The following is an 85,376-nucleotide window of genomic DNA, read 5'->3' as shown; positions in this document are numbered from 1 at the left end:
CGCTTCCAGTCGCCGGCTGGAACGCACACGGTTGATATACCCGTACACGTAAAGCTTCAAAAGGTCGGCTGGGTCGTAACCCGGACGGCCGGTCTCCTTCGCCGCCACCCGCACGAACCCGGCGGCTTGGAGATCGAGGCCGTCAACGAAAGCCTCGATGAAGCGAACCGGATTGTCCGGCCCCACATAATCATCAACCGCTTCCGGCAGAAGCAGCAATTGAGAGCGGTCTGTTCCTGAAAGATGCGCCATGGCAAAAGCTACCACGGCAGTCTAACGTGAGGAATCCCCGACGGGGTTTTCAGACGGTCTGCCGGATATTTGCGAACGGCGGTCTCAAAGCGGTTCAGGTATTCCTCCGTCTGGCGTTCGAGAGTGATCTGGATGATCACCGCAATTGCGTCCTCGCCGAGCATGTCAACGAGTGCGGTGTAACCCTTGATGATGCCTGCCCGTTCCATGAGTGCGATGCGGCGCAGACAGGCCGAGGCGGACAGTCCAACTTCCTTGCCGAGATCGACATTGGAGATCCGGGAGTTCAGGCGCAATTGCCGGATGATTTTCCTGTCTATCGCATCGATCTCATACATTATCGCCTCATCTATTCGCGCTGCCGGCTGGCGTGTCATCCGACATCGATTGCGTCGGCCACCCATCGCATAGGATGCTCACCCCGAATAGAAGAGAATCGCTTCGTCTGGCAACGGCAAGAAAAACCTGAGACCATAGCCTGCTTCTCGCCCCGCAGCTGCCCCGTCCAGGAAAGATCAAAAATGTGCTTGCTGAGATCCTGGTGACGCTGCTGATGGCCGAACAAGCCAGCCATGCCGCAGCAGCCGGTTGCGGCAATTTCAACCGGCGCGCCGAGAGCAGCAAACACCTTTTTCCATGCCGTTGCTCCGGCGCCGGCGCTTTCACTGCAATGAAGGAACAGTTTGCGCGGCAATCGCTCCCTGTTCAATCTTGGCAAACCGCGTCCGCGGGCAACTTCCTCGCTCAGAAATTCCTGGACGAGAAGGATATTCTGGCCCGCCAGGCCGGCGTTCGCATAGTCCTGGCGGATCATCATGACGAAGGCAGGATCGACCCCCACCATCGGTCTCCCGGATTCCGCGACTTTGTCGATCGCCGCTCGAAGCTTCCGGGCCTGTCTGATAAAACGAGGTCGGTCGCCGAGCCCGTGGGCTGCTTTTCCGCCCGGACGCATGGCGACGAAAACAGGGCGATAGCCGAAGCCACGAAGGCCGTCTGCGAGCGCCAAGGCGGCCTGCGTATCGAAAAGGGCTGTAAACGGATCCCGCCAGACGAAGACCGTATCCTCATGCCATCGCCGCTGCGCGATCACCTCGACGGAAAACGTTTTATATCCGCCTGTGCCAACATCATGAAAAGAGATGAACGGAAGGTCACGCAGACCCGAAGCTTTCTCCATCAACGGGTTGAATATCCTCGCAAAGACAGCCATCAGTTTTCTATACCGGATCAAAACCGGGGAATATTCCTCCAGCAGCAGTGCCGCCTTGTCTGCCAGTGATCGCCGACGCGTCCGGTAGAACTGCTCAAGGAAATGCGATTTCATCTCCGGTATGTCGACCTGCACCGGACAACTCGTGGCGCAGGCCTTGCAGCCAAGGCATCCGTCGAGCGCGGCCAGAACATCGCTGTCCAACTCTTCGATCGCATCGCCTTGGCGTTTTTCCTGGTGCCAATGCCTCAACGCGTCGGCGCGGCCCTTCGGTGAATGGCGAAGATCGCGGGTGGCCTTGAATGACGGACACATGACATTGCTGCGTTGATAACTCAGACACTGAGCATTGCCGTTACACCTGAAGGCAAGGCCGAGCGGGTCATTCTCATCGGTCTTGACGCTACGAAAAGGGGTTGTCGCAATGCCCATGAGAGATTGCGGATCGCCGACAAGCTTTCCCGGATTGAAACGATGCGCTGGATCGAATGCCCGCTTGACGCGACGAAACGCGTCATAGGCGGCCTCGCCGACGAACTCCGCAAGGTAAGCGCCGCGCACGCCCTTGCCGTGCTCCCCCCAGAAGATACCGCCGTGCCGGCGCGTCAAGTCGAAGACGCCGTCCGAAATCGCTTTCATGATGGTCCGGTCCTCGTCGGAATCGATATCGAGGGCAGGGCGGATGTGAAGACAGCCGACATCGACATGCCCATACATGCCGTAGCTCAAGCCGTTGCTGCTCAACAGTCCCGTGAAATCCTTTACAAAGGCGGCAAGGTTTTCGACAGGCACCACGCAGTCCTCGACAAAGGCAATTGGCCGGCGAGTGCCACTGACCTTGCCAAGCAAGCCAACACTTGCCGCTCGGACCTGCCAGAGCGCTGCCATTTCGATATCGTCGACGGCCACGTGGCTTGCGATTGCGCCGGCAAGCGTCAGCGTGCTCTCGCGCAGAGCTTCAACGTGGCGTGCGAGATCTGCCTCGTCGTCCCCGACAAACTCGACGAAATTGTAGGCGATCGGCCGGCCGTCACGAGCGCGTAGCCCGACGGGCAGCGCTTGTAGAATTCCGGCCCTTTCGGCCAGGCCCTGCACCCATTCGTCCATCACTTCGATCGCCAGCGGATCATGCGCAAGCAGCGCACTGCCGGCATCGAGTGCCGCGGCGAACGTCTCGAAGCCGATGACAACCAGTCGCTTGAATTTCGGTTTGCGCATGAGATGCAGTCGTACGCGCGTAACGAGGCCGAGCGTCCCCTCCGCGCCGATCGGCAAGCGCCACCATTCGAGATCCCCTTCAGGTGGCTTCGCCCGTTCGAGATCATAGCCTGTAAACCGCCGCGAAAGCGCCGGCACCTGGCCGAGCAGCGCATCGCGACCCGACGAACAAGCCGCTTCGATCTCTGCGAGCATTGCGTTGGCCCAGTCGGGCGTCGGCGCACCGCTATCCAGTGTCCGGCCGCCATCGACAACGATTTCCATCCCAAGGACGTTGTCGCTGGTCTTGCCGTAGCGCCTCGATCCCTTTCCGGATGCATCGGTACTTACCATGCCGCCGATCGTGCAGCGGCTCGCAGTCGAGGTGGTCGGCGCGAAGAACAGGCCGGTCCCGGCCAGTTGCGCGTTCAACTCGTCGAGAACGATGCCAGGCTCTACCTCTGCCCACTGCTCCTTTTCGTTCACCTGCAGGAGGCGGTTCATGTATTTCTGAAAATCGACGATGATGCCGGCGTTCAGGCTCTGACCATTGGTGCCGGTGCCGCCACCGCGTGCGGTGACGGGAACGCCACGCAGATCATCAGCCGCGAGGACGCGCATCAACCGCCGAACATCCTCGGCATCGCGCGGCGCAACGACGATATCCGGCATCACGGTGTAAGTACTGTTGTCCGTGGACATCGCCGCCAGAAGTGCGGCGTCGTTTGCGATGTCGCCACGAAATCCGGCGTCAGCGAGCAAGGCAGGGAGCCTTTGCAGCACAACATGATAGGACATTTTCTTTACGCTCTGGTGCAGCATCGCCGTCCATCCGGAGAAATCGAGGAACCGGCATTGAACCACAAAGGCACGTTTCGTATAATTAGAAATATATGAAGGTTTTTTCGGAAAATACGAACATAGGTCTACGCCATCTTCGCGCCGCGCTGACGGTCATGGAGGAGGGATCCTTCAGCAGGGCAGCGCAGCGGCTTGGCGTCGTGCCTTCCGCCCTGACCGAAACGATCCGCACGCTCGAACTGGAATGTGGAACGGCGATCTTCGACCGGAAGAGGCGTCCTGTAAGGGCGACAGAAGCGGGCGAGGCGTTCCTCGAGGGCGCGCGCGATCTTCTCGATCGTTTCGAGCTTTCGCTGACGAACCTGCGACAGGTCGGCGGCCTCAAACGTGGCCGGGTAGCGATTGGCGCAGCGCCATCGGCAGTCCTGAGCCCGCTATCGGACGCGATCATGAAGTTCCGTGCAGACCACCCGGGAATTGATATCATCGTCCATGATGACGTGGCCGAGCGGTTGGCCGGCATGGTGGTGAACAGAACGCTTGATTTCGCGCTGGCTGGGCCGGGCTTTGAATCGGCCGAATTGGACGGAAGGAAGATCAGCGAAGACCCGTTTGGTCTCGTCTGCCATAGAGATCATCAACTTGCACGGTCGTCGCGTCCGATTGTTTTGGCCGATATCAATCCGGAGGATGTGATCGCGCTCGACGGACAGGCTGGCATTGCGAGAATGCTCGCCGATTGCCCCGAGTTGCCGCCGAGGCTGACAATGGGCCGCATCCAAACCTTCAGCACCATTGCGCAGTTGACCTTGATTAGTCGCAACGCCGGCGTGGCGCTGCTGCCGCAGCAGGCTGCGAAGGTCATCCAAAGTGATGACATTGTCTTTCGCGCGATCGCCGATTTTCGGCTCATCCGCTCGCTCTATTTGCTGACACGCAACCGCTCGAATCTGCCCCCAGCGGCGGAGCGCTTCGTCAGCTACCTCTTCTAGTCGATTTTGCACGAAACATTGAATAAGTTGACGAAAGCTGCGGAAACCTGATCTCAATTGCTCGTATTAGCGAAGGATTGAGCGAAAAAGTCGTTCAACCGCCGATATCCTTACAGCAGGTAAATCGGGACAGCAGGTAAATCGGGGCCAATCATGAACAGCAGCACCGACAACGTTATGCTCGCAACCGACCGATGCGGCGTCCTTGCAATCGACCTTGGCGCCCTTGGCGAGAACTACCGCCGATTGGCCAAGAATGTTGCTCCCGCAGCGCTTGCCGCCGTTGTGAAAGCCGACGCTTATGGCCTTGGCGCCGTTCAGGTCAGCCAGAGACTGTACCAGGAGGGAAGCCGGACATTCTTTGTCGCGCATTTCATTGAGGCCGTGCAGCTGCGTCCGTCGCTCCCGCAAGACGCTGCCATCTATGTGCTGAACGGTCTTCAGCCTGGCAACGAGGAACGGGCGGCCGCCCTCGGTGTTGTACCCCTGTTGAACTCCATCGGTCAGATCAAGGCATGGTCGCAGACAGCCGGCAGGGTGGGCCGGACGCTTGAGGCTGCGCTCCAAGTCGACAGCGGGATGTCGAGGCTTGGCCTTTCACCGGATGAAGTGTGTGAGCTGCTAGCCAACCCAGGCCTGATTTCGAACATCGAGGTGACGACGCTCGTCAGCCATCTCGCCTGCGCCGACGAACCGGCAAACCCGGCAAATGCAAGGCAGTTGGCGGCCCTCCGGGCGATATCGACCGCCTTTCCGAGCCTACCCGTCTCATTGGCCAATTCCGGCGGCATCTTTCTGGGTGGCGAGTTCCATGGCTCGCTGGCACGTCCGGGCATTGCCCTTTATGGTGGCGCGCCGATCTCAGACCGCGACAATCCCATGCTGCCGGTTGTCTGGCTTGAGGTCCCCGTCATTCAGACACGCACCGTGTCTCCAGGCACCCAGATCGGTTATGGCGGAACGTTCACAGCGAAAACATCCACACGCCTCGCAACAATTGCAGCTGGTTATGCCGACGGATTGCCACGCAGCTTGAGCGGACGAGGCGCCGTCTACTTCGAGGGGCAGCGCCTGCCGATCGCCGGGCGCGTGTCGATGGACAGCATAACGGTCGATATCAGCGCTTTGCCGGAAGGCGCACTCGATCTCGGCACGCCGGTGGAAGTCGTTGGCAAACACCAAACCTTGGAGATGATGGCTGCGGATGCCGATACCATCTCCTACGAAATCCTCACCCGTTTGGGCCACCGATACCAACGCCGCTACATCTGATCTGATGTCTTTCTTTTCTGGAGTTCATAATGAAGATTACTGTGCTTGGCGCCGGCGTCATCGGCGTCACCACGGCCTACTATCTGGCGAAATCGGGACACGAGGTCACGGTGCTGGAGCGCCAGAGCGGACCGGCGCTGGAGACGAGCTATGCCAATGCCGGTGAGATCTCGCCCGGCTATGCATCGCCCTGGGCGGCGCCCGGTATTCCTCAGAAGGCCGTCAAATGGCTCTTCATGAAACACGCGCCGCTGATCATTCGCCCGACATTCGACCCGGCCACCTGGGCCTGGGTGACGGCGATGCTGCGCAACTGCACCTCCGCGCGCTATACGATCAACAAGAGCCGCATGGTTCGCCTTGCCGAATACAGCCGCGATTGCCTGATCGAGCTGCGCGCCGAGACCGGCATCCCTTATGATGCGCGGACGCAAGGAACCCTGCAGCTCTTTCGCACGCAAAAACAGCTCGGCTCGATCACAAAGGACATCGAGGTTCTTGCTAAGGACGGCGTGCCGTTCCAGGTGCTCGATCCGGCACAATGTGTCGCGGCCGAGCCTGGGCTGGCACCGGTCAAGCACAAGATCGTCGGCGGATTGCGCCTGCCCAACGACGAGACCGGCGACTGTTTCAAGTTCACCAACGAGCTCGCCACGCGTGCGGAGGCATTGGGCGTGCAGTCCATTTATGGAGCCGACGTCCATAAGCTGCGCATCGAGAACAACAGGATCAGCGCGGTCGAAACCTCACAGGGCACGTTCGGCGCCGACATCGTGGTGGCGGCCTTCGGCAGCTTCACGTCAGCCCTTCTGAAGCCGCTCCGGCTGAAGGTGCCAATATACCCGGTGAAGGGATACTCGATCACGGTTCCAATCGTCGACGAGAGCCGGGCGCCCGTCTCGACGATCATGGACGAGACCTTCAAGATTGCCATCACCCGTCTCGGCGACCGAATCCGCGTCGGCGGCATGGCGGAAATTGCGCGCTTCAACAAGGATTTGCCGACCTCTCGTAAGGCAACACTTGTACATTCGGTCGAGGATCTGTTCGGTGGAGCCGGCGACCAGAGCAACGCACAGTTCTGGTGCGGACTGCGGCCGATGACGCCCGATGGAACGCCGATCATCGGCAAGACCGCCTACGACAACCTGTATTTGAACGCTGGGCACGGCACCCTTGGCTGGACCATGGCCTGCGGCTCCGGCCGCTTACTGACAGATCTCATCGACAGGGCGAAACCGCAGATATCGACCGAGGGTTTCGATCTCAGCCGCTACGGCTGACGAGCGCCGGAGAATTCGTACGCAATCTGGCACTTCAGCGCGCCGCCCAGTTCGCTCCACGCCGGAAGATGGTCTTCATCTCAGGCACCGAAAATTCCTTGGCCTGATGGCCAAGCGAAGAATAGAAGACACGCCCTTTGCCGTATTTGCGCTTCCAGGCGACGGGCATCACCACGCCGTCGATCCAGTAGGCGTGGTCGCCGGTAAACCGGGTCGTCGCCAGCACCTCGTTCGAAGGATCGACGTGCATGTAGTATTGTTCGGAGGTGTAGGGGAAGTCGACGATGCCTTCCATGACGGGATCATCCGGCCTTGTGATGTTGACCGTATAGTCGATGATGTTGCCGGGATGCGCGACCCACTGGCCGCCGATGATGAACTGGTATTCGACGCATTCACGGAAGCTGTCGCCAGCGCCACCATGGTAGCCGGCAATTCCGACACCACCCTCAATCGCGGCTGCAAGGTTCTTGATCTCTTCCTTTTCGATCTTCGACATCGTCACGATCGGCACGACGAGGCTTAGATCGTGGACGGACGGATCCGCAAAGGCCTCGGTGGTGTGCTCAACGTAGACCTTGAAGCCATCCTCCTCCAGCATGTCCTTGATGATTGAGGCGCATTCCTGCGGCTCATGGCCGCTCCATCCGCCCCAGACGATCAGTGCTTCACGCATACTCTTCCTCCTGATGATTACTTGCCCAAGCGCCCGTCGACGAGCGACTGCGAAAGCGGCATCGGCCGCTCGGTTTGAGTAGTGATAGCGACCGTACGCCCGCTGTCAGAGGCCGTATGGAAGGCTTCCATGACCTCGAGGACATGCAGAGCAAGATCGCCATTGGCACGATGCGGGCGGTTGGATCGAATGGCATGGGCCAGATCAGCGACACCGATCGAGCGATAGTTGCCGTCGCCATAAGGCGCCGTGAGAGCCTGCTTTTCAAATGCCCCGCCCTTTCTCAGCAGTTCCACGTCACCGCCGAAGTGGTTGGGATCGGGGACGATCAGCGTGCCCTCGGTGCCGTAGATCTCGAGCGGCACGTGCTTGTGGCCAGCAACATCAAAACTCATGCCGATCTGAACGACGGCACCGTTGGCAAAAGCCATGAGACCGGCGACGTGGGTCGCGACATGCACCGCGACGCGCTCGCCGTTTCTCGGCTCACTGGTGATGATACGCTCCTTGCGGGGGCTGACGGCAAAACCGGCCACCTGCGCAACTGGCCCGAAAAGATTGACGAGATCTGTGATGTAGTATGGCCCCATGTCGAGCATCGGTCCGCCGCCGACCTCGTAGTAGAAGGCGGGATTTGGATGCCAGCGTTCGTGCCCTGGGCACATGAAGGTCGCCGTGCCGCCGACCGCCTGGCCGATCACGCCCTGATCGATGAGGCTACGTGCCGTCTGGTGACCCCCGCCAAGAAAAGTGTCGGGGGCCGCGCCAATGCGAAGGCCTTTGGCTTTCGCGGCTTCGGCGAGCTTCTTGCCCTCCGCGAAGGTGATGCCGAGCGGCTTTTCCGAATAGGCGTGCTTCCCGGCCTCTAGCGCCTGCAGACCAACCGCGACATGGGCCTTCGGCACAGTCAGATTGACGATGATCTCAACCTTGGGGTCGGCAAGGAGTTCGTCGATCCGCATTGCGGGCACATTGAATTCGCCGGCCTTGGCTTCTGCCAGCGCGTGATTGAGGTCGGCCACGCCGCAAACGTCAAGGATGGGGAAGGACGCCATCGCTTTCAGATAGGCGCCGGAGATATTACCGCATCCGATGATGCCAATACCGACTCGTTCCATGATTTCCTCCCGTTAGATGTCGCGATTTTGCTATCAGAGCGCCGGCCCGGTGGTGTTCCAGGGCGACTCGTAGAGTTCGTAGAGCGCCACCGCAGCGGCTCCTTGCGCCCAGAAGTCGTCCGTCGAATCGTCGAAGACGAGTTCGGCAACACCCTTCAGAGACGGTGGAATGGCGAGCGCATAAGCGTTGCGCAGGCTGTCGAGAAAGGGTTCGCCAAGAGCAAGGCTCGAACCGACGAGAATGACACGCGGCGGCGCAAACAAGGTGACGATATTGGCGATCGCCACGCCGACGGCTTCGCCGGCGCGGATCGCCGCGCCAATCAGCGTGTTATCCTCCGCCTTGATGAGCGCTTGGGCATGCGTCATGCCGCGTCCAAGCCGAATGGCCTCGGCAAAGCGGCCGCTGGCCGGCTGCTCACCAAGGATTTCGCTTTCGCCGGCCTGGCTCGACAGCCGCACGATGCCGCGCGGTCCCATGCCAAGCACCAGGTCGCCGAGATTGTGGCTGAGGCCGCCGGCGCCGCGGAAAAGCTGATTGTCGTGGAGCACCCCGAGCCCAAGCGTCTGCTCAAGCGAAATCAATACCATGTCCTCCAGATCGCGGGCTTTGCCAAACCAGTGGTGGGCAAGCGTGATCGCATGCGCGTCGCTTTCCACGATCGTCGGGGTATTCAGCCGAGCCGTCATTTCGCTGGCGAAATCGACATTCGTGTCGCGAAAGATCGGGCTGCTGCGGATCTGGCCAGTGCGGTGCTCGATCACGCCGGGAAGGCCAAGGCACACGGTGTCGACGTCCTCGAGCGAAAGGCCTGCATCGACAACGCAGCGCCGTACCCCGTCCTCCACGAGGTCGGCGATGACGCCAATCGGCTGACGATCGATGCGGATGGGCAGCGTCAGTTTCGACAGTACGTCGCCGCGAAAGTCGGTCACCACGAAAACGAGGCGGTTGGCCGCGATTTTGGCACCGACAACGCGCGCCGCGTCCGGGTTGAGCTCGAGCATGACACGCGGGCGCCCACGGGCCGCCTCATTGCGAATGTCGCCTTCGTGACGCGGCAGGATTAGCCCGTCATCAAGCAGCGAGGCGGTGATGGCGGAGACCGTCGTGGTCGACAACTGCGTGCGTTCGCTGATCTCGACACGCGCTATCGGCCCATGACGGCGGATCGTATCCAGCACGTTCAAGCGGTTGATCGCGCGCATCAATTCCGGATCTGCGGTCTTCATGGGGTCTTGCCGGGCTCTTCAACGTTGCGCGGTGCGCGGGCTTATATTTTCAACGGTATGCGAATTAAATAGCGCGGCAGCGGCCCCGTCTGTCAAGGCAAATCTGCCAATTTCAACGAAGGGAGTTGACATTCGCCAAAACCTCCCGATGATTTAATCCGCATAAGGGAAAAATTGAAGAGGACGATTTCTGCCCTTCTTGGAGGAGACATCATGTTTGATCATATGAGGGCCAAGGCCCTATTTCGCAGCCGTTTCATTGCCCGCTCGGCAGCCACAGGACTGGCACTTCTGATCGCTGCGGGAAGTGCTGCAGCCGACACGACCGTCAAGTGGCTGCATCTTGAAATCGACCCGAACTATCTGGCGGTCTGGAAGAAGATCGCAGCCAAGTACGAGGCCGAGCATCCCGGCGTAAAGATCGAAATGCAATTCCTGGAAAACGAGGCCTTCAAAGCGAAGCTTCCGACGCTGCTGCAATCGAGTGATGCGCCGGACCTGTTTTTCAGCTGGGGCGGCGGGGTGCTGAAGCAGCAACTTGCCACGGGCACGCTGATGGACCTGACCGAGGCTATGAATGCCAAGGACGGTGCCTGGCTGAAGAGCTATAATCCTGCGTCCGTCAACGGCTTGACCTTCGATGGCAAGATCGGTGCCGTCCCCTACAAGATGGGTACGGTCTCCTTCTTCTATAACAAGCAGATGTTTGCAAAGGCGGGTGTCGACGCGGCATCCATCAAGTCCTGGGACGACTATCTCGCCGCGGTCAAGAAGCTCAAGGATGCCGGCATCGTGCCGATCGCCGGCGGTGGCGGCGAAAAATGGCCGATCCACTTCTACTGGAGCTATCTCGTCATGCGCGACGGCGGTCAGAAGGTCTTCGACGCCGCCAAGAACGGGCAGGGCGAGGGCTTCAACGATCCGGCCATCATCAAGGCCGGCGAGCAGCTCGCCGAGCTCGGCAAACTGCAACCCTTCCAGCCGGGATATCTCGGCGCGACCTGGCCGCAGGCGCTTGGTGTTTTCGGTGACGGCAAGGCGGCGATGATCCTCGGCTTCGAGAACACCGCCGCCAACCAGCGCACCAACTCCGGCGACGGCAAAGGCCTCGACCCTGACAATATCGGTCGCTTCGCCTTCCCGGCCGTCTCGGGCGGTGCAGGTGCCGTCACCGACACGCTCGGCGGGCTCAACGGTTGGGCGGTGACGAAGACGGCTCCGCCCGAAACGCTTGATTTCCTCGCCTACCTGACGAACGCCGAAAACGAGCGCGAAATGGCCAAGGCCGGCATGCTCATTCCCGTGGCGGCTGGGGCTGAGGATGGGGTCACCAATCCGCTGATGCATCAGGCTGCTGAACAGCTGGCGCATTCGACGTGGCATCAGAACTTCTTTGATCAGGATCTCGGTCCGTCCGTCGGCCGCGTGGTCAACGATGTTTCCGTTGCCATCGTGTCGGGACAGATGAGCCCGTCCGATGGGGCTCAGCAGATCCAGGAAGCCTTTGAGCAGGATCAGCTCTGAACAACACGATTGCGGCGCGAGTATCACTCGCGCCGTCCTTCCATGTGACGTAAGAGGGACCGGCCTTTATGACCACTATCAGCGTAACAGGCGCCATCCGACCGCGCTCGGCTGTCAGATCGTCGGTGCGCAACAAAGATCCGAGCCTGGCGCGGCGCCTGCCGGTCCTGCTTCTGTTTCTGCCGCCAGCGCTGCTGCTGTTTACGATCTTCGTCATCCTGCCCATGGGGGAGGCGGCATGGTACAGTCTCTACAAGTGGGACGGTTACGGATTGCCGACGCAGTTCGTGGGCATGAGGAATTTCGAGGTACTGTTCAAGAACAGCGCCTTCCTGACGGCGTTGAAGAACAATGCCCTGATCATCGTCATTTCGATCCTGATCCAGATTCCGCTCGCCATCTGGCTGGCGATGATGCTGGCGCACCGGATCGCTGGCGTGGTCATCTTCCGCTTGATCTTCTTCCTGCCCTACGTCTTGGCGGAGGTCGCAGCCGGTCTCATCTGGCGCTTCGTCTACGATGGCGACTATGGCCTGTTTGCCTCGGCCGCCCACCTCGTCGGCGTCGAGACACCCTATGTGCTCGCAGACAAGGACCTGGCGATCTATGCGGTGCTGGCAGTTGTCGTCTGGAAGTATTTTGGGTTCCACATGATGCTCTTCATTGCGGGGTTGCAGTCGCTCGACAAAAGCGTGCTGGAAGCCGCAGAAATCGACGGCGCCAGCGGCTGGCAGCGGTTCCGTTACATCACGCTGCCGCTTCTCGGCTCGACCGTTCGCCTGTCCGTCTTCTTTGCTGTCGTCGGCTCGCTGCAGCTCTTCGACCTCATCATGCCGCTGACGGGCGGCGGGCCGTTCAACGCGACGCAGACCATGGTCACCTTCCTTTTCAACTTTGGCGTCACGCGCATGCAGGTCGGCCTCGGCAGTGCCGTGGGCGTCGTCCTGTTCGTCATCTGCGTGACGCTTGCCTTCGGCTACAAACGGATATTCATGCGCAATGACTGACATGACCTCATCCGCCCGGATCGCGACCGGCACGAAGATCTATCTGTATGTCTCGCTGACGATCATCGCGGCGATCGTACTGGTCCCGCTGCTGACGACGGCGCTTGGCGGCTTCAAGGATCTCGGCGACCTGCGAACCAACCCCTTCGGGCTACCGGTCGCATGGCATCCCGAAAACTATACCGACATTCTCTTTGGGGACCGCTACTGGCGGCAGATGATGAATTCGCTGATCATCGCCACGCTAACGGTCTGCTTGACGGTTTCGGTCTCGGCCATGGCCGCCTTTACCTTCGCGCATGTAAAGTTCTTCGGCGCGGGATTCCTGCTCAACTACTTCCTGATCGGCCTGATGTTTCCGGCTGCGACCGCCATCCTGCCCCTGTTCATCCGGATCCGTGATCTCGGCCTGTTGAATTCCTACTGGGGAGTTGTCCTGCCGCAAGTTTCCTTCGGGCTGGGCATGAGCATACTTCTGTTCCGGAACTATTTTCGCAACCTTCCGGAAGAATTGTTCCAGGCCGCAATCGTCGATGGCTGTGGCTACATCCGCTTCTTCTGGCATATCTCGCTTCCGCTCTCGCGGCCGATCATCGCAACTGTCAGCATCATCTCCTTCGTCGGCAGCTGGAACAGCTACATCCTGCCGCTGATCATGCTGAATTCGGAGACGATGTACCCATGGCCGCTTGGCATCATGGTCTATCGCGGTGAGTTCGGCACCGCCTGGCAGCTGGTGCTCGCCTTCATCACGCTGACAATCATGCCGACGATCATCGTCTTCTTCCTGGCACAAAAGCACATCATCGCAGGTCTGACTGCTGGTGCTGTCAAATCCTGATGGGGCGTGAAACGACGGAGCTTCGTCCCGGCGCTGCCTTAGCTGCTGTGTCGGCAGGCTGATCGTTCGTGCTATGCCGACGCCGCCCACCACAGTGCGTGAAAGTGATGCACGGGTCCGTGACCAGACCCGACGCTCAGCCCGTCGGCATGGGCGACGGCGTCGGCAAGGTAGGCCTTGGCACGCGTGACCGCCTCGTGAACTGATGCTCCTTTCGCCAATTCCGCGGCAAGCGCGCTGGAAAGGGTGCAGCCGGTGCCATGTGTGTTTGCGGTCGGAACGCGTTTTGCCTCAAACCATGTCAGCCCGGAGCCTGTCGAGAGCACATCTGGGCTTTCGTCGCCGGCCAGATGTCCGCCCTTGACGAGGACAGCCTTGGGGCCGAGCTGGCGAAGACTATCTGCCTGCTCTGCCATGTCGCTGCGAGTGGCCGCGGCAGAGACATGAAGCAGTGCGGCCGCTTCCGGCAGGTTTGGCGTCAGCAAGGTTGCAAGCGGCGACAGACGCTTGGTCAGAACGTCGACAGCGGAGGGGTCGAGTAGGGCAGCTCCGCCCTTGGCGACCATGACGGGGTCGAGAACGATTGGGATACCCTGGTGGCTCACAAGCGCGTCGGCGACGGCGTCGGCGATCTCGGCCGTGGCAATCATGCCGATCTTGATGGCGTCGACCCGCACATCGGCAAGAACCGCCGCAATCTGATCCGCGACGAAGGCGGCAGGGACCAGATGGACGCCGCAAACGCCTTGCGTGTTCTGGGCAGTCAGGGCCGTCATCACTGCCATGCCATAGACGCCGCGCGCGGAAAATGCCTTGAGGTCGGCCTGGATACCGGCTCCGCCGGACGGGTCGGAGCCTGCAATGGACAGCACGTTTCGGATCATGTTCTTGCCATTTTGATGTTCTCGGCGATCTCTCGTGCCGCAAGCTGTGGATCGGGTGTCCCACAAATCGCCGAGACAACCGCAAGCCCATGGGCCCCAGCGGCAAGCACCTCACCGACGTGGGCGGATTTCAGGCCACCGATGGCGACGACCGGTACGGGACAAACCTTGACGAGGCGCGAAAGCCCTGCAAAGCCCAGCGCGGGTTTGTGGTCAGGCTTCGTCGCTGTCGCAAAAACCGGCCCCAATCCAGCATAGTCGACAGCTGCGGGGTCGATTGCCGCCGCCAGCGCCGCCGTTTCGGCCGAGAGGCCGAGGATCATGTCCGGGCCAATCAATTGCCGCGCCGCGATCGCATCGATGTCTTCCTGGCCAATATGCAGCCCGTCGGCGCCAATGGCGATAGCCGCCTCCACGTCGTCATTGACGATGAGCACCGCGCCGGTGCTAGACAATGCCGCCTTGAGTGCACGCCCAGTCTCGATCATCCGTGCGGTATCCGCATGCTTGTCGCGCAGTTGCACCATGGTCGCTCCCCCGGCGACCGCCGCGCACGCGGTCTCCACCATGCCGAAGGCAGCGCAAAGGCCCGGATCGAGGACGAGGTAGAGATAAAGATCGAGGTTTCTCATGCCGCGCGCACCCTGGCATCGCGATCGAGCCTCGCAGCGTCAAGCGCGGCAAGTGCATCGAGGAAACGCCAGGAGAACGAGCCCGGGCCATCCGCGTTGCTGGCTGCCATTTCGCCGGCGACAGCAAAGGTCGCAAGGGCGGCCACCGCCGCCTCGAATGGCGCGCCGGGCCGAATAGCGGTGAATGCGCCAATAAGGCAGGTCAGCGAGCAGCCAAGCGCCGTGACCTGCGGCATTAGCACCGAGCCACCCTCGATACGAGCCGCCCGGTCGCCATCGGTGACGAAATCGACAGCGCCGGTTACCGCGACCGTCGCTCCGTGTACCCTGGCCAGTAGGCGGGCAGCGTCCTCAGCCTGCTCGACGTCATCGCGGCTATCCACGCCCTGACCACGGCTCGCCCCGCCAGCAAGCGCGATGATTTCGGAGGCATTGCCGCGAATGACGGTGGGGCCGAGTTCCAGCAGCCGGTCCACCGCCGCGCGACGAAAACCGGTTGCGTAGTGGGCAACCGGATCGAGGACAATGGGCTTGCCGGCCTGGCCGGCCGCGCGGGCGGCTGCCTGCATGCCGCGCAGCCAAGCTGACGAGAGCGTGCCGATGTTGATCGTCAGGGCGCCGGCGATCGCGGCAAATTCGCCAGCCTCTTCTTCCGCATGCACCATGGCCGGCGAAGCGCCAGCTGCCAGAAGCACATTGGCTGCGATGTTCATGGCAACGAAATTGGTGATGCAGTGGACGAGCGGTGGCTGGGCTCGCAATTCGCCCAGCAGCGTTCCCGGCGAGTTCTGATCTTGCATGGTGTGCCTTTCGACCGGGGAGAAAGGCGCAGGGACAAACGCGGGAAGCCGACAGTCCCGAGCGACTCCCTCCGCCGGCATTATCCGGTTCAGGTTCAAAGGGTGCTTCTCAGCCCACCAGGGCGCCCCTGTCTCTCATCGCCTTCTTGTCGCAGAGAAGCATGCGCCTGTCACCCATAAAATGGACATCGCCGGACGCGGCCGGCGATGTCCCGCGATAGCGGGTCCCGGCTATTCCGCCGCCTGATAGACGTTCCGGTCGACGACAGAGGCTCTCGGACCGAGTGCGGCCGCAAGCGTGACGAGAACTGCAAGGACCGCGACAAACGTGATGCCGGCGAAATACGGATCCCAGCCGAAACCGGAAGCCGCACCGAATATGGCAGAGGCTGCCGCAAGCACGATGCCGCCACCGATCTGGAAGGAGGCAAACAACAGCCCCGATGCGAGCCCGGACTGATCCTCGCCAACGTCGGAGAGTGCCGCAACCTGCACGGAGGGGTAGGTCATGGCGTAGCCGACACCGAGCGGGAGCTGTGACAGGGCGACCAGCCAGACCGGGTTGATGTGGCCAACGCTCAGGATCCAGAAGATGTAGCTGAGGGCCTGTAGTGCTACGCCAAGCGTCATCAGCCCGGTCGTGCCACGATTTTGCGCGATCGTCGCAAAGCGTGGCGCCAGGAACATGACACAGACGCCGCCGAAGGCAAAGGAGAACCCGGTCGCGAAGGCCGACCAGCCAACGACTGTCTGATAATAGAGCGTCGCGATGAACTGGAAGCCGACATAGACGCCCTGGAACAGCGCAGCAATGGCATTGGCGTGGGAGAGCTTTGCCCGCCGGAATATCGCAAGCGGCACCATCGGATCAGCATGACGGGATTCGACGATGAGGAAGAGGCAGATCAAAACGGCCGCCGCCACGAGCGCACCCCAGGTGGGCACTGCCTGCCAACCATCGGCCGCAGCATTGGTGATGCCAAAGACGAAGAGCAAGAGTCCCGGCGTGATGGTCATCGCGCCAGCCCAGTCGAACTTGACACGCGGCCCGCTGCGCTGCTGGTCTGCCGGCAGCACGAAAGGAGCAATCGACAGCGCGATAATGGCGACCGGCGCACCCATGACAAGAGTTGCCCGCCAGCTGAAGACCGTCGCGGCACCGCCAAGCACCATGCCAAGGACAAAGCCGGTCGCGCCAGTCGAGGCAAAGACCCCGAGCGCTTTTGCCCGCGCCGATCCTTCGCCGAACACCGACAGAAGGAGGGCAAGGGCAGCGGGTGCCGTAAACGCAGCGGCGATGCCTTTTATCAGGCGTGCGGCGATCAGCGTCGGGCCGCTATCGACAAAGCCGCCGGCGATGCTGGCGGCAGCGAAAATGGCGAGCGACCAGAGGAAGACGCGACGGTGGCCGAAAACGTCCGCGACGCGCCCGCCCAGCAACAGGAAACCGCCATAGCCGAGCACATAGGCGCTGACGGCCCACTGAAGGGACGTGGCCTTCATGCCGAGCTCGACCTGTATCGCCGGAAGCGCGACGCCAATCGTGGACACATCCATTGCATCAAGAAAGTTGGCAGCGCAAAGCAACAGCAATGCCAAGCCGGCTCCGCCTTGAGATCTCGAAATGGTCATGGGTGATCGTTCCTTTCTGCCGACGCCCCGGGAGGAAGCTTTGAGCGTCAGGGAACGAGAAAATGTACACCTCCCGAACCTATTGCAAATTGATAGTAACCATGTCAGGTATTACTGATAATGATGAATGACACGATCCTCAGAAAGATAGACCTCAACCTTCTGCTTGCCTTCTCCGTGCTGATGCAGGAGCGCAATGTGTCTCGTGCTGCCGAGCGGCTTCTGCTCGGCCAGCCAGGCTTGTCGGCGGCCCTAAAGCGGCTGCGCGAGACGCTTGACGACGAGCTGTTCGTTCGGGTCGGGCGAGGCCTGCAGCCCACCCCACGCGCGCTTGCAATCGCGCCGGCGATCGAGGATGCGCTATCGTGCATCGAGCGCGCCATCCGGCCGCCGGTCGCCTTCGATCCAAAGATCTGGCAGGGCGAGTTCAGGATCGGCATGTGCGACAATCTGGAATCGGCGTTCTTCGGGCCGCTGGTGGCGCGCCTGCGTGCACTGTCCCCGGGTGCACGCCTGATCGGGGTCGCCGCCGACAAGCGTGATGCTGCCCGCATGCTCGACGACGGTGCTTATGATTTCAGCGTCGCGGTCCACGAGGAACCGGCGTCCTGGCATGTCCGGGCGCCGCTCTTCAGCCAGTGTTCGGTCTGCGTCTATGACCCCGCCCAGCTGAAGCGCAAAGCGCCGCTGACGCTGGAAGACTTCGTCAATGCCGCGCACGTCACCGTGTCCTTTGAGGGCAACAGTGCGACAAATGTCGACACAGTCCTTGCCAAGGCCGGTCTGCGCCGACAGGTGGTGGCCACCGTACCGCGCTTTTCAGCACTGCCACCGGCGCTGAGGGCGATGCCGGCAATCGCGACCATTCCGGAATCGATCGCTCGCTGCATCGCGCAGTTGCACGGCCTCGAGATCTCGACCCCGCCGATCGAACTTCCCGCCGATCCTGTTACGATGCTCTACCGCCGCGTCGATCGTGCGGACGGTCGCTCGGTATGGTTCCGCAAGCTTTTCGTTGACGTCGTCGAAGCCGCGCTCAAGGCGTCCGGCTGCTCCATGACAATCTCGAAGGCAGCTTGACCTTCAAAGGGCCTGCGCCGGCCCGTTTCGCGCGGTGATATCGACGGCCTTGGCTGGCCAACTCATCAGCGCTTGATCAAGCTCTGCGCGAGCGGGCGCGCCGATGCGGCCTCCGAATGTCTGGCATTTGATTGCCGCCGCCATCGACGAGGCGCGCATCACATCCTCGATCGCCATACCCTCGGACAGCGTCAGCGCGAAGGTTCCATGGAAGATGTCGCCTGCCGCCAGCGTATCCGTGGGCGTGATGCACGGTGCTTCGAGATGGCGAATGCGACCGCTGTCGTCATCGAACCAGTAGGAGCCTTTTTCTCCGAATGTCACGCTAACGAAGGCATGGCTGAAACGCTCCTTCAGTCGGTGAACCATCGATGGAGGCTGCGCCGTTCCTGCCAGACGTTCAGCAGCCGGCTGCGAAAAAACAATATGGCTTGCCGCCGGTGCCAACATCTCGATCACCCCCTCAGCCGCCACGTCTCCGTCAAGGATGGCCGGCAACTTCGCTTCCCGGGCAGCGAGCAGTGTCTGCAGTGCAAGTGATGGCCAGCGCACATCGACCAAGACCGCATCGAATGGCGCGACATGATCCGCTGTGACCGATTGGACGAGCTGATGTAGACGTGGGTCATAGAAGGGGATGATCAGGCGCTCGCCGACATCGTCGATCAGGATCGTCGATACGGCCGAGCGGGCACCAGCCACGCGCCGCATGCCACGGGTGTCTATGCCACTTTCTGCCAGGTCGCCGATGATGCGCTCGCCGGTTTGGTCGTCTCCGACCGCACTCCAGAGGCTGGCGTCCCCACCAAGCTTTGCGACCGCAAAAGCAGCACTCGAGGCCATACCTTCTGCGATCTGCAGCATGTCGTACGGTAGAACTTTGCCTTGCCCGGTGGGCATGGTGCGCACCCTGTAGAGCGTATCGAGAACAGCGGCTCCAACGCACAGAATGTGTGGCTTCGCACGCTTATCCATTGCGGTCGTCAGCGTCACTTCACGGCACCCGCCGTAAGCCCGGCCACAATCTGCGTTTGCGCAAAGACGGTCAGGATCAACACCGGCAGAGTGACGATCAAGGCGGCGGCCGCAAGCGGCCCCCAGCTGACCTGCTCGAACGACAGCATATTGTAGACCGCGACAGGCAGGGTGCGGGTCTCACGGCTTGCAAGGACGATGCCGAAGACAAAATTGTTCCAGGAAAAGATGACCGATAGGATGAAGGCCACGACGATTCCCGGCCGTGCGATCGGCAGCGCCACGAGGTGGAAAACCTGCCAGGGCGTTGCCCCGTCGATGCTTGCGGCCTCTTCCAATTCCATCGGTGTCGTTTCGAAATATCCGATCATGATCCAGACCACGATCGGAACGGTAACGACGAGATGGATGATAATCTGCGGCCAAAGCGTGCCGAGTAGGTTCAGCCATTGGAACAGCAGGAAGAGCGGGATCAAGAAGGAAAGGCCAGGCGTCATCCGGGCAATCATGATGACGACAGCCGACTTTTCGGCCTTAAGACGCGCAATGCCGTAACCCGCCGGCACCCCGATGACGAGCGCCAAGAGCGTCGCCGCACCCGTGACAAGAACCGAATTCCAAAGGTAAAGGAAGAAGTTGTTCTCCTCGAACACCTTTGCGTAGTTCGACCAGGCAAAGCGCTCGGGAATGAAGATCGGCGGATAGGCGCCGTTGTCGATCTCGTACTTCAGAGACAGTGAGATCATCCAGAGGAAGAACAGGATGACGGGCGATACCATCACCAGCGCCACGAACAGAAGTCCGATGCGATCGACTGTCTTGCGCTTCATCAGCGTGCCTCCCAATCGGACCAGTTGGCGCGCTGCTTGACCATCAAAAGGACGAAAGAGAGCGCCACGATCAGCACGAAGAAAATGACCGCCATGGCCGAGCCGTATCCAATGTCGTAGTAGGAAAACGCGGTGTTATAGAGATAGATGTTGATCGTTTCCGACGCGGTGCCAGGTCCCCCTTGCGTCATCGCATAGATGATGTCGAAGCTCTTGACCGCATCGATGCTGCGAATGATGACCGCAATCATCAGGAACGGCGCAATCATCGGCAGCGTCAGATAACGGAACTTCTGCCAGACATTGGCGCCATCGATTTCGGCGCTCTCGTAAGGTTCGCGTGGCACGGCGGCAAGCCCACCCAGCACGATCAGCATGACGAGCGGTGTCCACTGCCATGTTTCCACCAGCACCAGCGAGGGAATGACGCTTGTCTGATTGTAGATCCACTCCTGTGGGCCGATCCCGATAAAGGAAAGAAGATAGTTCAAAACACCGAGCTGGGGATGGAACATCATCGTCCAGACAAGTGCGATGGCGACGGGGGTCGCCATCATCGGCATGACGAATATGCCGCGCAGAATGCCGCGGAGCGGGAACTGGGCATCGAAGATGAGGGCGGCGAGCGTTCCGAGGAGCAGGGGAGCGACGACCGACAACGTCGTGTAGAGAACGGTATGCCACAACGAGTCCCAAAAACGCAGGTCAACGGCAAGGCGGAGGTAATTATCCAACCCGGCAAAGACCTGTGACTGGCCGAGCGTCCAGCTGTTGACGCTCATCCACAGGGTAAAGACCCAAGGAAAAACGATGACAGCGGCCACGACGATCAGGGCGGGAATGACGAAAGGCCAATAATTGGGAGCAAACCGACCCGGTTTGCTCCCCTGCTTTGCCTCCGCCTTGGCCGCGGTTGCGGTTTCCATGCTCACCGAAGCCATTATCCCTCGCTTCGAGCCAGGACCGGCTCGAATTGAGCCGTGGCCGTCTTCAGCTCCGTGGCAGGATCGGCGCCACCGATCATGTTGGTGAGGCCGACCCCATAGATGTCGCGGAATTCCGTGACTGGAATGATAACCGGTAAGGCAAGTTGCGACACCTTCGCGGAACCTGCGACAGCATCAAGCCATGCGGCCGGCATCTTCACGCCCTCGCGCACCTTCTGATCTGCAAGGACCGACTGGCGGAACGGAACGCCGGCGCCGGCCTGGAGCAGGCGCGCACCCATGTCATGGGAAATTGCCCACTGGCAGAAGAGATATGCGGCTTCCTTCTTCTGGCTTGCGGCCACGACGCCGAGGCCGTCTCCGAACGTTCCCGCCGCCTGGGCCTTTGGCCCCTTCGGCATAATGCCGTATCCGACCTGGCCGACGACACGCGACTTTTCCGGGTTCTCGATCGGCGGCGCAAAGCCCACGCCATCAAGCCACATGCCGATCTTGCCCTGCAGGAAGGCCGATTGGGCTTCGGCCCAATTGAAGCCGGAGACGCCGGGAGGAGCCGACTTGGTCATCAGGCGCTGGTAGAGCTTGGCCGCTTCAACGGCTTCCTCGGAATTGGTGCGCAGCTTGCCGTCCGGCCCAAGCGGGCTCGATCCGTAGCCGAGCAGCAGCGTCGTCCAAACAGGGGTATTGGCATTCTTGAGACCCCGGGCGACGAAGCCATAGGTGTTGGTCGACGGATCGGTGAGCGCCTCGGCAGCACTGGCCATTTCCTCGAACGACGTCGGATAGGAGAGCCCCTTCTTCTCGAAAAGCGCCTTGTTCCAGTAAACGATCCAATAGTCGACCGAAAAGGGCAGGGAGCGCAGGACACCGTCAGAATCCTTGGCGAAGGTCATGCCCGCTTCGGCAAAATCGCTTTCGACCCGCGACGGATCGGTGAGTGAAGAATCCTTGAGGAAGCCACCGATGTCGGCGAGCCAGCCACCCTTTTCGAACTGTCGCTTCTGGACGTGATAGCTCATATGCACGACGTCGAAACTTGGCTTGCCAGAGCTCAACTCGATCGTTGTCTTCTGACGCTGCTGCTGCTCGGGCGTCGCTTCGGCGTTGACCTTGATGCCGGTCAGTTCTTGGAACTCCGACAGGTACTTGATGAGCGTCTCACTGCGCGGGCTCTTGACCAGGTTGACTTCAAGCGTCGTGCCGGAAAAACGCTTCCAGTCGACGGCTGCCGATGCCGAGCGCATGCCGATGAGGCTGCTCGCACCGAGAACTGCGGTACCGGCAAGAAAGCCGCGCCGGGTGGGGTTTAAGAATGATGATGGCATGTAACTCCTCCTCTTGTTGCCGCCGATCTCCTCATCGCCGGCTGCTATGCAATTAGATCCTCAGGGCGCGATCCCTAGCGTGGTTGATGTGAGCGGCGAGATTGTTGACAGCATCCTCTGCCGATCGCCTTGCGATCGCTTCCAAAACCTTCAAGTGCTCTTCCATGACGGGGCCGACACGCCCATCGATGCGGAAGCGTTCCTGGCTGATTAGACGCATCTTGATCGAGTTGACGCGATAGGCATTGGAAATGATGGTATTTCCAAGCGCGTCGATAAAGGCGTCATGCATGCCCCAGTCGACGGCTTGCGCGCGCACTTCCAGCTCATGTGAAGCGTCGCCAGTGGCGATGGCATCGGCAATGTCGCGATGCTGCTTGATTAGCCCGCTGATCGTCTCATCGGACGCGGAGCGCGTGAAGAGCGCCACGGCTTCTTTCTCGAGGAAGAGCCGAAGCTGGAACGCCTCGCGAATGAGATTGAGGTCGATATGGGCAATTTGCAGTCCGCGCTGCGGCACCGTCTTGATCAGTCCCTCGGCCTCAAGCCGCGGGATCAGTTCGCGGATCGCAGCGAGCGTCAATCCTGTCAGCTCGACAAGTCGGCGTTGGGAGACGAACTGACCCGGACGCACGTCGCGCGCCAGCAGGTGGCGCGTGAAGCTCTCATACGCCTTTTCCCGCAGCGTCGGCTGCTCGTCGATACCGTCCATTGCCTCCCCCTGGTACATGGTACCTATGCTTCCTTGGAGCGGAAAAGTGAATCGAAGGCAAGGATAAGCCGCTCCTGTCCCTCGCGGGATATTGAAACGAGTGGTGGACGAACCGCAAGCCACATCTCTTCGCCGCTAAGGCGCGCCACCATGACCTTAACGGCGGCGGTGACCGGAAACTTCAGAAGCTCGGCGACAAAATCCTCGACGCGGGCATCATCTAAGCCTTCTTCCGCCATAAGCTTGACCTCGCCAGGCAGGAAGTTCGCCATGCCGGAGATCGCGCCCTGTCCGCCAAGACGCACTCCTTTCGCGAGGTGGCGCTCGTCGCCGACCAGAATGATGAGATCCCCATGGGCCTTCAGCAGCGTTTCGGTGAACGGCCAGTCGCCGGACGAATCCTTGACGCCAGTGACCACGGCTGGAAAAGCTGTCCGCAACCGCGCGATCAGCGACACCGTCAGCGGCACCAGGGTGACCGACGGGATATTGTAGACGATGATGTCGCGTGCCTTATCACCCAGGATAGCAAAGACGGCGCAGAACCATTTGAAGACGCCGTCATCGCTGACATTCTTGAAGTAGGAAGGCGGGGCGAGGAGAATGTTGCGCACACCGCGCGAAAGCGCTTGCCCGGCTTGAGCGGCCGCATCCTCGGCGGCATCGACCAGCACGGCCATCACAACCTTCTGAGGCGCGATACCTGCATCCAGAAATGCGTTGAGGATCCGCACGCGCTCCTGCGTGCCGATCGAGGCTCCTTCGCCAGTCGTGCCGAAAAGTGTGACACTTGAGCACCCCGCCGCAAGCCTTTGTTTTGCCTGTGCAATCATCGCCGCAACAGCAATCTCGCCGTTCGCGTCAAACGGCGTGGCAAGCGCAACGGAAAGCCCGAATTTCTCAGTCAAACATCAATCCTCCCAACCCACGTGTTAGGTATATCGCACTAACATGTTAGTTGTAAAGAAGTAATATGGCAGCGATAAAAATCCGCCACACCATAGGAAACGAGACGTTTGAAGCGGGGCGAGGAAAGAGTGTGCTCCTCAGACGCCGTTTTCCTTGACGGCCTCCATAGCCACAAAAGTCGATGTACTGGCGACGAAAGGAAGGCTCGATATCTTCTCGCCGAGTACGAGACGGTAATTGCCGGTCTGACGTGCGTATCTTCAAGAGATAGTCGAAAGCGCCGGCGATCATGTGGCACTCCTCGACCTCCTGTAGCCTCCGCGCGGCGATATTGAAGGCCGTCAGCGCATGCTCACGCGTATCGGAGAGCTTTACTTCCGTGAATGCGACGTGATTCTTCCCGAGTTTCTTCACATCGACGATCGCGCGAAAGCCAAGAATATAGCCATCTTCGATCAATCTCTTTAATCTGACCTGGCAGGGCGTGTTTGACAAACCGACCTTTTTGGCGAGGTCGGTAATAGACATGCGGCCATCGGCGACAAGGGCCTCGATGATCTTGTGATCGAATTGGTCGATTTCCCTGCCATTTGCGATAGTATTCACAACATTGCCTCTCTTTTCCGTATAAATTAGGCAAATATATTCGTATGCGGCCAGTTTCAAGTGAAATCACCTTTATGGGAGCTGCTATGTTCGGCCACTATCCTTCTCTGGAGCAAAGACATGACGATCACCAACGATCCGGTGGCGAACGAAACCGTTAACGCGCAGTCTCGCGGCGCCGCAAACCCCTTCGAGGGTTTTGCGCCTGAAATCCGACCGCAAAGCGATCTGCGCCGTGCCATTACAGCGGCTTACCGTACTCCGGAGACCGTTTGTGTCCCGCGCCTCGTTGATGCCGCAACGATTCCGGAAAAGGTCCGGCAGGGCGCCGCCGCAACCGCTCGCAAGCTCATTGAGGCGCTTCGCACCAAGCACAAGGGAACTGGCGTCGAAGGTCTCGTCCACGAATATTCGCTCTCGAGCCAGGAGGGCGTTGCGCTGATGTGTCTCGCCGAAGCGCTGCTGCGCATTCCCGATACGGCGACGCGCGATGCCCTGATCCGCGACAAGATCGCCGAAGGCGATTGGAAGTCGCATCTGGGCGGCGGTCGCTCGCTCTTCGTGAATGCCGCGACCTGGGGGCTGGTCGTCACCGGCAAACTCACCTCCACGGTCAACGATCGTAACCTTTCAGCCGCGCTCACCCGCCTGATCGCACGCTGCGGCGAGCCTGTCATCCGGCGCGGCGTGGACATGGCGATGCGCATGATGGGCGAGCAGTTCGTCACCGGCGAGACGATCGACGAGGCGCTGCAACGGGCCAAGCCGCTGGAGCAGCGCGGTTTCCGCTATTCCTACGATATGCTCGGCGAGGCCGCTACCACGGGCGCGGATGCCGAACGCTATTACAAAGACTATGAAGCAGCGATCCATGCCATCGGCAAGGCCGCTGACCGACGCGGAATCTACGAAGGTCCCGGCATTTCGATCAAGCTTTCGGCCCTGCATCCACGTTATTCGAGAGCCCAGAGCGGGCGCGTGATGGGCGAGTTGTTGCCGAAGCTCAAGGCGCTTGCGCTGATTGCCAAGTCCTACGACATCGGCTTCAACATCGATGCCGAGGAGGCCGATCGGCTGGAGCTGTCGCTCGATATTCTTGAGACGCTGTGCCTCGATGAAGACCTTGCTGGCTGGAACGGAATGGGCTTCGTTGTCCAGGCCTATGGCAAGCGCTGTCCCTTCGTGCTCGACTACATCATCGATCTTGCCCGCCGCGCGGGTCGCCGCATCATGGTTCGCCTCGTCAAGGGCGCCTATTGGGATGCAGAAATCAAGCGCGCGCAGCTCGATGGCCTTGATGACTTCCCCGTCTTTACCCGCAAGATCTACACCGACGTGTCCTACATCGCCTGCGCCAAGAAGCTGCTTGCTGCAACCGATGCAGTCTTCCCGCAGTTTGCGACCCACAATGCGCAGACGCTCGCCACGATCTACCACATGGCTGGCACCGATTACTATGTCGGCAAGTATGAGTTCCAGTGCCTGCATGGCATGGGTGAGCCGCTGTACGACGAGGTTGTCGGTCGACAGAACCTCAACCGTCCGTGCCGCATCTACGCGCCCGTGGGCACCCATGAAACCCTGCTTGCCTACCTCGTGCGCCGTCTTCTTGAAAATGGCGCCAACTCGTCGTTCGTAAACCGGATCGCCGACCCCAATGTCTCCATCGACGAACTCGTCGCCGACCCCGTTGACATCGTCGCTAGGATGCAGGTGCCCGGTCAAAAGCACGATAAGATCGCGCTTCCCTCCGACCTGTATGGTCAGCGCCGCAACTCCGCCGGCTTCGATATCTCAAATGAGTCTTCCCTGCAGGGGTTGACAGAGGCGCTGAAGATGAGTGCGACGATCTCGTGGGCAGCCGCGCCAAGCGGCCCGATCGAGGGTGGGCCAGCGGCACGCGACGTCGTCAACCCCGCCGACAAGCGGGACGTTGTCGGCACTGTACGCGAGGCAAGCGCGCAAGAGGCGGCCGCAGCAGCGGTGGTCGCGCAGAAGGTCGCGCCATCCTGGGCATTGGTCTCGCCAGCGGAAAGAGCGACACTGCTTGATCGCGCTGCTGACATTATGCAGGCGAGAATGGAAGCCTTGTTGGGCCTGATCATGCGCGAAGCCGGTAAATCGCTGCTGAACGCCGTCGCCGAAGTGCGCGAGGCGATCGACTTCCTGCGCTACTACGCTGAGCAAACCCGCCGCACGCTTGGCCCGTTGCATGCGCCCCTTGGACCGGTGGTGTGCATCAGCCCCTGGAATTTCCCCCTGGCAATCTTTACGGGGCAGGTCGCCGCAGCTCTTGTCGCCGGCAACCCGGTTCTCGCCAAGCCTGCGGAGGAGACCCCCCTGATCGCTGCCGAAGCAGTCCGTATCCTGCACGAGGCCGGTATTCCTTCCGATGTTGTGCAACTGGTGCCGGGAGACGGAAGGGTAGGGGCAGCTTTGGTCGCAGCACCGCAAGCCGCTGCGGTGATGTTCACCGGCTCCACTGAGGTCGCAAGGATCATCCAGGCGGAGCTTGCGAAGCGCCTGTCGAAGGACGGCAAGCCAATCCCGCTGATCGCCGAAACGGGCGGCCAGAACGCCATGATTGTCGATTCATCGGCGCTCGCCGAGCAGGTCGTCGGCGACGTGATCGCTTCGGCCTTCGACAGCGCCGGACAGCGCTGCTCGGCGCTGCGCATTCTGTGCCTGCAGGAAGACGTCGCCGATCGTACGCTGACGATGTTAAAGGGCGCATTGCGCGAACTTTCGATCGCCAACACCAATCGGCTGGCCTCCGATATCGGCCCGGTGATCACCGCTGAAGCCAAGGATATCATTGAGGCGCACGTAGACGCCATGAGCCGTTCCGGCTGTGCCGTCGAGCGCGTCGCGTTACCGGATGCGACCCAAAACGGAACCTTCGTTGCGCCAACGATCATCGAGATCAAAAAGATCTCGGACCTGAAGCGCGAGGTGTTCGGGCCTGTTCTGCACGTCATCCGGTGGCGTCGTCAGGACCTCAGTCGCCTGATCGACGAGATCAATGCGACAGGTTACGGCCTGACTTTCGGTCTCCACACGCGCCTTGACGAAACGATCGCCAACGTGACGTCACAGGTGAAGGCCGGCAACCTCTATGTGAACCGGAACGTCATCGGAGCTGTCGTCGGCGTCCAGCCCTTCGGTGGCCGCGGCTTGTCCGGCACCGGCCCAAAGGCGGGCGGTCCTCTCTATCTTGGAAGGCTGGTCACCACGCCGCCTATTCCACCCCAGCACAGCTCCGTTTATAGCGATCCCGCTCTTGCTGACTTTGCGAAGTGGCTGGATCAGCAGGGCCTTTTCGAGGACGCGGAAATGGCGCGCCATCTCGGCAGCCAGTCGGCCCTGGGGCTCGAAACCGAACTCGCAGGCCCGGTCGGCGAGCGCAATCTCTATGCGCTTCATCCCCGTGGTATGATCTTTTGCGCTCCGATCTCGCAAACCGGTCTCGTTCGCCAGGTCTCGGCTGTGCTCGCCACCGGCAACAGCGCAATCATCGACGCCGACGAGAGCCTTCGCTCGACGCTGAACCATGTTCCCGTCAGTGTCGCGCGGCGGATTTCCTGGAAGGACACCTCCGCCGACGCTGAACCAATGGCCGGTGCCCTGATCGAAGGCGATGCCGACCGTGTCTCGGCCATGCTCGCAAAAGTCGCCGCGATGCCGGGTGCGCTGCTGCTCACCCAATCAGCCTCCACGGAGCAGCTTGAGCGCGACCCGGATGCGTATTGCCTCAACTGGCTGCTGGAGGAAGTGTCCACCTCCATCAACACGGCCGCAGCCGGCGGCAATGCCAGCCTGATGTCGATAGGGTAGGCCGGTCGGCTGCAACTTCGTCCTGCGAGCCAGGCGCGACCGTTCGCGCCCGGCTCTCCTGTATCCGCTGAGGTCGACACAAAAGGACCGGCGCAATCAACTTTCCGGCCTGCACGACCTCGAACGTTTCGAGCATTCCCCAAGGGCATCGATTCGGATCATAGACCGGCTCGCCGCAGTGCAGATTTTAGGGCCCTCGGTGCGGGCAGCATGCGTGATCACCCAGAGGCACTTGGTGATCAGCCGACCATCGCCGACGGCCGGCTTCATTGCTGCCGGTCACGGCTTCCTTGCATCAGCGACTTCATGCAGCAACGCCTTCATGTCTCGCGTCGGAAGACTTGATCGCTTTGCGCCTGCTTCCGGCCGCAGTAAAATATTACGCAACAACAGCGGCCTCACCATCGTTTTAGATATTATGTATATATGGTGGTAACTAATCTGAGGGACTGGCTATGCAAGTTGCCCGATCCACCGCCGCGACAGTTTCCCAAAGCACCCTTTCAACTATTTTCCGTCTCGCCCTGATCTTGCTCGGGACGTTGATACCGGCTTCGCTCGCCCACCCCTGCGCCGGCATTTCCGATGTGGCCTTCACCGCAAAGCATGGCGGTCCGGAACCTGGTGATATTCAGGAGAAGACAGGCAACAGCCATCACGGTTCATCGAATGCTGTTGCGAGTGCCCTTCAGAGCGTCGTTTCTGCGCTCAATGAGATTCAAGCCAGTGTCGTGACTGGGCCGGTGCTGGAAAGCGCTCTTATTAAGAGCCGCAATGACGCGATCAGCGGATCAATGCCGATTCCTCCGTATATTCGAGAGCAATTGACCGGCTACGCGACCGAAGACTCGATGAACCGTGTCCGGTACAAGATCGGCAACGACGACTCTCTAAACCTTGCTCATCTGCTAGAGAAGGGAGGCTTTGCGGACGCCGTCACCCTGATCGACGTGGTGGTATTTCGCGAACCCAGCGCGGCCGCGAACGTCTCCGCGTGGGCGCATGAACTGACACATGTCGACCAGTTTCGAGATTGGGGCGTACACAATTTTGCGGTTCAATATGCGCGGAATTGGCGACGCGTCGAAAGTCCGGCCTACGCCAAAGGCGACGGCTTTTGCAATTGGCGACAATCCCAAAAGGTCGGAAATATACTGCGGGCCCCACCGCCGGGCCGCGCCACCCCAATCGAATGCAGCTCAGGCTCCAACGACGAGTGAGTCCGAACGAGTGCGGTTTCTGCGTTGTACATATTGGTGAGAGGAGGAGGCGAAGCCGCGGTTACACCAAGAGCATTATGTAGGAGCCACCACCAACCCCGAAATCCGGTTCGTCTGTGCAGTTGTGGTGCAACTGGCAGCGGCATTGAGGTTTTTCCTATCTCCAAAATGAAAATGCCTGCATAGTGCGGCCAACAGCGGCTATCGCAGCACTTCCAATCCTTTTCGTGCGACAATATCAAGAATCTTGATGGCCGTGCTGCTGGGCTACTTCGTTCCCTGCTCCCACCCGCCAATGGTGATCTTCTTGACGTTCATGAACTGATTAAACACGGCCTGGCGACCTTGTTTGCGTTTCGAATCTTCTTGATCTCCTTGAGCGTATAGTCATGAAGACGAGGAAGGCAACGAGCATCGTCATATCGTTCACAAAGCTGTCTTCGTGCAGTCGCGCAGCAGACTTATGAACATTCTAAAGAATCCTGCTCATGGCCTAGCCGGACCTCGGCGAATGCGAATAAAAAGACGCCATAGCAACTTGCTATAATCCGATGGTTTCGCTAAATTGCATCCATAGCAAAATGCGATGCGCGATTCCGGGTTTATGCACGTCATTACACAGAAAAAGATCTGGGAGGCGAAAGACCGATGGCCCCAAGCAGCCAATGCCCTGGATACTTGGTATCGACTAATGAAGTCCTCGGAGCCGACGGACTTCGCTGACATGAAGTCCCTGTTTCCGGCAATAGATACGGTCGGACAGCACCACGTGTTCGACATTGGTGGCAACAAGCTGCGCTTGATTGCGGTGGTGCACTACAAATTTAAGAAGGTCTATATTCAGCGGATTATGGACCATACGGAATACGACAAAGGAAAATGGAAGGGTTAGCCCGATGAACGCACTTGTAAAACTGGTAAGCGAGCACTGGACGCATGTGGCCCCTCTTCTTGCCATGCCGACCAATGAAGCTGAATATGATCATCTCGTGGAGCAACTTGACGAGATCCTGGCTGAAGTAGGCGACGATGAGGATCATCCTTTGGCTTTGCTTGCATCTCACATGGGGGACGTTGTCGAGGCCTATGACGAGCAAAACCGCCCGATGCCTCACGTGACCGGAGCTGATGCACTCCGCTACATCATGGAAGAGCGGAGCCTTAGCCAGTCCGAGGTGCCAGAAGTAGGCGCACAGTCCGTCGTGTCTGAGATTCTGACAGGAAAAAGACAAATCAACGTTCGACAAGCTCGTGCGCTGAGTGAGCGATTTTTGATACCAGCGACAGTATTTCTATCGCTTTGAAGACGGACGCCTACTGCTGAGGTCCCAAACGCCGAATCCCTTAGACAAGCGATTATCGGTTGGCGGCAGTTGCTTATATGAGGAGGGTCAACACGGAACTGTCGTCCGAGTGAATTTTTTGTACTCCGACGGTTATTACGGCATCCACGGTCTGAGCCCGATTCCGCGACGCGGCTCATTTCCAAGCCAAAGCCAATTTAATACGGTCGCCGTTCGAAGCAGCCGCACCAACATCCCGCTTGCGGGCGGCTCACCTCCAGCGACCATGGCCGGGTAAATCGTCCTCAAAGGCACGGCGGACCTCGTCCTACTCATCCGCAGGTGGCCGAGATACGAGCGGTCGTGGACATCAACGAAGTCGATTTCGCGTCGGTATGCCGCTGCATGCAGGCGTATCCCATGGCTCTCTGAGCCGCGGCCAACTCGCCCGAGCTACCACAAAACAGTATCCGCATAAATTACTTCCAGAACACGCCCTGTCGAAAGCCCCAATTTTCGAGCCATAGGCGCTGTAGCCTCTTCCATCCCCTAACCGCCCGAATGACGATAGGAGGCGGGATTTTTCGGTGATCTCCAACTGTTCCTCTCCGAACCACCGGGGCATGCGGATCTAGAACGAACGCGACAACCACACTGGAGCTCTTTGCCATCATCGTAAGGGGGGCACCAGACAAAAGCAGTCCTTGTTCGCGCTCGTCAAACTTCTGCCCGTCGGCAACGACTGAACCGCTGAACACGTGGAAATAGAGGTCGCGTCCAGGCATGTGCGGGAATCCCACAACCGCGTCAGCCTCCAGCCGGATATCAAAGAAATCGACCGCATTGCGCACGTAGAAGGGGGCCTTGCTACCCTCCGGGCCTACGAGATGCCGCCACTGGTTCGGCTCCGCCGGTGGGATAGATCCGTGCTGAATCTTGGGTTCGAGATCCATCGCAGAGGGTCGCACAAGAACTTGCAGCATGCGCAAGGGCGGATCGGACTGTAGCGTCTCTTCAGAGTGCCAAAAGCTGCGTCCGGCATTCATCACCATAAGGCTGTTTCTGTCGGTAATCAGTCGGCCCGTGATTTTGTCTTCGTGGCGCATCACACCAGCCGGCACCCAGGAGATGATTTCATCGTTTCGGTGCTCGTGCATCGCAATGACCCGACCCGGATGGAGGATGGATTCGACGACCATAGCGAGAGGACCGTGACCGTGATCAGTCGGCTTGTGTTGCAGCCATCCAGGCATGTTGATGTGGACGATGAAGCCTCCCATGTCGCGGACGACAAATGTGCGTTCACCTTTGATCAGCACAAAGTCCTCCTCATTTTGAGCGTTAGCGCCTTACCTCGCACTAACCGGCACAAAGAATACCATTCCCAGTCCGATTCAGGCAGCTTTCCCGTCATGTTGCGGATTTCAGTGAATCGGGACAGCCATTTCAACAAGTCGCGGACAAGCATTTCGCTAAGTCGCGGACAGCGGGTTCGATCGAATTCCGCTTGCCTGGTTGCTGTTAGGGATGATTGATTTCGCTTATTTCGACGCCGGTCAAGTGTGTTGGTGTTTTCCGCTTCCGCATGCTGTCGCCTTCGAGCGTTATGCGGTGGGCGTTGTGAACAATACGGTCCAAGATCGCATCAGCTAAAGTGGCCTCGCCGATCATCTCATGCCAGGCGGCCACGGGGAGCTGGGCGGTGATCAGGGTGGACTTGCGCCGGTATCTTTCCTCGAAGATTTCTAGCAGATCGAGGCGCTGCCGATCGGTCAAAGTATGGGTTCCCCAGTCATCGAGCACCAGCAGATGAACCCGAGCAAGTTTGTCGATGAGGCGTGGAAAGCGCCCGTCCAGCCTGGCAAGCGCGAGGTCCTCGAACAGCCGCGGCATGCGGACATAGAGGACCGAGTAGTCGAGGCGGGCCGCCTGGCGTGCAAAGGCACACGCGATCCACGTCTTGCCGGTGCCTGTCTGGCCAGTCAGGATCAGGTTCTCATTTGCTTTGAGCCATGCACCCTGCGCCAGAGACAAGACGTTGCGGCGATCCAGACCCCGATGCGATCCAAAATCGATGTCTTCGATCGAAGCATTGGCAAAACGGAGCTTCGCGGTGGCGAGCCTGTTTGTCAGCCTTCGGTCTGTTCTGACGGCGATCTCTCGGTCAAGCATCAACCCCAGTCGTTCGTCGAAGCTCAAGTCATTTCCATGAGCTTGATCGAGAAGCTCGCGATAGGCCGTTGCCATACCGGTCAGACCGAGCGCATTCATTTGCTCCAGTGTCGGATGTGTCAGCATCTGATGTCCTCTTTATTGATAGTAGGTTTTGCCGCGGATATTGCCGTGCGGCGGCGCCGGCTTCACGGCCTCGCTCATGGCCGGAGCCTGATCGAGACCAGATCTGAGAATGTTGGCGACAGACGAATAGCTCAGGGCGTTGATTACCAGCGCCCGTTCGCAAGCCAGCTCAAGCCGATCCGATTGGTAACGACGCGCCAGGGAAAGAACGCCTTGAGCAGATCGATAACCCTGTTCCGGGTGGGGGCGATCGCTGAGTAGACGCTCGATAAACGTCGCCGTATTGGTCCCGACCTTTGCTGCTTCACTGCGCAACGTGTGGGGTGTCGTGTTTGCATAGCGCTGGTGCGCCTTGGGCATGTGTTCATTGACGGTGACGTGGCCTGAGCGCTGCGAGCTCCGGATGTGATACTTGCGACACGTTTGTGATCGAAGAAGATCTCGACGGCCCGATACGTTAGCCTGACATCGACCCGTCTTCCGATCAGCCCATGCGGCACGGAATAAAAGGTCTTGTCGACCTCGATATGGTAATCGGGATGGACCTTTGCGGTCTTCCATTCCGCATATTCGAACGGCGTTGACGGCAACGGCTTCAACTGCGTGCGCTCGACCTCATCGAACAGCGCGCGTCGAGACTTTCCATATCGCCGCATCGTTCGAGTGTTGAGATCTTCGATCAAGGCGCTGATACGGATATTGAGATCGACAAGGCTAAAGAAGCGCTCGTTGCGAAGCCTGGCCAAGACCCACCTCTCCACAATCAAAACTGTCCCTTCAGCGGACGGCTTATCCCGAGGATGTCGCGGGCGTGCCGGAACAACGGTTGTGTCGTAATGCTCGGCAAAAGCGGCAAACGTCGCATTCAATGTCGGCTCGAACCAAAGGGCCTTGGCCACCGCCGACTTGAGGTTGTCGCAGATCGTGGTCTTTGTTACGCCACCGAAGAAGCTGAAGGCTCGCTGGTTGGCCTCGATCCAATCCGGCAGCTTCTGACTGAAGCTGGCATAGGCGAAGGTCAGTTGCGAGGCGCTAAGCACAGCCACATAGATTTGCGCCGCGCGGATCTCGCCAGTCGACGGATCGATGATCGGGATCGTGTGGCCAGCATAGTCGCATTCCATCGCCACGCCGCCAACATGGCGGCTGCGATAGGTGGGCTTGGCACGGCTCTCGTAATCGGCAAATCGGCAGCAAAACCAGGTGTATCCATAGCCGTCCAGATGGGATTCCCGGTATTCCTGCCATAGGAGATGGAGGGTTACTCCCTTGCGCTTCAGCTCAGTGGCAACCTTGGACCAGTTCGGTTCGTCGGTGTCGCGAGGAGGTCGTCCCATTCGCCGGAACAACCGCTCCTCAAGAACCTCGTCATCATCCAGGCCTGTGGGAAGCGGCCAAGCCGCAAGCCCTGCTTCTCGCGCCCGAAGAAGATACGTCGAAATCGACGTCTTGCTTATCTTCAACCGCTCGGACACGGCACGTATCGACAATCCCTGCTCGAACGTCAGCCGCAGGATCGATCGGATATCCTTCACGTTGGTATGTCTCGCTTGCTTCCGTCTGGGCATCTTGTCCTCGCTCAAACCACGAGGACAAAGTGCAAAGTGCCAGATCGGCGCTCACGAAAATCGATCTGAATCCGTCGCGATGTCTGTCCGCGACTTTGTGAAACCCGCAGTCATGTTGCCGATCCTCAAACACCTGCGTCTGAGCGCACGGAAAATCGTCGAACGATGCAGTCCGAGTTGCCCGGCAATTGCGCCGAAGTCCCCTGCGGTTTCAGCGCGCTATTGAGGTCATGCAGCCCAATTATGAGCATCATCGGATCAGAAGGCGACGGCTGAAACCCGACCGCGGCCGGTGAGCGCGACCCGATGGTTCTGGCGTCCTATCGCGACCCACGCTGCCATGCGTCTGCGGAGACGATCCGTCAAGCGCTCGCGGCAATGATCGCGAAGAGCACATCTTTGCCCTGACCCAGGCGCTGGAGTTGTACGACGTTTACCAATCCAATGACCCAGCCTCGATGTTCGCGCCGCCCTGTACGGGCTCGGCTGCGATGTCACTCAGATGCGCGGGCTCGGGCCTATCTGACGCTCAAATTGGTCGGAGAGTGCGGGACCAACCTCTCGGCCTGGCCTGATGCCAAGCACTTCACCTCCTGGCTGTGCCTCTCACCAAGCAACAAAATCTCCAGCGGCAAAGTGTTGTCGTCACGGACCCGACGATCTGGTAGCCGGGCCGCGGCGCTACTGCGACTTGCTGCGGTTGCGGTTGGACGCACTCAGACCGCGTTGGGGGCATTCTATCGGCGTCTGTCGGCACGCGTCGGCAAGGCCAAGGCGGTCACTGCCACGGCCCGCAAAATCGCCGTCTTGTTCTACAATACCCTGCGGCACGGTATGGAATACAGCGATCCGGGAGCCTCCAACTACGAGGAGAATTACCGTCGACGTGTCCTCACCAATCTCGAGCGAAGAGCAAAGTCGTTCGGGTATACCCTACAGCCCGCGCCAACATCCAATGTTTCTTAGGAATGCCGCAAGGTGGCCATCGCTTCGAAGGTGCCGCTATCGTCGGAGGCGACGTCGATGACTGACGCCACACCTTCCTTTCCAACCCTGCTGCAGCGCTTCTTCGTTGATCATCTGCGCCAGCAAAGAGCGGTGAGCCCTTGCACGGTCGCGGCCTACCGAGACACGTTCAAGCTCCTGCTGGCCTTCGCGGAGAAGCGGATCGGGAAAACTCCGACGAACCTGACCTTGCCCGACCTCAACGCCGACCTGATCCTGGCTTTCCTGGATCACCTCGAGCGTGATCGGGCAAACAGCGTCAGGAGCCGAAATGCACGGCTGTCCGCAATCCGGGTGTTCCTTAAATATGCCGCGCATGAGGATCTTACCGCCTTGGCCGTCATTGAACGCAGCCTCGCCGTCCCGCAGAAACGGCATGACAAGCAAGTCCTCGGATACCTGACCCGGCCCGAGGTCGAGGCGATCATCAACGCGCCCGATCCCAAAACCTGGGCCGGCAGGCGTGACCGGGCACTGTTTGCATTCCTCTACAACACTGGCGCGCGCGTGTCCGAAGCTATCGACCTTCAGGCCGGCAGTGTCATTCTGGAGACTGCGCCGGTCGTCCACCTGCATGGGAAGGGGCGGAAGCGTCGGAGCGTGCCGCTCTGGAATGAAACCGCACGAACGCTGAAGAGATGGATGCAGGATCTTCATGATCGTGGGGCGGATGCCTACCTCTTTCCCAACAGTTCGGGTGCGCGCCTATCCCGCTCCAGCGTGAGGCAACGCCTCGACCTCGCCGTCGATGCTGCCGGCGAAGGCGTTCCATCGATCAGGGCAAAGGCGATATCGCCGCATACCTTCCGGCACACCACGGCGATGCACCTGCTGCAGTCCGGCGTCGATCTGACCGTGATCGCGCTTTGGCTCGGACACGAGGACATCAGCACGACGCATGTCTACATGGAGGCTGACCTTGCGATGAAGGAAGACGCGCTCAGCCGGCTTCAGCCGGTCAACGCGACAGGTGTTCGCTACCGGCCGCCCGACAAGTTGATGGCATTCCTTCAGGCGCTATAAGCCCGTCGCTCCCGGCGTGACGTCCGGGAGCGCACCAGTTTGGGCGGCTCAAGCGCAGCACTTCGACGACGTGCTCGCCCTCCCGCAGCAGGATGATTTGGCCTCCGCCAGCCAGCGATCCCGCGGCTTGCAGCTTGCTGGTCGAGCGGCAAGGGACACCTCGAAGGTGCCGGCGACGAGCCGCGGTGCGGACGCGCAGTAGAGGGCCATCGGCCGCTCTCCGTCGCTGACCTCGAAAGTGAGTTTTGCCGTCGGCTCAAGCTGCACATGGTCGGAGACTTTGCGGATGATCGCCGCGAACTTGCCGGCCGGCATGTGCGTGCGGCCATCTTCGTCGATATCCCACAATTGGACGAAGATCTCCGACCAAGCTTCCGGGTTGGCGCCGCAGTCGAGCGCCGAAAACATCCCGGCCTTCACCTCGGTGACGTGATAGCCAGGCCGGACGGGATTGCCGTCATAGCTAAACACCAGCGGCGCATCCGGCGCCACCGCAAGCACATCGAGGAGATGGCCGAGACTGATGTCCGTCGAATTTGTCTTGTCGATCGCGTTCATGTGCGTTATCCCTCAATCCAACAGTTCAAGGATTATTGAAGTATGGATGAACGTCAAGCCCTTTTGTCATTTGCCGCGCTCTCCCAGGAGACGCGCCTTGCCATCGTTCGGGCACTGGTTGTTGCCGGACCTGAAGGACTGGCTGCAGGCGTGATCGCCGAACGCATGGGCGTCTCGGCAACAAACGTCTCGTTCCACTTGAAGGAGCTGGAGCGATCGGGATTGATATCCCAACGTAGAGAATCCCGCTCGATCATCTACAGCGCCAGCTACGAGACGCTTGCCGATCTCGTCAAATTCCTGATGGAGGACTGCTGTGCCGGTCATCCAACGATCAGAGAGAATGTCGAGCGCGGCGACGACTGCTGCAGCCCGGCCGGCAAGGGTGACGTTGTTGCATAGATCGAAGATCCCTGCCGGCATCGTCTCGGCTCTCGGCCTGACGCAGATCATCGGCTACGGCACGCTCTATTACAGCTTCAGCATCCTGGCGCCTGGCATGGCAGAGGATCTCGGCTTGTCGCTGGCCGAGGTCTTCGGGGTATTCTCCGTGTCCTTGTTCATAGGCGGCCTGTCTGCCACCTATATCGGCAAGCAGATGGACCGGATCGGCGCCGCGACGATCATGACTATCGGCTCGGCCCTCGCGGCAATGACGCTTGCCCTTTGTGCCTGGTCGCCGTCGGTCGCGATCTTCGCCATCGCCATCATCCTGCTCGAGGTGTCGTCCGGCATGGTCCAGTATCAGGCCGCATTCGCGGCGCTGGTCGAAAGCGACCCCCGCACGGCTTCCCGCAGTATCACCTACCTGACGCTGATCGGCGGCTTTGCCTCGACGATCTTCTGGCCGATCTCGGCAAGCCTCACCGGATATCTCTCCTGGCGGGAGATCTATCTCGTCTTCGCGGCGCTGAACCTCTTCCTGTGTATGCCACTTCACTTCTTGATCCGAAGCCTCGGCAAGAAGGCTGGCGACCCGGCGATCCGGACACGTGAGACAGTGATCGGAGCGATCCCGCCGCCTGCCCGGCGCCGCGCGATGTTCATCGTCTCGTTTGCCTTCGCGCTCCTCGGCTTCACCCTTGCGGCGATCCTTGCTCACATGGTGCCGATGCTCGGCTCGATCGGGCTGGGTGCTGCGGCCGTCGTGATCGGCTCGCTGTTCGGCCCTGCGCAGGTTCTGAGCCGTCTGATCAATATGGTCTTTGGAAAGAACCTGTCGCCGCCGGGTCTTGCCATCCTCTCAGCCGTGTTGATCGTCTTCGGCGTCCTGATCCTGCTGATGACGGGTAACTGGCTGCCAGGTGCGGTCGCCTTCGCCATCTGCCTGGGGCTTGGCTCCGGCATCAACAGTATCGCGCAGGGGAGCCTACCGCTCTATCTGTTCGGATCGGGCGGATATATGGAGCGATCACCGGCAAGATGGCCGCCGCCCGCCTAGCCGTCGGCGCCGGAGCGCCGTTCGTGTTTGCAGCAGCCATGGAGAATATCGGGCTGAGCTTCGCGCTGGTTGCAAACGCCTGTCTTGGCGCGATCAGCATTGCGGCGTTTGTCGCGGTGGCGATGTCGGCAAGATCGCAGGCTACCGGCGCGCTCGTGGAAAACGCCTGAAGTTTTGTTCGGATACGCGTGCTTGGACATGCTAGTGGATCGCTATCGATTTAACAGGGCAATCAGATGACCGAGACGACCAACGACACGGCGCAGAGAAAGCTCGTTCCAGCCTTCGCTGGGGGCGGGATCATCGGGGCGTTGGGTGGCTTGATCGGGCTTGGCGGCGCTGAATTCCGTCTTCCCCTTCTTATCGGCATCTTCAATTTTGCGGCGCTGGAGGCCGTCATTCTCAACAAGGCTATGAGCCTGGTGGTTGTCGCTTCGGCCCTGCCATTCCGCGCGGCGACCGTTCCCTTCAGCGAGATCGGCTCACATTGGCAAATCGTGGTCAATCTGCTCGCCGGAAGCCTTGCAGGTGCGTGGTTCGGCGCCGGATGGGCGACCCGTCTGAAGTCCGAGACATTGTATAAGGTCATCTCGGCACTCCTCGTGGTCATCGCGCTCGTCCTGATCTTTGGCCACGATGCCGCGGCGGGACAGCCGCTTCTATCGGGCGGTGCACAGATCGCAGCAGGTATCGTCGCGGGGTTTGCGATCGGTATCGTCGCCTCACTGCTCGGCGTGGCAGGCGGTGAACTTTTGATCCCGACGCTCGTCCTACTGTTCGGAGCCGACATCAAACTTGCAGGCTCTCTCTCACTCGCCGTCAGCCTGCCGACAATGCTGGTCGGATTTACCAGATACAGCCGGGACCAAAGCTTCTCGGTCCTCGGCCGCAACAAGACATTCCTACTGGTCATGGCGGCAGGCTCGATCGTCGGCACGTTTATCGGCGGACAAATGCTGGGGATCGTTCCGAACGCGATGCTGTTGCCCGCGCTCGCCGTGATCCTGCTGCTATCGGCGATTAAAGTCTGGCGGCACAAATAGCCGTCAGATCGACTTCATCGAAACCCGTTTCTCCAGCTCGGCTGCTTCTTCCTTCCGCTCGCTGTAGCGGTCGGTCAGGTAGGACGAGGCATCGCGGGTGAGGATGGTGAACTTCACCAGTTCCTCGCAGACGTCGACGACGCGGTCATAATAGGATGACGGCTTCATTCGCCCATTTGTGTCGAATTCCTGAAACGCCTTAGCCACGCTGCTCTGGTTGGGAATGGTGATCATCCGCATCCAGCGGCCGAGGATGCGCATCTGGTTCACCGCGTTGAAGGACTGGCTCCCGCCGGAAACCTCCATCACCGCCAACGTTTTGCCCTGTGTCGGACGGACGGAGCCGAGCGACAGCGGGATCCAGTCGATCTGCGACTTCATGATCCCGGTCATGGCGCCGTGGCGTTCCGGGCTGATCCAGACCTGACCTTCCGACCATTGGGAAAACTCGCGCAGTTCCTGCACCTTGGGGTGACTGACCGGCGCCTCGTCGGGAAGCGGCAATCCGGCGGGATCGAATATCCGCACCTCGCATCCGAGACGTTCGAGCAGCCGGCGAACCTCGAAAGCAAGAAGGCGGCTATAGGACACTTCACGGAGCGAGCCGTAAAGGATCAGGATCCTGGGCTTGTGGGTCGAAAATGCCGGCCGCAGGGATTCCGGCTCGATGGGTTGCAAATGGTCGTCGTGCAGTGCGGGGAATCGATCAGACAATACGCTTTCCTTCCTGGTCGAGGACCTGTTCGCCGTCTTCCTTGGTGAACGATCCTTTGAAGGCGTCGGCCGGCAGGATGTCGAGAACGACCTCTGACGGGCGGGCAAGCCTGGTGCCGAGCGGCGTGACGACGAATGGTCGGTTGATGAGAATCGGGGTTGCGAGCATCGCATCCAGCAACTGGTTATCGGTGAGGTCCGGATTGGCGAGGCCAAGTTCGCCGTAGGGCGTACCCTTCTCGCGGATCGCCTGGCGCACAGTGAGGCCCGCCTCGGCAATCATCCGGACGAGCTGCTCACGGCTCGGCGGGGTCTTCAGGTATTCGATGACGGTGGGCTCTATTCCAGCATGCTGGATGAGCTCGAGCGTGTTCCGCGACGTGCCGCAGGTCGGGTTGTGATAGATGGTAACGTCCATAGTCAGATCCTTTCGGTGATGGTGTTGCGGGCGACAGCGGGCGATGCTTCGTACCAACCCTTCGAGCGGTTCACGATCCAGACGACGGAGAGCATCACCGGCACCTCGATCAAGACCCCGACCACGGTCGCCAGCGCGGCACCTGATTGGAAGCCGAAAAGGCTGATGGCTGCGGCCACCGCAAGTTCGAAGAAATTGCTGGCACCGATGAGTGCGGACGGCCCGGCGACGCAGTGACGCTCGCCTGCCATGCGGTTCAGCAGATAGGCCAGACCCGAGTTCAGATAGACCTGGATCAGGATCGGCACGGCCAGCAAGGCGATGATCGCCGGCTGAGCGATGATCTGCTCCCCCTGGAAGGCGAACAAAAGGACGAGTGTGGCGAGAAGTGCGATAAGCGACATCGGCTGAAGCTTCGCGAGCAGGCTGTCGAGCGCGCGCGTCGTGCCATCGGCTGTCAGGCGGCTCCGCAGCACCTGCGCGATGATGACGGGAACCACGATATAGAGCGCGACCGACAGGGCCAGCGTCGCCCACGGCACGGTGATTGCTGAGAGACCGAGTAGCAGGCCGACGATCGGCGCGAAGGTGACGACCATGATCGCGTCGTTCAAGGCCACCTGCGATAGGGTGAACAGCGGCTCACCTCGTGTCAGGTTGCTCCAAACAAAGACCATCGCGGTGCAGGGTGCTGCGGCAAGGATGATTAGGCCTGCGATATACGAGTCGATCTGGTCTGCCGGCAGATAGGGCCGAAAAAGCCAACCAACGAACAGCCATCCCAGCAGAGCCATAGAGAACGGCTTGATCGCCCAGTTGATGATCAGCGTGACGCCGATCCCGCGCCAGTAAGAGCCGACTTGCGCCAGCGATCGGAAATCGATCTTCAGCAGCATCGGGATGATCATCAGCCAGATCAGGATCGCGACGGGGATATTGACCTTGGCAACCTCGGCGGCCCCGACCACCTGGAACACGCCAGGCATCAGATGTCCAAGCGCGATGCCGACGATGATGCATAAAAAGACCCAAACGGTCAGGTATCGTTCAAATGTCGACATCTTACTCGGCCTTCGCGGATTTGACCGATGCGCCTTCGAGCGAACCGATCTGGCGAACGTGGTGTTCGAGGGCCAAGCGGTCGATCGAGGCTATGGGCAGGTTGATGAAGGCGGTGATCCGGTTCTTCAGGAACCGTGCAGCTTGGGCGAAAGCACGCTGGATCTCGACTTCAGTCCCGACGACGGCCGCCGGATCCTCGACGCCCCAGTGGGCAGTCATCGGATGGCCGATCCATACCGGGCAGGCTTCGCCGGCTGCGCTGTCGCAAACGGTGAAGATGAAATCAATCTCTGGCGCACCAGGCTCGGCGAACACGTCCCAACTCTTCGACGAGAAACCCGTCGATGGATAGCCGAGCGCATCCAGTTCCTTCAGCGCGTGCGGATTGACCTCGCCGTTCGGCTGGCTGCCGGCGGAATAGGCTTTGAACCGGCCGCCGCCCTCCTTGTTCAGGATGGACTCGGCGAGAATAGAGCGAGCGGAATTGCCCGTGCAGAGGAACAGCACGTTATAGGTCTTGTCAGTCATGGTCGTGGTCCGTGGTTAGGTCGGAGGCCTGTTGAGCTTCATGATGGTCGCCGACGAGGGGCAGATGGAGGAAAGCTGGCGGGTCGCAAGAACGGCGGCCGGCACTTCGGCTCGCTGCACCTCGAAAAACCCGATGGTCGAGAAGAACGGTGCGGCACTCGTGGTAGCGAGGAAGACATCGCCGCCAACGCCTTGCAGCGTTTCCTCGACGATCGCCCGTCCCAGACCATAACCCCGATGCGCCGGAAGTACGACAACGGACCGCAGCAGGTAATCGCCGCTGCACCGTTCGAGGCCGGCATAGCCGACAATCTCGTCGCCACCCGAAACGGCTTCAAAGAAGGCGCGGCCTCCATCTTCGATATCATCGGTCGGAAGATCCGCAGCGTGGAGCGCTTCGCGGAGACGGGCGTTGCTACCGGGCACTTCGCGTAATGTGATCGCGCTCAACATGGCTTCGCCTCCGGAGCGCAGCAGGGCGTCAGTTCTGCGATGAGGGGTGCGCAAAGCTCTGTCGATCCGCCGCAGCAGTCCTTCAGCAGAAAAAGTGTCAGGTCGCGCAGACCGTCGAGGTCGGCCCGATAGATGATCGATCGGCTCTCGCGCTGGCTCTTGACCAAACCGGCACGGGACAGTGTCGCGAGATGTGCCGACATCGTGTTCTGCGGGACATCGAGCAGCCGGGCGAGTTCGCCAGCCGGAATGCCCTCCGGCTCGTGTCGGACAAGCAGACGAAACGTCTCGAGGCGGGTGTTCTGGGCCAAGGCCGAAAGGGCCGTTATTGCGTTGTTGCTTTCCATATATCCAGAATAATGGATATATGGATGAAGTCAACCGCCTTTGATCGGAGGCGGATTATGCGCAGGTGAAAAGGGGAGATGCCCTGCAAAGCAGGGCAATCGAGCCTGAGCTGACCATAAGTCACCACGGCTCATATTCATGCACGATCTCAAGATCGTCTTCGTCATCGAGTTCGTCGGACGGAAGGACGCCGAATTCGTTGCCGGATTTGAAGAGGGTGATCGGGACCATCAGGTCGTTGCAGAGGTGGAAGGCATGAGACTGAGCGAGGGAAAGATCGTGTGCCATGTTCGAGTGCTCCATCGGATGCGGGCCAATTCCCGCTGATGGCTCCTCAAAGGAACAGGACGGTCGCGATCACCGCTTAGGCGAAGACAGAGCGGCGGCAGCTTGCTAGCCGACCCCTTGAGGGTTGATCGACGGAGATCCGGACCTGGTCCAGGACGCCATCGCAAGAAAGCGGGATTGGCTGCTTTCGTTGCCGCATAGGCTAGGCACATGGCGATCGGCGAGCGGGCGGAAGCTGTTTCCGCGAGCCAAGCGACCCCGGCGAAGGCCGTTGGTATCCGTGGAGAGCTCAAGTGAGAGATCGTGCAGCGACCAGTAGCGTTCATAAATAGCTCCGCACTCCATGCTATGAAACTGGCGTTCTTGATGCTCGGCCACCTCGCGCGCATCTAGGATAAGACCATGCCCTCAGGCCGCCGTACGCCGAACGTGCTTGACGCGGCCAGGCTTTCTACGAGGTCGTCGAGATCCTTGAGGGCAAAGAGAGGCGTGGGTCCCCGCTTCTCGCTCTTGTTGATGAAGGGTCGGAGCAGCCCCCTGGCGGTGAGCGTATGTGGAAGGCCCTTTCGTTTAGCAGCGCGAAGAGCTCTCCTGAACTGGAGAACCTGCGGAGATCGGACCCGGTGCTCCATCGCCGGGTGGAGCGGCTGCTTGGCGCCGAGTCGGAACGTGCGAAAGCGATCATCCGCAGGCGACGCGAGGACGTCGAAAGGGTCGCCAAACTGCTGGAGAAGAAAGAACTTGTTTCTGGAGATGAGATCCGAGAATTTCTCGTGCGTCGGGATTCCACCAGTGCGAAACGCTACCGCGCGACCTCTACATCAATCGAAGGTTAGTGCGGAGAATCCATAGCCGCGGCTTGCGAAACAATGCCGGTCAACCGCTTTGCTTCCTTGGTGGCAGTTAAACATCAACATCGGCAAAACGCCGGCCTTCGACTTCATACGTCAACCGATACCAAGGTGTTGGCGATACCATCGTCCAAGTGCGAAGAGCGCTGATCCTCAATAGTTCTTGAGTGCAGCTATTCTGCTGTCGAACAGAATTTGATGGAGCTGAACAATGAAAATCCTCATGGTATTCACCTCTCATGACACACTCGGAAGCACAGGGCGCAAGACAGGCTTCTGGCTGGAAGAGGGCGCCGCCCCCTACTACGTCTTCCGCGATGCTGGAGTCAATTTGACGCTAGCCTCCCCCAAGGGCGGTCAGCCGCCGATCGACCCGAAGAGCGATCTGCCCGAGAACCAGACGCCTGCCATGACGAGGTTCAAGCACGACGAGGCCGCACAACGAGTGTTCGCGACCACCACGAAGTTAAGTGACGTGCGCTCTGACGATTTCGACGCGGTCTTTTATCCTGGCGGCCATGGTCCCATGTGGGATCTCGTTGACAACCCCGAGTCGATCAAGCTGATTGAGTCGTTCTACAACTCCGGCAAGCCCGTCGCGGCAGTCTGCCACGCGCCCGCCGTGTTGCACCGAGTAACCTACAACGGCGCTCCGATCGTCAAGGGCAAGCGGGTGACAGGTTTCACCAACGGCGAGGAAGAGGAAGTGCAACTTACGAAGGTCGTACCGTTTCTCGTTGAGGACGAACTCAAGCGGCTGGGGGGTCTCTACGAGAAGAAGGCAAACTGGGAGAGCTTTGCGATTACGGATGGCAAGCTTATCACGGGACAAAACCCGGCGTCGTCGACCGCCGGAGCGCAGGCACTCGTCACGCTCCTCACGAGCATAAAGTCTGGCGCTGCCGCTTAGCCGGACGTCAATGAGGAATAGGGCCGGGAGGTGGGTATCTCGCGGCCTCTTAATGACATGAAAGGTAACTCGAGTTCGGTATCAGATCGGCTGGGGAAATGACACGAAAAAAGGTCGTCTCCGGGCGGGTGGAGACGGCCTTCAGCGGACCGGGAGGATCCGCGCGCTCCGGCGGAGGGGAGAACGCGGGAGCGCTGTCGCTGCATCAGCGTATCGCCGCAGGAGGAGGAGGCGATGATCAGAGAATAGCTGTCTTCGAGCCGTTGCAAAACCAGACTTAGGTATCGGCTGGATGGCGCGCTCACTTCACGTCGCCGATCAGTCAATCGGCTTGCCAAGGCTCGGAAGAGAGAAGGCAACAGTCGCGCCTGGTCCGTCGTTCGGAATCGCCCACATCCGGCCACCATGATTTTCTATGATCGAGCGGCTGATGGAGAGGCCTATACCCATCCCGTTCCGCTTCGTCGTGAAAAATGGTTCGAACATCTTGTCCGCAGCGTCGGCGGCGATGCCGACGCCCGCATCCAAGATCGACAAAGTGAGCATGTCCTCGCTGGCCAGCGCGGTTCGCACGAGCAGACGGCGAGGTCGCCCGTCGATCTCTGCCATGGCTTCGATCCCGTTCAGGACCATATTCAGAATGACCTGCTGAAGCTGAATGCGATCGCCGCTGACAGGCGGGAGATCTGGCGTCAGCCTGGCCTCCAGGACGATAAATTTCTCACGCATGTCTCGCGCCGATAGTGCAATGACCTCGCGAGCTATTTCATTGAGGTCGATCTCCTCCATGGCTGGAGACTGCCGATTGAACATAGCCCGAAGTCGCTTGATAACTTCGGTCGCACGCATGGTGTCTCGGATCGTCCGCCGGGCAGTGTCTGTTGCGGAGGAGATGTTCGGCGGATCGAGCGCCAATAGACGGACACATGCATTGGCGTTCGCGAGAATGCCCGAAAGTGGTTGGCTCACCTCGTGCGCTATGGAGGTCGTCAGTGCACTTATTGTCATCACGCGGGATACGTACGCGAGTTCTTCTCGGGCTTTTAACAGTGCTTCCTCACCGCGTCGGAGAGCATCTTCCGCCCGTCTTGTCTCGGTGATGTCCTGTACCGTTCCCATGAAGACCGGGTGATCGCCGATGTAGTGTGTCACCCTGGCAAGTCCTCGAATGAAGCTGACGGACGCGTCTGTCCTGATGATCCGGAAGACGAAATCGGCATCCTCACCAGCAAACCCTCTCTTCATCTCGAAGTCAAAGAGATCCAGGTCTTCTGGATGAACCCGTTCCCTGACCGCATCGATGCTGGGCTCTAGCTCCGGGTCGAGGTCGAAAATTCGATAGAACTCATCGGACCAGATGTTTTCATCCCGCTGTATATCGGATGTAAAGCTGCCCGTTGAACTAATCCGTTGAGCGGCGACGAGCTGCGCCTGGCTCCGCTCGACCTGCGTCTCTCGCCTGACAAGAGCTTCCTCGTGACGTGTCCGATCTATGGAGATAGCTGCGATATGCTTCGCTCGATCGACTATCTGCTGCTCGCGAGGTTCAAGGTTTGCTTGCTGATGCCGTAGGATTGCAAATATCCCGGCCGTGTTCCCATACGGGGAGAGAATGGGAATGGCCTGGCAGTAATTCAGACCGTTGGCCAACATGATCTCGCCCATCGACGTCTCACGCTGGTCGCTTTCGGCCAGATTTTCGATCTCGACAGTCCTTTTTGTCAGAGCGGCCGTGGAGCAGGGATTCTTGTCTGAAATCACGCTCTTGCCATCGAAGATCTCCCTGAACTCGCCTGGCAGCCTGGTAGCCGCGCCCATGCGGAAGAGCTTGCGGTCAAGCGAAAGCTCGAGAAAGCCACAAACGAGGTCCGGAACCAAGTCTTCGACGACATCGCAGAGCCGTTGAAGGACAGTTGCCGCCGGCGCGCCTCGCGCGATCATTTCGAGAATTTCCATTTCCTCGCCGAGGAGGAAAGAGTCTTCCTGATTGTCCTGCGTGTCGGTCTGAAGTACGCAATAGCCCGCCAGCTCTCCGCTCTGCTCCCGTATTGGAGTGACATGTGCCTCCAGCCAGCGCAGTGTGCCGTCGGCAGAGAGCGCTTGATACGAAACGACAGCTGGTTCATTTCGGTTTTGCCCCGCCTGCAGCTGAAAGGCGATTTCCTCCAGGTTGCCAAGATTGAAGTTGGCTGGTCTGTCTTGCATAGGAACGCCTGGCGACGAGCCGTACCAACGCCGTGCTGCTTGATTTGCAAACTCGAGCTCCAGAGTAGGAGTTAGTAGAAGCGCCTGGAGTGACAGCGAGTCTAGGAAGTTCCGAAAGTCACGATCCGCGTTGCTAATCTGGTTGTCGATCCTCTCAAGGCGTTCTGTCGCAAGCCAACAGACGTCCCCTCCCGGCCCGTTCATGGGCGAAGCGGAGAGATTGAACAATTTGAATTGTCCGTCCCGTCGCCGCAAAAGGGTGGCGAAGAGTTGAACGCCACCCTGCTGCGCGTCTTTTTTCGCGGCAACCGTGAGGAGCTGATCGTCTGGATGCAGAAAGCTTGCCAACGGCAACGAGCCACCCTGTTCGATCATCAAGCCGGTGAAGTCTGCGAAGCGTGAGTTCGCATAGCGGAGGGTTCCTGTTTCGTCCGTTGTCCAGACCAGGCCGGGCAGGCTGTTCAGAATCCCTATGCCGTCGTTGGACCCGGACGTGATTGCCTCCTCGTCGAGTGACATTGACATCAATGGTCGTTCCGTTCACTTAGGCGCCTCGCTGCCAGGGCAGGAACTGTCGCTAGTCCAGCGCCGCCGCTGAGGGGCGCCTTGGTCAGCCGTCGCCCAACGATGAAGTCCTTCAAGAGAATTGCCCCCAGCGCGCAAACGAGCATCCATATCGAGGCGGTCAGGGTGAGCGTGACAGACGTCCAGCCGAGCGTCGCCGAGGCTAGGATAGTTCCCAATGAAGTCGAAATTTTCAGCACGGAGAAAACCTCAGCCCTCATCTCTGGCGTCACCAATCTGTTGAGTTGCAATGAGTAGTGGATGCCGAGCGATGGGGCGCATATCCCGACAAGCGCGCAGCCGAGTATCGATAAACCGAAGGAATTCTGAAGTATCAGCGCTGTGCCGATAATAATCGAGAGGAACATCGCCGCGACCTGCAGCTTCGAGTAGGCTCTGTTGAGTAGGCCGTTTCCTATGGACCCGACAAGCGACGCCGCACATAGGGTTCCGGTGAATATCGCGCCGTACCCTGCTTGCAGGTTGAACCCCATCGCGAGCGACACTGCGCCAACTTCGATGCCGCTGATCGCGGCGGAACTGGCACAGGCGCATCCGAGCCAGAGAAGGACTTCAGGCGTTAGCGATTTGGTGCGGGGCTTCGCCGCTTGGGGCTCTCCGTTGTTTTGTGCAGACGGCAAGATCATTGCGGGCACCGCGCCGAGTATTGCGATTGCGGCTATCGAGAATGATGCGGATAACGATCCAAGACTGGCCGCCAAGATCGGGGTGAGGAGGAAGGTGAGGTCCGATGCAAAAGCTCCCAAAGCAAGGCCCCTTGTCATCTGTGATTGAACCACAAGGTAGTTTGCGCTGTCGCGCAGATAGCCGAAGGCCGCACCTTGCACGAGGCCGGCGGCCATTGCCGCAGCGATGAAAACTGCGTACGGTGCGCCCGTCCCACACGCAGCGGCGCACGCCAAGAGCGCTGCCGTCCGAATAATTAAAAGAACCTTGAAAAATGCAATCGAGTTCGCACCCCGCCCCAACCGGGCAATTGGCAGGGCTCCGACAAGTTGCGCGGTTGTCATGGCCGCGAGCGCCGTAGCTCCACTAGCAGGGTTCCCCGTGATCGAGAGTGCTGCCAATGCGAAGGCTATCGACGCTCCTGAGCGAGGTGCGCCGAACAAGCCGTAGGCGACCGCCCAGCGGATAGTCTGATGACTTTGTAGACCGCCCCGGTTCATTTTTCCGTCAATTCTGGCCGTATCGTCCGCAGATAAACTTTGCCGAAGTATTTGCAGCACACGTGGTGGGAAGTGCCTTGCGTCCGGTGACTTGGAAGCATGGGTGGCACTCACCATCAGGAGGTTGAGTTTACCGCAAACTTGCACCAAGCACACTATACTAAGGTATTGCCTCTGATCTCTGATGGCAGAACTTCGGCCGAGCTACACCATGGTGCAATGGACGGCGTCGAGGGCGAGTGACAACAGTCAGCTACCCCGAATGTACCCAAGAGATCTCGACGAATGATCCGATCGAATCTCCCGAATTTCCTCCTGCTGGCGTCAGTCGCTTTCGCGTCATTTGAGCCGGGGAGGGGGTGGGCAAATGACCTCGTACCGGGTGGCCGACAACTCGATCACCTGTCGGGAGAGGAAAAGTCTTGGCTGCTAGGCGACTGGGGAGGGCTTCGGGACAGGTTGCTCGAGGAGGGGATTGATTTCCAGCTTGGCTACACTGGCGAATTTGCCTTTAACCCTTCTGGAGGTACCCGAAGCGCCCGAGCGATTGCGAAGTCTGTCGCCGTTTCATCTATCGTGCTCTGAAGCTTCCATGTCCTCAGGAACTCATCCGCTGATATAGTATCCCGAACTGTGCTGAGCGCGCGAGCCGATCAGCGAGCGCAAGCCCATCAGTGATATCCGCTCGGTACTTTCTGGTATTGCTCCGCATAAGTCAGCAGCCATGGCGTCCTCCTGGATCATTGGCAAAAGGCGCAGGTTGCGCGCTCAGGACATTGGGAAAGTCGAAATGTATAGGGCGCTGGTGATGCCCGCTCAGTCGTAATAGTCCGGCAGAAGCTTGAGCCCGTCGGCTTGATGTTTGTCGTGATTGATGAAGAGTTGCGCATTGAATTCGCGCATAATCTCTTTGATCCGGTCCATCGAGGAGATGGATTCGGGCTTGTCGACATTCAGCGCGGGAACGATGTCTCGCTCGAAATTATCCTCGAGATGCGCCACGTCGCCGGACAGGATAACGTAGCCAGTTTTGGCAAGATGGACCATCAGCGACTGGCTGCCGGGAGTGTGCCCCGGCGTCGATAGCAATCTGACGCTGCCGTCACGAAATAGATCGACGTCTCCCGTCACCAATGCGAGGCGGCGAGGATGTCCGAGGAGCTTCCGAGCCAGTTGCACGAGAGTGTTGAGGTTAGGGTCTGATGGTGGAGGCGAATTGATCCACTCGTATTCAGCCTGCTGCATCACAACGGTCGCGTCGGGGAAAAGCCCGACATTTCCAATGTGATCGCCGTGGGTATGTGACACGACGACGTAGTCGATATCCGCTGGCTTCAGTCCAATTTCGGCAAGCTGAGAGGAAATTGTCTTGTCGAGATGATAAACTATGAGCTTGGGGAGCGTCGACCAGCCGTTTGGATCGCCGATTGCACTTTCGGGCACCCCGGTATCCCACATGATGTACTCGCCACCGTGCTGGATGAGATAACATGTCGAGGAGAATTCAATCGACTTGCCCTTATTCTCGCCGGGCGTCCAGACGGACTCGTCATTCGCGAGTGAGTGGCCGCAGTCGACCCGGTACAGCCGATCGATCGATGCAGCAGGAGTCTTTGTTTCTGTTGCTGATAATTGCGGAGCTGATGCTGTTGCGAACAACATGAGGCAAGTGATTTCAGCAATTGCAAAAGGAAGTTTCATTATCTGTCTCCGATCAAGCAGCGCAGATGTATCGTGGCCCCCGCGGAAGCGAGTAGGAAAGTTCATGATGCCGTTGGAACGTCCGCAGCATCAGAGGTGACTTCTCCGGCTGAGTAGTTCGATACACCGAGGTGGAAAAGAACCAGGAGTCATCGAGTTAGTGCCGCCTTAGGTTTCGTCGCGCAGCGACTTGAAGGAGGCGCGCAGCTCGTCGGTAAACAGCTCCGGCTGTTCCCAGGCGGCAAAATGCCCGCCCTTTTCCGGCCTGTTGTAATGGATGAGCTTCGGATAGGCCTTTTCCGCCCAACTCTGCGGCGCCTGGTAGATTTCATCCGGGAAGGCGCTGACGGCGACCGGGATCTTGATGCCGCGCGGATCGAAGAAGCCGCCCGAGGGAAAATGCGCATTGTCCCAATAGAGTCGTGCAGACGAGATCGCCGTGTTGGTCAGCCAGTAAAGCGTGACATTGTCGAGGACATCGTCGGGCGTCAGACCCTCCGTCTCCCCGGTAAAGGATCGGGCGATCATCCGGTAGCTTCTGATGTCGTGATCAAGCATCCAAGAGGCGAGGCCGATCGGCGAATCCACGATGCCGTAAAGCGTCTGCGGGCGGTTGTTCATCTCGATCGCATAGCCGAGGCCGTTCTTGTAGAAATCGTCGAGCTGCTCGTAGGCTCGCTTTTCATCGGCCGAGAGATCTGCCGGCGCAGGCGCCCCTGCTGACAGCAGCTTTGCAATGTCGGCAGGTACGGTGGCGGCCATGTTGGTATGGATGCCGATGAGGCCCGCAGGCTCCTGCACCGCCATGAGTTCGGTCACGGCATTGCCCCAGTCGCCGCCCTGGGCGACGTATTTCGTGTAACCGAGGCGCTGCATCAGCACGGCCCAGGCCTTGGCGATGCGTGGCGGGTTCCAGCCCTTTTCCTTCGGCTTGCCCGAGAAGCCGTAGCCCGGCAATGAGGGAATGACGACATGGAAGGCATCGGCCTCGGTGCCGCCAAAGGCGGTAGGGTCGGTCAGCGGCTTGATGATCTTCATCTGCTCGATGATCGAACCCGGCCAGCCATGGGTGATGATAATAGGCAGCGCCTTTTCATGCTGGGACTTCACATGGATGAAGTGAATGTCCAGCCCGTCGATCTCGGTCATGAACTGCGGGAAGGAATTCAGCCGTGCCTCGACTTTGCGCCAGTCATGCGCCCGCCAGCGCTTGGCGACCTTCTGGATCGTATCGAGCCGCACACCCTGCCCATCGTCGGACACCGTCTCGCGGTCCGGCCAGCGGGTGGCTTCAACACGACGTCGAAGATCCTTAAGCTGCTCGTCGGTAGCCGAGAACTTAAACGGTCTGATATCGGGACTCGTGGTCGAAGCGGCGAGTGTTCCCGGAAGCATACCCACCGCGCCTGCGGCTGTGGCGGCGGCAAGAAGAGTTCGACGTGTGACTTCGGGCTGTATACGGGACATGGCATCCTCCTACGTGTTTGCCGGGGTTGAGGGGGAGGAAAGTCACACTGAACGGGCGTGGGAACCATTGCACTATGGTATCGCCGATACTTTGGTATCTACGATGTTGTACGTTGCTCAGTGCAAGCCACGCAACAACGACGAACTCGAGATCTCTCCGAACATCGCTTTTCGTCAAGAGTCCACAACAGTTCCCTCAATACCGATACCGCGAGGGGACCAAGGTGAACCGTCAGATCACGAGCGAGGCGAGGCGAAGCGCATTCTGCAGCTCGTCGTCACTGAACGGCTTGAACAGGCACTCCACCGCCCCGTCCCGTATCACACGCTCGCGCACCATCTCGTCAGCGAACGCTGTCACAAAAATGATCGGAATTTGTAGGTTTCTGTCTCGTAGTTCCCTTTGCAGTTCCGGTCCCGTCATGCCCGGCATCGCCACGTCTAGGATGATGCCGTCGCTGGCCTCCAGTGCCTGCGATCCGAGAAACGCCTCCGCAGAAGGAAACGCTTCGACGGATAGGCCGAACGACCGGAGCAGGTCTGGGAGAGCTTCTCGAACAGACTCGTCGTCATCGATCACCGATACGAGCTTCGATCGCTTCCTCATCGAACTGTCCCGAAGGGCGACTGTGACCTGTCTTTATCTTTAAGGTCGCAAGACTCTCTGGCGACCTCATATATCGGAATGGCAAACGCAACTGTTGCGCCAGGGCCATTGTTTGCTTTTGCCCACAGCCGTCCATTGTGGTTTTCGACTATGGAACGACTGACCGATAGCCCGATGCCCATGCCATCCGGTTTCGTGGTATAGAAAGCGTCGAAGATCCGTCCCATCTCCTGCGAGCCGAATCCGACACCGTCGTCACTCACGGAGACCTGCACCTCACCTGCCGGGTCTGCTTGGGTATTGATTGTGATTTTCTTCGGTCTATCGTTGATCCCGGCCAGAGCCTCTATGGCGTTTCGCAGCAGGTTCATGATCACTTGCTGGAGTTGGACGCGGGCGCCAGCGACGGGTGGCAGGCTATGGCCGAATTCTGTCTCGACCGACACACGCGCCCGCTGGAGGTCGCTCAGTGCCAAAGCGATCACTTCGCTTGCGATGTCGTTCATGTCGATCGGCTCGATGATCGGAGGTTTTCTGCTGAACAGCGCCCGCAGCCTGACGATCACCTCCGCGGCCCGGTTGGCATCGCGGATCATACGGCGAGCCGTATCTTTCGCGACTTCCATGTTGGGCGGTTCCGCGGCCAGGACCCGAAGACACGTGCTCGCATTGGTGACGATCCCGGCAAGAGGTTGATTGACCTCATGGGCGATCGACGCCGTCAGCACGCCAAGACTTGTCACCCGCGTAACATAGGCGAGCTCGGACCGAACCTGGTTGAGTGTCTCTTCTGCCCGCCGGCTTTCAGTCACGTCCTGCACTGCGCCAGTCAGTTCCTGCTCGCCATCCTTGTTTCGCTCGCTGTGAGCCAGCACGCGAACGTTCTTCATCGACTTGTCGGGCATAACCAGCGTAATGTCGTAGTCGAAGTCACCATTTCCTTCGCGCGCGCGTTCGAGGACGCGCTGCACCCTTGCGAAACTGTCGTGATCTAGGCGCGACAGAATAGTGCGCAGCGTCACCCTTGTGGAAGAATCGACGTCGAAGATGCGATAGGTTTCCGCCGACCACGTGACCTCGTCGGTGCCAAGCTTGAGCGAGAAGCTTCCTGTCTTGCTGAGCCGCTGGGCGTCGCCAAGAAACGCTTCGCTTCTGCGGAGATTTTCCTCTGTCCGTTTTCGATCGTCTATATCCGTCAGCAGGCCATACCAACGCACGATCTGACCGTCCGTGTTTCGCAATGGCAACCCGCGAAGCTGAAACCAGCGCCATGTTCCATCATGCCTGAGGAAGCGCGTCTCATAGTCATAGGGTTCTCCGGTCGCGATGGCTCCCATGAAACTGTCGATGCAGATCTGCAGATCGTCGGGGTGAGTGATCCCATTCGTTGCCCAGTTGTCGAGCTCCTCGATAGGGCGCTGGAAATAGTCGATTATCTGCTGGTTGCCGCCAATCAGTTTCGCGTCCGGCGAAAAGATCGCAATCATTCCCGCTATGCCGTCGATGACCAATCGCGATTCGCGCTCACGTTCCGCCAGCGCTTCTTCTGCCTGCTTCCGATCGTCGATGTCCATGTGAAGGGCGTACCACCGGATGATCTTGCCATCCTCCGACTTCAAGGGATGTCCGGTGACCTGGAACCAGCGATATGTTCCGTCGGCGCGCCGCAGACGCACCTCTCTATCATACGGAGATCCGGATGCGACGGCATCCGACACGGCTGCGATCATTCGGGGCATGTCGTCCGGATGCACAACATCCGTGTTGCCCCAATCGCGCAGCTCCTCGAGCGCGCGTCCGTAGTACCGCAACAGCGGTCCGTTGATCGCCTCGACCTTTCCATCCGGAGCCAGGACGGCGATCCCGGCCGGGATGCTTTCCAATACGAGTTGCGCTTCGCGCTCGCGCGCGGCAAGCGCCAATTCAGCCTTTTTGCGATCATCAATATCAACGAGAAGATGAAACCAACGTAGAATATTTCCTTCACGGTCCTTGAAGGGCAAGCCTAGGACATTGTGCCAGCGATAGACGCCGTCCGAACGGAGATGACGGCTTTCGACATTGTAGAAGATCGCGGTCCTGTGCGCCTCGAGCTGATCGGCGATGGTTTGCTGCAAGTCTTCGGGATGGACGACTTCAATCGCCTTCCAGTTCTTCAGTTCCTCCAGCGTCATGCCGAAGTATTCGAGAGCAGGATTGTTCAATGCTTCAACGTCTCCAGTCGGTGTGGTGACCGCGACTGGAACAGGAATGCTATCCACGATGCGCTGAAAGTCCGTTTCGTGCTCGGTACGACTATCCGTGCTTGCAAGCTCACGTTCGGCGGCAAGACCATACCATTTCTGGACCTTGCCGTCTGTGAGCATGGGCTTGCACCGGATCCTCAGAAGGCTGCGCTCGCCGTCAGCCCGCAAGGTTGGAATCTCCATCTCGAATGGTTGATCCACTGATAGCATTGACCGAAACCGTTCAGTAATCATTGACGCCTCCGCAGGCGCCCCTTGCACCGGCCATTCCCATGTATTCGTCTCGGACATCGAGACGCCGGAAAAGTTGGCCAAGTCCTTGTTCACGAAATCGATCCGACCATCCGGGAGGGCACTGAAGACCATCCCGGGGAGCGTGTCGAGAACCCGACCGAGTTCCGTCTGCATGCCTGTCCTTTCAAGGGCTGACCTGCCCTTTTCCTGCACTGTATGGCTTCCGCAAGCTGCCGTATATTAACCTATGGTGTCGGACGTGCCTGAGCTGTGCCGGAACCCGCAGTTGCGCTGGCGACCCTCGGGCGAACACTCTATCGAGCGTTTCCTGCAAGGCGATATCGCTGAATGGCTTGAACAGACATGCAACCGCCCCATTCTCCATCAGCGGAATGCGATCATTCTCGTCCTTGTGGGCCGTGATGAAGACGACCGGAATTCGCTCGCCGCGCCGGATCAACTCCTCCTCGAGTTCGGGACAGGACATGCCGGGCATGGCGACATCCAGTATCGGGCAGTCCGTCATTGATAGCCACTCAGAATCCAGGAACTCAGCGGCAGAGGAGAAGGCGCGGATGTCAAATCCGAATATCCGGATCAGGTCCGGAAGCGACTCTCTGACGGACTCGTCGTCATCGACGACTGATACCAGCGCGCGCTTGGCCGTCATATGGAGCCGCCTTTGTCGCGCTGGGGCTATCTTGCGTTGTCCGTGCCCTGAGTTGGAACATCCGAGATGCTTGTCGTAATCGATGACCGTCTGACGTCGCTCGATGCGTTTGCGAGACGACGTCGTCATCGCATAGTGCATTACCCTACGCTATCGATCTATTGTGCAATAGTGTCGGTATCGGCAGAAAATGAGCCATCGTGCGGTGGCACCCGTCCCGGGTTGGGCTCATTCCGCGCCCCTCGGCACCATCAAGTCGGGAGGTGACCGCCCGACTGCTCGCTCACCATATATTCGGCGTACCAGTCCGGCCATGCATCGTCGTGTTTCCCACCCATACGTTTCTCATGTTCGCCATGGGCTTCGGCGGCACGACGAAGCGCGTTCGCAAGATCGGCGGCTGAGCTGAAGGCGGCACCCGTGGCTTCTATGCGGCCGGGAAGTCTCGCGGTCACTTCCTGTAAGAGCCATTCGTTTCCGTCAGGATCGCTGAAGGAGGCAAACGAGCCATAGCTGGCGCGAGACGGGTGCGGGCCTGGGAGGCGCCCTTCGGTGCCCTTGTGGTGGAACACGCCACCCGCGTCATGGAAGACCCCGCTCATTTCAGCGCCGCGCGCGGCGAGTGCCGCATGGGCCATCTCGATGTCTGAGACGATGAGATGGAGCCCCTGGGCTGATCCCGGGGCGGCCGCAGTGACGTTTCTTCCGAAGATGACTGAGCAAGGCGACCCGGGAGGCGTCACCTGGACGACCCTGAAGCCGTCTGCGCCTGAAACGTCGGCGTCGAGTCTCCAGCCAAGGCCCCTGTAGAAGGATTTTGCGCGATCGACGTCGGATACCGGTACGACGACCACCTCAAGTTTCATCTCAATGTCGGTCACGGCGGTGGCAGACTGGGTGTTGCGCTCCTGCATGGTCATTCGCCTTCTTCCTCAAAGTCACAATGCGGACACTCCGCAGACGGCGTGACGATGCCCTCACGCACCGGTCGCGTCCATTGTCCGATGGTGTCGGTTCTTTTCTAGGATCGGCCGGAAAAACCCTTCCAAGGTATCGCCGATACCTTTGTTCAATGGCTTCTGGGCGAGCTACGAACGATCCCTATGACGATAAACGCCAACAGTCAGGATGGGCAGCACGCCCACGGACGCTCAGCACGGAGACGCTAGATGACGCAATCCTCCATCGGAACAGCTCTGATCACAGGTGCATCTTCAGGTATCGGTGCGATCTATGCCGATAGGCTCGCCGGACGAGGCTATGATCTCGTACTCGTGGCGCGCAGCCAAGACGGCCTTACGCATGTGGCCGGAGACATCACTCGCGGGACTGGGCGGCGCGTGACGACCCTACGAGCCGATCTCGGTGCCAGGGAAGACCTTCTCAAGATCGAGGGGGTTCTTCGCAGCGACCCATCGATCACCATGCTCGTCAACAACGCCGGCGTCGGCGCCGTCCAGCCGCTGCTCGTATCGGACATCGAGGACATGGAGCGCATGATCCGCATCAACGTTACGGCGCTGACCCGCCTGGTGTATGCGGCCGCTCCTTCCTTCGTGGCGCGGGAGAGGGGTACCATCATCAACGTCGCCTCGGCGCTTGCTCTCGCCCCCGAAATTCTCAACGGCGTCTACGGCGCCACGAAAGCATTCGTTCTCGCGCTGACGTTCTCACTGCACAAGGAACTCGCCGAAAAGAACATTCGCGTTCAGGCCGTCCTTCCCGGGGCCGTGGAGACTCCCTTCTGGGAGGCTTCGGGCGGATCGCTCCAGCATCTGCCATACAGTATCGTTATGAAGGCCGACGACGCTGTGGACGCCGCTCTCGCGGGCCTGGATATGGGGGAACTGGTGACGCTTCCATCCGTTCCGGACGCCGATGACTGGGACGCATACGAGGCGGCGAGGCAGAAGCTGATGCCGAACCTGTCGCGGAACGTTCCGGCGCCGCGATATCGCACTGCGGCGATTTCCCAAGATACCACGCCCGGAGTGTCCCATACCGGAGTCTAAGTTGCGGATAGCCCTCAAATCGTGGGTGTTAGTGGGACGGCAAGCGCTCGTCCTCGCCACGATGATAGGAGTGCTGGCATCATGCTCAAATGTGTCGCGGACGACGTCTGCATTCGCTCCTTCCGAAGGTGGCGGGGGTCGCAATCTGGGTGATCTCAGCTCTCGGACTTCCGGTACGAGCTGCATGGCAGCGGGATGCGGATCCGCCTCGTGAAGAAGCACCGCACCGATGAAGGAGATGACCAATGCCACTGGTAAGGATCCACGTCTTCAAAGGGCGCAGCGTCGACGAACTTCAAACGCTGCTCGACGTCGCCCACGATGTCGTTGTCGAGGCGTTCGGCATTCCGCGCCGAGATCGGTATCAGATATTGGAGGAGCACGAGAAATCGCATCTTCAAGTCCTTGATACCGGCCTCGGGATGGATAGGTCCGAAAGATTCGTTCTCGTCGAAATCATCAGTCGCGTCCGGTCACGCACGATGAAGCTGGTCCTATACGAAACGCTTGCCCGGTCGTTTCGCATCGAATGCGGCATCGATCCATCCGATGTCATGGTCTCGATTGTAGAGAATTCAGACGAGGACTGGTCGTTCGGTATGGGACGGGCTCAGTTCGTGACCGGAGAGCTGACTGCAAGCAGAACCGACTGAGTCAGTCAGTCGTGCCGCACACCAACCGTCGTGGAGATAAGGCGATGCCTAAGACACCGCTCCTAAGCCGCTTTCCGCACACTCGCCTGATTGAGGGTCCGACGCCCATTCAGCGCCTGGACCGCCTCGAGAGTGTTCTGGGCGCGCGGGCAAAAGGTATATCGATATGGGCGAAGCGGGACGACCTGATGGGTTTGGGCGGCGGCGGCAACAAGCTGCGCAAGCTCGAGTTCCTGATAGGGCAGGCCGCGGCCGAGGGGTGCGACACCGTGGTGGCGATAGGAGGAGTCCAATCGAACTTCGCCCGGCTCGCCGCCGCGGCGTGTGCCAGATCCGGTCTGGCATGCGAACTGGTTCTCGCACAGATGGTTCCTCGAGACATGGCGATCTATCAGGAGAATGGGAATGTTCTGCTGGATCGATTGTTCGGAGCACGCTTGCACGTGCTGAAGCGGGGAGACGACGCCGGTTGGTTCGCCTCGCGCCGGGCGTCCGAGCTCGCCGCGTCCGGGCGCAAGGCTTTTGTGGCCACCCTTGGTGGTTCAACACCGGTTGGGTGCCTAGGCTATGTGGACTGCGCCTTCGAGATCGCAATGCAGTCTGCCGAACTGGAAATGGAATTCGACCAGATAGTCATTCCGAACGGCAGCGGTGGAATGCATGCGGGGCTTGCGGCGGGAATGCTGGTCGCAGACCGCGAGCCCTCCCGAATACTGGCTCACACCGTCCTATCACCCGTTGATGCCTGCATTGCCGCTACCGTCGACAAGGTCAATTCGGTTCTGCAGCTTATGTCCAGGAAGGAGCAGGTGGGGCCGGGCGATCTCAGGATCAGCGGCACGCAGCTCGGAGGTGGCTATGGCATTCCGACACAGGAGATGGCCGAGGCTGTCAGGCTGCTCGGCAGCACGGAAGGCCTTCTTGTCGACCCCGTCTATGGAGGCAAGGCATTCGCCGGCATGCTTTCCGATTTCGACAGCGGCACCATCGCGTCGGGATCAAACGTCCTCTTCCTAATGACCGGAGGTTCGCCAGGGCTCTACGCGTACGCCGATGACCTGAACGACGACTAACCCTCGAACGAGGGCCATAGACAGAAACCAACAGGAGTGAGGATCGCATGGCTTCCAAACCAAAAATCGCCGTCACGATCGGCTCGACCCGTCGACCCGTTTCGGAGACAAACCAGCGCAATGGATGCTGAAGCAGGCGCAGGCCCGCGACGACATGGATGTGGAGGTGGTCGACCTGCGTGACCATCCGCTGCCGTTCTTTCATGAGGTGGCATCCAATGCATGGGCGCCTAGCCGGGATCCGGAAGCGGTCCGCTGGCAGAAGACCGTCGGGCAGTATGACGGCTACATCTTCGTCGTCGCGGAATACAATCGCTCGATCACCGGGGCGCTGAAGAACGCGCTCGATCAGGCCTACACGGAGTGGAACCGCAAGCCGTTCACCGCGATCGCATATGGCAGCACTGGCGGCTCGCACGCGCTCGAGCACATCAGGGGTATCGGCGTGGAACTGCAGATGGTCTCCACGCACGCTGCCGTTCACATTGGCGGAAGCGATTTCTTTGCAGTGTTCCCGATGGGCGGCAACAAGCCGATCGAGGAGATCGAGGCAAACCTTCTGCCGTCGGCAAAGATCGCTCTCGACGAACTCGTATGGTGGGCGAAGGCGACAATGGCAGCCAAGGCAGCCGAACTCTGATCTTCGGAGATGAAGTTGGTCGGGGAGGCAGTTCACGCCTGCCCGACGTCCTCGTCGACCGCCCGAGTGCGCTTATGACCGTCTAAGTGGCTCCGGAAGCAGCTCCGCCGGGAAGTCCTGGTAGGAAACGGGCCGCAGGAAGCGATAAATCGCCAGTGTCCCGACTGAGGTCGATCTACCGTCTGACGTGGCCGGATACGGTCCCCCATGGACCATCGCCGGGGATACCTCGACCCCGGTTCCGAAGCCGTTGACGAGAAGTCGGCCCGCGAGAAGCTCCAACTGCGGGATGATCGTCGAGGCGGCCGCGATGTCCTCGGCATCCACGTGCAGGGCGATCGTCAACTGACCCTCCAAGGATTCGATGACTTCACGTAGCTCCGTTTCGTGCTTACAGCGAACAATCAGTCCCGAGGCGCCGAAGACTTCTTCCTGAAGCGCGGGATCGCAGAGGAATGCTGCGGCAGTCGTTTCGAAGAGCGCGGCCGCGGCCTGATAGGAAGTTCCGTTCTTCCCCGCAGCGACCTGCGAGACCGACGATGACGACGACAGCCTTGCCACACCCTTGCGGTAGGCCTCGCAGATGCCGCCCGTCAGCATGGTCTGGGCCTGCGCTTCCGAAATCGCTGCACTGGCACTTTCGATGAACGCATCGAGTCCAGGACCGTCGACGGCGATGATCAGGCCTGGATTGGTGCAGAACTGGCCCGCGCCCAGGGTTAGAGCGGTTGCGAACGATGTTCCGATCTTGGATCCGCGATTGCGAAGCGCGCTCGGATAAAGAATGACGGGATTGATGCTGCTCATCTCGGCGTAGACAGGTATCGGTTGCTTCCGCTCCGACGCGATCTTCATCAGCGCGGTACCGCCGCGGCGCGAACCGGTGAATCCGACGGCACGGATCCGGGGATCGGCGACGAGGGTCTGTCCCACCTCGAATCCTGCATCGAACAAAAGGGCAAACGTCCCCGGTGGAAGACCGCATGCCGCGACGGCATCCACGACTGCTTTGCCAACGAGCGCGGACGTTCCGGGGTGGGCAGAGTGTGCTTTGACGACAACCGGGCAGCCGGCGGCGAGGGCCGAGGCTGTGTCGCCGCCAGCAACAGAGAATGCTAGAGGAAAGTTCGATGCTCCGAATACGGCGACCGGACCGAGAGCAATGTTTCTCAGTCGAAGGTCCGGTTTAGCAACAGGCTTGCGGTCAGCGTCGGCCGGATCGAAGCGAAGCTTCTGAAACTTGCCGTCGCGCACCTCTTTCGCGAACAGGCGCAACTGTCCGACAGTTCTGGCGCGCTCGGCTTCGATTCGTGTGCGCGGCAGGCCAGTTTCGTCCATCGCTCGCAGGATGAGATCGTCGCCGAGTGCGATGATGCCTTCAGCGATGGCTTCCAGGAAGTGCGCCCGATCTTCGAGCGTCGTCTCCTTGTAGACCGGGAACGCGGCCCACGCCAAAGCCGTCGCCATCTCCACCTGCTCCTTCGTCGCGCCCGCGAAAGTCGGGTCCATTGCACTGCCGTTGGCAGGGTTTATCGCGGAGAAGGTCGCAGCCGCGCCACGCACGTTTGCGCCGCCGATGAGAAGGTCGCCGGAGAATGTCATGTGGATCCTTTCGAATTGGGAGCCATGACCGCCTCTCTGTACCATATGGGAGGATCGACATAGGTCGGCGGCATTTGGCTGTCGAACTCACATAGGTGCCGGCGAAGGGCATGCCAACCCTTGAGGGTTAAAAAGTATTACTTTTCGATTTTGATGGGAGATTCGGCGTGCGTCCGTGAACGCCCGCCAGATTCTGGTGGCCGCCGAGATGCAAGCTTACGCCGCTTGTGTAGGGGCGATCGCTTCGATGGCTTCCCTTGTGTCGACGATAGCGCTGGCATAGCTGGGAAGGTTGACCTCCAGAGCGGCATGCATCATCTCCTGCGAGTAATCGGCTACCGCGTCCTTGACGACGGTCACGTCGTATCCGAGTTCGGCGGCGTAGCGCACGGTCGCCTCGATGCAGGTATGCGCGACGAGCCCGATCACGATGAGCCTCTGGATTCCATGCCGCTTCAACTCGAGATCGAGATCGGTGTTGGCGAAGCCGCTGGAGCACCAGTGTTCGGAGGCGATGACTTCGCCCGGCTGTGGCACGAACTCGGCGCGGAATTCTCCGCCCCAGGTGCCGAACTCGAAGCTTTTGCGATGCCATGCCGCGCGCTGGATAGGAGCGATAAACTTCCAATTTTCGTAATCGCCGGCGCGATACCGATGATGCATAGCATAGAAGACGCGAAGCTTCGCCTCGCGCGCCGCGTTCAGCACTTGGAGCATGTGCGGTACGCAGTTGTTCGCCTCGGCCACTTCCTTGATCCTTGGCCAGATCTTGCCGCCTTCGGAAATGAAGTCGTTGTACGGATCGACCACCAGCAGACCTGTATTATTCCGGTCGAAAGACAGTTGTGTCATGGGGTATTCCTTCCGATGATCAGGCCGCTTTCGTGGAGGCGGCGTTCTTCAGCGCCGCCCGCTGGATGCTTGCTGCAAACAGGGGAGTTTCGCCCTTGTTGTGTGCGATTGACATCGGTTGCCGCTGCGTCCGGAAGATCTCGAAGGGGATGCCCTGGTGGTCGAGGAAGGCCATCATCTCGTCCGTTGCATAGGACCTGACGCGGTTGGTGAATTCGCATCGACCCGCGTCCAGTTTCTTGACGCTGAGCTCCCAGGTGACGTGGATCGTTACGCGGCCATTTGGCGTGAACACGTCGGAATCGGAATCAAGAATGAGATGATCCTTCTCGCCGAGGGTTTCGAGGTAATGCTGGACCATCAGGCTTCCGCCGATCGTCTCGACATTGATCGACATGCGCGTGCCGTCGGGCGCCGTCGTGAAGCCCGCAGCGATGTGCGCCGGAGAGCAGCCCTGGTATTCCTTCTCAGGCAGGGTAAAGCACCACTTCGGAATATCCACCTGTTCGATCGGTGCGTTGATGATTGCCGAAAAACTGGAATCAACGATCTGGTTTTCGATGCTGTGCATGTGACTTCTCCATCGCTGGTTGGGTTGTCGGTGCGGAAGATCTCCGCGGCTAGGAACCGCGCGATTTCTCTGAGTGGACGACTGGCAGGATGTGCGCCCGCGCGACCTGCCGTTCCGACGCGCGGGCGCGGCTTTGGCCTACTTGTCGGCCAAAGTCTGGGTGTAATGCCCGAGGCGCGCTTCGATGTCGGGGTTCGTCTGCAGCCCCATTTCCATCAGGCGGCCGATGTTCTTCTGCGCCACCGGGCGCTGGACGGACTGGATGAAGGCGTCCCAGCCCGCTCCGATTTCCGGATCGCTCGGGAGGCTGGCGAAATCGACGAGCCGTTTCGTATCGGCAATCGCCTGGCGGTCGAAACCAGAAATTCTGGCGGCGAGCGCATCTACGAACGGGTCGAGCTTGTCGTCGTCGAACGAACGGTTGACGTAGCCGTATTCCTCGGCAAGCTCGCCGTTGATGTCATCGGAGCCGAGAAGCACTTCGAGCGCACGGCCGCGGCCCATCAGACGCGGGAGGCGCGCCATCGGGCCACCACCCGGAACGAAACCCGCTCCGACCTCCCATTGGGAAAGGATTGCATTCTCCTTGCTGGCAAACCGCATGTCGCTGGCGAGCGCCAATTCGCTGCCGACGCCCGTGGCTCGCCCGCGGATGAGGGCGATGGAGACGACAGGCGCCTTGCTGATGCGAACGAGCATGTCCGGCAGGGGGTGGAGCCCGGTCTTCCCATAGGGAAGGCTCGTGGATTCGGAGAGCGCGGGGGTAAAGTTATAGTGGGTGAGGAAGAAGCCCGGCACCGCGCTGTCGAAGACGACTACCCTCAGGTTCGGATCCGTTTCGATCTCCTCGACGACCTTCTCCATCTGCGGAATGGTCTCCGGCCCGAATATGTTGAAGGGTGGATTGTCGAAGGTGACGCGCCAATATGCGGGTGTGCGCTTCTCGATCCGGATCTGCGGCTTCTCGCTCGTCGGCTGTGACTTGGCGTCGGCGGGACGATCAGTTTTCTCTGCGACCATTGTCTGCCCGGAAAGAGCGAGCGCGGGAAGCATGAGCACTGCGGCGGCGGTCAGGAATTTCGACGACGCGATGACCGCACCTGTCGAGAGGGTTGATCTGACTTTCATGAATACCTCCATTCGGGTTGTGGCGAACGACGTGGCTAGGATTCGATCTCGAGCACGAGTTCGATTTCGACCGGCATTCCCAACGGAATGCTGGAGACGCCAAGGACGATGCGGGGCGGAACCAACGACGCGCCAAAGACATCTCGCAGAAGCTCGGATGCTCCGTCGGCAACCTTCGGGTGCTCCTGGAAATCGCCGGGCGACGCGATGTAGACGCCGAGCTTGGCGATACGGCTGATCTTGTTCAGCGATCCCAGGTGCGCCTTCGCCGCGGCGAGCCCGCTGAGGCAAGCGGCACGGGCAGCGTCGTAGCCTTGGGGAATCGAAAGACCTTGGCCGACCCGCCCATGGTAGATCGCTTCGTGTCCAATCACCGGGAGCATGCCGCTCAGGAAGAGAAGCGGACCGACCTGGACCGCCTCTACATAGGCGCCGAAAGGTGTCGGCGGGGGAGGGAGCTCGATACCAAGATCCCTCAATCGTGCGTCTGCGCCAGGGACTACCATTTTCCCAAATGTGCGCCGTTGTCGACGTGCAGCACCTCCCCGGTGATGTTGGTGGATTCCGTCAGATAGATCACGCCGTTGACGATCTCCTGAACGGCGGTGATCGTGCCCATTGGCGAGAGAGATTTCAGGAAGTCCTTCGGATCCTTTTCATGCATCGGCGTGTCGACGATGCCCGGAGCGACGGCGTTCACCCGGATGTTGTCCTTGGCGAACTCCATCGCGAGGCTCTTCGTGACGGCATTCAGGCCGCCCTTGGTGATCATGGCGAACGACGCGGTCACGCCAGCGATCGGGTGGTCGGTCAGCGAAGTCGTTATCGTGACGACGCTTCCGCCCGATCCCTGGCGAAGCATCTGCCGGATTGCGTGTTTGGTGAAATGGATGAATCCCTCCACATTCGTCGCGGTAAGCTGCCGGAGGTCATCGATCGTATATTCGAGGAACGGCTTGGTGAAGAAAATGCCCGCGTTGTTCACCAGCGCGTCGATCGATCCGAAGCGTTCGATTGCGCGTTGCGCCACGCGTTCGGCGGTTGCCGGATCGCCGACGTCGCCATCGACGAGTTCCAGGCGTTCCATTGCATCGGGCACTAATACTTCCGTGACGCGGCGTGAAGTACCGACGACGTTGTAGCCTCGTTCGAGGAATGATCTCACCAGTCCGGCGCCGATCCCCTGCGACGCGCCAGTGATCAGGATTGTTTTACGCGTGCTCATTATACACCTCCATATTAGGACACGCAGGATCCTTCGCCCGCCGAGGCGCGGCAGGTTCGCTAGGACTTAAAGTCATGTCTCTGCTGTTGCGGGTAGGAACGATCGTCGCCAACCGCCGTAACGACACCATCTCGCGGATTTCGGCGTCTCACTATTGTACGAAGGTGTCCCCGATACCTTTGGATCGGGTGCCAGATCATCAGGTGCAATAGACTGGCCTCATCCACTGATCTATCAGGATCCGACCTCACGAATGGGACGGTGTCCGATATGACGAGCTGGCCAGACCGACGCATTCTCGATCTTTTCGGCATCGAGCTTCCGATCATCCAGGCGCCCATGGCGGGTGCCACGACCATCGAGATGGTGGTCGCCGCAGCGCAGGCTGGCGGACTAGGCTCGCTGCCGAGCGCTCAATTGAGCGTCGATCAACTGAAAGCTGCGATCCTCAGCATACGCGCCTCGATCAAGTCGCCGCTGAACGTGAACTTCTTCGCGCATCAAACGCCTCCGGTGGATGCGGTCGCTCAGATGCGATGGAGGGCGTTGCTGGCGCCATATTATGTCGAATTCGATCTCGATCCAGCCGCTCCTGTTTCCGGCGCGGGTCGTGCGCCGTTCGATGAGGCCTTCTGCGAGGTTGTCGAAGAGTACAGGCCGGAAGTGGTGAGCTTCCATTTCGGATTGCCCACCAAGACGCTCGTAGACCGCGTGAAGGCGGCCGGGGCGAAGGTCGTGTCTTCGGCAACGACTGTGTCCGAAGCCGTGTGGCTGGAGGCGAATGGGGCCGACGCCGTCATCGCGATGGGTTCGGAGGCCGGAGGGCATCGTGGCAACTTCCTCACGCAGGACATGGCCACCCAGGTCGGGACGATGGCGCTCGTTCCGCAAGTTGTCGATGCTGTAGCGATTCCGGTGATAGCAGCGGGAGGTATCGCGGATGGGCGGGGCGTTGCAGCGGCGTTGATGCTCGGGGCTTCCGCGGTTCAGGTCGGCACTGCCTACCTGTTCTGCCCGGAGGCGAAGATCCCGGCGGTACACGCGCAAGCGCTCGCAGAGGCAGGTGACGACAGCACCGCGGTCACGAACGTGTTCACTGGTCGCCCAGCCCGAGGGATCGTCAACCGTCTCATGCAGGAACTCGGTCCAATCTCACAGGCGGTGCCGGCGTTCCCCTCGGCCGGAGCCGCACTGTCTGCCGTGCGCGCCCAAGCGGAAAAGGCGTCCCGGAACGACTTCACGAACCTATGGGCGGGCCAGTCGGCGAGACTTGCGCCCAGGATGGGTGCCTTCGACCTCACCCGGAACCTCTACGAAGCAGCGTTGATGGTGATCGAGCGCCGAGCCTGATCGCTCTCGAACACCTCAACGTCGACGGAATTGAGCATGGTCGACGGAATTGAGCATGAGGCGCCATCCGAACCCTTGTGCCGTCGTCGTTCCGGGATCGGTATCCCTCGCCATCGCCATGTGCGTCGGTCGGTTCGCACTCACACCGATCCTGTCCATGACGCAGCTCCAAGGGACGCTCGACCTCTCTCTGTCGCGATGATAGTCCTCTATCGATCCGAAAGAGTCGAAGTGCGAGGAAAGTCCGCTGCCGCGATAATCGGTCTGCTGGACGCTTCAGTCTGTCTCGACACTTTCTCCGAGGCGGAGCTTTGCAGCCATGTTCACCAGTTCCGGAAGGGTGCGCGCGTCCATTTTACGCATCACTTGGCCGCGATGCGCCTTCACGGTGATCTCGCTTATATCGAGGTCGAAGGCGACCTGCTTGTTCAAGAGACCCTTGACCACGCGTATCATCACCTCGCGTTCCCGCTTGGTCAGCGTTTCGTACGAGCGCTGCAGCCGTCGAAGCTCCTCGTCATTGCGCAGCATTTCTTCGCTCCGCGCCAGTGCCGATCGGATTGCCTCCAGAAGCGCCATCGTGTCGATGGGTTTCGTAAGGAAATCGAGCGCGCCCCCCTTGAGCGCCTTTACGGTCATCGGGACATCGCCAAAGCCGGAGACGAAAATGATGGGCATGCGATTGCCACCCATGTTGATCATGGTCTGCAAATCGAGGCCGTTCAGGCCTGGCATATTTACGTCGAGGACGAGGCAGCACGGAGCCGAGGAGAGAGGCGTTGCAAGGTAGGACTGGGCGGATTCAAAGAGTAGGGGCCGCCAGCCCGCGGACACTATCAGGAGTTCGAGGGATTCCCTGACTGATATGTCGTCGTCGATAACCACGACTGTTGGTCGCTCGATATCCCCGCCGTCGGGAAGCGCTGCATTCGTCATTGCCGAGATCATCCGATACATGTGCTTCGTCCCCAGAGAAGACAGCAGGCTCGTCGTCCAATCGAAGTAAATGCATCACAACTTTCAACTTGCGGCGCGGCAGCGCAATACGCTTGCTCCGACCGCTTGGCGAGGATGCGCCGTTTTGGCCAGAAGTCCATTGTACGATGGTATCGCCAACGTCTCATCGGGGACTTTGCGGCGGTTGTTTGCGCCGACACCATCGTACAATGGATTACGCCACCATCGCCGCGCATGCTGCCTTCGTCGGCTTGGCGGGACCTAGTTTCTTTGGGCGTGTTCCCGCCTTCCTCAGGTCGACCGATCGACGCCAGCAGATTGGCGTTGCCCGCCACAGTTTCCGGAAAGAGGTTTCGACATGAAGGAACGTTTTGAAGAGATCACGGGTGCAGAACAGAAGGCAGGGGATGGCGGCGCCTTGGATGCGCTGATCGAATTCTACAGGGCATTCAATTCGGCCGATATGGTGGGCCTTGAAGCGATCTGGTTCCCTGGGGCGGCTCCGAGCATGGACAACCCTATCGGTGGAATCCGTCGCGGTTGGAAAGAGATCGCGGGGGGCTATACCAAACTGTTCGGTGGCGCCGCCACCGTAAACGTCACGTTCCACGACTTCACCAGCCAAGGTGGACACGATTGGCATCTGTTCGTCGGTCGCGAACGGGGTAAGTGCCGCACCGCCAGCAACAGTCTGGATGTCGCCTTCCGAACAACCCGCTGGTTCATTCGGATGGATGGCGCCTGGAGGCAACTCCATCATCATGGCTCCGTCGAGGATCCGGAGATGCTCGCGGCCTATCAAAGCCTCATTTTCGGCAGCAGCGATTGATCACAACGCCAGCATTAGCGCTGGCGCTTTTGCTCTCGTGATGATCGTTTCCACCGGCGTCTGAACAACTTCACGCATCGACGTCGGAAATCGCCTGCCGGATCGACGCCGCACCGCCAGTGCTGATCCGCTCCAGCAACCGGCGCACCTGGCGCTCGCTCAGATCAAGAACACGCGCCGCCGACACCAGCGTCATCCGGCCGTCAACGACCTTCGACAAAACCTCGATCCGCTGCAGATCACGCTCGCTCATCGCAATCAGTCCCATCCGCAATCTCCCAGGTCATCAAAACTTGGGGAGAGTGACATTCTTACTTTGCAGGATCAGGACACTTCAACTTTGCGGTGTACAATCCATAGATCGGATAATCAACATTATGGAACTTCTGGCAGTTTTGTGTCTGTTGCTTTTGGCTGAACCGCCGCACGATGCATTTCGTGCGCCCCTCAGCCAAAGTACTCGACTGCTTTCGATCCCCCCCTCAGCGGACAGGGAGAAGCGCGCAATCGCTTCATTTAGAGATCCAACTGTATCTGACGTATAACCAAAGTATTTATCTATTGTTTTGAGAATATCGTCCATAGTTACAACGTCCCTCTATTGAGAGAGATAGAAGAAAGAACTTTGCTTAGAACCTCGGCAAAGCACGCGTAAAATCCTGCAATCAAAATCAATTCGCGCAGTATATTGGCGTCAACACTTACTTTTAGACTGAGCGTAAAGCTTGAGTAATATTCCTTGAATGGAATAAATGAGAACAAAAGAATCGAAGCGGACACAATTGTGAAGCCAATGAGAATATCTGCCGAAAAATATCTGACAAATGAAGGCCGAGGCCGATGTTGCCATGGAGATTCTCAAGGGCGACGGACGTGCGGCCGCCGGCGTCCGGCTTGGCATCACAGCCTCGACAGTCAGAGCGCATCTCAGCCACATCTTCGAGAAGACAGGCGTACGCAGGCAGGCTGAACTCGGCTGTTGATGCAGCGCGAACGGGAGCCCACGAACACTAGTGACGGATCAAAGGATCTCTCGAATGCCCTCTGAGGCGCAGGTGACAGAGAGCGCTTCAACACCTGCCCGGTAAAAGGACCGCCGTCGATGGCGGTCTGCGACGGACTCGGCTGCCGTGTGATTTGTTAGTCGACGATCGGCTAATTGCGATAACAGTTGTGCCAGACTGCCGGGGCATCTCTAACGGCTCGTCGATCGGGCGAGGCGGCCAGCTCCGTCAACACCCAGTTTTGATTCACGCATCCGCGCTCCCTAGGCAGTTGGGAAACGAACAATTCAGATTGCCGTTGGCCAACGATGACCCCTCGTTTCGCGGGCATTTGGCAGCCAGCAACAGGCCACTCACCGGAGGGCTATGCGAGCCTCATGCGGGCCGCCAACGACAACGCAGCCCTTGCGTTAGGACCTAAACCCCAACTGAGTAGCTATTCCGCGTATTGCACTACATTATGCCCCACGCTCGAAACCTCCCCCTCCCCGTCATCTCCCGCAGCCCGAGCTCGCCGACGATGCGACGGGCCGTCTGCGGCGTGACGTCGAGCACCTTCGTGACCATGGCCGCCGAGACGAGTGGTTTTGCCATGACGAGCTCGATCAGTTCCCGCAGCTTTGACGACGCGCGCCGGCCGGTCAGTTTTCGCTCCATCATCTGCCGTGCCAGCGCCAACCGATCGTACTCCTTCAGGCCGACTTCGGCGGCCGCAATCAGCCCCTGGACGATCGCCAGCAGCCGGCCGAGCCAGGGTGCATGCTGGAGCACGGCCAGTTCGTTTCAGGTGTCGAGCGCGACGATCGCCTGCAGCACTGGCGGCAGAAATTCCGACTGGCGTAGCACCGTTCGCCATTGATCAAGGCGCTCGTCTTCGTCCCAGTCGAGATCGTAGACCAGTGGATCCCGCCCCCAGACTGATGACCGGCCCGGCGCAGTCGCTTCTGCCAGCGCGGCCTCGGATCGGGCCAGTACCGCGTCGATGGCGGCAAACTCGGCGAGGCGCTACGGCGCCCTCCGCGGATTGCGTCTCGCAGGCGGCACGGCCCCTTGCCACGGAGGCTGCACAGACCGTCGGCACTGAGCGCCCAGCCGGGGATTGCGCCGCGATCGGCCGGCGATAAGTACCCCTTATCGGAAGTGATGTGTACAAGACGGTTGTACGCTCTGCCAAGCCGTGGTAGCGTGCCCAACAGTGTTTTCCGGAGGCCGACCCCATGCCGCAGACCAGCTACAAGATCAGCGAGGCCCGCAAGCATTTCGCCGAGGTCCTCGAACGCGCCAACCAGGGCGAGGAAATCATCATCATGCGCGGCACGCAAGTCTATGCCCGCATCGGTCCAGCCGACCTTGGCGGCAAACGACCGTTCGGGCTGTTGCGCCAGCACGGCCTTCCCGACGATCTCTTCGATGATCACGACACCGAACAGGCGGGGATCGACGCCGGCGACTGGAACGATGACATTGGCGTGTGGCAAGGCAAGCCTGACGATCGGGACAACCGCTCGTGAAGGTGCTGCTCGACAGCCATGCCGTCTATTGGTGGACCATTGGCAGCGATCGCCTCTCGTCGAGAGCGCGATCGCTGATCGAGGACAAGACCAATACCATCCTCGTCAGTGCCGTCTCCTTCTACGAGCTCGACAACAAGATGCGCCTGAAGAAGCTCGACCTGAAGCCGCAGGAATTGCGGGCCGCAGTGACTGCCAGCGGATTGCAGACACTCGCCATCAGCGATCTGCATGCCGAACTGGCCGCCGCCTTCGACTGGGATCATCGCGATCCCTGGGATAGGATCCTGGCGGCCCAGGCACGACTTGAACATTGCGCTTTCGTCTCGACCGATATTGTGTTCGACGCGATTTTGCATGAGCGCGTCTGGTAAGAAGGGCAACAGCGGTGACGATTTGCGTCGAAATTGCCGAGGCAGCAGAGCGACTTGAAGAATTGATCGACCTTGCCCTGCGCGACGATGAGGTCGTCAGCTGTCGTGAGGGGAACCCCGTTGCTGTCATCGTGGCGATTGCGAAGACGGGCCAGGGCAATAGTTATCGGAGCGTTGGCAACCAGACACCCCCGAACTTAGCTGCCTAACTCTGTCGCCGCAGCGTCTTTGGTCGCGAGTTCACCGAATAAGTCCAGCTTTTCGCAAGCGACGGCGGCGACGCTCTGAAACTGAAACGCCATCGAGGTGCGGGCGACAAACAAGACAGCAAGGATCGTCCAGCGACTGCGCACGGTTCCCCCACGAATTCCGAATTATCCAGGCCTGATGTTTTGGTTCAATCGGAAGAAATTGGTCGGGTCGTATTGCTTCTTGATGGCGGCAAGGCGCGCATAATTGGCGCCATAGGCATCACGCACGCGCTCATCACCCTCATCACCGAGATTGTTGGCATAGACGCCGCCGGTGGAGAATGGTCTGATCGCATTCCACAGGTCGCGCACCCAGCGCATATTTGCCTCGTCATCGGCCGGATTGTCCCAGATGGCGATCGGGAAGCAGTCAAGGGCCGCATCGCGATTTGCATAGGGCGAGTGTGACGCGGGCACGCGAGCGATTGCTCCGCCGACCTGCTGGAAAACTAGCAAGGATGAGTGGTTGGGAGCCCCCGCGTAGCCGTCGAGCAGCGCGTCGATCGCACCATCGCTGATCTCACGCAGGAACTGCGCTTTCCAGTAATAGCGTCGCCCGCGTGGAAAAAGGCTGTCGCCCGCCGATTGAATCTGAAGATAAGGAATGGCTTGAAGGCGGCTTTCGATAGGGTGTCCGAATTTCATCAGCGGTGCGATGATGGATTCGCCCGCTTCGGGTGCCCCGCCATAGCAAGCCGAGATGGTGAAGGCACGGTCGCCCGAGGGCAGTGTGACTAGCGCGGCATCGACGCTGACCTCGTCCGGGGCGTCACGGGAGAATTTGTCGTAAAACCGCATAGCCTCGCGCCCATGATTGTAGGCGTGAAGCACCGAGCCCACGAGAAGGGTCGGGCCAAGCGGGTGCAGCCGGTATTCGAACGCCGTCACTATGCCGAAATTGCCGCCGCCGCCTCGCAAGGCCCAGAACAGTTCGGGATGCTCGTCGATGCTTGTGCGCAACAGTTGTCCGTCAGCCGTGACCATTTCTGCAGCGATCAAATTATCGCAGCTCAGACCGTGCTTTCGCCCGAGCTTGCCGAAGCCTCCACCGAGCGTGAGGCCGGCAATGCCGGTGTCGCTGTTGACACCCATGGTCGTTGCAAGACCGTGGGCTTGTGTGGCTGCGTCGAACTCGCCGAGGGTGAGACCAGCTTCGGCTCTGGCGATGCGGCGCTCGGGATCGACGACCATCTTCTTCATGCGCGATAGATCGATCACCATCCCATCGTCGCAGACGGACAGACCGGCGACGTTGTGGCCGCCACTGCGAACTGCCACGAGACAGCCTTGTGACCTGGCATAGGTCACGGCATGGACGACGTCATCAGGATCGGCGCAAAAGACAATTGCAGCGGGGCGTTTATCGATCGCCCCGTTCCAGACCGCCCGCGCCTGATCGTAGGCAGCATCTGTCGGCAAAATCACTTCGCCCCGTAAGCACGACCGTAGCTGTTCGATCGCCGTACTCGAAGAATCGGATCGGCCCAATAGCGCATCGGTCTGTCGTGGGATCTCCATCGTTGTCGCCCTCGGTTCCAACAGGACTACTGTCTCACAGGGACCCACCTTCTGCAAAAGCGAAATCCTTAGCACTAGATGAGAGGAATTCATCTACACTGCTGACATGAGAAACTGTCCGCCCCTGCGCGCCTTGCATGCCTTCGAGGCCGTCGCTCGGCACGGCAGCTTCAAGGCCGCCGCGGTGGAGCTCGGCGTGCCGCGCCCGCTCGTGCTGACGAGTGCGGGAGCGCGCCTGTTTCCTATCCTGTGCAACGGCTTTGATCTTCTCGCTGGCTCCCTTGCGGCAGTCGCCGAGCCGAATGTTCAAGCGCCATTGCGGGTAACAAGTCCGAACGCTTTCGCGAGCCGATGGCTGGTGCCCCGGTTACCGAAATGGCGAGAGGCCAACCGGCCATCCCGCTGGAGATCATCGGGACGGACGCGCTGCTCGATCTGCGCGCCGGCGCTGCGGCTGTGGCGATCCGCTACACACGGCGTCCGCCTTTGGGCTTTGCCGCTCAGGAGGTGTGCCGCGATTCCTTTTTTTCCATTTGCAGTCCCCTATTGTTGGCAAGCGACGGGCGAGCGATCGAGCGTGCTGCTGATCTCCTGCGTTATCCGTTGATCCATTTTGACTGGATGAACCGGGATCCGGACGCTCCCACCTGGTCCCGGTGGCTAGCGACGGCCCGTTCAATCGATCCAGAGCTGATCCCGGACAAAGCCTGAGATTTGAGCTTCCGCGAGGAACTGCATGCGATCGATGCGGTTGTCGCCGGGCAAGGCATTGCGATCTGCAGTGAAGTCGTGGTCGGCCGTGAACTGGAAAACGGCTCGCTCGTCCCTACCGGGCTACAGTTTTTGTGTCGTCTGAATGCACCACAGTCCGCGATCCGCGGTGAGAGTCCTTCCTGGCATGGATGAGAACCGCTGCATGAGACTGTCGAACCCAGGATGAGGCGGGCAGGGTTTGTGATCTGATGCAGGCAAGCAGCACTCATCGCCTGACGGGCGCCGTGGCCGGGCGGGGCGGCTATGCCTAAATCGCGAGAAGCAGGTGGTGAGAAGGACGCCCTGACTTCAGCAAATTTCGATCTGCTTCCGAATGTCATTTCAGAGGGCCTATAGCGTAGAGTTCTCATCATCACGCGAGACGCCCCGCCGAAGCAGATTTCCTGGTGGCGAGCGCGGCCACGGAGCGAATGCGGAGCCGGATAAGACCGCGATGGCCACCTGCCATGATGACTTCCCCAGCGAACGGATTCTAAAAACCCGTCCGCTTCTTGCGTAACTAAGTCTATCGTGGGCGCAGGTTTCTTTGGGTCAGTATCCCGCCCGGTCGAACTGTCCGCTATTAACATTCTGCGCACCAAAAGCTGTCAATCAGCTTCCGGCGCTGCAGCCATCCAGCACAATCTACAGGTTCATCATAGCGCAGGTGGGCCGGAATAGTAGTGAAACTCAAGCAACAAACATCCTGTCTCCGACCTGAAAGGGCCGTGATAGACCCCAGGTGGCCGGCAGGCATAGGTATTGGACGAGAAGCTCGACGCACGCTGGGCATCATCTGCTCCGCCGACGACGAGATCCCCCGAGATCAGGTATACCTCCTCCCAATAGTCATGCACGAACGGCATTGTTGTATACGCGCCCGGTTTGAATCGAAGCAGTCGCGTCCGATTTCCTGTCATGTGGTTTTCGTCGAGACTGCCCGCAAGTATCTTTTGTTCGATCTCAAGGGGATAGCCGGGAGGCGAATGCCAGCCTTCGTCATCCATATCCACGGAATGGAATTCCTTATGCTCTTTCTGGCTTGTCATGGAACACCTCAGGCGGCTACAGGGTTTGCCTTGACGATTTCGTCCTCAAGCGCATAGCTGTCGAGCATTTGATCGACAAGCTGCGTGCAGCGATCCCAATCGAACGTCCGGAAGCTGTGGCCCTTGGTCACAAAAGCAGCGCCCCCATAAAACATTTCGTATTGCGTGTGGCGCGATGCAAATTCCGATCCGACTGCATCCCAGGCGAGCTTAAAAAATTTCACACGGCCCTCCGAGGAGGCGACGGAGGATTGCTGCGTTTTCCCGATCAGATCACGCAGTTCACCATTCGCGAAGTCCGAAACCGAAGATGGCAACATGATCAACCCGCCCCCCGCCAGCTCGCGCAGGGTCACCATAACCTGCGCATAAAGTTGCTGGGTCAAGACCTGGGCGGAGTACAGGGTGTGCGCGTCTGGAATGAAGTATGCGCCGTGCATTCGGCCCTTCACTTCCATCGAATGAACGAGCGCGTCCACCATGGTGTTATGCGCGGCCAGAGTACCCAGTGTTTCCTTCACTTGAGGAAAGTTGATGACACCGTTTGTTTCCGCGATTCGCTTAGCGATGCCGACAAGGAATCGCATCTTCACCATCAGGCGTATCTGGGCTTGATAATTCTGATAGACGTGGGCCGGCGTGGCGTGAAACTGGTTCAGGGTCATTGCGATGTCCTGATTAACGAATACGCGGTCCCACGGCACTTTCACATCGTCGAAGTAAAGGACCGCGTCGTTTTCATCGAAGCGGCTGGCGAGCGGATTGTCGAAAACACTCGTCGCGCTTTCCTCGTATGACTTGCGAGAGAGGATCTTCAACCCCTTGATATTCATAGGCACCGCGAACGAAACCGCATAGCGCTCATCTCCCTCGCGAAGAGGCTGAATACAGGTCACAAGCACTTCATTTGCCATCACGCCGCCGGTTGCCAGCATCTTGGCACCGCGGATGGTCAAGCCATCGCTGTCCTGGTCGACCACGCCCGCGGTGAGGAACGGGTCCTGCTGTTCGCTCGCGGCTTTTGACCGATCGGCTTGAGGATTGATGATGACATAGGTGAGATAAAGCTCATTGTCGCGGGCATATCGATAATAGTCGGCAAGGGCAGCGGCGCGAGCGGCATCATAGGCCCTGAATACCTCGATCCCCATATACATGCCTGAGATGCATGAGGCGACGTGATCCGGCGCACGGCCCAGAAAGCCGCCATGGAGTTCGGTCCAAGCCTCGAGTGCCTTGCGGCGTTCCACAAGATCCGCATAGCTATGCGGCAGCTGCCAAATCCGGTTGGCTCGTTCTCCGCCCGCCTCCGGCACTTCGAACGTCATGAGTTCCAGATTGTCGATACTGGACTGAAAATCGTAAAGCATTCCAATCGATCGAACAGTCTGCCGAAAAGCGGTATGGGCTGTGATATCTCCGGCCAACAGACCGTTGATGTAGACCTGCCTGCCGTCCTTCAGCATCTCGATGTGTGTTGCCCCGGTCTTGATCATGTCCCTCTCCCTCGTCAGTAGTGAATGTCGAGCGGCCAAAGTGGCGCAACGAATTCGGTCGACTGCAGCGCTGCATAGCGCCCCTTGCTGAACACAAGCGGCATCCGATCAACCGACGACGAGAAGCTCTTCACCTCCGCTATAAAAAGTGTATGGTCGCCGCCGTCATACTTGGCCCAGGGGATGCACTCGAAAACGGCGGCAACGCCAGGCAGCAAGGGTGCACCGAATTGCCCGTGCGCGAATCTCGTTCCTTCCCATTTGTTTGAAAGAGACTTCGCGAACCGATTGGAAATTTCCTTTTGGTTTTCAGCCAATACATTAACCGCGTAACCCTCGGCCTTCTCCCATAAGGAGAGGCTTGCAGCCTTGCGATCGATGCTGAAGAGGATGAGAGGTGGATCGAGAGACAAACAGTTGAAAGAACTCATGGTCATGCCAAGCCGTTCAAACTCCGCTGTACAGGTCACGACGCAGACGCCGGTGGGAAACTGGCCCAACGCTTGCCGAAACGCCTGTTGATCGAAAGCTGTTTTCAACTCGGGGCCCATTTCTCGCTCCTTTCCATTCGAATGGTCAGGGAGGAGAACCGCTTTGGCTGCGCCTACTTCCAGACCTCAGGCCACCACTCAAACACTCGTACAGTCATTTTCATCAAAACCGACTTCCGCGCGAGTCTGCTGCGCTGCGCACCCAGCCTGCAGCTATCGGCATTCGCATCGCTAGCAAGGTATTGGTCAAGTGCACGGCTATTGAACCCGCAGCGCGTTCAGGATCGCCAGAGCGTATCGCTTCGACGATGGCAGCATGCTCGGCCAACACAATACGGATGCGCTCCTCGGAAGCAGCGATTGCATGCAATCCCATGCGCAACTGGCGATCCCGCAGAGTTTCATAAAAATCCGCCAGTATTGGATTCCCGGCAGAGCGCACGATCGTACGGTGAAATTCTCGGTCGCACTCGATGAACGTCACTGGGCTTTGCTCCAACTCCGCTTGCCGGCTCACGAGCCGGTCCAACTCCGCTGCCAGAGACTCGCCTAACAAGGCCGCACGTCGCACGCACCAATCCTCCACCAGCCCTCTGGCCTGCATCACGGACTCGACATCGGCTTCAGTTATCGCGGCTACGTATGCGCCCTTCTTGGGCACAATCCGTAGAAGCCCGTCCGACTCCAGCCTCAACAACGCCTCCCGCACGGGCGTCCGTGACGTTCCAGTCGCACGGCAAACCTCAGCCTCTGTAACGAAAGTTGCTTCATGACGCGGTAACGTCAGGACATGTTGCTTCAACCATCGGTAAACGACATCCTGAGCTGCCTCGGCTGGCGGCTCAATAATAGCGAAGTGTCCACTATCTTGTAATCGCGTCATGAACAACATGTATACATGCTGTTCACATTTATGCAAGTATCTTTCCGCGACAGGCCAGGCGCACGGCCGTGCAATCCTCCGATTTCGTTGATCAAGTGCCTTGCGCCACGCGGCATCGTCGGACGTGGCTGCGAAGGTCACGGCCGCGTTGTGATCAAAGAATCCAGCGGCGTCGAACGTCGCTGGATTCTTCGTTAAGCGTCCGGTGAAGCAGACAGTGCGGTGGTGAGCCGCTGGGTGTGGATGGAGCGCCGGACGAGATGAAACTGGGCACCACTATTGTTACGCCTATTGATTTCTAAAATCACTTCCCGGAGCCGAGGGTCTACTTTGCGCCGCATCTGGGCTTTCGCGGTCAGTGAAACGAAGGTCGCGTTTCGGACCCTTCGAGACGATTGTCATCCGTGGCCGCCATTTTTCGGCGAAGCACACTCCGGCAGGCGCAGCGGCTTCTCGATCTTCGCGAGCTCGTCTGCCTTGGCACAGTCCGGGAAGCCGGCGAGCCGCATGGTTTCGATCAACCGCTGGCGCTCCGCTTCATTGAATCCGGGCTGATTGACAAATCCCTCGACCGTCAAATTGGGAAACCGGTTGATTGCGTTCGTTAATGAAGCCTTCGCCTCTTCGCTTCGACCAAGAGCTGCAAGCGCGCCGGAACGCATCACCCACTGCCCCCTTCCATAGCTTTCCGGCGTCACGCGGCCAAGCATTCGAAGCGCATTCTCATACCGGCCCGCCATGAAGTAGGCGTAAGTGAAAATCCTGGCGCTCCACATCGGAAAACCGGGGTTGAGACTGACCGCCTTGTCTACCAGTTGCGCGCCGCGCTCAGGATCGCCGAAGGTCGAGGCCCAACCAATGTAAAAAGTCAGAACTTCAAATTGGCCGGGAGCAAGGCGCAGCGCTGTGTCGAACTCTGCCTTGGCGTGCTCGAATTCGCCTCTGTCACCCAGAGTGATGGCATAAACAGCATGCGCCTCGGCATCACTCGGATCGAGCTGCAAGGCGTGTTCGGCAGCCTCGATAGAGAGAGCCCGGTTCTTTTCGGGTTCGACGCCGAGGTTGGACAAGAATCCATGGGAATGGCTAAGTTCGACCCAGGCGCGGGCAAGGCCGGGGTCCAGTTCGACCGCGCGGTTGAGCAGCCTGACGGCCTCCTCGACATCCGCCTGATTGACTTGCTCGAGTTTTTCGGTGCCGAGCAGATAAAGTTCGTAGGCATTGAGATTCTCGGGCGGCTTTCGGTGGGCGGTGATGCGGCCCGCCTCCTGGACCAAGCCTGCGCCGCCGCCGAGGCGGTTCGAAATCTGCTCGGAAATTTCGATCTGGATTGCGAACAAGTCCTCGTCCGGCCGGTCCCAGCGCTGCGACCAAAGATGTTTGCCCGTTTTGGCGTCGATGAGCTGCGCCGTAATCCTTACGCGGTCAGACTGACGCTGGATGGAACCCTCGACCACAAATCCTGCGCCAAGCGCCTTACCCACTTCACTCGGCACGGCTGGTTTGTCCCGGTATTGGTCAGTCGAGTTACGGGCGATCACATGGAATTCAGGGAACCCCGCCAGATCGGTGATTATGTCCTCGGTGAGGCCATCGGCGAGGCGTCCGGTCGCCACGTCGCCGCCATAGTTGTCGAACGGCAGCACCGCTACCGACGGTTTGCCACTTACTGTCACAGTCGGCCAGAATTGCCAGACCGTCCCGGCCAAAACCAGAATAAGGACTGGCACCGCTGCTGCTGCCCAAACCCAGCGCGGAGGCAATGACGGCGCTGGTTGGCGTGGGGCTTGTCCCTCAAGGATGATGCGGAAGGCCTGCACCGGTTCGGCGATATTCTTCACCTTCTGCTCGCCCATCGGCTCGAAGCCGAAAGCCAGCTTCTTCTCAACCTCCCTGGCGACCTTTCCCGAAACACAGATTCCGCCCGGGTCTGCCAGCTGCTGAAGCCTGGCCGCGACATTGACGCCCTCGCCATACCGGTCCTCGCCCTCAACGATCACCTCGCCGAGATTGATCCCGATCCTGACCCGGATCCGCTGGTCCTCGGGAACGGCGGCATTCCGTTCGGCCAGCCCGCGCTGCAGCGAGACGGCGCATTCCACGGCGTCCACCACGCTGCCAAATTCGGCGAGCATCCCGTCGCCCATAAGCTTGAAAATCTGGCCGTGATGGCGAGCAATCTCCGGCTCAAACAGTTCCTTGCGTCCCGCACGAAGGCGCTCGAATGTGCCAGCCTCGTCGCGCTCCATCAGCGCGGAATAGCCCACGACATCAGCAGCGAGGATGGCGGAAAGCTTGCGGTCCATTGGTTCGGTCTCACCCCACAGGATTATAGGACCGGTCGCACTTAAATGAAACGACAGCGCTTCTGAGGAACCCGCGTTTCATCCAACACTTCTACTGAACGCCGCAAGCAGTCCTCCAGTGTGGAATGCCCATGTGAGTTCGTTTGTTCGTGCACCTTTCGCAAGTCGCTTGCACTGTGAAGACAGTCGTCGAATGCGGCCCCACAGGGCTGCGGCTGCTCCGTCGACCGTACCTGCCCCGCCACCAGCGAACTCATGGATTGCCCCGAGGGACAGTCCGCCATTCGGCAAATGATCATCAATCTCGCGGACGCCGAACGGTGAGTCTGCTTCTGGCGTACCTAATTGCCTTCGAGGTGCGATATGCGTTCTCGAGGCTCGGTGATGACAGGGTTTGCGCTCACTTGCGCCATCTGTGGCCTTCGTCAAAATCAGGATTCCATCTCGTCCAAAAGCGAGTATGTTCTACATTTGTTTCTTTCTGAAATTCGAGTCAACGGTCGTGTTTCGGGTGGATTATGAACGCAGTCCATCCACAGCGACACAAGCTAGAGTAACCGCGGGCGATCCACAGGGCGCATGATATCTTAGGATGATAAAAAATTCCTGCGACGAAGCAACGCTCCGAGACTATCGGGGGGCGCTCATCACAATCGAATGCAGTGCCTGCGATCGGAGAACTGATCTTGATCGGAAAGCTCTGGTGAAACAGTACGGAGCCAGTCTGCCCTTCCGTCAACTCAGGCGGCGGCTTACTGTCGGCTGCCCTCGCATGAACAGCGCAGACGGTATTGATCGTTGCGTGGCCCAGTTCTCCTGCTTACTCCCGGATGCGGAAATGCGCGATGACTGATCACATCGAGAGCTTGCCTGCGGAGCGTCCGCGCAAGATTATCCATGTCGACATGGATGCCTTCTACGCCTCAGTGGAGCAGCGTGATAATCCGGAGCTTCGCGGGAAGCCCGTCGCGGTCGGTGGATCGGAAGCACGCGGTGTGGTAGCGGCTGCAAGTTACGAGGCTCGCAAGTTCGGCGTCCACTCGGCCATGCCGTCGGTGACGGCCAAGCGCAAGTGCCCTGACCTTATCTTCGTGAAGCCGCGCTTCGATGTGTACAAGGCCGTATCGGCACAGATTAGGGAAATCTTCGCCGAGTACACGCCCATAATCGAGCCGCTATCGCTCGATGAGGCCTATCTCGACGTAACCGAGAACCTCAAGGGAATTGAGATCGCCACCGACATCGCCCTTGAAGTCAGAGCAAGGATCAAGGCGGCAACCGCGCTGAACGCCTCTGCCGGTATCTCGTACAACAAGTTCCTGGCCAAGATGGCGAGCGACCTGAACAAACCGAATGGCCAGGCGGTCATCACGCCGAAGAACGGGCCGGCATTCGTGGCTGGATTGCCTATCACGAAATTCCACGGCGTCGGCCCGGCGACCGCCGACAAGATGCATCGCCTCGGGATTGAGACCGGAGCCGACCTACGGAAGAAGGAGATCGAGTTCCTGGTCCGGCATTTCGGCAAGTCCGGGCCGTACTTCTATGGCATCGCCCGCGGTATCGACGAACGACAGGTCAAGCCAGACCGGGTGCGCAAATCCATCGGAGCGGAAGACACCTTCGCGCAGGATATCCACGCCTACGACCCAGCAGTGGACGGTTTGAAGTCGTTAATCGCTAAGGTCTGGCGTCACTGTGAGGCAAACAGCATCACGGGCAAGACCGTCACACTCAAGATCAAGTACGCCGACTTCACGCAGATCACCCGCGCCAGGACGATTGGTCAAGCGTTCCGATCTGCAGACGAAATCAAGGAGACAGTTTGCGTCCTGCTGGAATCCGTCTTTCCGACCCGGAAAGGGATACGCCTCCTCGGTGTGACCCTCTCCTCGCTGGAGCGCCAGGCCGACATGTGCATTGAGCAACTAGCACTGAAGCTGTGACAAATCTCAGCATAGTGCCGTTGCCACCTACTTTCGTCGTTACCACGCGGTACGGGCAGTACCCAACGCGAACGTATGGAAAGACGATACATGGGCGACGTGGGTTTTCGCCGACACGACACAGTTCCCTGGACAGCTAAGTTTGTGCTGTGCCAAGTGTTTCAGCAGTTCCTCGACATTGCGCTTTTCAGTAAGCGGAAATGTAAAAGTCATCCAAGTTCCTCCAAACAGCAGACCTCGCCAGCCATTTAAGGTTTGAATTCTTCCGCACCGCAACAAGAATTTTTTAATGAAGTAATTAAAATCGATTAGGATTTGAATTCAATATTTTAAAATCGATTTAAGAACTTATGGACCTGAGAAGCGACCAACTCAACCGCACCATCGTCGCGGCGGTGTCTGCGCTTCAATGCAGGTCAATTGGTGCTAATTCCCGCCAATGCGGCACACGGGTTCACAAATGTTGGAGATTGTCATCTCAGGGTCCGAGCTGCGCTCGCGGCGGCATATTTCGAGGCTTGGTACGGCAGCCCACCGACCAGCACGGTCCGGTCTGGCTACCGCAGGCGTTTCGTCAGAGTTGGGCCTCGTTGATCGGCACGCATGAGGCGGCGGTAAGCTTGCCATCCACCACCGATGTATTCTCTACCACGACTTGTTTCAGGTTGAGAGCTACCCCCTGGTTTTCAACCCAGTCTGTCATTGGTTTGCCTTATTCACTATCACTCCATTCTTTCGGCGCGTCTTGACGACAGCCATCTCTCAATCGGCCGGCAAATGGACGCAAAACATCATCGACTAGAACATCAACGGGCTGTCCGTTCTTTTCGGTAAACAGGGCTTCGAACGCATTTTCGAACCGATCTGCAAAGGCTGGCAGGTACGTCATGAGAGTTCTTGGCAACGCTTTGCCGCTTGCACCCCAATGGCCTCGTGCACGCAAGGCGAAATCGGCAAGTTCGGTGTAGAGAGACACACCGGTCGCGAGCCATTCATGGCTCGGCGCCTCAGGTTTCAAAGCCATCGCAAGGTCAGTAATGACATATCGGCGATGGCGGATCGCGAGATCGTTCCCATTGCGGCAGAACATGTGGAGAGCTTCCATGCGGCTCTAGACATGGTAGCGCGGGAGCGAAGATTTCTGACCATGCTGGAAGCGCTTCCCCTTGCGCAACTTTGTCCTCGGCATGATCGACAGGCGCAATCCTCAGTTTGTCGCCGTTCTCTAAGGCCGTATGGCACTGATGCTCGATGAACGCGTCTACCCACGGCCGCGGGCTGCTTCCGCGCGATCCGGAAGAATGCACTCTCCGATTTCACTGCCCTCAGTTTGCTGAGTTCAGTTCGGCGTATACTGCGGCCTGAAAGTGCTGTGCGCCGCCCTGCCGCCAGAACGCCTCAGTCGTGTTGTCAAGGAACTCCTTAAACAGCCTGCAAGCATCGAGGCGGCGGACCCCTCCCTCAACCGCTACCTGCCGCGAAAGGTGGCGCGGCGGGGCTGGTTCAAGTCTCGTGGCCCCACAGCCTCCATAGTCATCAGTCATCGCGAACACCACCCGCGTTACGGGAAGGTGGAGAGTGGTGCCAAAACACATGACGCAGGGTTCCAAGGTGGTGTACAGGGTCAAATTCTCAGCACGTGCGTAATTATAGTCGCCTACAAAAACCTTGTGATACAGGTTCATTTCAGCATGGCTCAGATGGTTGGACGCCATAGTTTTATGGGCGCGTCCGACAATGCGTGTTCCAGCGGCGAGAACTGCGCCAACTGGAAAGACGCCTTGGTATAAGGCGATGCGAGCCTCAGCTAACGCGTGATCCATCATACGTTCGTCGTCGCTCAATGGCATGGGGTGATTTCCGTTCTAGCCTCTTGGTTGCATGGAGAATAAGGGACGCAGCGTATGAGGCCAAGAGATTCCGTGGCCTTAGTGCCGCCCTTTGTGGACCTCCAAGACGCACGCACCGATTGCCGAGATAGCAATCGTTTGCTACCATTGTACCCGGAAGCCTATCCAAACCTGCTGCCGGGTTGAAGGGCAATTATGGCATTGAGGACGACCCTTTTCACAAGTTCGAAGTGTAATCGGCGGACTTCGACAGAACGATGGATCGTCTCATGTTCCATGCTACAATCAGACTCGAGCCTCCAATATTGCTGCGTTGTGCCGATTCCGATGAAGCCGCCCCCAATTCCGAGATGATTGCGCCCCCGGATTCCGGGATGATCTCGCCCCCCTGAGGCTGGGGTCCTGCTGGCAGTGATTGTTGTCAGTTCATTCGTGTAGCGAGTCAAGATTTCCGGCGCTGATTTCGCCGCAAGCTTTCCCCGGATAGGTTTATGCGGTGGGCGTTATGAACGAGGCGATCGAGGATGGCATCGGCATAGGTTGGATTGCCGATGATCTCATGCCAGGCTGATACTGGAAGCTGAC

Annotated in this window: 75 protein-coding genes, 13 pseudogenes and 1 riboswitch; of the genes and pseudogenes, 32 read left to right on the top strand and 56 right to left on the bottom strand. The window is 59.4% G+C overall.

Annotated features, from left to right (window positions below; all coding sequences use genetic code 11):
- The 3 genes and pseudogenes from BSG20_RS26045 to BSG20_RS26035 all read right to left on the bottom strand — a co-directional run.
- The coding region (locus BSG20_RS26045; protein ID WP_143147534.1) for a transposase at nt 1-252 on the bottom strand (252 nt) is incomplete at its 3' end.
- A 53-nt stretch (nt 253-305) separates the two neighbouring features.
- Nucleotides 306-590: pseudogene (locus BSG20_RS26040) on the bottom strand (Lrp/AsnC family transcriptional regulator); the annotation flags it as partial.
- A gap of 35 nt (nt 591-625) precedes the next feature.
- Nucleotides 626-3,460 carry an FAD-binding and (Fe-S)-binding domain-containing protein gene (locus BSG20_RS26035; protein ID WP_244541434.1) on the bottom strand — a complete coding sequence of 945 codons (2,835 nt, stop codon included), beginning with the start codon at nt 3,458-3,460 and terminating at the stop codon, nt 626-628.
- A 95-nt stretch (nt 3,461-3,555) separates the two neighbouring features.
- Here BSG20_RS26035 and BSG20_RS26030 point away from each other — a divergent pair, with 95 nt between their 5' ends.
- The 3 genes from BSG20_RS26030 to BSG20_RS26020 all read left to right on the top strand — a co-directional run bounded on the left by BSG20_RS26030 (nt 3,556) and on the right by BSG20_RS26020 (nt 7,010).
- Complete coding sequence (locus BSG20_RS26030) at nt 3,556-4,455, top strand: LysR family transcriptional regulator (RefSeq protein WP_072379944.1); 900 nt, start codon at nt 3,556-3,558, stop codon at nt 4,453-4,455.
- Nucleotides 4,456-4,608: 153 nt separating this feature from the next.
- Nucleotides 4,609-5,727 carry an alanine racemase gene (gene alr, locus BSG20_RS26025; protein WP_072379942.1) on the top strand — a complete coding sequence of 373 codons (1,119 nt, stop codon included), beginning with the start codon at nt 4,609-4,611 and terminating at the stop codon, nt 5,725-5,727.
- Between the two features lie 29 nt (nt 5,728-5,756).
- A complete protein-coding gene (locus tag BSG20_RS26020; RefSeq protein ID WP_072379940.1) occupies nt 5,757-7,010 on the top strand; it encodes a D-amino acid dehydrogenase in 1,254 nt (417 codons plus the stop codon).
- A 34-nt stretch (nt 7,011-7,044) separates the two neighbouring features.
- Here the strand turns inward: BSG20_RS26020 and BSG20_RS26015 are convergent, their stop codons facing one another.
- The 3 genes from BSG20_RS26015 to BSG20_RS26005 are packed head-to-tail and all read right to left on the bottom strand — an operon-like array spanning nt 7,045 to nt 10,037.
- The gene (locus BSG20_RS26015) at nt 7,045-7,686 is read right to left on the bottom strand and encodes a ThuA domain-containing protein (RefSeq protein WP_072379938.1); all 642 of its coding nucleotides are present in this window, start codon (nt 7,684-7,686) and stop codon (nt 7,045-7,047) included.
- Nucleotides 7,687-7,703: 17 nt separating this feature from the next.
- Complete coding sequence (locus BSG20_RS26010; RefSeq protein WP_072379936.1) at nt 7,704-8,804, bottom strand: Gfo/Idh/MocA family protein; 1,101 nt, start codon at nt 8,802-8,804, stop codon at nt 7,704-7,706.
- 33 nt (nt 8,805-8,837) lie between these two features.
- Nucleotides 8,838-10,037 (bottom strand): ROK family transcriptional regulator, encoded by a 1,200-nt coding sequence (locus BSG20_RS26005; RefSeq protein WP_072379934.1) that lies wholly within the window; start codon nt 10,035-10,037, stop codon nt 8,838-8,840.
- A 213-nt stretch (nt 10,038-10,250) separates the two neighbouring features.
- Between BSG20_RS26005 and BSG20_RS26000 the strand changes: the two genes are divergently transcribed.
- From BSG20_RS26000 to BSG20_RS25990, 3 genes are all read left to right on the top strand, one after another.
- The gene (locus tag BSG20_RS26000; RefSeq protein WP_072379932.1) at nt 10,251-11,561 is read left to right on the top strand and encodes an ABC transporter substrate-binding protein; all 1,311 of its coding nucleotides are present in this window, start codon (nt 10,251-10,253) and stop codon (nt 11,559-11,561) included.
- Nucleotides 11,562-11,629: 68 nt separating this feature from the next.
- Nucleotides 11,630-12,568, top strand: a complete 939-nt coding sequence (locus BSG20_RS25995; protein WP_072379930.1) for a carbohydrate ABC transporter permease — start codon at nt 11,630-11,632, stop codon at nt 12,566-12,568.
- Nucleotides 12,561-13,409, top strand: coding sequence for a carbohydrate ABC transporter permease (locus tag BSG20_RS25990; RefSeq protein WP_072379928.1), 849 nt, complete (start codon nt 12,561-12,563; stop codon nt 13,407-13,409). Before BSG20_RS25995 ends, BSG20_RS25990 begins: the two co-directional genes overlap by 8 nt.
- Before the next feature lie 71 nt (nt 13,410-13,480).
- Here the strand turns inward: BSG20_RS25990 and thiD are convergent, their stop codons facing one another.
- The 4 genes from thiD to BSG20_RS25970 form a co-directional block, all read right to left on the bottom strand.
- Nucleotides 13,481-14,293 carry a bifunctional hydroxymethylpyrimidine kinase/phosphomethylpyrimidine kinase gene (gene thiD, locus BSG20_RS25985; protein WP_072379926.1) on the bottom strand — a complete coding sequence of 271 codons (813 nt, stop codon included), beginning with the start codon at nt 14,291-14,293 and terminating at the stop codon, nt 13,481-13,483.
- On the bottom strand, nt 14,290-14,925 hold the full coding sequence (gene thiE / locus BSG20_RS25980; protein WP_072379924.1) for a thiamine phosphate synthase: 636 nt from the start codon (nt 14,923-14,925) through the stop codon (nt 14,290-14,292). Before thiE ends, thiD begins: the two co-directional genes overlap by 4 nt.
- Nucleotides 14,922-15,725 carry a hydroxyethylthiazole kinase gene (thiM, locus tag BSG20_RS25975; RefSeq protein WP_072379922.1) on the bottom strand — a complete coding sequence of 268 codons (804 nt, stop codon included), beginning with the start codon at nt 15,723-15,725 and terminating at the stop codon, nt 14,922-14,924. The genes thiE and thiM overlap by 4 nt, the downstream gene beginning before the upstream one ends.
- Nucleotides 15,726-15,774: 49 nt before the next feature.
- Nucleotides 15,775-15,865, bottom strand: a riboswitch (TPP riboswitch).
- A gap of 91 nt (nt 15,866-15,956) precedes the next feature.
- On the bottom strand, nt 15,957-17,357 hold the full coding sequence (locus tag BSG20_RS25970) for an MFS transporter (RefSeq protein ID WP_072379920.1): 1,401 nt from the start codon (nt 17,355-17,357) through the stop codon (nt 15,957-15,959).
- A gap of 120 nt (nt 17,358-17,477) precedes the next feature.
- On the opposite strand from BSG20_RS25970, the gene BSG20_RS25965 reads away from it, so the two are divergent.
- Entirely contained in the window at nt 17,478-18,437 is a 960-nt protein-coding gene (locus BSG20_RS25965; RefSeq protein ID WP_072379918.1) for a LysR family transcriptional regulator, read from the top strand.
- 3 nt (nt 18,438-18,440) lie between these two features.
- Here the strand turns inward: BSG20_RS25965 and BSG20_RS25960 are convergent, their stop codons facing one another.
- The 7 genes and pseudogenes from BSG20_RS25960 to BSG20_RS25930 all read right to left on the bottom strand — a co-directional run bounded on the left by BSG20_RS25960 (nt 18,441) and on the right by BSG20_RS25930 (nt 24,663).
- A complete protein-coding gene (locus BSG20_RS25960; RefSeq protein ID WP_072379961.1) occupies nt 18,441-19,412 on the bottom strand; it encodes a sugar kinase in 972 nt (323 codons plus the stop codon).
- Nucleotides 19,413-19,426: 14 nt separating this feature from the next.
- Nucleotides 19,427-20,242: a carbohydrate ABC transporter permease gene (locus BSG20_RS25955; protein WP_072379916.1), complete on the bottom strand. Its 816-nt coding sequence runs from the start codon at nt 20,240-20,242 to the stop codon at nt 19,427-19,429.
- A complete protein-coding gene (locus BSG20_RS25950; RefSeq protein WP_072379914.1) occupies nt 20,242-21,183 on the bottom strand; it encodes a carbohydrate ABC transporter permease in 942 nt (313 codons plus the stop codon). Before BSG20_RS25950 ends, BSG20_RS25955 begins: the two co-directional genes overlap by 1 nt.
- Nucleotides 21,183-22,514, bottom strand: coding sequence for an ABC transporter substrate-binding protein (locus BSG20_RS25945; protein ID WP_072379913.1), 1,332 nt, complete (start codon nt 22,512-22,514; stop codon nt 21,183-21,185). The genes BSG20_RS25950 and BSG20_RS25945 overlap by 1 nt, the downstream gene beginning before the upstream one ends.
- A 52-nt stretch (nt 22,515-22,566) precedes the next feature.
- A complete protein-coding gene (locus BSG20_RS25940) occupies nt 22,567-23,244 on the bottom strand; it encodes a GntR family transcriptional regulator (RefSeq protein WP_177309890.1) in 678 nt (225 codons plus the stop codon).
- Nucleotides 23,245-23,249: 5 nt separating this feature from the next.
- A complete protein-coding gene (locus tag BSG20_RS25935) occupies nt 23,250-24,134 on the bottom strand; it encodes a dihydrodipicolinate synthase family protein (RefSeq protein ID WP_072379909.1) in 885 nt (294 codons plus the stop codon).
- A gap of 138 nt (nt 24,135-24,272) precedes the next feature.
- Nucleotides 24,273-24,663, bottom strand: a pseudogene (locus tag BSG20_RS25930) (Lrp/AsnC family transcriptional regulator).
- Nucleotides 24,664-24,861: 198 nt separating this feature from the next.
- Between BSG20_RS25930 and putA the strand changes: the two are divergent.
- From putA to BSG20_RS25905, 4 genes are all read left to right on the top strand, one after another.
- Nucleotides 24,862-28,575 carry a trifunctional transcriptional regulator/proline dehydrogenase/L-glutamate gamma-semialdehyde dehydrogenase gene (putA, locus tag BSG20_RS25925; protein ID WP_244541433.1) on the top strand — a complete coding sequence of 1,238 codons (3,714 nt, stop codon included), beginning with the start codon at nt 24,862-24,864 and terminating at the stop codon, nt 28,573-28,575.
- Nucleotides 28,576-29,030: 455 nt separating this feature from the next.
- Entirely contained in the window at nt 29,031-29,795 is a 765-nt protein-coding gene (locus BSG20_RS25920) for an eCIS core domain-containing protein (protein ID WP_072379907.1), read from the top strand.
- A 586-nt stretch (nt 29,796-30,381) separates the two neighbouring features.
- Nucleotides 30,382-30,687, top strand: a complete 306-nt coding sequence (locus tag BSG20_RS25910) for a type II toxin-antitoxin system HigB family toxin (RefSeq protein ID WP_244541432.1) — start codon at nt 30,382-30,384, stop codon at nt 30,685-30,687.
- 4 nt (nt 30,688-30,691) lie between these two features.
- Nucleotides 30,692-31,099, top strand: a complete 408-nt coding sequence (locus BSG20_RS25905; protein ID WP_072379905.1) for a helix-turn-helix domain-containing protein — start codon at nt 30,692-30,694, stop codon at nt 31,097-31,099.
- Nucleotides 31,100-31,557: 458 nt separating this feature from the next.
- Here BSG20_RS25905 and BSG20_RS25900 read toward each other — a convergent pair whose 3' ends face one another.
- The 3 genes and pseudogenes from BSG20_RS25900 to istA form a co-directional block, all read right to left on the bottom strand.
- Nucleotides 31,558-32,397 carry a pirin family protein gene (locus BSG20_RS25900; RefSeq protein ID WP_072379903.1) on the bottom strand — a complete coding sequence of 280 codons (840 nt, stop codon included), beginning with the start codon at nt 32,395-32,397 and terminating at the stop codon, nt 31,558-31,560.
- Nucleotides 32,398-32,599: 202 nt separating this feature from the next.
- Nucleotides 32,600-33,376, bottom strand: coding sequence for an IS21-like element helper ATPase IstB (gene istB, locus BSG20_RS25895; RefSeq protein WP_072379899.1), 777 nt, complete (start codon nt 33,374-33,376; stop codon nt 32,600-32,602).
- A 12-nt stretch (nt 33,377-33,388) separates the two neighbouring features.
- Nucleotides 33,389-34,944 (bottom strand): annotated as a pseudogene (gene istA / locus BSG20_RS25890) (IS21 family transposase).
- A 288-nt stretch (nt 34,945-35,232) separates the two neighbouring features.
- On the opposite strand from istA, the pseudogene BSG20_RS25885 reads away from it, so the two are divergent.
- Together BSG20_RS25885 and BSG20_RS25880 are read left to right on the top strand one after the other, a co-directional pair.
- Nucleotides 35,233-35,910 (top strand): annotated as a pseudogene (locus tag BSG20_RS25885) (transposase); the annotation flags it as partial.
- 57 nt (nt 35,911-35,967) lie between these two features.
- On the top strand, nt 35,968-36,972 hold the full coding sequence (locus tag BSG20_RS25880) for a site-specific integrase (RefSeq protein ID WP_072379955.1): 1,005 nt from the start codon (nt 35,968-35,970) through the stop codon (nt 36,970-36,972).
- 48 nt (nt 36,973-37,020) lie between these two features.
- On the opposite strand, the gene BSG20_RS25875 is transcribed toward BSG20_RS25880, so the two are convergent.
- Nucleotides 37,021-37,530 (bottom strand): DUF6428 family protein, encoded by a 510-nt coding sequence (locus BSG20_RS25875; protein WP_072379895.1) that lies wholly within the window; start codon nt 37,528-37,530, stop codon nt 37,021-37,023.
- 42 nt (nt 37,531-37,572) lie between these two features.
- Between BSG20_RS25875 and BSG20_RS25870 the strand changes: the two genes are divergently transcribed.
- The 3 genes and pseudogenes from BSG20_RS25870 (at nt 37,573) to BSG20_RS25860 (ending at nt 40,014) form a co-directional block, all read left to right on the top strand.
- The gene (locus BSG20_RS25870) at nt 37,573-37,932 is read left to right on the top strand and encodes an ArsR/SmtB family transcription factor (RefSeq protein WP_072379893.1); all 360 of its coding nucleotides are present in this window, start codon (nt 37,573-37,575) and stop codon (nt 37,930-37,932) included.
- Nucleotides 37,874-39,141, top strand: a pseudogene (gene arsK, locus BSG20_RS25865) (arsenite efflux MFS transporter ArsK). The gene BSG20_RS25870 and the pseudogene arsK overlap by 59 nt, the downstream one beginning before the upstream one ends.
- 66 nt (nt 39,142-39,207) lie before the next feature.
- Complete coding sequence (locus BSG20_RS25860) at nt 39,208-40,014, top strand: sulfite exporter TauE/SafE family protein (protein WP_072379891.1); 807 nt, start codon at nt 39,208-39,210, stop codon at nt 40,012-40,014.
- Between the two features lie 3 nt (nt 40,015-40,017).
- Here the strand turns inward: BSG20_RS25860 and arsH are convergent, their stop codons facing one another.
- The 7 genes from arsH to BSG20_RS36640 all read right to left on the bottom strand — a co-directional run bounded on the left by arsH (nt 40,018) and on the right by BSG20_RS36640 (nt 43,825).
- A complete protein-coding gene (gene arsH, locus BSG20_RS25855; RefSeq protein ID WP_072379889.1) occupies nt 40,018-40,728 on the bottom strand; it encodes an arsenical resistance protein ArsH in 711 nt (236 codons plus the stop codon).
- A complete protein-coding gene (arsC, locus tag BSG20_RS25850; RefSeq protein ID WP_083539998.1) occupies nt 40,721-41,146 on the bottom strand; it encodes an arsenate reductase (glutaredoxin) in 426 nt (141 codons plus the stop codon). The genes arsH and arsC overlap by 8 nt, the downstream gene beginning before the upstream one ends.
- Before the next feature lie 2 nt (nt 41,147-41,148).
- Entirely contained in the window at nt 41,149-42,207 is a 1,059-nt protein-coding gene (gene arsB / locus BSG20_RS25845; RefSeq protein ID WP_072379887.1) for an ACR3 family arsenite efflux transporter, read from the bottom strand.
- A 1-nt stretch (nt 42,208) separates the two neighbouring features.
- A complete protein-coding gene (locus tag BSG20_RS25840) occupies nt 42,209-42,736 on the bottom strand; it encodes an arsenate reductase ArsC (RefSeq protein WP_072379885.1) in 528 nt (175 codons plus the stop codon).
- A 15-nt stretch (nt 42,737-42,751) separates the two neighbouring features.
- The gene (gene arsN2 / locus BSG20_RS25835) at nt 42,752-43,189 is read right to left on the bottom strand and encodes an arsenic resistance N-acetyltransferase ArsN2 (RefSeq protein ID WP_072379883.1); all 438 of its coding nucleotides are present in this window, start codon (nt 43,187-43,189) and stop codon (nt 42,752-42,754) included.
- The gene (locus BSG20_RS25830; RefSeq protein WP_072379881.1) at nt 43,183-43,536 is read right to left on the bottom strand and encodes an ArsR/SmtB family transcription factor; all 354 of its coding nucleotides are present in this window, start codon (nt 43,534-43,536) and stop codon (nt 43,183-43,185) included. Before BSG20_RS25830 ends, arsN2 begins: the two co-directional genes overlap by 7 nt.
- Before the next feature lie 121 nt (nt 43,537-43,657).
- Nucleotides 43,658-43,825, bottom strand: coding sequence for a hypothetical protein (locus BSG20_RS36640; protein ID WP_167371606.1), 168 nt, complete (start codon nt 43,823-43,825; stop codon nt 43,658-43,660).
- Nucleotides 43,826-44,376: 551 nt separating this feature from the next.
- Here BSG20_RS36640 and BSG20_RS25815 point away from each other — a divergent pair.
- Together BSG20_RS25815 and BSG20_RS25810 are read left to right on the top strand one after the other, a co-directional pair.
- On the top strand, nt 44,377-44,661 hold the full coding sequence (locus BSG20_RS25815) for a hypothetical protein (protein ID WP_143147533.1): 285 nt from the start codon (nt 44,377-44,379) through the stop codon (nt 44,659-44,661).
- Between the two features lie 226 nt (nt 44,662-44,887).
- Complete coding sequence (locus BSG20_RS25810; RefSeq protein WP_072379874.1) at nt 44,888-45,586, top strand: type 1 glutamine amidotransferase domain-containing protein; 699 nt, start codon at nt 44,888-44,890, stop codon at nt 45,584-45,586.
- A gap of 318 nt (nt 45,587-45,904) precedes the next feature.
- On the opposite strand, the gene BSG20_RS25800 is transcribed toward BSG20_RS25810, so the two are convergent.
- From BSG20_RS25800 to BSG20_RS25760, 8 genes and pseudogenes are all read right to left on the bottom strand, one after another.
- Nucleotides 45,905-48,310: a PAS domain-containing sensor histidine kinase gene (locus BSG20_RS25800; protein WP_244541435.1), complete on the bottom strand. Its 2,406-nt coding sequence runs from the start codon at nt 48,308-48,310 to the stop codon at nt 45,905-45,907.
- Between the two features lie 5 nt (nt 48,311-48,315).
- Entirely contained in the window at nt 48,316-49,542 is a 1,227-nt protein-coding gene (locus BSG20_RS25795; protein ID WP_072379870.1) for an MFS transporter, read from the bottom strand.
- Between the two features lie 816 nt (nt 49,543-50,358).
- A complete protein-coding gene (locus tag BSG20_RS25785) occupies nt 50,359-51,243 on the bottom strand; it encodes an N-acyl homoserine lactonase family protein (RefSeq protein WP_072379866.1) in 885 nt (294 codons plus the stop codon).
- 168 nt (nt 51,244-51,411) lie between these two features.
- Complete coding sequence (locus BSG20_RS25780) at nt 51,412-52,710, bottom strand: epoxide hydrolase family protein (RefSeq protein WP_072379864.1); 1,299 nt, start codon at nt 52,708-52,710, stop codon at nt 51,412-51,414.
- Nucleotides 52,711-52,942: 232 nt separating this feature from the next.
- Nucleotides 52,943-53,317 (bottom strand): response regulator transcription factor, encoded by a 375-nt coding sequence (locus tag BSG20_RS25775; RefSeq protein WP_072379863.1) that lies wholly within the window; start codon nt 53,315-53,317, stop codon nt 52,943-52,945.
- Entirely contained in the window at nt 53,314-55,929 is a 2,616-nt protein-coding gene (locus BSG20_RS25770; RefSeq protein ID WP_478013402.1) for a PAS domain-containing sensor histidine kinase, read from the bottom strand. The genes BSG20_RS25775 and BSG20_RS25770 overlap by 4 nt, the downstream gene beginning before the upstream one ends.
- 181 nt (nt 55,930-56,110) lie before the next feature.
- A pseudogene (locus BSG20_RS25765) lies at nt 56,111-56,467 on the bottom strand (response regulator); the annotation flags it as partial.
- A 251-nt stretch (nt 56,468-56,718) separates the two neighbouring features.
- On the bottom strand, nt 56,719-57,387 hold the full coding sequence (locus BSG20_RS25760) for a VOC family protein (RefSeq protein WP_072379859.1): 669 nt from the start codon (nt 57,385-57,387) through the stop codon (nt 56,719-56,721).
- Between the two features lie 249 nt (nt 57,388-57,636).
- On the opposite strand from BSG20_RS25760, the gene BSG20_RS25755 reads away from it, so the two are divergent.
- From BSG20_RS25755 to BSG20_RS25740, 4 genes and pseudogenes are all read left to right on the top strand, one after another.
- Complete coding sequence (locus BSG20_RS25755) at nt 57,637-58,479, top strand: SDR family NAD(P)-dependent oxidoreductase (RefSeq protein WP_072379857.1); 843 nt, start codon at nt 57,637-57,639, stop codon at nt 58,477-58,479.
- Nucleotides 58,480-58,724: 245 nt separating this feature from the next.
- On the top strand, nt 58,725-59,132 hold the full coding sequence (locus tag BSG20_RS25750; protein WP_072379855.1) for a tautomerase family protein: 408 nt from the start codon (nt 58,725-58,727) through the stop codon (nt 59,130-59,132).
- Between the two features lie 44 nt (nt 59,133-59,176).
- Entirely contained in the window at nt 59,177-60,205 is a 1,029-nt protein-coding gene (locus tag BSG20_RS25745; protein ID WP_072379853.1) for a D-cysteine desulfhydrase family protein, read from the top strand.
- Nucleotides 60,206-60,252: 47 nt separating this feature from the next.
- Nucleotides 60,253-60,845: pseudogene (locus BSG20_RS25740) on the top strand (NADPH-dependent FMN reductase).
- A gap of 72 nt (nt 60,846-60,917) precedes the next feature.
- Here the strand turns inward: BSG20_RS25740 and BSG20_RS25735 are convergent.
- The 6 genes from BSG20_RS25735 to BSG20_RS25710 all read right to left on the bottom strand — a co-directional run bounded on the left by BSG20_RS25735 (nt 60,918) and on the right by BSG20_RS25710 (nt 66,223).
- The gene (locus BSG20_RS25735) at nt 60,918-62,447 is read right to left on the bottom strand and encodes an aldehyde dehydrogenase (NADP(+)) (RefSeq protein WP_072379851.1); all 1,530 of its coding nucleotides are present in this window, start codon (nt 62,445-62,447) and stop codon (nt 60,918-60,920) included.
- 216 nt (nt 62,448-62,663) lie between these two features.
- Nucleotides 62,664-63,299 carry a cysteine hydrolase family protein gene (locus BSG20_RS25730; RefSeq protein WP_072379849.1) on the bottom strand — a complete coding sequence of 212 codons (636 nt, stop codon included), beginning with the start codon at nt 63,297-63,299 and terminating at the stop codon, nt 62,664-62,666.
- A gap of 19 nt (nt 63,300-63,318) precedes the next feature.
- Entirely contained in the window at nt 63,319-63,870 is a 552-nt protein-coding gene (locus BSG20_RS25725; protein ID WP_072379847.1) for a hypothetical protein, read from the bottom strand.
- A gap of 138 nt (nt 63,871-64,008) precedes the next feature.
- Nucleotides 64,009-64,998, bottom strand: a complete 990-nt coding sequence (locus BSG20_RS25720) for an enoyl-CoA hydratase/isomerase family protein (protein WP_072379846.1) — start codon at nt 64,996-64,998, stop codon at nt 64,009-64,011.
- 35 nt (nt 64,999-65,033) lie between these two features.
- A complete protein-coding gene (locus BSG20_RS25715) occupies nt 65,034-65,504 on the bottom strand; it encodes a RidA family protein (protein WP_072379844.1) in 471 nt (156 codons plus the stop codon).
- Entirely contained in the window at nt 65,498-66,223 is a 726-nt protein-coding gene (locus BSG20_RS25710; RefSeq protein ID WP_072379842.1) for an SDR family NAD(P)-dependent oxidoreductase, read from the bottom strand. Before BSG20_RS25710 ends, BSG20_RS25715 begins: the two co-directional genes overlap by 7 nt.
- 270 nt (nt 66,224-66,493) lie before the next feature.
- Here BSG20_RS25710 and BSG20_RS25705 point away from each other — a divergent pair, with 270 nt between their 5' ends.
- A complete protein-coding gene (locus BSG20_RS25705) occupies nt 66,494-67,573 on the top strand; it encodes an NAD(P)H-dependent flavin oxidoreductase (protein WP_072379840.1) in 1,080 nt (359 codons plus the stop codon).
- Between the two features lie 276 nt (nt 67,574-67,849).
- Here the strand turns inward: BSG20_RS25705 and BSG20_RS25700 are convergent, their stop codons facing one another.
- Nucleotides 67,850-68,530: a response regulator transcription factor gene (locus BSG20_RS25700; RefSeq protein WP_072379838.1), complete on the bottom strand. Its 681-nt coding sequence runs from the start codon at nt 68,528-68,530 to the stop codon at nt 67,850-67,852.
- A 358-nt stretch (nt 68,531-68,888) separates the two neighbouring features.
- Here BSG20_RS25700 and BSG20_RS25695 point away from each other — a divergent pair, with 358 nt between their 5' ends.
- Nucleotides 68,889-69,359 (top strand): YybH family protein, encoded by a 471-nt coding sequence (locus BSG20_RS25695; protein ID WP_072379836.1) that lies wholly within the window; start codon nt 68,889-68,891, stop codon nt 69,357-69,359.
- Nucleotides 69,360-69,456: 97 nt separating this feature from the next.
- Here the strand turns inward: BSG20_RS25695 and BSG20_RS25690 are convergent.
- A pseudogene (locus BSG20_RS25690) lies at nt 69,457-69,627 on the bottom strand (helix-turn-helix domain-containing protein); the annotation flags it as partial.
- 556 nt (nt 69,628-70,183) lie between these two features.
- On the opposite strand from BSG20_RS25690, the gene BSG20_RS25685 reads away from it, so the two are divergent.
- Complete coding sequence (locus BSG20_RS25685) at nt 70,184-70,342, top strand: LuxR C-terminal-related transcriptional regulator (RefSeq protein WP_143147532.1); 159 nt, start codon at nt 70,184-70,186, stop codon at nt 70,340-70,342.
- Between the two features lie 474 nt (nt 70,343-70,816).
- Here the strand turns inward: BSG20_RS25685 and BSG20_RS25680 are convergent.
- Nucleotides 70,817-71,359 (bottom strand): annotated as a pseudogene (locus tag BSG20_RS25680) (DUF1612 domain-containing protein); the annotation flags it as partial.
- 221 nt (nt 71,360-71,580) lie between these two features.
- Between BSG20_RS25680 and BSG20_RS25675 the strand changes: the two are divergent.
- The 3 genes and pseudogenes from BSG20_RS25675 to BSG20_RS38940 form a co-directional block, all read left to right on the top strand.
- A complete protein-coding gene (locus BSG20_RS25675) occupies nt 71,581-71,874 on the top strand; it encodes a type II toxin-antitoxin system Phd/YefM family antitoxin (protein WP_072379830.1) in 294 nt (97 codons plus the stop codon).
- Nucleotides 71,871-72,248, top strand: coding sequence for a type II toxin-antitoxin system VapC family toxin (locus tag BSG20_RS25670; protein ID WP_072379828.1), 378 nt, complete (start codon nt 71,871-71,873; stop codon nt 72,246-72,248). Before BSG20_RS25675 ends, BSG20_RS25670 begins: the two co-directional genes overlap by 4 nt.
- A gap of 14 nt (nt 72,249-72,262) precedes the next feature.
- A pseudogene (locus BSG20_RS38940) lies at nt 72,263-72,373 on the top strand (prevent-host-death family protein); the annotation flags it as partial.
- Between the two features lie 249 nt (nt 72,374-72,622).
- Here the strand turns inward: BSG20_RS38940 and BSG20_RS25660 are convergent.
- Nucleotides 72,623-73,924, bottom strand: a complete 1,302-nt coding sequence (locus BSG20_RS25660; protein WP_244541430.1) for an FAD-binding oxidoreductase — start codon at nt 73,922-73,924, stop codon at nt 72,623-72,625.
- 199 nt (nt 73,925-74,123) lie between these two features.
- Between BSG20_RS25660 and BSG20_RS38935 the strand changes: the two are divergent.
- Together BSG20_RS38935 and BSG20_RS37755 are read left to right on the top strand one after the other, a co-directional pair.
- A pseudogene (locus tag BSG20_RS38935) lies at nt 74,124-74,219 on the top strand (LysR family transcriptional regulator); the annotation flags it as partial.
- A 173-nt stretch (nt 74,220-74,392) separates the two neighbouring features.
- Nucleotides 74,393-74,728, top strand: a complete 336-nt coding sequence (locus BSG20_RS37755) for a LysR substrate-binding domain-containing protein (RefSeq protein WP_244541429.1) — start codon at nt 74,393-74,395, stop codon at nt 74,726-74,728.
- A gap of 698 nt (nt 74,729-75,426) precedes the next feature.
- Here the strand turns inward: BSG20_RS37755 and BSG20_RS25650 are convergent.
- From BSG20_RS25650 to BSG20_RS37750, 6 genes and pseudogenes are all read right to left on the bottom strand, one after another.
- Complete coding sequence (locus tag BSG20_RS25650; RefSeq protein ID WP_072379822.1) at nt 75,427-75,819, bottom strand: cupin domain-containing protein; 393 nt, start codon at nt 75,817-75,819, stop codon at nt 75,427-75,429.
- An 8-nt stretch (nt 75,820-75,827) separates the two neighbouring features.
- Nucleotides 75,828-77,315 carry a 4-hydroxyphenylacetate 3-hydroxylase family protein gene (locus BSG20_RS25645; protein WP_072379820.1) on the bottom strand — a complete coding sequence of 496 codons (1,488 nt, stop codon included), beginning with the start codon at nt 77,313-77,315 and terminating at the stop codon, nt 75,828-75,830.
- A 14-nt stretch (nt 77,316-77,329) separates the two neighbouring features.
- A complete protein-coding gene (locus BSG20_RS25640; protein ID WP_072379818.1) occupies nt 77,330-77,866 on the bottom strand; it encodes a flavin reductase family protein in 537 nt (178 codons plus the stop codon).
- Between the two features lie 103 nt (nt 77,867-77,969).
- On the bottom strand, nt 77,970-78,689 hold the full coding sequence (locus tag BSG20_RS25635; protein ID WP_072379949.1) for a GntR family transcriptional regulator: 720 nt from the start codon (nt 78,687-78,689) through the stop codon (nt 77,970-77,972).
- 398 nt (nt 78,690-79,087) lie between these two features.
- Complete coding sequence (locus BSG20_RS25625; protein ID WP_072379814.1) at nt 79,088-80,995, bottom strand: adenylate/guanylate cyclase domain-containing protein; 1,908 nt, start codon at nt 80,993-80,995, stop codon at nt 79,088-79,090.
- A 201-nt stretch (nt 80,996-81,196) separates the two neighbouring features.
- Nucleotides 81,197-81,408 (bottom strand): annotated as a pseudogene (locus BSG20_RS37750) (damage-inducible mutagenesis protein); the annotation flags it as partial.
- A gap of 432 nt (nt 81,409-81,840) precedes the next feature.
- Here BSG20_RS37750 and dinB point away from each other — a divergent pair.
- Entirely contained in the window at nt 81,841-82,941 is a 1,101-nt protein-coding gene (gene dinB / locus BSG20_RS25610; protein WP_072379811.1) for a DNA polymerase IV, read from the top strand.
- Between the two features lie 574 nt (nt 82,942-83,515).
- On the opposite strand, the gene BSG20_RS38480 is transcribed toward dinB, so the two are convergent.
- Nucleotides 83,516-83,644: a hypothetical protein gene (locus BSG20_RS38480; RefSeq protein WP_280142213.1), complete on the bottom strand. Its 129-nt coding sequence runs from the start codon at nt 83,642-83,644 to the stop codon at nt 83,516-83,518.
- 9 nt (nt 83,645-83,653) lie between these two features.
- Entirely contained in the window at nt 83,654-84,031 is a 378-nt protein-coding gene (locus BSG20_RS25605) for a hypothetical protein (protein WP_072379809.1), read from the bottom strand.
- Here BSG20_RS25605 and BSG20_RS37745 point away from each other — a divergent pair.
- Nucleotides 83,993-84,164 (top strand): annotated as a pseudogene (locus tag BSG20_RS37745) (GNAT family N-acetyltransferase); the annotation flags it as partial. The gene BSG20_RS25605 and the pseudogene BSG20_RS37745 sit on opposite strands and share 39 nt — an antisense overlap.
- Before the next feature lie 102 nt (nt 84,165-84,266).
- Here BSG20_RS37745 and BSG20_RS25600 read toward each other — a convergent pair.
- Nucleotides 84,267-84,791 (bottom strand): nucleoside deaminase, encoded by a 525-nt coding sequence (locus tag BSG20_RS25600; RefSeq protein ID WP_072379807.1) that lies wholly within the window; start codon nt 84,789-84,791, stop codon nt 84,267-84,269.
- A 442-nt stretch (nt 84,792-85,233) separates the two neighbouring features.
- A partial coding sequence (locus BSG20_RS25595; protein ID WP_177309889.1) for an ATP-binding protein occupies nt 85,234-85,376 on the bottom strand: 143 nt, incomplete at its 5' end.

This window comes from Rhizobium tibeticum (genome assembly GCF_900110205.1).
In the GTDB taxonomy this organism is placed as follows: Bacteria; Pseudomonadota; Alphaproteobacteria; order Rhizobiales; family Rhizobiaceae; genus Rhizobium; species Rhizobium tibeticum.
The sequence above is the reverse complement of the archived record's forward strand: the minus strand, read 5'-3'. Positions and strand labels throughout refer to the sequence as shown.

What these genes read in the sequence shown, in the direction of transcription:
- BSG20_RS26035 (WP_244541434.1), bottom strand. Translation starts at nt 3,460, where the DNA reads ATGTCCTATCATGTTGTGCTGCAAAGGCTCCCTGCCTTGCTCGCTGAC.
- BSG20_RS26030 (WP_072379944.1), top strand. Translation starts at nt 3,556, where the DNA reads ATGAAGGTTTTTTCGGAAAATACGAACATAGGTCTACGCCATCTTCGC.
- alr (WP_072379942.1), top strand. Translation starts at nt 4,609, where the DNA reads ATGAACAGCAGCACCGACAACGTTATGCTCGCAACCGACCGATGCGGC.
- BSG20_RS26020 (WP_072379940.1), top strand. Translation starts at nt 5,757, where the DNA reads ATGAAGATTACTGTGCTTGGCGCCGGCGTCATCGGCGTCACCACGGCC.
- BSG20_RS26015 (WP_072379938.1), bottom strand. Translation starts at nt 7,686, where the DNA reads ATGCGTGAAGCACTGATCGTCTGGGGCGGATGGAGCGGCCATGAGCCG.
- BSG20_RS26010 (WP_072379936.1), bottom strand. Translation starts at nt 8,804, where the DNA reads ATGGAACGAGTCGGTATTGGCATCATCGGATGCGGTAATATCTCCGGC.
- BSG20_RS26005 (WP_072379934.1), bottom strand. Translation starts at nt 10,037, where the DNA reads ATGAAGACCGCAGATCCGGAATTGATGCGCGCGATCAACCGCTTGAAC.
- BSG20_RS26000 (WP_072379932.1), top strand. Translation starts at nt 10,251, where the DNA reads ATGTTTGATCATATGAGGGCCAAGGCCCTATTTCGCAGCCGTTTCATT.
- BSG20_RS25995 (WP_072379930.1), top strand. Translation starts at nt 11,630, where the DNA reads ATGACCACTATCAGCGTAACAGGCGCCATCCGACCGCGCTCGGCTGTC.
- BSG20_RS25990 (WP_072379928.1), top strand. Translation starts at nt 12,561, where the DNA reads ATGACTGACATGACCTCATCCGCCCGGATCGCGACCGGCACGAAGATC.
- thiD (WP_072379926.1), bottom strand. Translation starts at nt 14,293, where the DNA reads ATGATCCGAAACGTGCTGTCCATTGCAGGCTCCGACCCGTCCGGCGGA.
- thiE (WP_072379924.1), bottom strand. Translation starts at nt 14,925, where the DNA reads ATGAGAAACCTCGATCTTTATCTCTACCTCGTCCTCGATCCGGGCCTT.
- thiM (WP_072379922.1), bottom strand. Translation starts at nt 15,725, where the DNA reads ATGCAAGATCAGAACTCGCCGGGAACGCTGCTGGGCGAATTGCGAGCC.
- BSG20_RS25970 (WP_072379920.1), bottom strand. Translation starts at nt 17,357, where the DNA reads ATGACCATTTCGAGATCTCAAGGCGGAGCCGGCTTGGCATTGCTGTTG.
- BSG20_RS25965 (WP_072379918.1), top strand. Translation starts at nt 17,478, where the DNA reads ATGATGAATGACACGATCCTCAGAAAGATAGACCTCAACCTTCTGCTT.
- BSG20_RS25960 (WP_072379961.1), bottom strand. Translation starts at nt 19,412, where the DNA reads ATGGATAAGCGTGCGAAGCCACACATTCTGTGCGTTGGAGCCGCTGTT.
- BSG20_RS25955 (WP_072379916.1), bottom strand. Translation starts at nt 20,242, where the DNA reads ATGAAGCGCAAGACAGTCGATCGCATCGGACTTCTGTTCGTGGCGCTG.
- BSG20_RS25950 (WP_072379914.1), bottom strand. Translation starts at nt 21,183, where the DNA reads ATGGCTTCGGTGAGCATGGAAACCGCAACCGCGGCCAAGGCGGAGGCA.
- BSG20_RS25945 (WP_072379913.1), bottom strand. Translation starts at nt 22,514, where the DNA reads ATGCCATCATCATTCTTAAACCCCACCCGGCGCGGCTTTCTTGCCGGT.
- BSG20_RS25940 (WP_177309890.1), bottom strand. Translation starts at nt 23,244, where the DNA reads ATGTACCAGGGGGAGGCAATGGACGGTATCGACGAGCAGCCGACGCTG.
- putA (WP_244541433.1), top strand. Translation starts at nt 24,862, where the DNA reads ATGACGATCACCAACGATCCGGTGGCGAACGAAACCGTTAACGCGCAG.
- BSG20_RS25920 (WP_072379907.1), top strand. Translation starts at nt 29,031, where the DNA reads ATGCAAGTTGCCCGATCCACCGCCGCGACAGTTTCCCAAAGCACCCTT.
- BSG20_RS25910 (WP_244541432.1), top strand. Translation starts at nt 30,382, where the DNA reads ATGCGCGATTCCGGGTTTATGCACGTCATTACACAGAAAAAGATCTGG.
- BSG20_RS25905 (WP_072379905.1), top strand. Translation starts at nt 30,692, where the DNA reads ATGAACGCACTTGTAAAACTGGTAAGCGAGCACTGGACGCATGTGGCC.
- istB (WP_072379899.1), bottom strand. Translation starts at nt 33,376, where the DNA reads ATGCTGACACATCCGACACTGGAGCAAATGAATGCGCTCGGTCTGACC.
- BSG20_RS25880 (WP_072379955.1), top strand. Translation starts at nt 35,968, where the DNA reads ATGACTGACGCCACACCTTCCTTTCCAACCCTGCTGCAGCGCTTCTTC.
- BSG20_RS25875 (WP_072379895.1), bottom strand. Translation starts at nt 37,530, where the DNA reads ATGAACGCGATCGACAAGACAAATTCGACGGACATCAGTCTCGGCCAT.
- BSG20_RS25870 (WP_072379893.1), top strand. Translation starts at nt 37,573, where the DNA reads ATGGATGAACGTCAAGCCCTTTTGTCATTTGCCGCGCTCTCCCAGGAG.
- BSG20_RS25860 (WP_072379891.1), top strand. Translation starts at nt 39,208, where the DNA reads ATGACCGAGACGACCAACGACACGGCGCAGAGAAAGCTCGTTCCAGCC.
- arsC (WP_083539998.1), bottom strand. Translation starts at nt 41,146, where the DNA reads ATGGACGTTACCATCTATCACAACCCGACCTGCGGCACGTCGCGGAAC.
- arsB (WP_072379887.1), bottom strand. Translation starts at nt 42,207, where the DNA reads ATGTCGACATTTGAACGATACCTGACCGTTTGGGTCTTTTTATGCATC.
- BSG20_RS25840 (WP_072379885.1), bottom strand. Translation starts at nt 42,736, where the DNA reads ATGACTGACAAGACCTATAACGTGCTGTTCCTCTGCACGGGCAATTCC.
- arsN2 (WP_072379883.1), bottom strand. Translation starts at nt 43,189, where the DNA reads ATGTTGAGCGCGATCACATTACGCGAAGTGCCCGGTAGCAACGCCCGT.
- BSG20_RS25830 (WP_072379881.1), bottom strand. Translation starts at nt 43,536, where the DNA reads ATGGAAAGCAACAACGCAATAACGGCCCTTTCGGCCTTGGCCCAGAAC.
- BSG20_RS36640 (WP_167371606.1), bottom strand. Translation starts at nt 43,825, where the DNA reads ATGGCACACGATCTTTCCCTCGCTCAGTCTCATGCCTTCCACCTCTGC.
- BSG20_RS25815 (WP_143147533.1), top strand. Translation starts at nt 44,377, where the DNA reads ATGTGGAAGGCCCTTTCGTTTAGCAGCGCGAAGAGCTCTCCTGAACTG.
- BSG20_RS25810 (WP_072379874.1), top strand. Translation starts at nt 44,888, where the DNA reads ATGAAAATCCTCATGGTATTCACCTCTCATGACACACTCGGAAGCACA.
- BSG20_RS25800 (WP_244541435.1), bottom strand. Translation starts at nt 48,310, where the DNA reads ATGTCACTCGACGAGGAGGCAATCACGTCCGGGTCCAACGACGGCATA.
- BSG20_RS25795 (WP_072379870.1), bottom strand. Translation starts at nt 49,542, where the DNA reads ATGAACCGGGGCGGTCTACAAAGTCATCAGACTATCCGCTGGGCGGTC.
- BSG20_RS25785 (WP_072379866.1), bottom strand. Translation starts at nt 51,243, where the DNA reads ATGAAACTTCCTTTTGCAATTGCTGAAATCACTTGCCTCATGTTGTTC.
- BSG20_RS25780 (WP_072379864.1), bottom strand. Translation starts at nt 52,710, where the DNA reads ATGTCCCGTATACAGCCCGAAGTCACACGTCGAACTCTTCTTGCCGCC.
- BSG20_RS25775 (WP_072379863.1), bottom strand. Translation starts at nt 53,317, where the DNA reads ATGAGGAAGCGATCGAAGCTCGTATCGGTGATCGATGACGACGAGTCT.
- BSG20_RS25770 (WP_478013402.1), bottom strand. Translation starts at nt 55,929, where the DNA reads ATGGTCTTCAGTGCCCTCCCGGATGGTCGGATCGATTTCGTGAACAAG.
- BSG20_RS25760 (WP_072379859.1), bottom strand. Translation starts at nt 57,387, where the DNA reads ATGACCATGCAGGAGCGCAACACCCAGTCTGCCACCGCCGTGACCGAC.
- BSG20_RS25755 (WP_072379857.1), top strand. Translation starts at nt 57,637, where the DNA reads ATGACGCAATCCTCCATCGGAACAGCTCTGATCACAGGTGCATCTTCA.
- BSG20_RS25750 (WP_072379855.1), top strand. Translation starts at nt 58,725, where the DNA reads ATGCCACTGGTAAGGATCCACGTCTTCAAAGGGCGCAGCGTCGACGAA.
- BSG20_RS25745 (WP_072379853.1), top strand. Translation starts at nt 59,177, where the DNA reads ATGCCTAAGACACCGCTCCTAAGCCGCTTTCCGCACACTCGCCTGATT.
- BSG20_RS25735 (WP_072379851.1), bottom strand. Translation starts at nt 62,447, where the DNA reads ATGACATTCTCCGGCGACCTTCTCATCGGCGGCGCAAACGTGCGTGGC.
- BSG20_RS25730 (WP_072379849.1), bottom strand. Translation starts at nt 63,299, where the DNA reads ATGACACAACTGTCTTTCGACCGGAATAATACAGGTCTGCTGGTGGTC.
- BSG20_RS25725 (WP_072379847.1), bottom strand. Translation starts at nt 63,870, where the DNA reads ATGCACAGCATCGAAAACCAGATCGTTGATTCCAGTTTTTCGGCAATC.
- BSG20_RS25720 (WP_072379846.1), bottom strand. Translation starts at nt 64,998, where the DNA reads ATGAAAGTCAGATCAACCCTCTCGACAGGTGCGGTCATCGCGTCGTCG.
- BSG20_RS25715 (WP_072379844.1), bottom strand. Translation starts at nt 65,504, where the DNA reads ATGGTAGTCCCTGGCGCAGACGCACGATTGAGGGATCTTGGTATCGAG.
- BSG20_RS25710 (WP_072379842.1), bottom strand. Translation starts at nt 66,223, where the DNA reads ATGAGCACGCGTAAAACAATCCTGATCACTGGCGCGTCGCAGGGGATC.
- BSG20_RS25705 (WP_072379840.1), top strand. Translation starts at nt 66,494, where the DNA reads ATGACGAGCTGGCCAGACCGACGCATTCTCGATCTTTTCGGCATCGAG.
- BSG20_RS25700 (WP_072379838.1), bottom strand. Translation starts at nt 68,530, where the DNA reads ATGTATCGGATGATCTCGGCAATGACGAATGCAGCGCTTCCCGACGGC.
- BSG20_RS25695 (WP_072379836.1), top strand. Translation starts at nt 68,889, where the DNA reads ATGAAGGAACGTTTTGAAGAGATCACGGGTGCAGAACAGAAGGCAGGG.
- BSG20_RS25685 (WP_143147532.1), top strand. Translation starts at nt 70,184, where the DNA reads ATGAAGGCCGAGGCCGATGTTGCCATGGAGATTCTCAAGGGCGACGGA.
- BSG20_RS25675 (WP_072379830.1), top strand. Translation starts at nt 71,581, where the DNA reads ATGCCGCAGACCAGCTACAAGATCAGCGAGGCCCGCAAGCATTTCGCC.
- BSG20_RS37755 (WP_244541429.1), top strand. Translation starts at nt 74,393, where the DNA reads ATGGCGAGAGGCCAACCGGCCATCCCGCTGGAGATCATCGGGACGGAC.
- BSG20_RS25650 (WP_072379822.1), bottom strand. Translation starts at nt 75,819, where the DNA reads ATGACAAGCCAGAAAGAGCATAAGGAATTCCATTCCGTGGATATGGAT.
- BSG20_RS25645 (WP_072379820.1), bottom strand. Translation starts at nt 77,315, where the DNA reads ATGATCAAGACCGGGGCAACACACATCGAGATGCTGAAGGACGGCAGG.
- BSG20_RS25640 (WP_072379818.1), bottom strand. Translation starts at nt 77,866, where the DNA reads ATGGGCCCCGAGTTGAAAACAGCTTTCGATCAACAGGCGTTTCGGCAA.
- BSG20_RS25635 (WP_072379949.1), bottom strand. Translation starts at nt 78,689, where the DNA reads ATGACGCGATTACAAGATAGTGGACACTTCGCTATTATTGAGCCGCCA.
- BSG20_RS25625 (WP_072379814.1), bottom strand. Translation starts at nt 80,995, where the DNA reads ATGGACCGCAAGCTTTCCGCCATCCTCGCTGCTGATGTCGTGGGCTAT.
- dinB (WP_072379811.1), top strand. Translation starts at nt 81,841, where the DNA reads ATGACTGATCACATCGAGAGCTTGCCTGCGGAGCGTCCGCGCAAGATT.
- BSG20_RS38480 (WP_280142213.1), bottom strand. Translation starts at nt 83,644, where the DNA reads ATGACAGACTGGGTTGAAAACCAGGGGGTAGCTCTCAACCTGAAACAA.
- BSG20_RS25605 (WP_072379809.1), bottom strand. Translation starts at nt 84,031, where the DNA reads ATGTTCTGCCGCAATGGGAACGATCTCGCGATCCGCCATCGCCGATAT.
- BSG20_RS25600 (WP_072379807.1), bottom strand. Translation starts at nt 84,791, where the DNA reads ATGCCATTGAGCGACGACGAACGTATGATGGATCACGCGTTAGCTGAG.